This window comes from Streptomyces sp. SP18CS02 (assembly GCF_036322365.1).
Taxonomy (GTDB): domain Bacteria; phylum Actinomycetota; class Actinomycetes; order Streptomycetales; family Streptomycetaceae; genus Streptomyces.
This window is the reverse complement of record NZ_JAQYXC010000285.1, coordinates 1-114,574: the sequence shown is the minus strand read 5'-3', so window position 1 is coordinate 114,574 and position 114,574 is coordinate 1. Positions and strand designations below refer to the sequence as shown.

Here is a 114,574-nt window from a genome sequence, read left to right as displayed (position 1 = left end):
GGCCGGTCGCGGGGGCGGCTTCCGCCGTCTTGGCCGCGCGCTTGGCCTCCTGCTTGTACGCGCGCACCCTGGCGAGCGAATCGGGTCCGGTGATGTCGGCCGCCGAACGGTAGGAGCCCGCCTCGCCGTACGCGCCCGCCGCCTCGCGCCAGCCCTTGGGCCGTACGCCGTACTGCTTGCCCAGCAGCGCCAGGAAGATCTGGGCCTTCTGCTTGCCGAACCCGGGCAGCGCCTGGAGACGGGCGAGCAGCTCCTTGCCGGTGGTGACGCCCGACCAGATGGCGCTCGCGTCACCGTCGTAGTGCTCCACCAGGTACTGGCAGACCTGCTGCACCCGTTTGGCCATCGCGGCGGGGTAGCGGTGCACGGCCGGCTTCTCGGAGAGGAGCGCGGCGAACGCCTCGGGGGCGTACGCGGCGATCGCGGGGGCGTCGAGGTCGTCCGAGCCGAGGCGCCGGGCGATCGTGTACGGGCCGGAGAAGGCCCACTCCATGGGGACTTGCTGGTCCAGCAGCATGCCGATGAGGGCGGCGAGCGGACTGCGGCCGAGCAGCTCGTCGGCTTCCGGTTGCTGGGCGAGGTGGATGGTGGTCGTCATGCTGCGATGATCGCGCCGGTGGGCGCGGGCCGCACCCGGCGTTCGCCCGGTCGGCCACGTCCGGCACTCCACGTCACCCCCTTTGTGACCCTCCGCGCGGGTTCCCCCACGGCGGGTCCTCGTCCTCCGGGACTCGGCTCCGGGGCGCCCCGTGGTACGGCTCCGGCGGCACCTCGTCACGGACCGGGCCGGCGCCGCGTCGAGGTGCCCCCGTCGACGGCGTACCCGGGCGACACGGGCGTCGGCCCCCCCCGCGGCGCGGGCAGCCGCCGCGCCGACCCGCTCCCCCCCCTCGGCCACGGGCAGGCGCGGGGAGAAGGCGCGTGACCGGCCGCGGGCCCGCCGTGCAGGGCGGGGGTTGACTTCGAGTGCGCTCCAGAAAGCAGACTCCCCCGTACTGCCCGCACGCCGACGGGCCGGACGAGGGGGAACCCGTATGCGCTACCGCACCATAGGCACCGATCCCGCCACCCGCCGCGAGGTGAGCGTGCTGAGTCTCGGCGCCATGCTGTTCGGCACGGCCACCGACGAGACGACGGCGTTCGCGATCCTCGACCGGTACGTGGAGGCCGGCGGGACCTTCATCGACACGTCGAACAACTACGCCTTCTGGTTCACCGGCAGCCGGGGCGGCGAGAGCGAGACGGTGCTGGGCCGCTGGCGCCGCAGCCGGGGCATCGGCGACGAGGTCACCATCGCCACCAAGCTGGGTGCGAGCCCGCTCGCCCCGGGCACCGGCTTCGTCGACAACGCGGAGGGGCTGTCGGCCAAGAGCATCCGCGAGGCCGCCGAACAGAGCCGGGAACGACTCGGCATGGACAGACTGGACCTCCTGTACGCCCACATCATGGACCCGGACGTCGCCCTCCAGGAGACCGTCGAGGGCTTCGCCGGACTGGTCGCGGAAGGAACCGTCGGCCTGCTGGGCGTCAGCAACCACTGGGCATGGCAGGTCGAACGGGCCCGGAACCTGGCGGCTGCGGCCGGTCTGCCCGGTTACGAGGTCCTCCAGTACCACCACAGCTACCTGCGCCGGCGCACCGATCTTCCCGGCCGCAGGACCGACGAGGGCGAGCCGGGGCTGGTGGGCGGAGACCTGCTCAGCTATGTGCGGGCCGAGCCCTCACTGGCGCTGGTCGCCTACTCGCCGCTGCTGGCGGGGGGATATGTCCGGGCGGACAAGCCGCTGGACCCGGCTGTGGGCGACCACCCGGGAACGCCCGCCCGCCTGGCGGCCCTGCGCGGGGTGGCCGAGGAGACCGGGGCGACCGTCAACCAGGTCGTGCTGGCCTGGCTGATCGGGGCCGAGGTCCCCTCGATCCCCCTGGTCGGCGCCTCCTCCGTGGCCCAGCTGGAGGAGAGCCTCGCGGCGGTGGACCTGGAACTGACGGAGGAGCAGAGGGCCCGTCTGGACGCGGCACGCTGAAACGGGCGGGCAGGGGGCGGCCGAGGCCCCGGGGGAGGACGCCCGGTGCGGGGGCAGGGGCGGACGCCCGGCACAGGCCGGGCGGGGGAGGACGCCCGGCGCCGTCTGCAGCCGGGCCGCCCGGCCCCGCAGGTAGCGCGCCTCCGGGACGCTGAGGGTGCGGTCCGCCGCCGCCCGGTAGGCCGCCCGGGCACCCTCGGTGTCACCCGCCCGTCCCCGTCCCCGTCCCCATCTCGGTCCCGGTCCCGGTCCCGGTCGCGGTCGCGGTCGCGGTTTCAGGGTCGTCCGTCCGTCTACGGCTCGTCACATGGGCCGCCGCCCTCCATGATCGGCCGGATCACCACCGGGTACTCGGGGGAGCCCTCGGGCGCGGGGCACTGGGCGACGCGGGCGGCGATCTCGGTGACCCGTTCCAGGCTCGCGCAGTCGAGCACCCAGTAGCCGGCGAGCAGCTCCTTGGTCTCCCCGTACGGACCATCGGTGATCACCGGCCGGCCGTCCTGCCCGGCGCTGACGAACCGGGTCCGCGCGGGCTCGGCGAGCCCGTTGGCGTCGACGAGCTCGCCGGACTCGACGAGGTCGTCGTTGATCGCCTGCATGAACCCGAACATGGCGCGCAGGTCCTCCTCGCTCCAGGCGGGGCTCTGGGCGGAGGGCTTGCCGCTCATCGCGTCGTAGTCGGCCTGTGAGCCCTGGACCATCACCAGGTACTTCATGACATCGCTCCTCATGTGCGCTGTCGACGCCCCTCGCGGGCGGCTCCCGCCGGGAACGTCGGACCCGGCGCCCCTTTTCTCGACACTCCCCGAGCCGTTTTCACGCTTTCACGATCAGATCCCGGCCGCATGATATGAGTCACAGAAGCCGCGGAAGCCATAAAAGCCAACAAGCTCGAAAAACCGCAGATAACCGCAGAAGACTGTAGAAAACATCGGAAGACCGTAGAAACGCACAGCCAGGCGCAGTCAGACAGGAAAGACGGCGGACCCTGGGCGGCGACCGCCTCGGTCGATCTTCTTCGTCCGCCATCCGCCTCGACGGGCGAACCCCGCAAGCCCGGGACCCCGCTTCTCGTGACCCGTTCCCGCCCTACGATCACCGCTGCCGCCGGCCGTCCGGGCGTGCGCGGTTCCGCCGCGGCTGCCCCTCCCCTTGTTCTTCGGACCCAGAAAAGGGCTCTTGTGAAGATCCGACGCATGCTCGCAACGGCCGTCGCCGCTGCTGTGACCACGCCGGTGGTGCTGCTGTCCGCTGCGCCCGCGTTCGCCGACACCGGACCGGCGGTTCCCCCCGGCCGGGCGGAGGGCACCCAGGTGCGGAACGACCGGACCGCAACCGACCCGACGCCGGCCGACCGGACCCGGACCGAGCAGCGCGAGCCCTCCGTCCCCGGGTTGGAGAAGGCCGCCGCCGAGGCGCACACGGCGTACGACGACGCCCTCGCCGCCGAGAGGGTCGCCGCCAGGGCGGTGGAGGAGGCGTTCTCCGGCACCGCGCCCCACGCTGTCGCGGCCGCCGCGGCGAAGAAGGAGGCGGCCGCGGCCGCGGCCGCCAAGGCCGATGCCGACAAGGCGCTCGCCGACGCCGAGGCCGCGCTCGCCGCCCTGCCCGCGACGGCGACCGAGGAGCAGAGGGCCGCCGCGCGGAAGGCCGTCACGGACGCCGGGGCCGAGGCCGGAGCGGCCGCGAGCGGCAAGGCCACCGCCGACGCCGGGGCGGAGGCGGCCGACAAGGCGGCGGAAGAGGCGCGGACCGCGGCCTCCCGACGCCTGACCGAGGCCCGGGCCACCACGGCCAGGGCCCTCGACGCCAAGAAGACCGCCGACAAGGCGCTCGCCGACGCGAAGGCGGCGAACGGCGAGGGCGGCGAGGACGGGAAAGACGGTGGCGATGGCGAGGACGGCGAGGACGGCGAGGACGGGGAAGGAGGCCAGGACGGCGACGACGGGCAGGACGACGAGTGCCTCGCCGAGTCCGGACTCAGCACCGTGGTGTCCGGCCTGCCCTCGAAGATCGTCGCCGGTACGACGGCGGGCTTCACCCTGCGCGTCACCAACGGCACGGCCAAGGCCATGGACGCGGTCTATCCGTTCGTCGGCTTCTACGCGACCGACAGGAGCGGCTACCGGCACCTCGAAGATCTGCTGAGGCTCCAGTGGTCCTCCGTCTCGTCCCCGGGGTGGAAGGACGTCGTGGACGGGTACGCCGGTGAGGTCACCCCGCTGGGAGCGGGCGCGGGCGCCGAGGTCGCGCTGCGCCTCACGGTCGACGCCTCCGCTCCGGCCGGTGACGGCGTGGTCTTCCACGCCAGTGACTACATCAACGACGACGGTTCCTGCGGCGGTGCCCCGGACCTGGCGATGTACGAGTTCCAGATCCTGGCCGAGGGCACCGTGCCGGGCCAGGTCGGCGAGGCCGGACCCAGCGGCAGCAAGCCGCGCACCCCGGGCGCGAGGCCCCGGGGCGGCACCTCCACCACCCCGGTGGCCCGGGCGTCCGGCAGTCTCGCCAGCACCGGCTCGCCCTCGGTCATGCCACGGCTCGCCCTGGCGGGAGGCGCGGCCGTGGTCCTTGGGGCGGGCGCGATGTTCCTCGTCCGCCGCCGCGACGCCGGCTCCGCCGACTGACGCGGCCGGCCCTGCCGTTCCTCTACTCCTCGCCGAGCCAGAGATCCGGCCCGAACACCTCGTAGTGGATCCGCTGCGCGGGGACGCCCCCGCGCAGCAGGTCGCCGCGTACGGCGCGCATGAAGGGGAGCGGGCCGCACAGGTAGGCGGTGACGCCTTCGGGCAGGGGCAGTGAGCCGACGCTGGTCCGGTCGGTCGCCGCCTCCGCCGCCTCCGCCGCCACGGGGGCCTCGCCGTCCCGGGTCCGGTCGTGCGAGGCGTACCGGAGGTGCAGGGTCGCGTCGGGCAGCGCGTCCACGAGTCGGCGCTGCTCGTCGCGGTGGGCGTGGGAGGCGGGGTCGCGGTCGGCGTGGACCACCGTCACGGGGCGGGCCGATCCGGTGCCGGGGAGGTGGTCGAGGACGGCCAGCATCGGCGTACAACCGATCCCGGCCGAGACCAGGAGCAGGGGGCCGTCCCCGTCGGGCACGACGAGGTCGCCGAACGGGGCGGACACGGTGAGCCGGTCGCCCGGCCGGGCGTGATCGTGGAGCCAGGAGGAGACCTCGCCCCGCGGACCCGCCCCGCCCGCCACGCGCTTGACGCCGATGCGCCAGTGGGAGGAGCCGGGGGCCGCGGAGAGGCTGTACTGGCGTATCTGCCGGGCGCCGTCGGGCAGTCGGGTGCGCACACCGACGTACTGGCCGGGCCGGGCGGCGGCGAGCGCCCGGCCGTCGGCCGGGCGCAGGACGAGCGAGATCACGTCCGGGGTCTCCGTACGGCGCTCGGCTATCTCCACCTGCCGCCACACCTCTCCCTCGGCGCCCTCGGCGCCACCCGCACCACCTGCGTCGCGGCGGAGCCCGGACTCGATGGCGATGAGGGCGTTCGCCATCAGCCAGTACACCTCGTCCCAGGCGTCGGCGACCTCGGTGGTCACGGCGTCGCCGAGCACCTCGGCGATCGCGCCGAAGAGATGGTGGTGGACCAGCTTGTACTGGTCGGAGGTGACACCGAGGGAGGCGTGCTTGTTGGCGATCCGGGCGAGCATGGTGTCCGGCCGGGTCCCCGGGCGTAGGTGTGCGGGGGTCCGCCCCGAGGGGGCGTCGCGTCAGTCCCGGGCGCGGCCGACCAGGCCGATCAGTACCGGACCGGCGGGGGAGGCCACCAGGTCGTCGACGGTCAGGGGGTCCAGGGTCGCGTAGAAGGCGTTCTGGGCGTCCCGCAATGCCCGGCGGAGGCGGCACGCGCCGCGCAGCGGGCAGGGCGCGTCGCCGGATTCGCAGGCGACGACCTCGCCGTCCCCCTCCAGCTCGCGCACCAGGTGGCCGACCGAGGTCCGCCGGCCGGCCTCGGTGAGCGCGAGGCCGCCGCCCCGCCCCCGTCGCGCCTCGACCACGCCCAGGTGCTGGAGACGGGCTATCGCCTTCGCCATATGGGTGTACGGCACAGTCATGGCCTCGGCCACCTCGCGGGTGGTCAGGGGCTCGTTCGTCCCGGTAACCGCCAGGCGCATCACGGCACGGAGCGCCAGGTCGGTGAACTTCGTCAGCCGCACGCCCTGACGCTAACAAATGCGCATGTACGATTCGCATTTGAGGCGCCACGCACTGGTGTGGGGTACGTCACGGGCACACATCGGACGGTGAACATGACCGCTGAATCGGGCATCGGGTCCTCCGGCCCGGCCGACGACTCCCTCGTACCGCGGATCCTGTGCGACATCCGCGCGCTCATCGGCCCGGATCCCGCCCCCGAGCCGGCCCCGACGTCCTCCGCCCCCGAGCCGGACCCGGCCTCCCCCTCCGCCCCCGAGCCGGCCCCGACGTCCTCCGGCCCCGAGCCGGCCGTACATCCCGCGCGGTCAGGAGCCCTCTGGCGCCTGGCCGAGCCCGGCCGGCAGCTGGACTCGAACCTGGTCCGCATCCCCCCGTCCGGCCGCATCGGCACCCACACGGAGCCGGAGGTGGACGTCCTGCTGGTCGTCGTCTCCGGAGAGGGCACCCTCAGCGGACCGGCCGTCCCCGATCAGCCCCTCACGGAGGGCGTCCTGGCGTGGCTCCCCCGCGGCTCCACCCGGTCGGTGGCGGCGGGCGACCGGGGGCTGTCCTATCTGACGGTCCACCGCCGCAGGCCCGGCATGCAGATCCGCCCCGCCCCCCGATGAAGGCCGTGCCGTCGACCGCCTGCCCTTCGAGGTCACCGTCGGTGGCGCAGCCGGCAACGCTTCACGCAGCGGCCGGGCCTCCGCCAAGACGGTGCAACGCGGTCCGCTCCGCCTCCCCCCCCCGGGTGTCCGCGCCAACGCCTCCAGCGCCCCACGATCGCCCGCTCGCACACCTTCCGCAGCTCAGCGGTCAGGTCGAACCCCATCTCCTGCGCGATCCAGTCGGAGATGACCAGAGCGTCCGCCACGGCCGCGGGATCGGCGGCGATCTCTGGCCCGAGCAGTGCCCCCGTCATTCGCCCCGAGAGCCAGCGAGAGCGACACCAGCGCCCACCGCGCCGTGCGGTCTGCCGGATCGTGGTCCAGTCGTCTTCGCGTAGTCGTTGAGCTTGCCGACCGTTGCCCCCGGTCATCCCCCCAGCCGTGCCAGAAGCCGTCGTTACGTGGCAGCGCGTCCGGGGCTGACAGCCCGTCACAAAGAGCGCGCACCATACGCTCGCCGACGTCGGAAGGGCCGGTGTCGCGTCCGGACTGCCGAAGCTGATCAATCTGTACCTGGCTCATCGCCCCGTCATGGATGGCGGGCAGCGGTGACCACCTGCCGGATCCGGGCGCGTTCCCCTCCGCGCCGCACCTGCCAGAGACACGGGCCGGACACGGCCAGAGACACGGACCCGGCGACCTCGTGCACCCTTCGCGAGGAGCGGCAACCGAGACCGCGACCGGGACCGGGGACGGGAAACTGAGACCGGGCCAGCCACGGATCTGCACGCCACCGCCCTAGGTGCGCATCGAGAGCCGTCCTTCGGACAACACGGCGCGGTCCCAGCCTTCCTGACCGAAGAGCCTCGCGCTGTCCTCCCCGAGCCACTTGTCATCTGGGACGGCTGTCTGTGAAGTTACTTCTGGGTAACGATCCGCCAGGTATTCCTGTTGGACCTCCTCGCCGGCCCTTCGGTCGAGAACCGTTTTGATGCCGCCCGACTTCATCTTCTTCAAGGTGCCGATGGACTCGCCGGAGACAAGGGCGTTGAAAGCTTTGACCGCCTGTGCTGACTGCTGCACGCTGTCCCTGCTGACCATCCCGCGGTTCACGCTGGGCATGGTGTTTGTGTACATGGCCCGGGGGTCTCGACCGACGAATTCGCGGCTAGCCTCGCCGATGCCGTCAGAAAATAGGTCTGCGACCTGCTCCGGCCATGCCGCGGTGATGATTTTGTAGGCCACGATCAAGCCTGTTGCGCTGGCATGGCACTGCTTTCCCTTGCTCGCCAGGCGGGGGTGCCTACCCTGCTTGGAGCGCCTTCTGGATCTGCCAGGCTCGGCTCGTAGGGTCGCCATGAACGTGGCGAGGCGCCACGGTCTGAACAGGAGCGCCCGGCGTCCGAGCGCAGTCCCGAGGGCCTCTATGCCTGGCCGTAGAGGGTCGCCAGGTCGATCAGCCGGATGTCCGGGTGGGCCGCTGCTGCGCCGTGCGCCTTGTCGTTGAAGCCTGCTCCGCTGAAGCACATGAGCTGCGTGTTGGTGGTGTCGTAGCGGCCTGCCAGGGTGACGAGGTCGCGGATGTGGCGGAGGCGTTCGAGGTGGGCAACTCCCATGGTGTCGTTCCACTTGGCCTCTCCGATGGCCAACAGTGGTGGCTTGGTGCCATCTGTGATTCCGATGACCGCCACGTCGACTTCATGGCCGGTACGGGCCTTGGGGTCGTGAACGACACCATGCCCGACGCGTGCTGGTAGACCACCGAGCAGTTCGGGATCGGCGTGATGCAGGGCCCAGTCCCGGCACACCTGCTCGAAGTGTGGCCCGAGGACGTTGCTGACGAACCGGCGACGGCTGGCTTGCCAGACCCGTGGTGCGCTGCCGGGGCGTTCGAGCTGGTCCCAGACCGGTCGCATGATCGCGTGGTAGAAGCCGATCAGCGGTTCGGCGATGCGGTAGGTGGGACGGTTCTCGCGGAAAACGTCCGCGTCCCGGTGCAGCAGGCCCGCGTCTTCGAGGACATTGATGGGATGGGCGATGTCGGTGGCCTTGCGTTCCAGGTAGCCGGCCATACCCCCTCGTGTCGCGTTGCCGTCGGCGACAGCGGCCAGGACGGAGAGGTACAGGGCGGTGTCGCGAAGGTCGGGTTCTTCGGCCAGCAGGTAGCGGGCCTCGCGGAAGAGGGGGGTTTCGGGGTTGAGGACGGTGCGGACTACCCAGTCGTCGAAGTCATCCGGATCCTTTGGCGTGTCGCCGCGCGCGAATTCGCGCCTGTAGGCCGGGGTGCCGCCCACGATCGCGTTCACCCTCATGGCCAAGTGAGGGTCGGTAATGCCCCAGAACTCGGCGGCGAGGCGATGGTCCAGGGGGCGGACGACCAGCTCCAGCCCCGCCCGTCCGCGTAGTGGGGCGTTACCTGAGAGCAGCCTGCCCATGAAGGACAGCGCCGAGCCGCACAGCAGCAGCCGGGTACGGGAGCCGGTGCGCTGATCACGCAGAGGCCGCAACGCCTCTTGAATGATCGAGGGCAGCTCGGGGTTGGCCTTGACGAGGTACGGAAACTCGTCGATCACCACCGGGACGGGCCGCTCGGCACCGAGTGCCAGCAGTGCGTCGACGGCCTCTGCCCAATCGGCGAAGTGGAACGGGCTGGCGGGACGGACGTGGGCGGTCAGCGTCGCGCTGATCCGTCGTAGCGACTCGGCATCGGTGGCCTCAGTCGCACCGAAATAGAACCCTCCGGCGGCACGGCACGCGGCATCCAGCAGGAACGTCTTGCCCTGGCGGCGACGCCCGGAGACCACGCCCAGAGTCGCGCCGGGCTGCGGATCGGTGATGAACCGGTTCAGCGCCGACCACTCGTAGTCCCGGTCGAACATCTCGGCAGGCTTGTCCATGAGTGGCTCCGATATAGAAGTACGCCTACATAAAACATACTCCTAGTTCTGGCGTCCTCGCGGCGTGCGCCGTGTCGGCCCCGACGCCCGCCGCTCCCCAGGGTGCACAGGTGCAAAGCAACAAATATCGTGAATGTCGGAAGTGAGTGAGACCGAAACCGAGACCCAGAGCATGCCGAAGACCCCGGCCGCAGAAGCGGTCCGGGGGGGCAGGACGCGGCCATGTACCGCAACGTGTGCCGGGCCGTCCTCGACGGGCGATAGCGGGGAACTGCAACCACGCACGTCGAAGGGCCCCACCGCGAACGGTGGGGCCCTTCGACATCGTGCCCGGTGAGGCACTGGCGGAGGATACGAGATTCGAACTCGTGAGGGGTTGCCCCCAACACGCTTTCCAAATATTCGTACGGGGGTCCGGCGGGGGCCGTACCCGTCCTGACCTGCGGCGGAGCGTTCGAGACGGCCTCGTCCGGACGGGGTCGGACGAGGGTGAATGCAACCAGAACTGCAACCACGCGGCCACCGTTGGATCACAGCGAACCGTTCTCCAGCAGGTCGCGGATCGCGTCTTCCTTCCGACGGACCACGATGCGCCCATCTCCGTCGCTGTACACGACGACGGCTGCTCCAGGCGACAGTCCGGCCTCCGCGAGTACCCCCAAGGGGATCTCGACGATGCCGGCTTCGGAGACGGTGGTCTCGGCAGGTTCCCTGATCATCCCGTCAGTGTGGCACCGGAACTTTCGCGATCTACGCCCGCCGCTTCGGCTGCTGACTGCGGTGCTGGTCTGTGTCAGCTGGGTCAGTCATCCATCGACGGTGGCTCGGCTTCGACAACCCCCGCCGGGTCCGCCTCAGGCACGGCGCTGATGCGCTCGCCGTGGCGGTAGTACCGCCACGCGCTCCTGTACGTATTGGGACTGTCGTCGTACATGATCACGTAACCCATGAGGGCGGCGACCTGCCACTTGTCCGGTATCTCCGCCGAGATCAGCTGGAAGACCTCGTCGGCGGTCATCGCGGCCGATGGCACGTGAACGCTTCGAGCCTTGAACTCCGCCGACTTTCCATACCTGAAGATGTACGGGAGACCGGCCTTGATCGCTTCTAGGAGTTCATGCAGCGTCGTCTCGCCAGCCTGCAGACCCTCGATCGGCCGGTCCAGGTCAACGGGGAACAGGACATCGAAGTGATTCCGCTTAAGGACCGTGCTGTCTCGCTGACGGCCCGGATCCTTGTTGCCGAAGCCGTTGTTGTTCCAGGGGATGTCGCCCTGTCCCTTGTGGTGTGTGATGAGCAGCTGCTCGGGGGCGAGGGCGGAGAAGTCCTCCGCCACGTACAGACACGAGAAGGCCATCTCATCCAGGGAGATGTTGCGACGCCCAGAGATCTTGCGCAGATGGTTGCCGAGGCGGGCCGGCAGCGACTTGTCGGCCTTGCCGACGTAGACGAACTTCCCGTTCAGGTAGAGCTGGTAGACCCCGGGCTTCTCTTTGAGTCGCGCGATGCTCTCTTCGGAGAGAGGCGCCCGGCCAAGCTTCTTCAGCGCGTACGCCAACTGGTCGCCGAGCGCCTTGGTGATGCTCAGGGTGAAGTCCTTGTGGTACTGCGTTCCGTCCTCGGAGCCCACCACCGGCACCATTCGTCCACTCCCTTGGTCGACATGATCCCGGAAACCCTATCGGTGGCCTGCACACGTGGCCGAACCTTCACCTCGAAATGGCTTGGAGATCCACAACTCCGCGGTATGCTTTTGGAATGGCTGAACTGCAAGAAGGATCAAAGAAGGACCGCACGGGCGTCGAGCTCTTCGCTGGCGCTGGCGGTCTGGCCATGGCTGTCCACCGCGCCGGATTCCGCCCCCTGCTCTTCAACGAGTTCGCCAAGCGGGCATGCGAGACCCTGGAGGCCAACGGGGCCCAGCGGCTGCCCGACGGCCAGAAGCCGACCCGAGCCCCCGGGCCTGGCGAGAAGGTGCCCCTCGTCGCGGGCGATGTCCAAGAGCTCGACATGGACTATCTGGCGGGCCAGGTGGACGTGCTCGCCGGAGGTCCTCCCTGCCAGCCGTTCAGCCTCGGCGGCGTCGCCAAGGGCGACGAGGACAAGCGGAACATGTTTCCCCAGATGTTCAAGGCCGTCCAACAGATCCAGCCGAAGGCCGTGATCTGCGAGAACGTGCGCGGCCTGCTCAGGCCCTCGTTCCGCCGCTACTTCGACTACATCCAGCGCGAGCTGGAGCTGCCCTTCGAGGAGCGAGGCGACCGTACCTGGGAGCAGCACTACGAGTACCTGCTGGAGCGGCGGGAGAAGGAGCCGGACGACCCCAAGAAGCGGTACGACATCGTCATGATGCCGGTGAACGCTGCCGACTACGGGGTGCCCCAGATCCGCAACCGCGTGATCATCGTTGCTTTCCGTCGCGACCTGAACGTCGACCTTGAGCTGTTCAAGGAGCTCGTGAAGCCGACGCACTCCGAGTCTGCTCTCCTTCGGTCCATGGAGGACGGGAACTACTGGGAGCGGCACTCGAATGTGCCCACCCACGTGCGCGAGTGGGTCATGGCCCGGCTCCCGAAGACCATGCCGATGGACGACGGCCTGCTCCCCTGGTACACCCTGCGTGACGCGATCGCCGGCATCGGCGACAATAAGCCCCTGCCGGATGTGCCGGACGAGTGGCTGGACCGCACCGAGCACTTCCTCGGCGGGTTCACGGAACACATCGGCTGGCCCGGTGCCCGGATCTACGACGGGCACACCCCCAACGAACTCGACCGCCCGGCGAAGACGGTCAAGGCTGGCGTTCACGGTGTGCCCGGCGGCGAATCGGTCATGCTCCTGGACGAGCTGGTGGCCGACAAGGCCGCTCAGGGCGGCGTCCGGTACAAGTACAGGTACATGACGGTCCGCGAAACCGCGCGCGTCATGACGTTCCCCGACACGTGGGAGCTCAAGGGCCCCCGGGGGGAGAAGATGCGCCAGCTCGGCAATGCCGTGCCCGTTGCCCTTGGCGAGGTCTTCGCGAAGGCGGTCGCCACCGTCCTGGATGAGGCGGAGGAGCGACAGAAGTGACCGGGCCCACCAGCAGGGAGCAGAGCGGCTGGAAGCACGACTCGCCGCCGGACCGGGCGTGGAAAGGGCGGCCCGGTAGGACCCGGGCTGCCATTGCGGCCGAACAGGACCGAGCTGCGGGTGGTCGCCACAAGCGATCTGTGGATCTCGGCGAGGGGCGGTTCGCCCGGGCGTCGGTGGAGCTGAAGGTACTTCCCGACACGCGGCGCATTCGCGCGTACCTGCGCTGGTCCGACGGCGGCAAGTCTCCGGCCCGCTACCTCGGACAGGTCGAGCACGAGACCCGGGCCGCGAACCTCGCCGAGGGCTGGAAGATGGCCTGGGAGAAGGGCCTTCTCACCGAGGAGCCGCCGGCGGAAGGCTCCTGGGCTTCCTCGCCGTCGGTACGCGCGGTGATGCGGGCCAATCGGAGCAAGGACACCCGACCCGAGCTGAGGCTCCGATCCCTGCTGCACAAGCAGGGGCTCCGCTATCGGGTGGCCACACGTCCGCTGCCCACCTTGCGCCGCACCGCCGATCTGATCTTCTCTAGGCCCAAGGTCGCGGTGTTCGTTGACGGCTGCTTTTGGCACGGCTGCCTGGACCACCTTCGGGAGTCACACAAGAACGCCGAGTTCTGGCGAAGCAAGATCGAGGGCAACCGAATCAGAGACGCGGAGACGGATCGCCTCCTGCGAGAAGCGGGCTGGACAGTCGTCCGTATCTGGGAGCACGAGGACGCTGACGCGGCAGCCGCGAGGGTGATAAGTGCCGTGCGGGGCTCGCCGATAAGTCATCCAGAATCGGGATGATATGCATCTATTGTGCACAGCTCGCCCGGATCGGCGGCGCTCGGCGTAGGGCCCGAATCTGACAGGTTGTTGATCCCTGGAGGCCGGGGAGTCTCCGCCCGTGGGTAGGATCCCGTCCATGGCTCCCAGCCCTGCATCCCCACAGTTCAATCCGTTGGGCCTTGACTTGCTCGGCCGTAATCTCCGGGAGGAGATGGACGGTCGTCCACGGGTGCCGCTGGACCAGGTAGAGCCGTTCCCAGGTGCCGGGCTCTACGCGCTTTACTACAAGGGCGACCTTGCGATTTACAAGGGCCTGAAGGGCACCGATATCCCCATTTACGTGGGGAAGGCTTCGGCTGGTGATAGTAGCTACGGAGATCCGCCGAGCCTGACTCAACGTAAACTGTTCGACCGGATAAGCGATCATCGTAGAAGCATTAAAGAGCCTTTCAATCTCCAGGATTCGGACTTCGACGTCAGGTACCTGACCCTCGATGATATCTGGATCGTCTTGGGTGAACGGGCCCTTCTGCGCGCCTACAGTCCGGTCCTCTGGAATACCGTGATGACCGGATTCGGGGGAAACCCGCCAGGTCAGGGTCGGAGGAATGCTCGCTCGGTCTGGGACTCGATCCATCCGGGGCGGAAGCGGGCGGCCGGGCTTCTCTGCAACCGCAGTTACAGCGGTGTCGAAATGGAGGAGCTCATCCTGGACGGCATCGAAATCTCGCTGATGGATGCGGGTGATCAACGCGATGCGAAGCTGAAAGAATTCCGGAATCGTCCTGCGGAGATCATCTGGAAGGAAGCTAAAGGTCCGGGGAAGGGGCCGAAGCCTGTTCTGGTGTTCCGTGAGGATGTGTTCCTGGAAGAAAATAGTCGATTCGGGGTCGACCTCAGTTATGTCGAATGGAAGTCAACTGGCATTCCCGAGCAGAAAACTGTAGAGGAAGCTGTTCTTGACGCTCCCGAGGGATGAATTTTGAGGGTCCAATTTTGGCGAGGCTTTCCGCTCCTTGGCGCTGGGTAGCGGTCGGTCGGGCCTGCTCTCCGATGAATCCCCATGGCTATGCCCCGCCGGACCGAGCTGCTAGCTTGCCAGACTTCCTGCTCGGGCAGCTCGGCGGCGGACTGGCTTCCTCGCGACCCGCGCATGGGTGGCAGGGGAGGAAGGAGCGCAGTTCCATCAGCCCTTTTTCGGTGATGTCCGCATCGTGCGGGCAGCGGACCTGGCTCAATGGACACATGGAGTTGGGTCAGCACTGGGGCTTCCGAGCGAGGCCCAAGGAACTGGGCAGCATGGTTCGCAGGGTCGAGATCGTGCGCGTGGGTGGGCGTGGCAGGTCTGGTTGGCTTCACGTCCGGTTCCTCGAAGGCGATGACGCGGGGCTGCAGGAGTGGGTCAACCCAAGCTGTCTTGTAGCGCGCTGGGGGGACGTTGAGGCGTTTCGTGCGGACGATTCAAGTGAGCTCGCGCTGGCCGTGGCGTCGCGGGAGGTGCGTGGGAGCGCAGACTTTGAGGCCGCGCGGATGGTCCTCGGATTCGTCCGTCCGAGGAGCAAGCTGCGACTGCGCCGAGGTGTCTCGGACGCCGGGATCCTGGAACTGATCCGCCTCGAAGAGGGGGCCCGGCTGGTCGGTATGGATGCTGCGGAGCTGCGAAGCGACCCGATGGTCTACGAGAACCGCGACGGCCTCTGTCTGGCCGGGTGGCCGGTCACCGAGCGCATCGCACGCCTTGTGGCCGGCCGTCTCGCCGAGGACATCCTTCCGGAGGTGGACCGCAGGCAGCAGGCCATCGATCAGGAGCGCACGCAGTCCTCCTGGTACTCCTACAGCCGCCGGGACGACCGCAAGCTGGACGCGGAAGCGGCCGTCCTGCGGACCGTCCGGGATTGGTGTGGCCAGGACAAGGCCGAGCGGTACGACGAGCTGGTCGCCCTGCGCGAGGAGGTCGTCCGGCTCGGGAAGCTCGTGGAGAAATCGGTGAAGGCCCTACGTGACCGCGGGCACGGTGTCATCGCCTCCACCATTGAGCGCGACCTTGGGGTCCATATCTCCAGCCTTGGTCCAGACGTTCGTCGCTGAAGCCGCGCCACCGCTCCGGCTCCGGCTTGGGCGGTTCGGCCTCCGCCTTAGGTTCTTCCTTCTTCGGTGGCTTTTCCTTCTCCGGCCGCTGCGGGTGCCAGCCGTCGAGGAAGAGCCTTAGCTGGTCGCCCGTGGGTTCCGCGTGGAGGCTGTGGCCGGTCAGGCTCCTGCCGGCCACGGTCGGGTCAATCCGGTCGGCTTCCGCCTTCCCCCACGTAGACCACTCGCGAAGCCGCTCGGCTTCGTGGCCGTCGTCCGAGGCGGAGGCGGCCTCATCGAGTGCGGCGCAGAAAGCCCGCATCTCCGCTGCCGCCCGCCATTGCGCCAGAGCGGTGCCGAACCGGTCGACCCGTACGGCGTCCACCGCCTTGATCGTCGCGACGCTGACCGCAGCTTCCCATTCCCGCCGCGTACGCTCCTTCTTCTCAGCCTCCCGCCGACGGTGCTCCTCTTCTTCCTTGGTCTCTCGGAGGCGGCGTTCCTCCTCCTGCCGTTCTCGCTCCTCCCGCTGACGCCGCTGTCCCGCCTCCCACGCCAGCCGGGCCTGCTCCACTTGTTCCGCGTGGGCCTTCAGGGCTCGGAGGACGGCGTCGATCTGGTCCTCCAACGGCTTCTTTGCGCTGTCGGCCCATTCCTTCTTCCAGCCGTACGCCGAGCCTTGGCTCACATGCAGTTCCAGCTCGCCGGATGGCTCGAACCGGTGCGCGGGGGTGACCCGCTGCCAGTCGTACGTTCTCCGGCCCGGCTGCGTGGGCACGTATCGGACCTGCTTCTGCCGTTCCTTGAAGCTGATCTCGTATGTCCCGCCGTGGAGCTTGAGCAGCGGCCTCGGCTGCCTGCGCTTCTTCGACACCGCCATGTCGCCGTGCAGTGCCCGTGCCTGCTCGGTGAGGAGCCGAACCAGGGAGAGCACTCGTGGGAGTACTTCGTCGGAGATCTCGAAGGCGCTGTGGTCTGCGGTGACCGCCGTGATCACGTCCTCGATGTCAGTGATCACTCGGCTGCGGGCCAGGCGGATCCGGTTCCACTCGGTGTCATCCTCGCCTGTCACCCGCAGCAGGCCGAGGAAGAAGTCTCCCTTCGCCCGCCCGCTGTACTTCAAATGGAAGCCATCCGGAGCACACTGCCTCGCGGCGTCGAACGCCCGGCGATAGCGGGCCCGCTCCTCGTCGCTTGGGTCCGGGATCCGAAGGAACCGGCCGGCCTTCTGCACCTCCGCGATCAGGGCCGCGCCGATTTCCGCCGGCGACTGACGTGGCGGCTTCGCAGGGCGCGCTGGCGCCGGCTTCGCCTCAGGCGGGGGTGTCGTCCGTTGACGGGGCGGTGCCGCAGCTCCCGACTTCGGCTCGGCGGCTACCTGACGCTGCTTGCGCGGGGTCGGTTCAGGCCGGTCCGGATGGTGGCCGTGTTCCAGGTAGAAGCGACCGTCATCGGTGATCTCCGCCTGCCACTTCCCACCCTGCTTGGGCATGGTGATGAGGCCCCGGCTCTTGAGGGCGCGAGCGGAGATGGCGAGTTCCGGGCTGGCAGAGGTGACGGGATCCGTTCCCTCTCCGATGCGAGTGAGCAAGGCCAGCTGTCGATCGTTGAGCGGCGACCATCGGTACATGATGCCCGTCGTACCGGTCCCGCCGAGCGCCTACAACCAGAATGGTGATATTCGCGCATTCTGTTGCCCGAGCGTCTCCAGGATCGGACGGGCTGGGCCACGCTCCCGTGCTGGCGGTCACGCGGCCATGCGCATGCCGTGCCCGTGCCTCCCGCGTCAGCCCAGTCGGCAGAGCACCTCGAAGTGTGCTGAGAAGCTCGATCGCAGGCTTTCCAGGACGGCCTTCCCCTTCTCAGCGGTGGCGAGCGAGGGGAAGCCGATCACCCCGGACTGCGTGTACTCGGCCATTCCCTGGACCAGGAGGAATGGCCGCTGCCGGCTGTCGTGGTCCGACTCGTCGTAGCCCTCGCGGACGAGTTCGGGAGCGGCGTGGAGCAGGATCGACGTCTCGATCTCGCCGGCGTGCATGTCCGCGTGCCTGTCGGATTCCAGGCCGCCGTACTCGCGGGCACGGTCCCAGTCGGGGCCGAGGGGGAAGAGGGAGACCGCGGGGCCGTCGACGTTGGCTTCCTGGACCACGTTCGACAGGACGTAGTTCCCGCCGTGGCCGTTGACGATCACCAGCTTGTGGATGCCCGAGCGGGCGAGTGAGGCACGGATGTCGTCGATCACGGCGTACAGGGTCCTGGCGCTGAGGCTGACGGTACCGGGGAACGCCGCGTGCTCGTGGCTGCACGAGACGGTGATGGGCGGGAGGAGGTGGACGGGATAGGCGGCGGCGATCTCCTGGGCGATGACGCACGCGATCGCCGTGTCGGTGATCAATGGGAAATACATGCCGTGCTGCTCGAAGGAGCCGACTGGGAGCACGGCGACGCGGGGCTGGAGCTCCTGGACATCCGTGCTCGTGGCGGTCGGCAGCAGGCCCATGGTGCTCCCCCTTGGCGGCCCGGTACGCGTACGACCTGATTGTGTCCTGTCCCTGCCGGTCGGGAGCCCAGATAACGAGACCAGCCATTGGCCGAACTGCGCCCTTCTCGGACGCCTCACCCTTCCCGAGACTGCTGCACTGGACAAGGGGAGGGGCTCCATGGCAGCGGCACGGAAGCAGCGAGGAACAGCGGCCCGGAAGCGTCGACAGAGGCGACTCCGGGGCGGCGCCATCGTTGGGGTCGTGGGCGTCGTCGTGCTGGTGGCCTTCTGGAGCGTGATCTGGCCCTATCTCGTCGGTGCGGTCGTTCTGGGAGGTGTTGTCGGCGGTGGGTGGTGGTTGTGGCGCACCGATCGGTTCATCAGGGGCGGGCCCGCAAGGAGATGCGCCGGATCCAGGGGCAGCTGCAGGAGTACACCGACGCCAACCCCAACCAGGAAGACCTGGTCAAGGGATTCCTGACACACGAGCTCGCAGTCGCCTCCAACGGCGAGTTCCACCGCCACTTCCCGCCCTCGAAGCTGATCAGCTACCTCGGCGAACACGTCAACGACATCACCCCGAAGGACTGACCGGCCCGCCGTCCCCCGCTGCTACGAACAGCAGGGGCCGACCCTCGCCGCGTACGCCCCATCGCACAACGCCCATCCCTGAACGATCGCGGCCAGCAACGGGATTCGCCGTCCCACGCTCGGCCAGAGAAGGAATTCCCCTTGCCCGAAAATGGTCTTCCGCTTGCCCAGATAGCCCGCCTCCTGGACGTCCCCGAGGGCGCCCTGCGCACCCTCGTGGCCAACCGCCGGCCTGCTGGTGACGCCACGCTCGTCGCGCTCACGGTCGAGGAGGCCGCCCGCCGCCTGGGCATCGGCCGCACCAAGCTGTACGAGTACGTCTCCACCGGAGAGATCGCCTCGGTCAAGATCGGCAGTCTCCGGCGCATCCCAGCCGAGGCGGTGAACGACTTCCTGACCCGCCAGCTCGGCGCGTCGGACTTCGGGACTGCCGCGTGACCGACTCCCGTACCGCCAAGTCCCGCCAGCCCAACGGCGCCTCCTCGATCTTCCAGGGCAAGGACGGCCGCTGGCACGGCTACGTCACCGTCGGCGTAAAAGACGACGGCACGCCGGACCGGCGCCACGTCAGCCGCAAGACTCGCCCCGAGGTCACCAAGGTCGTCCGCGACCTGGAGCGCCAGCGCGACAAGGGGGCCGTCCGCAAGGCCGGCCAGTCGTGGACCGTGAAGACATGGCTCACCCACTGGGTCGAGAACATCGCCGCCGCACACGTCTCGGAGAACACGATCGACGGTTACCGCGTCGCCGTCTACCACCACCTCATCCCCGGCCTCGGCGCCCACCGCCTGGAGAAGCTCGATCCCGAGCACCTGGAGCGCTTCTACAAGAAGATGCAGGACAACGGCAGCGCCGCCGGCACCGCCCACCAGGCTCACCGCACGGTCCGCGCGGCCCTGAACGAGGCCGTGCGCCGCCAGCACCTTGCCGCGAACCCGGCGTCCATCGCCAAGGCCCCCAAGGTCGAAGAGGAGGAGGTCGAGCCGTACACGGTCGAGGAGGTCCAGCGCCTCCTCGCCGAAGCGGGCAAGCACCGGAACACCGCCCGCTGGGTCATCGCGCTGGCCCTCGGCCTGCGTCAAGGCGAGGTCCTCGGCATGCAGTGGGACGACGTCGACTTCGACCTCGGCGTTATCCGCGTACGGCGTGGCCGGCTGCGGCCCCGCTACACGCACGGCTGCGGCGACCGCTGCGGACGCAAGCCCGGCTTCTGCCCGCAGAAGATCAACACCCGCCGCGAGACGAAGAACGCCAAGTCTCGCGCCGGCCAGCGCCCCATCGGCGTCCCCGACGAGCTCCTCCAGCTCCTGCGCCAGCACAAGGAGGACCAGGCCCGCGAGCGAGCCCGGGCCCGCGACCTGTGGACGGAGAAGGGGTACGTGTTCACCTCGCCCACCGGCGAGCCCTTGAACCCGAACACGGACTACCACAAGTGGAAGGAGCTCCTGAAGGCCGCCGGCGTCCGTGACGCCCGCCTCCACGACGCTCGCCATACTGCGGCGACCGTCCTGCTCATCCTCGGCGTCTCGGACGCGGTCGTCGACGCCATCATGGGCTGGGAGCCTGGCAAGTCCGCCCGGATGCGCCGCCGCTACCAGCACCTGACCAGCCGCGTCCTCAAGGACACCGCCGCCAAGGTCGGCGGCCTCCTGTGGGGCACGGACGAGACTGCGGGAAGTGCTGCGCCGAAGGCAGGCCAGAGTCCCGTCCCGGCCGAGCTGGTGATCCACGTCGCACACCTCGGCGAGCGGCGAGTCCCCTTCCTCCACCGCGAGCACGCCGACGGGGTCGTCGCACGGTGGAGCGAGGACTGGCCCGACCGACCACGCAGCCGAGGTCGAGGAATGGGACCGCTGGCGCTGGGAACAGCAGGGCCCTGGTGGCGCGAGCGCGATCCGCGACCGCGTGCCGGAGCGGACCCTGGTCTTCCACGCCCGAGCCCTGTTCCTTCCTGGCGGCGAACGCGCAGCGACCGGGGGCCCGGAGCAGTGGTCGGTGCCGGCCTGGGAGTTCGAGACCGACCGCTACACCGACCGTGCCTCGGCCTGGCGCACGGCCCGCCGCTCCGGCACGGGCCAGGAGGTCGAGGCCCAGGTGCGAGGCACGGATCAGGACGCCGTGGAGGCGGCCTTCGCCGAGGCGTGTGCACAGGCTGTGGACCGAGCCCAGAACCCAGGAAAGTACGGCGACACCGACGAGTGGTGACTCGGGCAGCTCCGAGCGCGACGACCCATTCCCGTAGCGGGCCCGGGATGATTCAGCCGGGGCCCGCTGCTTGTTTGTGTTTCCTCAGCGCGTTGCCGAATGACGCCGAAGCGCCCCCTGGGTTTGCCGGACTGCGCCGAACTGCGCCGAATGCTGCCGGATGTGGTTTACTTCCAGTGGAGCGACAGAAGGAGGTGCGACTCCGTGGCGGAATCTGAGCTGCCCGACTGGACCGACAAGAAGATGGGAAGCATGGTCCGCGCTGCCCTGTGGCTTGCTACCCAGGTGGGCGAGGGGAACGTCTACACCAAGGACCAGTTGAGGGCGGCGTTTCCTGATGTCGCGCAAATTGATCGCCGTGTGCGGGACTTGCGCGAGCTCGGTTGGGTGATTGCGACCAACCGGGAAGACCCGCAACTGGCGCCCAACGAAGCCCAGCTCGTGCGGGCTGGGGCAGCTGTTTGGGAACCGGGCGTAATCCGTGCGGCCCGCCAGCAGAAGCAGTCGAAGTCGCTTGCTCATCTGCTAGAGCCTGAGACCCTCCGAGCCCGGGCGTTCGATGACATTCGGCTCAGGCAAGCGCCGGCTCCGGAAGCGGTCTGGGGGCGATTGAAGGATCTTTCCCAGGCTGAGAGGTCGCTCATTCTGGCCTGGATCGCCATGGGATATCGCCCCAGCTCCCCAGTCGAACTAGCTTGGCGCGCGTTCCGTGGCCTGAGCGAGGAGCAACGCCAAGAAATGGCCGTGAAGCTCGGCGAGCTGGTTAGTTCCGAGCTGTACGAAGAGTTGCCTACGTCAGGGGGCCTCGAGGGTGCCCCCTGACCCCCACATGTTTCCGCCGGATCCCGTGTCACCTTCCACAGATCTCCGGGGTCCGGCGGATGGTCCAACCCATCTGAACGAGGAGAAGAACCATGTCCAGTATGCGTGTCCCCGTGGCCGGAAGCGAGCGGCCGCCCAGGTTCGAGATGTTCGTCGCGGCCGTCGCCGTCGGATATGCGGCGGGCTACACCACCGGCATCGGCAACGAGGCCCAGCAGGTGCTCGGGCTCGTGACGGTCACGGCGATGGGGTGGCTTTGGGAGAGGTGGCGGCGCTGACCGCCTTCGGTGACTGGTGATCCAGTCCGTTTCCGAGAGCCGGCCTCGAAGAACTTCGGGGCCGGCTCTCGGAGTTCGAGCCCTCACGCGCCCTGTTGAGCGTCAGCGGTCGTTCCTATGGTGGAGGAATGGCTAATGGGGTGTGGCACACCGGATATGGCATAGAGATCAATCTGTCCCTGCCCGACCTCGGTCACCCGGACCGTCCCGATCTGCTCCTGGAGATCACCGCCAGCGTCTCCGAGCGTGACCCGCACATGCTCGAATGCCTGGCGCACCACGAGAAGCGCGAGTGCCTGTCGGAGTCGGGCGGGAAGTCGCCCTGGATGTTCATCCGCCGGGGGCGCGTGAGTGGCCGGCGACCGCTCGTCGCCTCGCACCTGCCGATCACGCACAAGGCGACGCCGGCGGAGAGCGCCCAGCACAAGGCCACCAAGGAGCGGATCGTCGAGACTGCCGGGCGGTACGGCCTGGACGCCGAGGCCGAGGTTCCCATCGGCAACCGGCGCAGTATCTCGGACGCTGTTGTCGTCGGACCCGGCCGCATACGGATCGGCTGGGAGATCCAGTACCACCACCTCAGTCCCAGCAGCGTCCATCGGCGCTCGGTCAACGCCGTGGAGCACGGCATCACTCCTCTCTGGGTGGCGAAGGACCGGACGGCATCCCTGATCGACCGAGCCCCGTGGGCACGGGTCGACGACATGCCGTGGAAGGACATCGCCGACGGCAAGGAGATGGTGATCCGCGGCGGCTACCGGCACCTCGAAGTCTGGAAATGCGTACCGAGCAGCGACCGCCACTGCCTTGTCAGCGAGGGCGCCGGCCACTGTGACGCGATTCACGCGGACTGGTTCGTGCCGGCACTGTGCCTCCCGGAGAAGAAGCCGGTCTTCATCGAGGACCTGGTCCTGCAGAGCGCGACGGGCGAGAGCGTCCCGGTCTACGTGCCCAACCGGGGAAGCGGCCGCGCAGGCCGGCACATGTGGGTGTCGGCCGAGGATCGCGCGCTGTGGCGGGAGCTCATCAGTGAGAAGACGCCTCTCCCTACGGCCCCGGTCGAAGAGGAGGACGACCTGATCACCTTCGCCGAGCAGGAGATTGACCGTAACTGCCGAGCGGGCGAGGAGGGCTGGTTCGTCAGCGACGGTCGGCCTGTTCGCGATCTCGACCAGCCGACCGGTGGCTTCACGCTTCCACGCATGCCGGTCCAGCGCTCCCGCGACCCGATGCGGATCACCATCGTGGAGCGCGCCGCCGCCTCCGCCGCGCTGGGCTGCCCGCCGTGGGAGCTCGGGCTGTGCGCCGGCTGCGGCCAGCTGATGCGGCGCTACGGACGGAACGCCGCCATGTACCGCAACGTGTGCCGGGCCGTCCTCGACGGGCGATAGCGGGGAACTGCAACCACGCACGTCGAAGGGCCCCACCGCAAGCGGTGGGGCCCTTCGACATCGTGCCCGGTGAGGCACTGGCGGAGGATACGAGATTCGAACTCGTGAGGGGTTGCCCCCAACACACTTTCCAAGTCTGTTGATGCAGGTCAGAGGGATGTTCGCTGCCGTTCAAGGGGGTTCAGGGGTGTTCGCGTCCCTGCGGAATCCCGCAGTTCGTACGACTGTGAACGCGGGCGGACGACGATGAATGAGACGGAAACTGAGACGGGTGTCCCGCGCCAGCCCACACTTTGGGTCGCGGCCTCGGGAGGGTGGTGGGAGCTTGTGTGGCAACGCGGCCGAGGAACACCTTGCTCGCTGATCGTGCCCCAGCCGATGGGTCTCTGTGATTCGATCCTCTGAGGCTGGAAATCTGTGGAGGGCGCGATGGCTACATGGCGGGACCTTGGACTGCCTCGGGAGGCCGAGGTTTGGCGTGAACTGCGTGGGCTCAGGTCAGGGGTTGCTGGCCCGGCGGGTTCAGACCCTCAGCGTCGTTCGGTCTTCAACGCCTCCCTTGAGCAAGCACAACAGTTCACGGAGGCAGCCGCGAACGCCGGGCCTGCCACGCGCCCCGTCCAGATCTTCTACGCCCTCTCCCAGTTCGGGCGGGCGATCTCTGCCGCGTCGAGATTGACTGTCGGTATCGAATGGCGCCTGAAAGGGCACGGGATTGGCACGAAGAACCTAGATGCGAGCAAGGGGTTGGCGGCTGTGGGTGTCACACCTACAGCGAAAGGATCGCTGCCTGGTGTGGCAAGAGCCCTGGGCGTACCTTCCTTTGAGGCCGGTGTTGAGGTTGGCCTCGGGCAACTATGGCCGCTCATCCCGGAAACTCATGGCGTTCCTCTGCCTGGGGCAGACGGTGTCAAGACCATGTACATGAGCCAGTCTGGGGTCAGGTACGAGGAGGGCCAAGGCTGGGTCCAGGTGCACGTAATGCCCGTCAGCAACGAGGTTCGCAAGGCAGCCGAGAGAGACCCGGCGACGCTAGAGACGTTCCTTGCGCGATACCCGACACTGGATGGTTGGTCGCGCAAGGAAATTGCGGGTGCCCAAGCTGTGAGCTGGGAGGAGCAGAGCAATGGCTTTCAACAAAAGCTCATGATCTATGTTCCAGACGAAAAGGGTGGTCCAGAGGCTAGGGACGGCGGGCGCGCTACGGTAAGGGCGAAGGCAACGGCGTATCGAGGGCCAGATGACTTGTTCCTGTTTCCCTCTATAGGCGCCATGCAGGAGCCGGTTCATCCCCTTCTTGTGTGGTGGGCCCTCCTTTTCGGTCTTTCAATGCTGGCCCGTTACGAGCCCGAGCACTGGGCGTCCATCGTCGACATCGACCATTCTTCAGACGCGAATGCAGTGGAGCACCTGCTGGATGAGGCAGTCGCCGTTGTTCCGCACCTAGCGTTGCTTGCGATTCAGGAGGTCGCTGGCCTCTAGCTACATGCTCAACGCGTCTGTGACGCTCATCATGTTGAGGACGACTTCATCGGCCCCAGCGTTCGCAAGCGAATTCTCCTTCGCTGGCTTGTTAGCGAATCCGATGCTTCGAGTGGCCGCCGCCCGAGCTGCCTCGATATCGGTCACCGAGTCCCCGATCAGAACCGTTCGCTCCGGAGCTGTGCCTAGGTGCGAGGCTGCTTCGAGCAGCGGATACGGCGACGGCTTCATGAGGTCCGGCCTGAGTGTCGGCCGTCCCAGGATCTGCTCCACCACGCCAGAGAGCCCGTGGTCCGCCAGGTAGGCCCGTACGCAATCAGCGGAGTTGTTGCTCACGACCGCGACGCGGTGCCCGGATCCCTTTGCAGCCTTCAGGGCCTCTGCGGCGCCGTGCACAGGAGGTCCGGCGACCTTGACCGCGCGGACCTCCGCCTCGGTGAGTGCTGCTTCGACCGCCGCTAGGACGGCCTCTCCGCCCTGTGCAGAGAGACGGTGTACCTCCATCGGATCTTCTGTGGAGCGGGCAGCGTCCCCGAGGTGTGGAGCGAGGGCAACGAGGAGGTCGGCCAGCTCACGGGCCACACCGGGGGCGGGGAGCCCCCGGAAGACGTCGCAGATAGGGCCGTCGAAGTCGAACAGGATGGCGTCGCAGTCAGAGAGCAGGCCGGCCAGGCCGTCAGAGCGCATCCGGGGTGGAGTCCCTTCCGATCGTTTCCCACACGCTGTCGAACCACATCCGTGCCTGCTCCACCTGCTGTGCCCCGCTGGACGAGTCGCCGTCGTTGAGGGAGTGGTGGAAGAGGATCGTGTCCTTGCCCACGAGGTCGTAGATCTCGATGGCCTCGCCCTGTGCGACCACCTTGTTGGGCCGGATCGGGTAGTAGCCGAAGAACGCGTCTTCCTTGTTGACGATGTAGAGCTTGAAGAACTGCGTACCGCTGTGGACCCGCACGCTGACGTTGCTCTCCTGGACGAGTCCCAGGTGCTCCAGTTCGCTTATCGAGTCCGAGATGCTGCGGGTGTAGCCGACCATGATGTCGTGCATCCGTGCCCGAAGGCGCGGGTCATCGGCGCCGTCCTCGCGGCGCACAGGCGCCGCCTGGGGGACAGACATGTCCGGGACGAGAATCCGGATCCGGATGCTCGTGGGCGCGAGGCGTCCGGTGCGGATCTTGTCGAGTGGCTCTTGCAGGGCTCCATGGAGGGTCTCGCTGGAGAATCCGGCGAAGTCGATCGTCACGCTCCGACTCGCGAATGCCTGCTCGACGTACGGGCGCAGACCGGCCGGCCGCTCGGTCCGGTGCCGGACGAAGACTCCACTGCCCTTGCGTGAGACGACGAGTCCCTCGTCCTCCAGGTCTCGAATCGCGCGCTGAATCGTGGCGCGCGCGAATCCGTAGTGCTCCGTCAGCTTGGCGTGTGACGGCAGCTTCTCTCCGGGCCCGAGCTTCCTGGTGCGGATTGCCGCGCCCAGGCTGCGGGCTACCTGCTCGTACGGCGGCCGGTCATCGTCCGGGTCCAGCGGCTCCAGCTCAAAGGTCATGCCCCCGATGCTACGGCGAACCTGACTATTTGGGCAGCCTGGCTAGCCATCTATTGACGTGACTAGCCAGGCTGGCTACGTTGTTCTCGTGCCCACCGGGCTAGCCAAGTAAGTCAGGCTGAACGGGAGAGCTGTGTCCTCGTCGACGCAGGTCAGGGCGCGTGTCGCCCGGAGGGCTCCGTGTAGGCGGGTCGGCTCTATGGAAGCGCCAGAGGTACTTGAGAACTGAACAGCGTGATGAGGGTTCGCCGCCTGTCCTTAGGAACAACAAGGCGGCCGGCGCGGCAGAGGTCCGCGCACCCAATCTCTCCGCGGCTCGCCACTGCGGTCGGTTGCCTCCTCCGCCCGTCCGGCTTTGGCCGTACGGGCGGGGTTGAGGGGAGCCGGATGGTTCCAACGGCGAGAACCCCCGGAGGGCCAACTCCGGGGGTTCGTTTCGGGCCGTTCCTGTCTGAGAGGAACACACCCAATGAAGTCCATCGCTGCACTTCAGGCCGTTGTTACGGCCGTCCCGTTCGACGGTGAGCCGTCGGATGCGGAGTTGGACGCGATCGAGCAGGAGATGCCGCTGATCCTGGCGGAGGTCGACCTGCTCGACGTGGAGATCTGGATGCTCGACCGTCCGGCCACGGTGCTGGACGAGCGGCGGATCCGCCGGGCCCGCAATCGGGTCATGGCGGCCCGCCGCGACCTCACGAACCGCCTCGGTTCGGGGGAAGCGGCATGAATCGCGCCGGTAAGGCGCTGCTCGTCCTCGCTCTGGTCGCTGTGGTCGGCATGGCGTTCCGTGTCTCATGGAATGCGCTGCGGGACGTGGCCACGGCGGTCGGTGCGGACGAGACCGGAGCGACGCTGTATCCGTTCGTGGTCGACGGCCTGATGGCCCTGGCCTTGGTCGCCACTCTGGTCCTGACCGATCGGGCGGACAAGCGGTTCGCGCTGCGGGTCCTGGCCGCCTACACCGCCGCCTCTCTCGTTCTGAACTTCGTGCACGGTCTGGTACCGGAGCTGCACGGCGAGTCGGTCGACTGGACGCGACTGGCCGACTGGGACGCGGTCAACTGGCTGCTCGTCCTGCTCGCCACGTCGCTGCCGGTCGGGTCGATCTACTTCGGTTCCGATCTGGTCGCCAAGGTCCTGCACCATCGACCGATCGACCCCACGAATGCGGAGAAATCGACTCAGATCTATACGGAACGGTCTACCTCTGACGTGGCCGAACCCGCCTCTGAGCCGGTACCCGCGCTGGTCGGGTCGGTCGCCGTCGAGCGGCCCGAGGAGGTCGATTCTCCGCTCGACGCCGAGTCGACTGATCGGGTCGCGGTTCGTGTGGTCGCGGCCGAGCAGTCGGTTGCGCGTCGGGCGACCGGTCGGGTCCCGGACGCGGCCCGATCGACCCGCCCGCGCCGCACGGCCGATGAACTTCTGTCCGAGGCTCGGCAGTTGACGGAGTCGTGGCCGGTCGAGCAGTTGACCGCCGAGGGGATCCGCAAGGCGCTGCGCACGTCCCCGGACAAGGCCCGGTTGCTGCGCGAGACCTTGCGGGTCGAGCGCACGGCCGAGCAGGCGTCTGAGCCGGTCGCGGTCAGCTGATGGGCACCATCCCCGTCTACCCGTGGCATCTGGCCCCGGACGGGTTGGCCACGTTCCGGCAGCTCCGTGCCAGGGGCTTACGTCCAGGGGGTCAGCCGGTCGTGGCACAGCTCCAACGCCCCCGGCGCCGGCGCGAACCGCTGGTCGCCTACCTATACCGGATCGACCAGGCCAAGCCCGTCCGCCCCATGACCGCCGCCAAGAGGGCCGCGCTGGAGAGGGCGAACGCGGCCCGCCGGGTCTGCCCGAACTGCCGCCGTGACGCCGGGTACCGCATCCCGGCATCGCTCGGCATGTGCACCCCCTGCGCCTACCCCGAGCAGCAGTCAGAGAGGACACAGCCGTGAGCAACCTGCCCGAGCCCGCGCCCGTGGTGCGGCTCCCGGACGGCACCTACACCTACTCCGACCAACTCCCCGCCATCCACACGCCGACCACCGGCCCGCAGGTGGTCCACCAGCACATTCACCAGGCGCCGCCGGACCGGACGGTTCAGCGGGTCGCGCTCGGTTCCGGTGTCGGGGCCGGCGCGGTCGCCGCCGGGGTGTACTTCGGCCCTCTACTGATCGGCGCACTCACCGCCATCGCGGCCAACCTCGCGATCCTCGCGTTCCTCGCCGTCGCCCTCACCTGGGGCGTGGTCACCGTCGTGAAGTCCGTCGGTGGCTCGGACGGCAAGGCCGCAGCCAAGACGGTGCGCAAGGACCGCCGGAAAGGGCGGTGACCGTGTTCTCCACCGGAGACAAGGTGCTGATCGTCGCGTGTGAGGACGACCCCCGCGCCGTGGGGCGGACGAGCCGGATCGTGGACGAGGTCCCGCCCGGCCCGCTCACTGCCGGCCGCTGGACGGTCGCCGGAATCAGCCTGCTCATCACCCCGGTCCTGTGCCACAGCCACGAACTGCGGCCCGCCTGACGGCTGCCTGTCCGCTCCGCATGTTCCGGGGCGGGTGGGGAGCCGGACAGTCCGGCCCCGGAAGGGACGCACCGCTGTGGACAGCAACGACTACCGCGCCCGCGCCGAACACCTCCTGACCAGTCAGCACCCGCTCGACCTGAACCCGGACATCGTCGCGCAGGCGGCCGTGTGGGCACAGCTCGCCACCGCCGCCGCGATCGTCGAGGCCGCCGAGCGGAAGGCGGAGGCCAAGTGATGGCGAGTTACGACCCGAACTACCCCAAGCTCACGGCCGGCGAGAACGCCCGGATTGCCTTGCTCGTCGCCCGGATGGCCAAGCGCTGCATCGCGAGCGAGAGCGTCGATCGCAGCGACCTGGAACGGAAGGTCGACCGGATTCTCGACGGCGCCCGCAAGCGTGCGGAGCGCGAGGAGAAGAAGCGCAAGTAGCTGTGCCCCGGGGCGGTCGACAGCCGCCAAGCATCCCGACCGCCCCGGGCCCTGCACCGCCACCCCATTCGAGCAGCAGCAGGAGACCAGCATGACCGAGAACGTCGTCCACCTGTTCAAAGACCAGCAGACCGAAGACTCCAGCGAGCCGCCCGCCCCGGTCGCGGCCGTGGCGGAGCCGGTCAAGCCGGTGCGGGTCTGGAAGCGCACCGGGCGCGCGATTGCCCACGCCGCGACGCACGAGCGCACCCGGACGGCCGGTCGGGTCGTGGTCCGGCACGGCTCATACGTCGTCGGCGGAACGAGGATCGTCACCCGCCGGGCCTGGGACGGCCGCACCGGAGCCCGCTACGAACGCCTGCTCCGCGCGGCCGAAGCAGCAGGCAACTACGAAGCCGCGGGCGACTGGGAGGAGCGACTGCACCGGTTCCGCGAGCAGCGACACAAGCGGCGCATGGACCTGCTCATGGCCCCCGAGAAGATCGTGAAGGGCGCCGCCTACGGCGCCGGCGGTTCCCTCGGCGCGCTGATCCTGATCGGGATCGCCCTGGCCATAGCCAACAAGGACGCCTCCGACGTATTCACCCCGCTCATGGCGCTGGTGGAACTGATCCGGCTGCTGGTCACCCTGGTCACGATCCTGTGGGGGCCGATGGTCGCCGTCGGCCCGTGGCTCGCGCTCATGGGGGTGTGGGCGGTCGGCCGGCACCGGGGCGCCGCCCCGCAGTGGGCCCTCCCCGAGAAGGCCCGGACGGACGATGCGGGGGCGCCGATCACTCCGTCCATCGTGGTCACCGCCCTGCGGGATCTGGGTATCGCGCCGCTGCGGAAGGCCATCAAGGAGATGGGCGACGCTGGCGCCGCGATGCTCGGCCCGATCCGGATCGCCGGATGCGGCGTAGAGGTCGACGTCACCCTCCCGTCCGGGGTGTCCACTGCGGAGGTGCAGGGACGGCGCAAGAAGCTGGCGGAGAACCTGGCCCGGCACGAGCACGAGGTGTTCATCACGATCCCCGAGGCGGCCCGCACGGTGCGGCTGTGGATCGCCGATTCCGGGGCGCTGGACGAGCCGATCGGCCCGTCCCCGCTGGTCACCGACGAGACGATGACCGCCGACTACACCAAGGGGCGGGCTCCGTGGGGTCAGGATCTGCGCGGGGACGCGGCCGAGCTGAGCCTGTATCAGCGGATGCTCCTGATCACCGGCAAGTCGAACCAGGGCAAGACCGCCGCCCTGCGCTCGCTGGCCCTGTGGCTTGCCCTGGACAAGACCGTTCAGTTCCGGATCGCGGACCTGAAGGGTGTGGGCGACTGGGGCATGTTCGACGGTCTCGCCACCGTCCTGATCCAGGGCCCGACCGACGAGCACGTCATCGACGCCACCGAGATGGTCGAGGCCGTGGTCGCGGAGATGGAACGGCGCCTGCAGGCCCCGCCCGGCACGAAGTTCGACCCGCTGATCTGCATCGTCGACGAGGCACAGGTGGCGTTCATGTGCCCCGCCGTCAGCAAGGGCAAGGACAAGCGGCCCTACGGCGGCACGAAGGCCACCTCCCGGTACTACAACGCCGTCCGCAAGATTCACAATCAGGGCCGGGCCGTGGACGTCCTGCTGTGGGAGGGCACGCAGGACCCGACGAACGAGAACCTGCCCAAGCTGGTCCGCGAGGGTGCCCACACCCGTATCTCCCTCGTGCTCGGCACCGAGACGCAGGCCCGCATGGCACTGGGCGACAGCGCCGTCGACGGCGGCGCCGCACCCCACCAGCTCCGCCAGGGTCTCGACAAGGGCACGGTCGTGGTCGCCTCGGACGGCATCAAGATTCCCGCCGGACAGCCGTCCATCACCGTCCGCACCCACTACATCGACACCGACACCGCCGCGCTCGTCGCGGAGCGGGCCAAGGCCCTGCGCGACGGGGTCACGACCCTGCATGTCGTCGACCAGGGCGAGGAGCGCGACGCGCTCGCCGACATCTACAGCGTCCTCGGCGACACCGCCCGCACGCTGACGGCGGACGTCCTCAAGCGGCTGTCCGCGCTCAGCGAGAACGCCTACGGCGCGTGGACGCCCGGCGACCTCAAGCGGGTGCTGGAGGACGCCGGCGCCGAGCCGTACAAGTCCGACGGCCGCATGGTCGTCGGCCGCGAACGGGTCGCCCGAGCCCTCGCCAACCGCCCCGCCGAGGGTTCCACTTCCGCCCAGATGTGACAGGGAACCGACCCCCGAACCGTCAGGGGGGCAGGGAGAACTCCCTGCCCCCCTCCCTGACCCGCTTCCCTGGCTCTGACCTGCACAAATGATCTACCAGGGAGGCAGGGAGGCGCCCCGCCACCACCTGCGGAAACCCCCTCCACGAGCCATCCCGCAGGGGGTACCCGCGCCTCCCTGACCGACGGCAACCCGTGATTCCGGTTGCCGTCCCCACGAACGCCGAGAGCGGCCCCTATATGTCCGCCAAGACCGGGCCGCTCTCGTCAACCAGCAACAGAACTGGAGACACCAGCATGACGCACCCGACCCCCATCCGGCGAGACGGCGAGCGGCCGTTACTCCTGGACCTGTACTCGTGCGCCGGCGGCGCCGCCATGGGCTACCGCCGCGCCGGGTTCGACGTCCACGGCGTCGACATCGCCCCTCGCCCCAACTACCCCTTCGCCTTCATCCAGGCCGACGCCCTGGAGTACCTGGCCGCGCTCATCGCGACCGGGGAGATCAAGCGGTACACGTTCATCCACACCTCCCCGCCCTGCCAGGCCGGCTGTGCGCTGACCGTCGGCACCAACCGGTCCCGAGGGTGGGGCGGAACCCACGTCGACCTCGTACCGCCCACCCGCGAACTCCTCGACGCCTCGGGCCTGCCCTACGTGATCGAGCAGCCCAACGGGAAGGCAGAGATCCGCAAGGACCTCACCCTGTGCGGCGAGATGTTCAGCCTCGGTGTCCTGCGGCATCGGAACTTCGAACTCGGCCGCTGGACCGTCGAGAAGCCCGCGCACGTGCCGCACCGGGGGCGGGTGCGGGGTTGGCGGCACGGCGAGTTCTTCGACGGCCCGTACGTCGCCGCGTATGGCAACGGCGGCGGTAAGCCCACCGTCGCGGAGCTTCAGGCCGCCATGGGCATCACGTGGACTGACGTCCGCGAGGAACTCACCGAGGCCATCCCGCCCGCCTACAGCCAGTGGATCGGCGGCGCGTTCCTCACCCAAGCCTCCGTGGGGGTGGCCGCGTGAGTGACCTCCTCACCTCCGCTCTGGACGCGGCCTCGCGCGGCTGGCCCGTGTTCCCGCTCCGGCCCCGGGACAAGCGGCCCGCCGGCCACCCCGAGGCGTCCTGCCCCGGCACGGGGCGGTGCGCCGGCGGGCACCTGGTGCCCGAGCAGCGCGCCACCCTCGACCCGGACCTGATCCGGGGCGCCTGGACGATGCGGCCGTACAACGTCGGCATCGCGACCGGCCCGGCCGGGCTGCTCGTGGTCGACCTCGACACGCTCAAGCCGACAGACGAAGAAGGAACGCCTGACGGCGCCACTTCCTTCAAGGCGCTCTGCGAGCGCGTCGGACAGGCCGTCCCGTCGACCTACCGGGTGCGGACCACGAGCGGGGGAGAGCACCTGTACTTCACCGCCCCGGACGGTGTCCGGCTGAGGTCGACGGCGGGCACGCTCGCCCGGAAGGTCGACACCCGGGCATGGGGCGGCTACGTCGTCGCCCCCGGCAGCATCGTCCCCAGCGGCTCGTACGACGTCCTCGACGACGTCCGGGTTGCTGAACTCCCCGCGTGGCTCCAAGAAGCTCTGACGCCCCCTCAGAAGCCCGCGCGGCCGGTACTGCCGCCCATGCCGAGCCGGGCGAGCCGGTACGCCGACGTGGTGCTGGAGCGCGAGACCTTCGCCGTCGCCACGGCCGTGGAGGGTGGCAGGGAGGCGGAGTTGTTCCGGGCCGCCCGCGCCGTGGGGCGCTTCGTCGCGTGGGGCGACCTCGACCGGCACACGGTTGAGGACGCTTTTCAGAGGGCGGGAGAGTCGGCCGGCCTGAAGCCGTACGAGTGCCGCTCGACCCTGCGCAGCGCTCTGAACTGGTCCATCCGTAACGCCCGACCCCGGGAGACGGCATGAGCGACCACCAGAACCCCCCTCTGAAAAGCATCAGCCCGACCACCGACCGCCCGGGTGCCGCCGTGCAGCCTCGGCACCTGCGGGCCGTGGGCGCCTCGAAGGTCGTCGCCGAAGGCGTCCCTTCTGCCCTTCTCCCGAACCCCAGCGACCCGACACCGGATCAGCCCGGAATCCGCATCCACGCGGCTCCGGTCTACCGGTCGCACTACGACGGCGCCCGCTGGTCCAAGCGCACCGACGGCGCCCCGAACGCCGCCTACGCCTGCCACTGCGGGCAGACCGGCACCGCCACCGGGCAGAGCGCCGTGGCGGCCATGGTCGCCGAGTACGACGCCCATAAGACCGCCTGCACCGGGGCCCTGGTCCCGCTCACGGAAGGGAGGGATGCCGCATGAGCGTGCAGCCCATCGACGGCGCCGCCCTGCTCGCCGAAGTCGAGCAGTTCCACCGCCGGTTCAACGTCTTCCCCCGCGAAGCCGGATACGTCGCCGTCGCCCTGTGGGACGCCCACGCCCACCTGATCGACGCATTCGACTCCACGCCCCGAATCGCGTTCCTCTCCCCGGAACCGGGGTCGGGCAAGTCCCGCGCGCTGGAGGTCATCGAGACCCTGGTGCCCAACAGCATGGCCGCCGTGGACGCCTCCCCATCCGCTCTCTTCCGGGCCGTTTCCGGGGTGGACGGAGAGCGGCCCACGATCATCTTCGACGAGATCGACACCGTGTTCGGGCCGAAGGCCGGGGACAACGAGCAGCTCCGGGGTTTCCTGAACGCCGGACACCGCCGGGGACGGCTCATGTACCGGTGCGTGGGGGACGGCTCCAACCAGACCGTGGTCGGCTTCCCCTCGTACTGCGCGGTCGCCGTCGCCGGTCTCGGCTCGCTCCCGGACACGATCCTGACCCGCTCCGTCATCATCCGGATGCGCCGACGGGCCAGGAACGAGAAGGTCGAGCCCTACCGGATCGGCGACCACGAGAAGCAGGGCCACGCCATCCGCGACCGGCTCGCCAAGTGGGCCGACCAGGTCCGCGACCGCGTGGGCGGCGCCCGCCCCGTCATGCCGGACGGGGTCACCGACCGGCCAGCCGACGTGTGGGAACCCCTGCTCGCCGTCGCCGACGCCGCCGGGGGCGACTGGCCCGAGCGCGCCCGCGCCGCATGTGCGGAACTGGTCAAGGCGTCGCAGACCGACGACAAGGGCTCGCTCGGTATCCGGCTGCTCACCGACCTGCGGGACAACGTCCTGATCGGCGTGGACAAGCTGCCCACCGTCGCCATCCTCGACCGGCTCAACGCCCTGGAAGACGCCCCGTGGGCGGACCTCCACGGCAAGCCGCTGGACAACCGGCGCCTGTCCAAGATGCTCGGCGAGTACATGACCGGCGACAACACCCGCATCGTCTCCCGCAACATCCGCACCGCCGGCGGCATCCTCAAGGGCTTCTTCGCCGACGACCTCCACGACGCCTGGACGCGATACTGCCCGCCCCCGCGCCCGCCCCAGGACGGCGCTACATCCGCTACGCCGCTACAGCCCAGCTCCGACCCCCTCTTCGCGTAGCGGCAACTCCCGGTGTAGCGGCTACGCCGCCACTCCCGCGACGCCCCACCCAGGGCACCGCGAGCGGGCCGTAGCCGCTACACCCAACCTTCCCGCTACACAAAACGCGCCGCTGACCTGCGATGTAGCGGCGTAGCGGATGTAGCGGACTCTCCAGAAGGGGGCCAAGAGTCCCCGCTCACTACGCCAGAGGAGCACCGCATGGACGCGGCCCTTTTCGAAGTGACCGTTGACCCCACGCTCGTCCTGCTCACCGTCGAAGAGGCGGCCCGCCGACTCCGCGTCGGCCGCACCACCTGCTTCGCTCTCATCCGGACCGGAGCGCTGGAGTCCCTGATGGTCGGCGGACTCCGACGCGTCCCCGTCGATGCCCCCGCCGCCTACGTCGCCCGTCTTCGCACGGAGCAGTGCGCGGCCTGATCACCGCCTCACACCGGAGCGCCGTCCCGCCAGGGAGGGCGCTCCGGGCGTTTCCACCCACCCCAACCTGAAGGAGTCCGCCCGTGGCGGAGGACAAGAAGCGCACCCGGCAGCCCAACGGCGCCTCCTCTATCTACCTGGGCAAAGACGGGAAGTGGCACGGCCGCGTGACGGTCGGCGTCCGCCCCGACGGGAAGCCGGACCGTCGGCACGTCGAGCGGAAGACCCGCGCCGAGGTGACGGAGGCGGTCCGTGACCTGGAGCAGAAGCGCAAGGCCGGGATGGTCCGCAAGGTCGGGCAGCAGTGGACGGTCAAGACGTGGCTGGAGCACTGGGTCGAGAACATCGCCAAGAAGTACGTCAGCGAGAACAGCTACGACGGCTACGAGGTCGATGTCCGCGTCCATCTGGTGCCCGGTCTCGGCGCGCACAAGCTGGAGCGCCTGGAGCCGGAACACCTCGAAGAGTTCTACGAGCGGATGCAGAAGAACGGCAGCGCCGCCGGGACCGCTCACCATGCCCACCGGACCATCCGCGTCGCGCTGAGTGAGGCGGTACGGCGGGGCCACATCGCCAAGAACGTCGCCGAGATTGCCAAGGCACCGAGGCTCGACGAGGAGGAGATCGAGCCCTACACGATCGAGGAAATTCAGAGTCTCCTCCTGGAGGCGTCGAAGCTCCGCAACAGCGCGCGATGGGTGATCGCGCTGGCGCTCGGCCTGCGGCAGGGCGAAGCGCTCGGGCTCATGTGGGAGGACGTCTACCTCGACGCCGGGTACATCCGGATCCGGAAGAACCGCCTGCGGCCGAAGTACGAGCACGGTTGTGGCGGCACCTGCGACCGGAAGCCCGGCTACTGCCCCAAGCGCCAGCAGATCCGGCGCGAGCACAAGAGCACCAAGTCGCGCGCCGGCCGTCGGACGATCGGGCTCCCGGTCCCGCTGATCACGCTCCTCCGCAAGCACCAGGAGGAGCAGGGGCGCGAGCGACGGGAGGCGGGGGAGGAGTGGGAGGACAAGGGGTACGTCTTCGCGCAGCCGACCGGTGGGCCACTCATCCCGAACACCGACTACCACCACTGGAAGAGGCTGCTGGGTGACGCGGGTGTACGAGACGGGCGGCTCCATGACGCACGCCACACCGCCGGTACTGTGCTCCTCCTGCTGGGGGTACCGGATGTCGTGGTCGACGCGATCATGGGTTGGGAGCCGGGCGGCTCGGCCCGGATGCGGGCCCGGTACATGCACGTCACCGGACCGCTCTTGAAGCAGGTCGCCCAACAGGTCGGTGACGCGCTCTGGGGCCCGGCTGGAGACCAGGTCGGAACGGCCCCGGAGCAGCCGGACGGAAGCGCCCCCGACCCCAACTGAGACGGAAACTGAGACGGACAACGAAGAAGGGCCCCACCGCGAACGGTGGGGCCCTTCGACATCGTGCCCGGTGAGGCACTGGCGGAGGATACGAGATTCGAACTCGTGAGGGGTTGCCCCCAACACGCTTTCCAACTGTCCGCGTGGCCGTACGGGGTCGTTCAGGAGAGGCCGCCGGGCAGGTCAGGAGGGGGGCGCGTACGGCGGTGAACGGTGGCGACCGTCGGCGCACTGGACAAGGAACAGGACAACGGGCGGCATGGACCGACCAGGTCAGTGCGTGGCTGGGTGACTGCGACCAGTCCCGGTTGTCGGGGGTTGCCGCTAGTCTGACGAAGACTCACTTCAGGGGGGGGCTGGGTGTCTACTGTTCGTGCCAGTCGCAAGATCGAGAGGGCGGGCGTCAACGCCCTGCGGTCACTCCTTGAGGAACACGATCACCTCGTTCAGGAGATCGACGGAGGGAACGATCACGGCGAGGACATGATCGTTAACTTCACGCGCGGCAGCAAGAGGACGCCTTGCTGGATTGCCATTCAGGTGAAGAGTGGCAAGAAGTATAAAAGGGTCAACGGGTACGCGATTCCAATAGATGATCATTTCGATGACTGGCGCCAGAGTCGCATACCTATCATCGGCGTCGTCTACGACATGAAAAAGAAAGAACTGTTCTGGGTAAACCTTACTGAACAGTTAAGGTCCGTAAATGAGAGCCCCGGTTGGGTTCAAGTAGCCAACAATTCGCGGCTCAATTCTGACACGATTGACGCCTTCTATGCGGAAGTCGCGGCGTATGCTGGTGATGCCGGGATGCGGATCCGCGCGGCGAACCACGAGGAGGCACTAAGCGAAGCCGTTCGAGCCAGGCATGGGCTAGATCCCGAGACGGCTCCCAACCCGCTATTTGAGGGCATTGCCGACTTTGCGCTTCGGCATGAGGAGCGTCTCCGTGTTATCCGCAAGGATCTAATTCGATCCCTCCCCATCCAAGTTCTAATTCTCGTCATGTTGTGGGACTGGCCTCGCCTAATTCGATTCGCCGAAGGGTCCTCAGACTGGGTGAACCCAGTCGTCTGGGTGCTCAGCCTTTACCACTTCATGCTGTTCATGGCCCTTACCATATTCTTCGAGTACAGGGCCGGGCGAGTCCCTAAGGAGACGGGCCGTTGGCTCGCTATCATTGCGGGCAACTTTCTTTGGCTTCCAATAGTGGACCCGAACGGAGACGATGGATGGTTTGGTGCATTTTGGATTTATGCAGGAGCCCTCGTGCCATCGTTCGGACTCAAATTCCTCATTCTTAGCTTTGTAGGGTTCGCTCGCGACCGCAAGAAAAAGCAGCTAGAGCCCGATATGTAAGCCAGTTGTGGTCTAGCGTGTGCGCACGCCGTTATTGCGAGCGGTCACGACCGTTCCCTACAGCGCCGAACGGTCCCTAGTAAAGCGAAGGAGCAGGACTATGTACGACTGCGCGGGATGCGGGCGTCGCAGCCGGGAGGGGCTGTTCTTCGGCTCCGGGAAAGAAGCGAAGTGGTGGTGCCCGCGGTGCCAGAGCGCCAGCCAGAAGAAGCTGATCAGCTCTCTGGATGACCGCTCCCGGGACGTGCTCACCCGTGATACCGAAGGTGCGTACTGGCCCTACGGCCCGAACGTCTACGTCCATTTGCGCGTGGATCTGCTGAACTGGGCGGGACCGATACGACCTCAGGAGCGGCAGCACAGGGTGTTCGTCTGGACTGCACTGGCTTGACAAGGGCCGTTGCGCTAAGAGGGAGTGCCACGACAGGCCGGGGTTCTACGACCACACGACCACGTGGCTTTCTAGGACCACCGGCAAGCCTGCTCTGGTCTTTAACCAGCCGTACAGGCAGGTCGACCTGGCTGAGATTGGGAAGCTCATCAGCGAGTACCCGTCTCTCACGGCCGAGGTGGGGCCCGAGAGTTGGTACGGCTCAGGAACCTTCGCTGTCTACATCTGGAATGACAGCAACCGCGCCGATGCTGGTCGTCCGCACCGTTAACCGCGCATCGAGGGGTTGACCGGATACGAGACCGTCGGTCAGTCGCAGCGTACGTGGCAACCTTGTTTCCGTTAGGTGCCCACCGGGCCACCGCCGAGGTCGAGGAAGGGAGCCCACGTGCCGCAGGGCAGTCCGCGAGGTACGTACCTGGAGGTCTCGGAATCCCTCCGCGAGAAGATCAGGGACGGCGAGATCACTGAAGCGCTGCCGTCCCAGTCGGCACTCGTGAGCGAGTACGGCGTGAGCCGCAGCACCATCGAGCGGGCGCTTGCCGCGCTCAAGGCCGATGGTGTGATCGAGTCGGTACAGGGCGCCGGATGGTTCGTAGTGGGGACCGGCGACCGCCGGCCGTTGGTCGAGCGGGTGACCGACCTGTTGCGCGGCGGGGAGGTGAAGGTGGGCGACCGCTTCCCCACCGAGAAGGAGCTGTGCGAGCGGTTCGGCGCGTCCCGGACCGCCGTGCGCTCTGCCATCGCGCAGATGGAAGGTCAAGGGCTGATCGGCAAAGGCGCAGGGCGAGGGCGGGAAGTCCTCACGCTGCCGACCGGACGGGAGACACAGACCGCATGACGACGACGGAGCGCACAGAGTTCGACGCGGACGCGGCAGAGGCCATCCTGCGCCGGGCATGCGCGGTCGCCGACCTGGAGCCGGACGGCATCGAGATCCTTCGGCTAGGCGACCATGCAGTGTTCCGTGTCGACGGCGGCCGGATCATCTCGCGGGTGGGGCGGGGCGCCGACCGGCTTGCCTCGGTGCGGCAAGAGGTAGCGGTGGCCCGGTGGCTTGCAGAACAGGGATATCCGGCCGCTCGTCTCGTCACGGACGCCGAACAGCCGATCGTGATCGAGGACCACCCGGTCACCTTTTGGGGAGGGCTCGCAGACGGCGACACGTACGCGAGCACGGCGGAAATGGGCGCGCTATTGCGGCGGCTCCATGAACTGGAGTCGCCGCCTTTTTTGCTGCCGCGACTCCAGCCGTTCGAAAAGGTCGCGAGCCGCTTGGAGCGTGCCTCCATTCCGGCGAGTACCCGATCATTCCTGCGTTCGATGGCGAGGGATTTGGAGGTCGAGTATGGGCGCCTCGAATTCTCGCTTCCCTCGGGGCATCTGCACGGTGACTTCAACGTGGGTAACGTTCTGCACGATGCGTCTGGCCATCCGCGCGTAATTGACCTGGACGGGTTCGCTACAGGCCCCCGCGAGTGGGACCTGATGCAAACAGCCATGTATTACGACAGCTTCGGATGGCATACGGAAGCGGAGTATGCGGATTTCGTGGCGGGCTACGGTTTCGACGTGCGCGAATGGGCCGGATACGGCGTGCTCCGGAGCGTGCGAGAACTGCTGATGGTCACGTGGCTCTCGCAGAACGCGGGCGCGAACTCCCGGGCCGCTGACGAGGTCGAGAAGCGGGTGGCAACTCTCCGGTCGGGAGGATCACGCCGAGATTGGGCGCCCTTTTAAGACGTCAAGCCGCATTGCTGCCAAAGGCGGTAGGTCCGCGCTTCTTCCATGAAGGTGCGGAATTCCACAGCGCCTCGCATCGTAGGGGAAACGCGTTCGCGGAATTCTCGAACGTACTGGACGCAGCGCGCCGACTTCAACCCCTCGCCGAGTTGTAGGGCGGTCTTGGCAATTTCGCAGCCGCGCCCAATTTCGCCTTGGTTGATATACGCTTCGGCCTGCACTATCGTCGCGAAGAAGTCGCTTCGATTGTTCAGGCCGTCGCCGAAGATCGATCCCGCGCCCCGTTCTGCTGCTTCTGCGGACCGGCCCAAATCTCGGAAGCAATGGCCGATCTCGGCTGCAAGCTCCACGTCATCGAAATAGGCGATGTACGGCGGATCGCTGTCCGGGGTCCGCTGACTGAGCTTGCGCTCTGCCTCTACCAAGGCGAGGTCGCATCCCCGTTCGTCGCCGAGGCGGGCCAGGGCCCGCGCCTCCATCGCGCGGAACTGCGCGGACATCGTGGGGCCCAGCACGCCGGCCGGGCCCGTGTAGGCCGCCCGAGCCAGGGTCGCCGCGTCGTGGTAGCGCCCGAGGAACGTGGCCTGGTGGCTCATCGCGGAAAGGATGCTGCCCCCAAGAAGCCGGTCCCCTGCCGCTTGCGTCATGCGCAACGCCTGGATGAAGTACCGCTGAGCGATGCCGTGAAGGCCACTGTCGTACGACATCCACCCGGCGAGCAGGAGCGCTTCCGCCACGGCCGAGTAGAGCTGTTTGCCTACGTCGTCCGAGTACTTGCCGTCCAGCATCGGCCGGACGTCCGTGTGCAGGTACTGGATCAGCGCACGTCGGGCATGGCCGCCGCCGAACTTGCCATCGAGCATGCTGAAGGCGTCGGCAGTGGAGCGGATCATTTCCACGTCCACCATGCCGATCGCGCGGCCGCTCGCGCGCGTCAGCTCCCCGTCCGGCGGGGCGACGATCCAGCGCAGGGACGCAGTGTTCCAGGCGGCCGAGTCTGGCTGTGCCCTGACCAGTACCTCAGCCTCAGCCAGGTCGGCACGCCAGAGGTCTGCGACGGTCTTGGTCGCCGCCTCGGCCCTGTCTGCGAACTCAAGTCCGAGGTCAGGCTGTACGGAAGACACGGCCGCGTCACCCATGCCGATGTCGTCCAGGGCGAGCCGGCGCCCGACCTTCTGCCCGATGGCGTCCGCGATGAACTGCGGCATGTTGCCACGCGGGATTGCCCCCTTGAGCCACCGCGAGACGTACGTGTGATCGCAGGTGATGTCTTCACCTGACCGAGCGGCAGCGGCTACCACCGCGCGAGCAAGGGACTTGTGCGAGAAGTCGCCTTCCTGCATGAGCGCGGCCAGTCTGGCGTTCCGGTCTGCCATGGAACCCCCAGAGTGCGGCCGTAGTAGCAGCTTGACTCATCGTCACTCTACGCAGGTCAGGCCGAGTGTGCAGAGGGTTCGCACCTAGGAGTGCACGAGTACACCCCCAAGTACTCGCTCCCGAACCGCCCGCCGGATGGGGACAGTTGAATCACCACCGCACGGGACAGGCTGGCGGGACCGAGTCGAAAGCCACGGGTTGACGGCGCGGAATCCTTCTGCCAACGTGAGTGGTAGGTAATACACACCACGCATTGCGGAGTGTGTGGCACCGAAGCACGACCAATGGGGGCCACGTCCGCCGGACGCGGCCTCAAGGGGCCCGGGGCGGATCGGGCCGAGGGCGCACCCGACCCTGGGCATTCGGGAGGGCTTAGACCGAAAGGTCACGTCTCCATACGCCTAAAACGGGAGCCCGTGTTCCCGAAGGAGACAGCGACACGCTCAACCTCTCCGCAGCGGTTGCCGCTGCGGCCGGTTGCCTCCGCTGCTCGTCTCGTACGAGCAGCGCTGAGGGGAGCCGGTTCTTCCGACTTCAACGGCGTGCGGCCCCGGTGCTGGAACACCGGGGCCGCTGTTCGGGCCGTTCCACCCTGTGAGAGGAACACGACCCAATGGATCACATCGTCACTGTTCAGGACGCTGTTACCGCGTTCGCCGACTTCATGGAGCCGACGGCCGCGGAGCTGGACGCGATCGAGCGGGAGATGCCCGTCATCCTGGCGGACGTCGACCTGCTGGACGCCCACATCGTCACTCTGGACCGCACGCCGACCGAGCTGGACGCCCGCCGCATCCGCCGGGCCCGCCGCCGCGCGCTCGCCGCCCGCGTCGCGCTGCTCAACCAGGCGGCCGGTGCGAGCCTTTCCGGGGGTGCCGCGTGAGCGCCACCGACCGGAACCTGACCGCCGCGCACGCCGAGGTGAAGGCGGAGATCGCGCGGACGGACACCAAGACGGCACTGCTGCTGGCGTTCGTCGGTGCGGTGCTCGCCGGCACGTGGTCGGTCGCCCGCGACCTGTCCCTGAACCTGCCCGCCTACGTGGCGGGCGGCACCGGGCTGGCCCTGCTGGTCGGTGCGGCCGGTCTGCTGCTGCGGTCGGTGCGCCCGAACCTGGGCGGCCGGCACGGCTTCCCGCTGTGGGCCACCCTCACCGCCGAGCAGATCGGCGACGCCGTCACCTCGGGCCTGGCCGCCGACGTCGCCGGCCTGTCCCGGCTCGCGGTCGCCAAGTTCACCACCTTGCGCCGCGCGGTCGACCTCACCATGGCCGGCGGCGCGCTCCTCATCGTCGCCGCCCTGATCACCGCCGGGGGTGCCCGATGACCGGCGCGAAGCTGACCCGTGTGCAGGTCGGGGTGCTGGCGGCCGCTTTCGTGCCGATGCTGGCCACCGGGGTGTTCGGCGGTATCGGCACCTACAGCAACATCGGCCACGCCTACGGCAAGGGCACCGCGCTCGGGGCGCTCGCCGCCGGTGAGGGCGCAACTGCCGTGCTCGCCCTGGTCCTGCTCGGCTTGACCATGCTGGGCCAGTCCTCCCCGCGCATCGTCCGGCTCGGGCTGTGGGCGCTGCCGGCCGCCGCCGCTGTCATGGGCGCGATGGCCGCGCCCGATCCGGGCCGCACGGTGATCTACGCGCTGACCCCGATGGGCATGTCCGTCTCGGCGGAGGGTATGGCGTTCCTCGCCCGGCGGATCGTGGTGCACACCGACGGCCGCGACGCGGAGAACGAGCGCCGCACCGCCGATCTGATGCAGGCCCTGGCCTACCACCGGGCCCGTGCCACCCAGCACCCCAGTGACCGCGTCAAGAAGTGGTCCGAGCGGAAGTCGTGGCGCCTGGCCCGCAAGGTCGGGGTCGGCGACGTGGCGCTTGGATCGAGGCTGCTGGACGTGCAGCGCGACCGCATCACCGGCGGCGCGGACGCCGCCCTTGCCTCGTTGTTCGGCGGCACCGTGCTCGGTCCCTCCCCGGTCACGAATGCGGAGGAATCAACCAAGACCGATATGAAACAGTCTATGACTGACCTGCCGAAATCGACGCCGGACCCGGTGGTGACGCTGACCCGGCTGACCGTGCCCGATCCGGTCGCGGTCGACCTGGGCAAGTCGACTCCGCCCCTCAAGCCGCTCCCGCCGGTCGACCCCGCTCCGGTCGCGTCGATCGAGCCCCGCACCGTGCCGGCGGAATCGACCCGACCGCGCCGCGCCACCGGCCGTGTCCCGGACGCCGCGAAGCCGACTCGACCCAAGCGCACGCCGGAACAGTTGCTCGCCGAAGCACGCCAGGCGACGGCGGACTGGCCGGACGCGAAGGTGACCGGCGAGGGCATCCGCCGCGCGGTGCGCACGTCGCCGGCGAACGCCCGGATGTTGCGGGACACGCTGCTTGCTGAGCGTGCCGGAGCGGGGGTGGCCGGGTGAGTACGCCGCTGTTAGTCGCGTTCGCGGTCGGTGTGGCGCTGGTCTGGGGTGTCCACGGCTGGTGGATGTCCCGGCGTCTGCGGACCGCTCGCCGTGACCCGCTGACCGGGCTGTGGACGCGGGAGGCGTTCACCCGCCGGGCCCGCCGCCTGCTGCGCAACCCGCACGCGGTCGTGGTGCTCGCGGACGTGGACCGCTTCAAGCAGGTCAACGACACCCACGGGCATGCGGCCGGTGACGCCCTGCTCGCCTCCACGGCCGGCCGGCTCGCGCACGCCGTGGGCCGTGCCGGTGTGGTCGGCAGGCTCGGGGGCGACGAGTTCGCCGCCGTACTCATCGACCGCGAGGGCGCCGCCGCCGACCGGTTCGCCGTTCTCGCCCGTGTTCTGGCCCGCCCGGTCGACGGTTCGCCCGAAGTGCACACCACGGTGTCGCTGGGCTGGGTGCGGCGCGGTGACCATCCGGCAGAGGACCTGTCGGGGCTGCTGCGGCGGGCGGATGAGGCCATGTACGCGGCTAAGCGCGGGCCCGGTCGCGTCCGCCGGGCCGGTCTCGGACGTCTGCTCGCGAGCGTCGCCGGGCGGCGCCCCGGACGCCGGGGCGCCGCATGACCACCCTGCCCACTTACCGGTGGCGCCTGGCCCCGGACGGCTACGCCACCCGTCGCCAACTCCGTGCACGCGGCCTGCGGCCCGGCGGTCAGGACGTAGCCGCGCAACTCGAACGGCCGCGTCGCCGCCGAGAGCCGCTGGTCGCCTACCTCTACCGCGTCGACCTGGCCAAGCCCGTCCGGCCGATGACCCCCGGCCGGTGGGCGGCGCTCGCGGCGGCGAACCGGGCCCGCCGCGTCTGCCCGCAGTGCCGCCGGGATGCGGGCTACGTCATCCCCGCCTCGCTAGGGGCCTGCGTGCCCTGTGCCTACCCCGATCCCTGCGACTCTCGGAGGAGCGTCTGACCATGCGCAACGCCGAGATCCGTCGTCTGGATCGTGCGATTCAGGCGACGACGAAGAAGCTGGAAGCGGTCCGCCGGGGTGAGTGGTGGCCGTTGAACGGCAGCGAGCGCCGGGCGCTGGCCCGCTCGCTGGCCGTCGGCGGCTACAAGGTGGCCCGGGGCCGCAGCGCGGGCCGTGAGGAACAGCGTATGGACGCCACCGGCAACAGCGCGGAGATCCGGCTGAACGCGGAGCTAACCGCCCTGCACGGAGAGCGTCAGCGCCTGATCACCGAGGCCGCCCGCAACAAGGCCAAGAAGAAGTCGTCCGGCTGGTTCTGACCAGCCGCTTTCCAGCGCCGGGGTGATCGGGACTTTCCACGGACACGGCCACCCCGGCTCTCTCCCTTCCTCCCGCCCCTGCTGGGCCAGTCAGGAGAACTTCCAGCATGTCTGAGAACGTCGTCCACCTCTACAAGCCCACCGACCCCCCGCCCCCGGACACGGCCCCCACCGTGCTCACTGTCGTGCCCGACGCGCCGCCCGCGCGTCCGGTGCCGCTGTGGGTCCGCTCGGGCCACGCGGTGAAGACAGCCGTGACGCACGAGCGGACGAAGACGGTCGTGCGGGCGACGGCCCGGCACGGCCTCTACACCTTCAACGGCGGGCGGATCGTGGCCCGCCGGGCGTGGGACGGCCGTACCGGCTCGCGGTACGAGCGGATGATCCGGGCGGCGGAAGCCGCGGGGAACCTGGAAGCGGCGGAGGAGTGGGAGGAGCGGTTGCAGCGCTTCCGCGCCGCCCGCCACCACCGCCGCATGGACCTGCTCCACTCCCCGGTGGAGGCCGCCAAGGGTGTGGCCGTCGGCGCCGGCATGAGTATCGGCGTGCTGGTCGCGCTCGGGGTCGTGATGGCCATCAACACCGGCCAGGTCGGGGACGTCATCACCCCCCTGTCGGCGACGATCGACTTCATCGCCCTGCTGATCCGGATCGTGCAGATCGTGTGGGGCCCGGCCCTCACCATCGGCCCGTTCCTGGCCCTGCTCGCGCTGTGGTCGGTCGGCCGCAAGCAGCACGCCGCCCCCGCCTGGGCCCTGCCCGCCAACGTCCGCTCGGGCGAGGGTGAGCCGATCACCCCGTCCATCGTGGTCAAGGCCCTGCGCGACCTCGGCGTGCCCGCGCTGCGCAACGCCATCAAGGAGATGGGCGACGCCGGTGCCTCGATGCTCGGGCCGATCACGATCGCCGGATGCGGTGTCGAGGTCGACGTGACGCTTCCCTCCGGAGTGTCGACCGATGAGGTGCAGAAGCGGCGCAAGAAGCTCGCGGAGAACCTGACCCGGCACGAGCACGAGGTGTTCATCACGATCCCGCAGGCCGCGCGGACGGTGCGGCTGTGGATCGCCGACTCGGGCGCGTTGGATGAGCCGATCGGCCCGTCCCCGCTGACCACGGACGAGTCGCTGACCGCCGACTACGCCAAGGGCAAGGCGCCGTGGGGTCAGGACCTGCGCGGGGACGCCGCCGCCCTGTCCCTCTACCAGCGCCACCTGCTCATCACCGGGTTGTCGAACCAGGGCAAGACGGCCGCGCTGCGGGCGCTCGCCCTGTGGGCCTGCCTGGACCGCCGGGTGGAGTTTCGAATCGCCGACCTCAAGGGCGCCGGCGACTGGGCCATGTTCGACGGCCTGGCCACGGTCCTGATCCAGGGACCGGCCGATGAGCAGGTGATCGAGGCCACCGAGATGGTGGAGAGTCTGGTCGAGGAGATGAACCGCCGCATCGAGATCCGCCGCCGCGACCCCGGTGCGGTCTTCGACCCGCTGATCGGCATCGTGGACGAAGCACAGGTGGCGTTCATGTGCCCGGTCAAGGACGAAGACGGCCGCCCCTACGGCGGCTCCAAGGCCATCTCCCGGTACTTCATGGCCGTCCGCAAGGTCCACAACCAAGGCCGCGTGGTCGACGTGCTGCTGTGGGAGGGCACGCAGGACCCCACCGACCAGAACCTTCCCAAGCTGGTCCGCGAGGGCGCCCACACCCGCGCCTCCCTCGCCCTCGGCACCGAGTCACAGGCCCGCATGGCGCTGGGGGACAAGGCCGTGGATGGCGGCGCCGCCCCGCACCTGCTGCGCCAGGGCCTGGACAAGGGAACCCTCGTCGTCGCGTCCGACGGGATCGAGATCCCCGCCGGGCAGGCGTCCATCACGGTGCGCACGCACTACATCAACGACGAACAGGCCACCGCCATCACCGACCGGGCCAAGGCCCTGCGCGACGGCGTCACCACCCTGCACGCCATCGACCGGGGCGAGGAGCGGGACCCGCTCGCCGACATCGCCACCGTCCTCGGTGACGCGCCCCGGGTGCGCACGCAGGAGGTCATCACCCGGCTCGCCGCGCTCAACGCGGACGCCTACGCCGGGTGGTCGTTCATCGACCTCAAGCGCGTCTTGGACGCCGCCGGCGCGGAGCCCTACAAGTCCGACGGCCGCATGGTCGTCGGCCGCGACCGCGTCGCCCGTGCCCTCGCCGACCGCGACGCCGAGGGTTCCGCTTCCGCCGAATGACGGCAGGGAGCCGACCCCCGACGGGTCAGGGAGGCAGGGAGAACTCCCTGAACCCCTCCCTGACCCGCCTCCCTGGTCCTGACCTGCACAAATGATCGTTCAGGGAGTCAGGGAGGCATGCAGGTCAGACCCCCGAAACACCCCTCCGTGACGCCCCCGGCAGGGGGTGTCTCTGCCTCCCTGGCCATCCGCCGGAAGGGATTCCGCATGTACCCCGCGAACACCCCGCACGTGCCCGCGCAGCGGGCCGTGGAAGTCCACCACCCGACCCCGTACCCGCCCGCCACCGTGACGCCGGCGCCCCTCGTGCCGGTCCAACCGAACACCGTTCCGGCGGTGGCGAGCATCGTCCTGCCCGACGGCCGCGTCGTCACCGGCTACGCCATCAACCCCACCCAGCCTGAGCCGATCGCGGCCAAGCCGGCCGTCTCGCGGACGGCCGTGAACGTCGCCCTCGGGGGCGTCGGCTTCCTCGCGGTGTGCGGCGGGCTGATCCTGCTCACCTCGTTCATCGCCGCCCTCACCGCGTTCATCACCCAACTGATCACCCTGGCCGCCGTGATCTTCGGCGGATGGATCGCCGCGCAGATCTTCAGCGCGAGCGGCCACCGGGGCGGCACGACCGTGAACATCCGCAAGGCCGTGATCAAGCGCAACCACTTCCACAGCTAGCTACGCCAAGGGCGGCCCCCGCATCTCGCCAAAGAACCGGGGCCGCCCTTGTCAGCCAGCACTCATCAAGGAACTGGAGATACCCCAGCATGACGCAACCCGCCACCATCCGGCGAGTGCGCGACCCTCGGCCGCGCCTGCTGGACCTGTTCTGCTGCGCTGGCGGCGCCGCCGTGGGCTACGCCCGCGCCGGATTCGAAGTCGACGGCTGCGACATCGCCGACCGACCCAACTACCCCTTCCCCCGCCACCATGGCGACGCGCTAACCTACCTCGCCCACCTCATCGCGTCGGGTGAGATCCGCCGGTACGCGTTCGTGCACGCCTCTCCGCCCTGCCAGCACGGATGCGCGCTCACCGTGGGCACGAACGCCTCCCAGGGCTGGGGGCGCCCGCATGTCAACCTCGTGGCCCCCACCCGTGAGCTGCTGGACGCGTCGGGCCTGCCGTACGTAATCGAGCAGCCCAACGGCCGCGCGAAGATCCGCAAAGACCTCATCTTGTGTGGGGAGATGTTCGGTCTCGGAGTGATCCGGCACCGCAACTTCGAGTTGGGCGGCTGGACGATCGAGCAGCCGGCGCACCGCCCGCACCGGGGCCGCGTGCGCGGCTACCGGCACGGCCAGTACTTCGACGGCCCGTATGTGGCCGCGTACGGCAACGGTGGTGGCAAGCCGTCCGGCTGGAGCGCCCGCAGGTGCGGCGCACCGAAGCGGAACTGTGGGCCGACTTCACCGCCGCCCTTCCCGTCATCCTCGGCTCGCTCCTTGACCTCACGGTCAAGGTCCGCGCCGCGACCGCCCCCACGCCCACCGACCTGCGCATGGCCGACTTCGCTCACCTGTGCGCGCAGTTCGACACGGCGACCGGCCTTGCCTCGCTGCCCGCCTACCGGGCCAGCCTTGATGAACTCAACGACGACGTGATCGAGGGCGACCTGTTGGCACAGACCGTGCTGCACCACGCCGCCGGGCTCGAACCGGGTGCAGAGCAGCGCATGACCTCTTCCGAGTGGCTGGACTGCCTCAGCCGCCTCCACAGTGGCGAGGACTGCCGTCCCCTGCCCAAGGGCTGGCCCACCACCGGCAAAGTCCTCTCCGACCGGCTCAAGCGCCTTCAGCCCACCTTCGCCGCCCGGGGCGTCGTCATCGACTGGGGACGCACCCGCACCGCCCGCTACATCTCCATGACCCGCCCCGTACCCGAGCCCCTGCACCAACAGGGCTCCCTGCACTGACCGCGCGTGTTCAGCCGCACGACAAGCAAGAGGAGCACCCGCCGCCCTGGTGCTCCTCTTGCTGTTCGGCGACAGCCGCCCCAAGAGCGCGACGCGAAGCGGCTCCTTCTTCAACACCGCAGCCGCACCACAAACAGAAACCACCTCCTCTCTTTTGTCCTAAGAGAGAGCCCCTGCGTCACCACGTCATCCGTCACCGCCATGACGGCCCCTGACCTGCATGAACGAGCGTGACACAGACACCCGAAACCCGCGTCACACCACGTCACCCGCGTCACAGCCCCGTGACACACGCCCCCGGCGGTGACAGACACCCGAGACCGCCGAGTCACACAAACCCACAGGTCACAGGCCCGCATGACGTGTTTGACGCAGTGACGCAGAAATCCGCACCTCGGACACACGCGAACTCTCAATCCAGACACCGCCGCGCCACGACGGACAGGTCCAGAGGAGACCGTTCCATGAGCATCACCACCGTGGACATCGCACCACTCGCCCAGGCCAGCGACCTTCCCCCCGTTCTGTTGACCGTCGAAGAAGCCGCCCGCTGCCTCCGCATCGGCCGCACCACCTGCTACGCCCTCATCCGCACCGGAGAACTGGAGTCCCTGACCATCGGCGGACTCCGGCGCGTCCCCGCCGATGCACCCGCCGCCTACCTCGCCCAGCGACGCGCCGAACAGCGCGCCGCCTGATCTCGCCCTCCCGGAGCGCCGCCCGACATGCGGGCGGCGCTCCGGTCTGTCTGCCTCGTACCGACCGGAGGAACTGCCAATGGCAGAGGAGAAAAAGCGCACTCGCCGAGCCAACGGCGAATCGGCCATCTACCTGGGCAAAGACGAACGCTGGCACGCCCGTGTGCCCATGGGTTACAAGGACGACGGAACGCCGTACCGTCGGCACCTGACGCGCCCCACGCGCAAGGAGCTGGTGGACGAGGTCCGGCGCCTGGAGAAGCAGCGCGACGAGGGGTCCGCGCGGCAGCCCGGCAAGCCGTGGACGGTCGCGAGGTGGCTTGAGCACTGGGTCGAGAACATCGCCAAGCCCGTCGTGAGCGAGAACACGTACGCCGGATACGAGGTGGCTGTCCGGGTGCACCTCGTGCCCGGCATCGGTCGGCACCGCATCGACCGCCTGGAGCCCGAACACCTGGAGAGCCTGTACCGCCGGATGCAGAGCGCCGGCAGCAAGGCGGGCACCGCGCACCAGGCCCACCGGACCGCGCGTACGGCCCTGGGTGAAGCCGTGCGACGCGGCCACGCGGCGAAGAACGCTGCCGCGCTCGCGAAGGCTCCCCGGATGGAAGAAGACGAGAACGAGGTGGAGCCCTACTCGGTCGACGAGGTGCAGAGTCTCCTACTCGAAGTGAACAAGCGGCGGAACAGTGCCCGCTGGATGCTGGCCCTGGCGCTCGGGTTGCGGCAGGGGGAGACGCTCGGACTGCGGTGGTCCGACGTGGACCTGGACAACGAGTACCTGAAGCTTCGCCGGAACCGGTTGCGGCCGAAGTACGAGCACGGGTGTGGCGATGCAGCGCCGTGCGGCCGGAAGGCGGGCTACTGCCCGGCCCGGGTGCAGGTGCGGCGCGAGACGAAGAACACGAAGTCACGCGCCGGCCGTCGCGCTGTGCCCCTCCCGGGACCGCTGGTCGTGATGCTCCGCTCCCACCGTGAGGCGCAGGCCCGGGAGCGTGCGGTGGCCGCGAACCTGTGGACCGAGTCGGAGTACGTGTTCACCAAGCCGTTGGGCGGGCCGCTCAGCCCGAACACGGACTATCACGACTGGAAGCGGCTGCTGGAAGACGCCGGCGTCCGGGACGGGCGTCTGCACGACGCACGGCACACCGCAGGCACCGTGCTGATGCTGCTCGGGGTCCCGGACCGCGTCATCGACCAGATCATGGGGTGGGAGCCGGGCGGCGCCGCACGGATGCGGGCGCGGTACCTGCACGTGACCGATCCCATGCTCAAGGAAGCGGCTCGGAAGATCGAGCGCGCCATCTGGGGAGCGCCCGAAAACCTCGCTGTGGACAAAGACCAGGACAACGAGTCGTAGGGACAACGACGAAGGGCCCCCTGTTTCCAGGGGGCCCTTCGACATCGTGCCCGGTGAGGCACTGGCGGAGGATACGAGATTCGAACTCGTGAGGGGTTGCCCCCAACACGCTTTCCAAGCGTGCGCCCTAGGCCACTAGGCGAATCCTCCGGGGCAAACAATACAAGACGTTGAGGAGTGCTCGCGAACCCGTTCCCCGGACCGCTCCCCGGACCGTCGCCCGGAGGTGATCCGGAGACGGTCCGGGTGCCCGGGGCGGTCCCTGCGGGGGCGGGGATCGGGTAGGCTGTGCGCAGCCCCTCACGTGGCGCTATCTGACTGAACTCCCCCAGGGCCGGAAGGCAGCAAGGGTAGGTCGGCTCTGGCGGGTGCGTGGGGGGCGCTTGCGTTCCCGGGGGCGGGCGGTCCGGCCCGGGACGTTTGTCGGCGGGGCCCGATATCGTCGTAAGCGTGTCGTCCCTTGCGCTGTACCGCCGTTATCGCCCCGAGTCGTTCGCCGAGGTCATCGGGCAGGAGCATGTCACTGACCCGCTGCAGCAGGCCCTGCGCAACAACCGGGTCAACCACGCGTACCTCTTCAGCGGGCCGCGTGGGTGCGGGAAGACGACCAGCGCGCGCATCCTCGCGCGCTGTCTGAACTGCGAGCAGGGGCCCACGCCGACGCCCTGCGGCCAGTGCCAGTCCTGCCAGGACCTCGCGCGGAACGGGCCGGGATCGATCGATGTCATCGAGATCGACGCCGCTTCGCACGGTGGCGTGGACGACGCCCGTGACCTGCGGGAGAAGGCGTTCTTCGGGCCGGCGAGCAGCCGCTACAAGATCTACATCATCGACGAGGCCCACATGGTCACCTCGGCGGGCTTCAACGCCCTGCTGAAGGTGGTCGAGGAGCCGCCGGAGCACCTCAAGTTCATCTTCGCGACGACCGAGCCCGAGAAGGTCATCGGGACCATCCGTTCGCGTACGCATCACTACCCGTTCCGTCTGGTGCCGCCCGGCACGCTGCGGGACTACCTGGGCGAGGTGTGCGGCAAGGAGGGGATCCCGGTCGAGGACGGGGTGCTGCCCCTGGTCGTGCGGGCCGGCGCCGGGTCGGTGCGTGACTCGATGTCCGTCATGGACCAGCTGCTCGCGAGCGCCGCCGAGGACGGTGTGACATATGCCATGGCGACGTCGCTCCTCGGCTACACGGACGGGTCGCTGCTCGACTCCGTCGTGGACGCCTTCGCCGCCGGGGACGGGGCCGCCGCCTTCGAGATCGTCGACCGGGTCATCGAGGGCGGCAGTGATCCCCGGCGTTTCGTCGCGGACCTTCTGGAGCGGCTGCGGGACCTGGTGATCCTGGCCGCCGTGCCGGACGCCGCCGAGAAGGGGCTCATCGACGGGCCCGTCGACGTGATCGAGCGGATGCAGGCGCAGGCGTCGGTGTTCGGGGCCGCCGAGCTCAGCCGGGCCGCCGACCTGGTGAACACCGGACTGACCGAGATGCGCGGGGCCACCTCGCCCCGGCTCCAGCTGGAGCTGATCTGCGCGCGGGTGCTGCTGCCCGCCGCCTTCGACGACGAGCGCTCGCTCCAGGCCCGGCTGGACCGGCTGGAGCGGGGCGCCGCGCTCCAGGCCCCCGTCTCCTTCCAGAGCGGCGGCCCGGGGCCCGCCATGGGGTACGTCCCCGAGGCCGCGGCCCACGCCCCGGTCCCGCCCGGCAGCGGCCCCGCCGCCGCGCGCGCCGCGGTACGGGGGCCCGGGGCCCCGGCGGTCGCCCCCGCCCCCTCGCCCCAACCGGCTCCCGGATCCGTGCCCGCTCCCGAACCGGCTCCCGGATCCGTGCCCGCTCCCGAACCGGCTCCCGGATCCGTGCCCGCTCCCGTCCCGGCTCCCGGATCCGTGCCCGCTCCCGTCCCGGCTCCCGAACCGGCTCCGCAGGTCCGGCAGGCGGCGCCGCCGGAGCCCGCTGCCCCCGCGCCCGCCCCGGTGGCCGAGAGCCGGCCGGGTGCCTGGCCCGGTGCCGCCGCTCCCGGCTCGCAGGACAGCGGCAGCCGCCCCGGCGCCTGGCCCTCGGCCTCCACGCCCGGTCAGGGTGCGGCCCGGCAGCCCGGCGGCTGGCCCACGGCCGGCGGCTCCGGCTCCGCGTCCGCTCCGGCGCCCGCCCGGGACCCCGCGCCCGCCCCGGCCCAGCCGGCCGCGGCGGCTCCGAGCCAGGGCATGGTGCAGGGCGCCGTCCAGGTGCGGAACATGTGGCCGGAGATCCTCGAAGCGGTCAAGAACCGCCGCCGCTTCACCTGGATCCTGCTCAGCCAGAACGCCCAGGTGGCCGGCTTCGACGGCGCCACCCTCCAGCTCGGCTTCCTGAACGCCGGAGCCAGGGACAACTTCGCGAGCAGCGGCAGCGAGGACGTCCTCAAGCAGGCGCTGAGCGAGCAGTTCAACGTCCAGTGGAAGATCGAAGCGATCATCGACCCCTCGGGCGGTGCCGGCGCGCCGCCCCCGCCGCCCCAGGCCGGCGGGTACGGCGGCCGCCCCGCCCAGGCCCCCGCGCCCGCCCCGCAGGCCGCCCAGCGTCCCGTACAGCAGGCGCCCCGGACACCGGCTCCCGCTTCGGGGCAGGCCGGGCAGACCGGGCAGAGCGGGCCGTCCGGGCACTCGCAGGGCCCGGCCGCGCCGCAGCCGCCCCAGGCCGCCGCACCGCGTCAGGTCGCGCCCGAGGACGACGTCCCGGAGGAGGACGATCCGGACCTCGTCGACTCCGCGCTCTCCGGGCACGACCTGATCGTGCGCGAGCTCGGGGCGACCGTGGTGGAGGAATATACGAACGAGTAGCGGAGGCCGCCTCGGCAGCCCGCACAAAGGGCATCCCGTTCCGCGGGCTACCCTGGCTCACGTGAAGGTCCTCGTCATCGGCGGCGGCGCCCGCGAACACGCCCTGTGCCGCTCTCTCTCCCTCGATCCCGACGTCACCGCTCTGCACTGCGCGCCCGGCAACGCCGGAATCGCGGAGGTCGCCGAGCTGCACCCGGTGGACGCCCTCGACGGCGCCGCCGTGGCCGGCCTCGCCGGTGACCTGCAGGCCGACCTGGTGGTCGTCGGCCCGGAGGCACCGCTCGTCGCCGGTGTCGCCGACGCCGTACGGGCGGCGGGAATCCCCTGCTTCGGCCCCTCCGGGGAGGCCGCCCGGCTGGAGGGCTCCAAGGCGTTCGCCAAGGACGTGATGGCGGGCGCGAACGTTCCCACCGCCCGCAGCTACGTCTGCACCACCCCGGCCGAGATCGACGAGGCGCTCGACGCCTTCGGCGCCCCGTACGTCGTCAAGGACGACGGTCTCGCGGCCGGCAAGGGCGTCGTGGTGACCGACGACATCGACCAGGCCCGCGCCCACGCGCTCTCCTGCGAGCGCGTGGTCATCGAGGAGTACCTGGATGGCCCCGAGGTCTCCCTCTTCGCGATCACCGACGGCACGACCGTGCTGCCGCTGACGCCCGCCCAGGACTTCAAGCGCGCGCTCGACGACGACCAGGGCCCCAACACCGGCGGCATGGGCGCGTACTCCCCGCTGCCGTGGGCCGATCCGAAGCTGGTCGACGAGGTCATGGCGACCGTCCTCCAGCCCACGGTCGACGAGCTGCGCCGCCGCGGCACGCCGTTCTCCGGTCTGCTGTACGCGGGTCTCGCCATCACCTCGCGCGGCGTGCGGGTGATCGAGTTCAACGCCCGGTTCGGCGACCCGGAGACCCAGGTGGTCCTGGCCCGTCTCAGGACCCCGCTCGCGGGCGTCCTGCTGAACGCCGCCAACGGCACCCTCGACAGCGAGCCGCCGCTGAACTGGCGCGACGACGCCGCCGTCACGGTGGTCGTCGCCTCGCACAACTACCCCGGCACCCCGCGCACCGGTGACCCCATCGAGGGCCTGGACACGGTCGCGGCGCAGGATGCCCCCCACGCGTACGTCCTGCACGCCGGGACCGCGCGGAAGGGCGACGCGATCGTCAGCGCCGGCGGCCGCGTCCTGTCGGTCACCGCGACCGGCAAGGACCTGACCCAGGCCAGGGAGCGGGCGTACGCGGCGGTCGAGCGCATCCGCCTCGACGGCTCGCAGCACCGTACGGACATCGCGCGCAAGGCCGCGGGGGAGTGAACCCCGAGCGCCGCTGAACCGTCTTCACCTTTGCCCAAAGCCATTCCATCGAGTGACGACTGGGCCATCCGGATGACGCCTGCCGACAGCCCAACTAGGGTGCCGCGCAGGCGTTCCGGCACTTGGCCCACCGGCATTGCGATGTCAGTGGCGGGTGCCACAGTGGGGGAGTGACCTACACCGCCGCCAGGCAGTCCGCCGCAGGGCAATGAGGGGGTGACGAGGCCGTGTCCGATTCCGATTCCGGTACCGAAACGGGCAGGGAGCGGGGTGCGCTGGCCGCACGTGCCCGCGCCGTCGGCGTGCTGCGCGTCCGTGGCAGGGCGCTGGCCGTCGCGCTGGTCCCCGCAGCCCTCGCCGTCGTACTGCTGGCGGGCGGCGCCACCGGGCACCTCGTCGGTGCGGGCTGGGACGCCGCGCGCTGGCTGGTGTCGATCGTCGCCGTCGTGGTGCTGCTGGCAGCCGCGGCCGTCGCGCTCCTGATCGCCCGGGCCAGACCGGCCCTCACCCCGACCGTGGAGCTGACCGAGCGCGACGCCCCGGACCTGTACCGGATGGTCCGCGACCTGGCGGCCCGGCTGGATGTGCCCCCTCCCTCGGCCATAGCGCTGACGCCCGACTGCGACAGCTGGCTGGAGGACCGTTCGCACCCGGCGCACGGCCTGGCGCGAGGGCGCGCGGCACCGGCCGGGCGGCGCTCCGAGACGCCTCCCGTCCTGGTGATCGGCTCGCCCTTCCTCTGGTGGATGCGCGTCGGCGAGCTGCGGGCCGTGCTGGCGCCCGTCGTGGCGGGTACGGGGCCCTCGGCGCATCCGGACATAGCGGCGGCGCGACGGTTCGTGCGCGGTCTCGACGCGGCGATCGCGGTGTCGGACCGGACGGGGCTCGACCCGGTACGGCGAGCGGGCGCGCGAGCCGCCGGCGCCGTCGTCCGGCTGCTGCTGCGCAGCTGTCGTGACGAGGCCGCCGAGATGGAGCGCGGTGTCGCCGCCGCCGCCTCGGAGCGTGCGCAGACGGTGGACTACGGGCTGCGGATCGTCGCCCAGGAGCAGGTCGGTCTGGCCTACGCGGGCTGGGACCGGCTGCTGACCCGGGTCGCGCTGCCGGCCTGGCGCATGGGCCGCTGGCCGTCCCGGCTCGACGCGGGCGTGGTGTCGGCCCTCACCGAGCTGTCCCGGCGGGACCGGCTCGCCGAGGGCTTCACCTCCCGGCTGGGGGAGCGGCCCGCCTGCGACCTCCTCGAAGAACCCGGACTCGTCGACGAGGCCGCCTCGCTGCTCGCCGCCCGCCTCTTCCACGGCGGGCCGGCGGAGGCGGGCCCCGACTGGGCCCCGGTGGACTGGCAGCGGTATCCGGAAGAGGTCGTCGACCGCAAATGGCGTACGGAGGCGGCCCGACTGCACCGTGTGCTGGACCGGCTGGGCGGGGAAACGGCCCCCGAGGCCCCGGCCGGGACGCCCGGCACCGACGCCGGCCTCGAAGCCGGCCCCCGCAAGGGTGCCTCGCTCCCCGGTGACGTACCGGACGTGGACCGGGACGTGCCCCTGGGTGCCGGGCCGGACGTGTCCGACGGCCCGACCCTCGCACGGGTGATGGACCATCTGGCGCGGCGCAGCGGCGAGGCCCTCGCCGCGGCGATCAGCGCGGAGGTCGCCCGCGAGGAGGCCGGGGACATCCCCCCGCCCCCGCCCACGGCCACCGCGTCCGCGCCCTTCCCGGCCACCGGCCCGGGCCGGACCCCGGCCCCCGCTCCGGACGCCCCCGCCCCGGACGCCTTGGCGGTGGACGCCTCCGCGGCGGCCCGGACGCCGGACCCCGCCTCCCCGTCGTCCGCGACCGGGGCCGCGCCGTCCGCCGAGCCCGCTGTCGAGCCCGTCGGTGAGCCCGGGCTCCCGATCGGGACGGAGACCGGCCCCCCGTCCGGCGGCCCGTCCGGCGGCGCCCTGGCGACCGGCCCGGCCGTATCACCCGGCTCCGTGGACCTCTCGCATGTCTGGGGCGCCGACGAGTTGCCGCTCTTCCCGTTGCAGCCGCCCCGTACCGGCCGGGAGCTGCTCACGGACCACGTCACGGCCATGGTCTGCTGCGCCGCCGTCGACACCGCCGGCGCCGTGCCCGGCCTCGACTGGCTGGACGGCCCCACCCTCCTCGTCGACGGCAAGCGCCGGGTGGACCTGGCCTCCCGCGTCCTGACCCTCATCGAGGACGCGGATCCCGAACCCCTGCGGGACTGGCTGGCCACCGTCGGCGTACGCGCCGAGAAGCCCGTACGCCTCGTCTGACCGACTCGCGACCCGCGACCCGCGACCCACGACCCGCGACGCGGGGCTCGCGACCCACGACGCGGGACGGGGACACCGGACACCGGCCGCTGCCCCCGGGCCGATGCCCTGAATCCCGCCTGTCCTCCCCCGCCCTCCCCCGCCCTCCCAGCCCTCGCTTCCCCTCGCTTTCGCTCCCCTTCCCCCGAGCCGGGTGGTACCTACGGGTGGACGGCGGTCCGCACCGGCGCATTCGGAACGGAATACAGCATTCCGATTCTGTCCATTAGCGACGAACGGTGACGGCTCGCGTGCGTTATGTGATGTGCTGTGAGGCGGCGTCAAGAGTCGCCGCGGACAACGGCATTGCTTCCGGGGGAGCCGAGGGAGGGGCGCAGCGTGGGGGCGGAACAGATTCGGCGGTGGGAATCGGGGGCCCTCGCCCATGCCGTCGACGATCCGTTCGGCCAGGGCCCGCTGCCCTGGCTGCGCGGCAGCGAGCAGTACTTCGGGGACACCGGCCAGGTCGTCGCCTGGTACGCCGACGCCGCCCCCGCCCGGGGCGGCCGCGGGCCCCGCGCCTCCGACGACGTGCACCGGCAGATCAAGGGCTTCGCCTCCACCGGTGCCGTGGCCCCCGGTGAGGCGATCGACTTCCACATCACCGTGGACCCGCCCCAGCAGTTCTCGGCCGACATCTACCGGATCGGCCACTACGCGGGCGACGGCGCCTCCAAGATCACCACCAGCCCCCGTCTCTCCGGCATCGTCCAGCCACCCCCGCTCACCGCCGACCGGACGGTCTCCTGCCACCACTGGTGGCTCTCCTGGCGGCTGCAGATCCCCTCGTACTGGTCGATCGGCGCGTACGTCGCCGTCCTCACCACCGCCGACGGCTACCGCTCCCACATCCCCTTCACCGTCCGCGACGGCCACCCGGCCGATCTGCTCCTGGTCCTGCCCGACGTCACCTGGCAGGCGTACAACCTCTATCCGGAGGACGGCCGTACGGGCGCCAGCCTCTACCACGCGTGGGACGAGGACGGGCGTCTGCTCGGCGAGAAGGACGCGGCCCTCACGGTCTCCTTCGACCGCCCTTACGCGGGTGCGGGCCTGCCCCTGCACGTGGGCCACTCCTACGACTTCATCCGCTGGGCCGAGCGGTACGGCTACGACCTCGCGTACGCCGACGCCCGCGACCTGCACGCCGGCCGGATCGATCCGACGCGGTACCGGGGACTGGTCTTCCCCGGCCATGACGAGTACTGGTCGACGCCGATGCGCCGGGCCGTCGAGCACGCCCGCGACCAGGGCACCTCGCTGGTCTTCCTCTCGGCCAACACCATGTACTGGCAGGTCGAGCTCTCCCCGGCCCCCTCCGGCGCCCCCGACCGGCTGCTCACCTGCCGCAAACGCCGCGGCCCCGGCAAGTCGGCCCTCTGGCGCGAGGCCGACCGCCCCGAGCAGCAGCTGCTCGGCATCCAGTACGCGGGCCGGGTGGCCCAGCCGCACCCCCTGGTGGTGCGCAACGCGAAGCACTGGCTGTGGGAGGCCACCGGCGCGGGCGAGGGCGACGAACTGCCCGGTCTGGTCGCCGGGGAGGCCGACCGCTACTTCCCGCGCACCGCCCTCCCCGAGCACGAGGGACGCATCCTGCTCGCCCACTCGCCCTATCGGGACGCCGAGGGCACGACCCGCCACCAGGAGACCTCGCTCTACCGAGCCCCCTCGGGCGCCCTCGTCTTCGCCTCCGGCACCTTCTCCTGGACGCCCGCGCTGGACCGGCCGGGCCATGTGGACCAGCGCGTCCAGCGCGCCACGGCCAACCTCCTGGACCGGATCTGCAAACGGGACTAGGCACTCCCGGGGCCCGCCCCGCACAGCGGCGCCCGGGACGCGACGCCCCGCCCGCACGGCGGCGTCCGGGACGCGGCGTCCGGGCCCGGCGGTCTCCCGGGACACGCCCTGGGTGCCCTGGACGACCCCTGTCCGAAGCTGGGGCTCCGCATGCGGGAGAATCGGATCCGATTGGACAGAACCACGGGGAGGAACCGTGTCCGGATTCGTCGAAAAGCCCGAGCCGCTGCAGGTGCCGGGCCTGGTGCATCTCCACACCGGCAAGGTGAGGGACCTGTACCGGAACGAGGCGGGCGACCTCGTGATGGTCGCCAGTGACCGTATTTCCGCCTATGACTGGGTGCTGCGCTCCGAGATCCCGGACAAGGGCCGGGTCCTCACCCAGCTCTCGCTCTGGTGGTTCGAGCGGCTCTCCGACCTGATCCCGAACCACGTCATCTCGACCGAGCTGCCCGCCGGGGCCCCGGCCGACTGGGCCGGCCGCACGCTCGTCTGCAAGCCGCTGCGCATGGTTTCCGTCGAGTGCGTGGCCCGCGGCTACCTCACCGGGTCGGGGCTGACCGAGTACAACGACTCGCGCACGGTCTGCGGCCTCGCCCTGCCCGAGGGCCTCTCGGACGGCTCCGAGCTCCCCGCGCCCATCTTCACCCCGGCCACCAAGGCGGCCGTCGGCGACCACGACGAGAACGTGTCGTACGAGGAGGTGGCCCGGGAGGTCGGCGCGGAGACCGCCGCCCATCTGCGCCAGACGACGCTCGCCGTCTACAGCCGGGCCCGGGACATCGCCCGTGAGCGGGGGATCATCCTCGCGGACACCAAGCTGGAGTTCGGCTACGAAGGAGACGACCTGGTCCTCGCGGACGAGGTGCTGACCCCGGACTCCTCCCGGTTCTGGCCCGCCGCCACCTGGGAGCCGGGCCGCGCCCAGCCGTCGTACGACAAGCAGTACGTCCGCGACTGGCTGACCTCGCCGGCCTCGGGCTGGGAGCGCGCGAGCGAGCTGCCGCCGCCCCCGCTGCCGCAGGAGGTCGTGGACGCGACGCGTGCCAAGTACGTGGAGGCGTACGAGCTGCTGACCGGCAAGAGCTGGCAGTAGGAAGCCCCGGGTCCCGCGGCGGACGACGAAGAAGCCCCCGGCCGGAAGGCCGGGGGCTTCTTTTCCGAGCGGACGACGAGATTCGAACTCGCGACCCTCACCTTGGCAAGGTGATGCTCTACCAACTGAGCCACGTCCGCATGCGCCGTAGCGCGGGAACCACTATACCCAACCTCGCTCGCGGGCGAGACGCACGGCCGCGTGACGGTTCTCCGCGCCCAGCTTCGTGGCGGCCGACGAGAGGTAGTTGCGCACGGTTCCCGGGGACAGGGCCGCCCGCTGGGCGATCTCCGTGACGGGCGCGCCGTCGGCCGCCAGCTCCAGCACCTCGGCCTCTCGCGCGGTCAGCGGCGAGTCACCCGCGGAGATCGCGTCGGCGGCCAACTCCGGGTCCACGTAACGGTTTCCCGCGTGGACGGTGCGGATGATCTCGGCGAGCCGCTGGGCGCTGACGGTCTTCGGCACGAAGCCGCGCACCCCTGCCGCGAGCGCCCGCTTCAGGTGTCCGGGCCGCCCGTGACTGGTCACGATCATGGTGCGGCAACCGGGCAGGTCCGTCCGGAGCGATGTGGCGACCTTCACACCGTCGGCGCCCGGCATCTCCAGATCCAGCACCGCGACATCGGGCCGGTGGGCGCGGGCCATCGCGAGCGCCTCGGGACCGGACGCCGCCTCGGCCACGACGACGAGGTCGTCCTCCAGCCCGAGCAGCGCGGCGAGCGCTCCCCGGATCAGATGCTCGTCGTCGGCGAGCAGTACGCGTACGGTCATGCCGCATCCACCTCATGAGCACGGTGCGTCCCGGGACGCGCTGACATTTCCTCCGGTGTCCCGGCTCTTCCGGATGCCGCGGTTCCGCCGGATTCCCCGGATTTCCCCGGGCCGTCGGTCTCCCCGGATTTCCGGGGGCCGTCGGTCTCCCCGGATTTCCCGGGGCTGTCGGCTCCCCCGGATTCCCCCACTCGCCCGGATTCCCCCGCACCCCCGGATTTTCCGGGCTTCCCGCATCCCTCGTAACCCTCGGACCCGTCACATCCCTCGGACCCCTCGGGTCCTTTGGAGCCCTCGGATCCCGCCGGGCTCGTTTCCTCCGCCCCGATCCAGGGCGTCATATCCGCCTCGGTTCCCTCGTCGATGGCCACCGGTATCCGTGCCGTCAGCCGGAAGCGGTCGCCGTTCAGGCGCCCGGCCTCCAAGGTGCCGTCCAGCGCGGCAAGCCGCTCCCGCAGCCCCGCGAGACCGGTTCCGGAACCGGTTCCGGAACCGGACGGCGGGGAGGAATCCGCCCCTTGACCGGCTCCCCGACCCGCTTCCAGGTCTCCGTCCGCGCCCTCCCCGGCTCCCGGACCGACGCCCGCCCCGTCGTTCTCGACGACCAGGACCGCCCGCCCGTCCGCAGCCGTCAACGCGACCGTGCAGCGCCTCGCGTCACCGTGCCGCAGGACGTTCGTGGCGGCCTCCCGGACCACCCAGCCGAGCGCCGACCGGACCGGGGCGGGCAGCGTCACATCGACCGACGGGATCGTGCAGACGATCCCGGCCGCGGCCAGTACCCCCCGTGCGCCCTCCAGTTCCGTGCGCAGGTCGGCCTCCCGGTAGCCGCGCACCACGTCGCGCACCTCCCGCTGGGACTCCCGGGCGATCCGCTGGACCTCGGTCATCTGGTCCACGGCCTGCTCGGCCCGGCCCCGGTGCGCCAGCTGCACCGCCAGTTCGCTCTTCAGCGCGATCACCGAAAGATTGCGTCCCATCACGTCGTGCAGGTCGCGCCCGAAGCGCAGCCGCTCCTCCGCGACCGCGAGCCTGGCCTGGAGTTCGCGTGCCGCGTCCAGTTCCCAGACCGCCTTGAGCAGCCAGCCCGAGAAGCCGAAGGTGAAGGCGGTCGCGAATCCTCCGAGGAGGACGCCGAACGCGAAGCCGAACACCCGGGCGGGCGGAAGCCCGGCCGCGGCGCCCATCACCGCGACGCCCGCCGCGGCGGCGAGCACCAGACCGAGCATGTGCCGCGCCTTGGCCAGGCACAGCACCAGGCCGCCCAGGGCGAAGCTGATCAGACCGGTGACCAGGGCGACGGCGGTCGAAGGCTGCTTCAGCCCGTCGAGGCCGTCCATCACCAGTGCCCCGGCCGCGCCGCCCGCCGAGACCGCCGCGACCGCGGCCATCAGCCGGTAGGGGCGCTCGCGCCGGCCGAGGATCCAGTCCAGCGCGCGCTTCGCCAGGACTCCGCACAGCAGGGCGTGCGCGCCCACCAGCAGGATGAACCAGCCGCCCAGCGGGCCACGCTCACCGCCCAGCGCGGCCAGCCCGACCCCCGCGACCTCGATGAGGAAGATCACGTGGAAGGACCAGCGCGTATAGAGCTCGACCTTCACCGGATTGCTCTTGCCGCTCCACCAGCCCGTGAGCCTCGCCATGCCCTGCCCCTCCCCCTCGCAGCCCCCGTCCGCGCCCGGTTCAGCGCCGGGGCTCCCAGCGGAACCATCGCCGAACAGCAAACACCGAGATCACGGTCCAGGCCAGCACGGTCAGCGCCGCCCCCACGAGCTCCCCGGTGTCGCCGCCGCCGAGCCAGCCGGCCCGTACCAGCGTCATCACCCCGGACACCGGAAGGAGTTCGAGGACCGTGGCGATCCTCTCCGGGAGGACGTCCAGCGGCACGAAGAGTCCGGAACCGATCGCCGACACCATGAACAGCGGCATCGTGGTGACCTGTGCGCTCTCCACACTGCGTGTGAGAGCGGCCGTCGCGGCGGCGAGCAGGGTCAGCAGTACGGTCCCCAGCAGCACCCCGGCCACGAGGAGTCCGGGCCGCTCCGGTCCGCCCATGTCCAGGAACGCCGTGCCCGCCACCACCAGCACCGCGCACTGCGCCAGCGCGATCACCGCCGAGGGCAGCGCCGCCCCCGAGAGGATCTCCGGGTCCGACGCCTCGCCCGTGCGCAGTCGCTTGAGCACCAGCTCCTCGCGTCGTGCCACGTAGACGGCGACGAGGTTGAGGTAGACGACGAGGATCAGGACCATCACGATCCCGCCGCTCATCGCCGCCTCGACGACGTTCATCCCGCTCCCGCCGAGGTCGACCTGGTCGAGCGAGGCCTTCATGGCGCCCACCATCATCACGGGCATCAGCAGCGCCACGAACATCGTGGTCCGGTTCCGTACGAGGAGGGTCAGCTCGGCCCGCCCCAGCGCACCCAGGCGCTCTGTCGCCGTCGTCATGTCAGACACCCGCCGTTTCCGTTTGCGCGATCTCCAGGAACGCCTCTTCGAGGGAGGCCGAGCGGGCGTCGAGCCCGGTCAGCCGTACGTCCGCCTCCCGCGCCCACCGGAGCAGTTCGCCCAGGGCTTCCTGGAGGTCGTGGGTCCGGATCTCCACGCCCCGCCCCGACTCGGCGGCCCGCAGCGACAGGGGAAGCCGCCCGGCCGGCATGCCGTCGGGCAGAGCGAAGCGGATGCGGGCGGGCCGGGAGGCCGTCACCTCCGCCGGGGTCCCGGCCGTCACGATCCGCCCGCGGTGCATGATCGCCAGCCGGTCGGCCAGCGATTCGGCCTCCTCCAGGTAGTGGGTGGTCAGCACCACGGTCGTACCGGCGTCCCGCAGTTCCCGCACCAATCGCCAGGTGTCCCGGCGGCCCTCCGCGTCCAGTCCGGTGGACGGCTCGTCGAGGAAGAGCACCTCCGGCCGGCCGAGCACGGCCAGCGCCAGATCGAGCCGACGGCGTTCCCCGCCGGAGAGCTGCTTGACGCGTACGCGGGCCCGGGCGCCCAGCCCGACCAGGTCCAGCGCCTCGCCGACGGGCCGGGCACCGCTGGTGCACCCCGCCCACATCCGCACGGTCTCGGTGACCGTGAGCTCGGAGGGGAAGCCGCCCTCCTGGAGCATCGTCCCCACCCGGGGCCGTACCGCGGCCCGCTCGCGATGGGGGTCGTGCCCGAGTACGCGTATCGCGCCGCCGGTGGGCCGCTCCAGCCCCTCCAGCAGCTCCATGGTGGAGGTCTTTCCGGCGCCGTTCGTACCGAGCAGGGCGAAGACCTCGCCACGCGTCACGGAGAAGGAGATTCCGGCCACGGCCTCGAAGCCGCCGGCGTAACTGCGCCGGACCTCGTCGGCCTCGATCACGAGGCCGGGGTCGGGGCCGGGATCGGGGCCGCGGCCGGGGTCGTACTGGTCGGTGGTCATGTCTCAAGGCTTCCGCCGGCCGGCGGGGGAGGGCAGTGCGCGCTGTCACCGTCCCCGATGACAAATGTCATCGCCGGTGCCGTGTTCCGCATCACACGCGGTGCCGGACGCCGGCCGCACGTCCCCCCAGCCCGGCAGCACGCCCCCACGCACGCCGCCGACAGCGCGCCCGTCGGCAGTACGCCCCCACGGCACGGCCCCGGGGGCAGCCCCGACCGCCGGGAATCCGTTCCCCGCGCCAGGATGTCCGCCGGGCGCCGGATCATCCCGGCCCGGGGAACGACAAAGGCCCCGATCGTGTTGATCGGGGCCTTCGCACTCTGAGCGGACGACGAGATTCGAACTCGCGACCCTCACCTTGGCAAGGTGATGCTCTACCAACTGAGCCACGTCCGCATTGCTGCCGCTCGGCTCTCACCGGGCGGTGCGAACACCACTGTACCTGATCCACCGGAGTGGTTGGTAAGCGATGTAGAGCGGGTGACAGGAATTGCACACTGCGCCTTCCCCCTGGAAGGGGGATGTTCTACTACTGAACTACACCCGCACGCTGCGTCGGGCCCGGCTTTTCGGCCTTGCCCCTCGGCGTGCTCCAGACTCTAGCGGATCACCGGGGGTGCAGTGCAACTCGGTGCTCAGCCCGCCTCGTGGAACGCCTCGTAGACCTTCTTGGGGATGCGGCCGCGGGCCGGCACGTCCATCTTGTGGGACTGGGCCCAGGCGCGCACGGCCGCGGGGTCGGGGGCGACCGGCGTGTGGTGGTACGCCTTGCGGGACTTGTCCATGCTCGTCTGCTTCCGGCCGGCCGCCATGTAGGGGGCCAGGACCTTGCGCAGTTTCTTTGCATTGGCGGGATTGAGGTCGATCTCGTACGACTTGCCGTCGAGTCCGAACGTCACCGTTTCCGCCGCCTCGCCCCCGTCGATGTCGTCGGAGAGCGTGACCACTACGCGCTGCGCCACGGATATCGGTCCTTTCCCGTGGTGTGCCGCGCCTCCGCGTGTCTCTGTCACACGGATGACATGCGGCGACACCGGCTATACGGCTGTCGAGGGGCAATGCTGCATTCCTCTGTATTCCTTTGTACAGCGGAAGGCGCCGCATTGTGAAGCCCAGCCAATTGCTTGAGCGTGTCCCGCGCAATGTCCACTCCGATTCTTTTCCGGAATTTTCCAGAGCCGTTTTGTAGGGTTCTACAGTTATCTACCCGCGTAGATTTTGGAGACAGGTACGCTGAGGGAACCGCCCACGCAACACACCACCGGGAGTGCCAGTGGCACGCGTCGTAGTCGACGTCATGCTCAAGCCGGAGATCCTCGACCCGCAGGGCCAGGCGGTGCAGCGCGCACTGCCCCGCCTCGGTTTCGAGGGGATCGCCGACGTCCGCCAGGGAAAGCGCTTCGAGCTGGATGTGGAGGGACCGGTCGACGAGGCCGCCCTCGCCCGCATCCACGAGATGGCCGAAACCTTCCTCGCCAACACCGTCATCGAAGACTTCGTCGTGAAGGTGGAGTCGTGACCACTCGTATCGGAGTCGTCACCTTCCCCGGCACGCTCGACGACCGGGACGCGCTGCGCGCCGCCCGGCTCGCGGGCGCCGAGCCCGTCCCGCTGTGGCACCGCGACAAGGACCTCAAGCAGGTCGACGCGGTGGTCCTCGCGGGTGGCTTCTCCTACGGCGACTATCTGCGGGCCGGAGCCATCTCCCGCTTCTCGCCGATGATGGAGACGGTCATCGAGCAGGCCAGGGCCGGTATGCCGGTCCTCGGCATCTGCAACGGGTTCCAGATCCTCACCGAGGCGCATCTGCTGCCCGGCGCGATGCTGCAGAACAACCACCTGCACTTCATCTGCCGTGACCAGAAGCTGCGGGTCGAGAACGCCGGAACCGCCTGGACCTCCGATTACGAAGCGGGCCAGGAGATCTCCGTACCGCTGAAGAACATGGACGGCCGGTACGTCGCGGACGAGCGCACGCTCGACGAGCTGGAGGCCGAGGGGCGGGTCGCGTTCCGTTACCTCGACTTCAACCCGAACGGTTCGCTGAGGGACATCGCCGGCATCACCAACGCCGCCGGCAACGTCGTCGGCCTGATGCCGCACCCGGAGCACGCCGTGGAGCCGCTGGTCGGCACCGGTCGCACCGACGGGCTCGGATTCTTCACCTCGATCCTCAAGAAGTTGGTCGCCTCGTGAACGGCGCGCGCGCGGCCGCCGGGCCGCAGACGAAGAACAACGCCGCGCCTCTGCGCCGCGCGGGCGGAGAAGTACACGAAGGGGGCGCGGCATGACTCTCGACACCGTCAAGCACGCGGGCGAGACGTCGGACGTCGAGCAGCCGTGGGCCGAGCTGGGCCTCAAGCAGGACGAGTACGAGCGCATCCGCGAGATCCTCGGCCGGCGTCCGACCGGTGCCGAGCTCGCCATGTACTCGGTCATGTGGTCCGAGCACTGCTCGTACAAGAGCAGCAAGGTCCACCTGAAGCAGTTCGGCGAGAAGACGCCCGAGAACGACGCCATGCTGGTCGGCATCGGTGAGAACGCCGGTGTGGTGGACGTCGGCCAGGGTTACGCCGTGACCTTCAAGGTCGAGTCGCACAACCACCCCAGCTACATCGAGCCCTACCAGGGCGCGGCCACCGGCGTCGGCGGCATCGTCCGCGACATCCTCGCGATGGGCGCCCGCCCGGTCGCGGTCGTCGACCCGCTGAGGTTCGGCGCGGCCGACCACCCCGACACCAAGCGCGTCCTGCCGGGCGTCGTCGCCGGCATCGGCGGCTACGGCAACTGCCTGGGCCTGCCGAACATCGGCGGCGAGGTCGTCTTCGACTCCTGCTACCAGGGCAACCCGCTCGTCAACGCCGGCTGCATCGGCGTGATGAAGCACGAGGACATCCACCTCGCCAAGGCGTCCGGCCCCGGCAACAAGGTCGTCCTGTACGGCGCCCGCACCGGCGGCGACGGCATCGGCGGAGTCTCGGTCCTCGCGTCCGAGACCTTCGACGACAGCAAGCCGACCAAGCGGCCCGCGGTCCAGGTCGGTGACCCGTTCCAGGAGAAGCTCCTCATCGAGTGCACCCTGGAGATCTTCCGCGAGGACCTCGTCGCGGGCATCCAGGACCTCGGTGGCGCGGGTCTGTCCTGCGCGACCAGCGAGCTGGCGTCCGCCGGTACCGGCGGCATGCGCGTCGAGCTGGACAACGTGCCGCTGCGCGACTCCTCCCTCTCGCCCGAGGAGATCCTCATGAGCGAGTCGCAGGAGCGCATGTGCGCGATCGTCGAGCCGGACAAGGTCGACCGGTTCATGGAGATCTGCGAGAAGTGGGACGTCATCGCCACCGTCATCGGTGAGGTGACCGACGGCGAGCGCCTGGAGATCTTCTGGCACGGCGAGCAGATCGTCGATGTCCCGCCGCGGACCGTCGCGCACGAGGGCCCGGTCTACCACCGGCCGTACGCGCGCCCGGAGTGGCAGGACGCGCTCCAGGCCGACGACGCGAACAAGCTCCCGCGCCCGGCCACCTCGGCCGAGCTGCGCGAGCAGGTGCTGAAGCTGGTCGCGCACCCGAACCAGGCGTCCAAGGCGTGGATCACGGACCAGTACGACCGTTTCGTGCAGGGCAACACCGTGCTCGCCCAGCCCGAGGACGCCGGCATGGTCCGGATCGACGAGGAGACCAACCTCGGCGTGGCCATGGCGACGGACGGCAACGGCCGGTACGCGAAGCTCGACCCGTACACGGGCGCGCAGCTCGCGCTGGCCGAGGCGTACCGCAATGTCGCCGCCTCCGGTGCCAAGCCGCTCGCCATCTCCGACTGCCTGAACTTCGGCTCGCCCGAGGACCCGGCCGTCATGTGGCAGTTCGCGGAGGCCACACGCGGTCTGGCGGACGGCTGTCTGCAGCTCGGTACGCCGGTGACCGGCGGCAATGTGTCGCTGTACAACCAGACCGGCGACGTGGCGATCCACCCGACGCCGGTCGTGGCCGTCCTCGGTGTGATCGACGACGTCAACCGCCGTACGCCGATCGCCTTCGCGGAAGAGGGCCAGCTCCTCTACCTGCTGGGCGACACGCGTGAGGAGTTCGGCGGCTCGGCCTGGTCCGAGGTCGTGCACGACCACCTGGGCGGCATGCCCCCGGCCGTGGACCTGGACCGGGAGAAGCTGCTGGGCGAGATCCTGATCTCGGCCTCCCGCGACGGCATGATCGACGCGGCGCACGACCTGTCGGACGGCGGTCTGATCCAGGCGGTCGTCGAGTCGTGCCTGCGGGGCGGGAAGGGTGCGCGGCTGATCGTCCCCGACGGGCTGGACGCGTTCACGTTCCTCCTCAGCGAGTCGGCCGGCCGCGCGGTCGTGTCGGTGCCGCGCAGCGAGGAGCTCCGCTTCAACGACATGTGCGGGGCGCGCGGGCTGCCGGTGACCCGGATCGGCGTCGTGGACGGTGACGAGATCGACGTGCAGGGCGAGTTCGCCATCACGCTGAGCGAACTCCGTACGGCTCACGAGGCGACCATTCCGGCGCTGCTGGCCTGACGCCTTCCCGTGGGCGGAGTCCCCGGCCGGTCGGTCCGGCCGGGGACTCCGCCCACGCGCGCGTACGTTCGCCGTCCGTGTCCCGGCGTCCCCTGTGGCCCGGTCCGCGTGTCCGGCGTCCATGGCCCGGCGTCCGTGGCCCGGCGTCCCACGTGCCCCGGCGGACACGGGCACGCCTGCGCGGGGCCGCCCCGCGCGGCGTACGGCCTTTCCTCCGGCCGGGGCAGTCGGCCGGGTCAGCCGGCCGTGCCCCAGAAGGCGTCCGCCTCGTCGATGTCCGCGACGCACTCGTCGATGTCGGTGATCTTCTCGCCGATGAGCGTGAAGAAGAGCCCGCCCCGCATCTCGATGCCGCGGTCCCCGCGCTCGGCGTAGATCTTGTGCACGGATATGGCGTGCCCGCGCCCGTCGGGGAAGACGTCCTCCAGCTCGACGCGCAGGGAGCCGCCGGTCAGTTCGGACAGGGAGCGGTAGTGGGCGAGGACGTTGTCGAGGCCCTTGAAGTGTCCGGACACCTGACTCGAGCCCGGTGCGTGGTGGGCGCAGTCCGTCGTCATGAGGGACGCGAGGGCGTCCATGTCACCGCTGTTGAACGCCGTGTAGCCCTGGCGGATCAGGGCGATGTCCGGGTGCTTGCTCATGGTTCCTCACACCTTCCGAACCGGTGGGCCCCCTCCCTTCCATCGTCTGTCCGGATTCCGCCCGCTGCCAGGCGTGAGGGATTAACCTCGCCCCATGTCTACGGCCAGGAAGCGCACCCGCAGTTACGACCCCGAGAAGATCCGCGCCGCCGTGATGGCGCAGTTCGACCATGTCCGCGTCGGGGCGCTCGCCCTCACGGACGAGCAGCTCTCGCAGCCCACCCGGCTGGGCGACTGGACGGTCCGGGAGCTGGCCGCGCACATCGCGATGGTGCTCGGCCTGGTCGCCCGGTACCTGGACGAGCCCGAGCCGCCGAAGCAGGAAATGGCCCTGCTGGACTGGCCCTTCGCCACGGTGACCGCCGCGGCGCGGGTCGACGACGACACCCGGGCGTTCGCGGCGAGCGCGCCCGTCGAAGAGCTCTTCGCCCGCACGGAGGCGGGTCTCGCCGTGTCGCTGGCCGGCGCCCCGGACGACCGCCTGGTGCCCATGCGGTTCGGCGCCATGCCGCTGGGGGACTTCCTGGTCACCCGTACCGTCGAACTGATCGTCCACACCGACGACCTGAACGACGCGACCGGGCTGGGGATCCCGTACGACCGGCAGGCGCTGGGCGCCTGCACCAGGCTGCTCGCCGACGCGCTGGCCGTGAAGGCGCCGGGCGGGTCCGTCGAGGTGCGGGTGCCGCCCTACGCGGTCGTGCAGTGCGTCGAGGGGCCCCGCCACACCCGTGGCACGCCGCCCAACGTCGTGGAGACGGACCCGCTCACCTGGATCCGTCTCGCCACGGGCCGTATGACGTGGGCGCACGCCGTGGAGGCCACGCTGGTGAGCGCCAGCGGTGAACGGGCCGACCTGGCGAACCTGGTGCCGATCATGGGCTGAGCGGCCCGGCGGCCCGGACGGGGCGGACCGTGAGCGAGCGGCCCGGTCCTCGGGAGGGGCGGGCCGTGCGCGTCGGCCCGCGGCGCGACGGGCGCGAGGACCCGCCCGCGCGGCGCCCGCGAGAAGGCGGGAACCGGAGGCCCTTCGGCCCCGTCCCATCCGCATGCGGACCATGCAGAAGCAGCACCTCACGACGGTCGCCGCCGTGGCAGCGCTCCTCGCCCTGACGGCGTGCGGCACCGAATCCGGATCCGGAGCGGGCGACGGTGGCAGCTCGGTCGCCACCGATCTGCCGGTCACGGGCGTCCATTGGAGCGTGAAGAGCGTGACGGTCGACGGGAAGAGGACCGCGGCGCCGGCGGGCGCCCATGTCCGGATCGACGACAAGGGCGGGGCCAAGGGCAACTACGGCTGCAACCAGTTCACCGCCAAGGCGTCCGTGGAGGGCGAGACGGTGACCGTCAGCGGTGGTGCCATGACGGAGATGGCCTGTCCGGAGCCGGTTCAGGGCTTCGAGAACGTCCTCAGGTCGGCGTTCCAGGGCGAACTCAAGGGCACGTTGTCGGACGGCACGCTGACCCTCACGACCGCCGGCGGGGACAAGGTCACGCTCACCGAGCAGCCGCCCGCGCCGCTGGCCGGTACGGAGTGGAAGGTCGACTCGCTGACCTCCGGGGAGACCGCGACCTCGCTGCCGTCCGGCACGGAGGGCAAGGCGCACTTCGTCTTCGCCAAGGACGGCACCGTACGCGGCAGCCTCGGCTGCAACAGCTTCACCTCCACCACCACGACCGACGGTTCGACGATCACATTCGGCCGGGTCGCCACCACGCGCAGGCTGTGTCCGGGACCGGAGATGGACCTGGAGCGCGCCCTGCTCAAGGCGATGGCCGGAAAGGTGCGCTACACGATCGAGCACCGGACGCTGACCCTCACCGCCCCGAACGGCTCGGGGTTCGCGGCCGAGGCGGCCGACGTGAGCGCCAAGTAGGGCCGGCACGAGCACCGGGCCGGCGGCGTGAGCACCGGGCCGGGCGGCGGCCCGTCCGCCCGCCCGCCTGTCCGCCCGCCCGTCCGTCCACCCGCCCGCCCGTATGTCCGTCCGGCCGGGAAGGGCCAGGCGGACCGGTGGTCGCGGCCGGTGAGTGGTACCGGCGGGTAGCCGATGGGCCCACTGCGAGCTCCGTCACATCCCCCGCGCCGCATTACCGCTGAAAGGTCCCAGGTCAGCGCGGTGCGCAGCGGAGGGACGGCGTCCGCGGGGGCCCGGCGCCGCTTCCCCAATTCGGACCAGTGGTCGATCTCGCCTACACTCGGTGGCGTGCCACGTGGTGACGGTCGACTCAATCACGATCTGCTTCCCGGCGAAAAAGGCCCCCAGGACGCTTGTGGCGTCTTCGGTGTCTGGGCGCCGGGTGAAGAGGTCGCAAAGCTCACGTACTTCGGGCTCTACGCCCTCCAACATCGGGGCCAGGAATCCGCGGGAATCGCGGTCAGCAACGGCTCCCAGATCCTCGTCTTCAAGGACATGGGACTTGTCTCCCAGGTCTTCGACGAAACCTCTCTCGGTTCCCTCCAGGGTCATATCGCGGTCGGTCACGCCCGCTACTCGACCACTGGCGCCTCCGTGTGGGAGAACGCGCAGCCGACCTTCCGGGCCACCGCCCACGGCTCCATCGCTCTCGGACACAACGGCAACCTGGTGAACACGGCCCAGCTCGCCGAGATGGTCGCCGGCCTCCCCAAGGAGAACGGCCGTGCCACGCAGGTGGCGGCCACCAACGACACCGACCTGGTCACCGCGCTGCTCGCGGGCCAGGTGGACGACGACGGCAAGCCCCTCACCATCGAAGAGGCGGCCGCGAAGATCCTCCCGGACGTCAAGGGCGCCTTCTCCCTCGTCTTCATGGACGAGCACACGCTCTACGCCGCCCGTGATCCGCAGGGCATCCGCCCGCTGGTCCTCGGCCGCCTGGAGCGCGGCTGGGTGGTCGCCTCGGAGAGCGCCGCTCTCGACATCTGCGGCGCCAGCTACGTCCGGGAGATCGAGCCGGGCGAGCTGATCGCGATCGACGAGAACGGTCTTCGGACCTCCCGATTCGCGGAAGCGAAGCCCAAGGGCTGTGTCTTCGAGTACGTCTACCTGGCGCGTCCCGACACCGACATCGCCGGCCGGAACGTCTACCTCTCCCGGGTGGAGATGGGCCGGAAACTGGCGAAGGAGGCCCCCGCCGACGCGGACCTGGTCATAGCGACGCCCGAATCCGGCACTCCTGCCGCGATCGGCTACGCCGAGGCCAGCGGCATCCCCTTCGGCGCGGGACTCGTCAAGAACGCCTATGTCGGCCGGACCTTCATCCAGCCGTCGCAGACGATCCGCCAGCTGGGCATCCGTCTGAAGCTCAACCCGCTCAAGGAAGTGATCAAGGGCAAGCGCCTGGTGGTCGTCGACGACTCGATCGTCCGCGGCAACACCCAGCGCGCGCTGGTCCGGATGCTCCGCGAGGCGGGCGCGGCCGAGGTCCACATCCGGATCTCGTCCCCGCCGGTGAAGTGGCCGTGCTTCTTCGGCATCGACTTCGCCACCCGTGCCGAGCTGATCGCCAACGGCATGACGGTCGAGGAGATCGGCAAGTCCCTGGGCGCCGACTCCCTCTCGTACATCTCCATCGACGGCATGATCGAGGCCACGACCATCGACAAGCCGAACCTGTGCCGCGCCTGCTTCGACGGCGAGTACCCGATGGATCTGCCCGACCCCGAGCTGCTGGGCAAGCAGCTTCTGGAGACCGAGCTGGCCGCCGGCCCGGCCGCCACGGCAGCGGCCGACGCGCTCCGTCGCCCGTAAGACTCCCGCAGTACGACACGAAAGTTCTCACCGTCATGTCTGAGACCACTGGTGCCAGCTACGCAGCCGCGGGCGTCGACATCGAAGCGGGCGACCGCGCCGTCGAGCTGATGAAGGAGTGGGTGAAAAAGACGCAGCGCCCGGAGGTCGCGGGCCTCGGCGGCCTGGGCGGCTTCGCCGGCCTCTTCGACGCGTCCGCCCTCAAGCGCTTCGAGCGCCCCCTCCTCGCCTCCGCCACCGACGGCGTCGGTACGAAGGTCGACATCGCCCGCCAGCTGGGTGTGTACGACACCATCGGCCACGACCTGGTCGCCATGGTCATGGACGACATCGTCGTCTGCGGTGCCGAGCCGCTGTTCATGACCGACTACATCTGTGTCGGCAAGGTCCACCCCGAGCGGGTCGCGGCGATCGTCAAGGGCATCGCCGAGGGCTGTGTGCTGGCCGGCTGCGCGCTGGTCGGCGGCGAGACCGCCGAGCACCCCGGCCTGCTGGGTCCCGACGACTTCGACGTCGCGGGTGCCGGCACCGGCGCGGTCGAGGCGGACCGGCTGCTGGGTGCCGATCGCATCCGTTCGGGGGACGTGGTCGTCGCCATGGCGTCCTCCGGTCTTCACTCCAACGGGTACTCGCTGGTCCGGCACGTGCTCTTCGACCGTGCGGGCATGCGCCTGGACGAGCAGGTCGAGGAGTTCGGCCGCACGCTCGGCGAGGAGCTGCTGGAGCCCACCAAGATCTACTCCCTGGACTGTCTGGCGCTCACCCGGACGGCCGAGGTGCACGCGTTCTCGCACATCACCGGCGGCGGCCTGGCGGCCAACCTGGCCCGGGTCGTGCCCGACCACCTGCACGCCGCGGTCGACCGTGCGACATGGACGCCGGGCGCGGTCTTCGACCTGGTCGGCAAGGCGGGCCAGGTGGAACGGCTGGAGCTGGAGAAGACCCTGAACATGGGCGTCGGCATGATGGCCGTCGTCCCCGCCGAGTCGGTCGACGTGGCTCTGACCACGCTCGCCGACCGGGGCGTGGACGCCTGGGTCGCGGGCGAGATCACCGAGCGTGGCGACCACGCGACGGGTGCGACCCTCAGCGGCTCCTACGCGAAGTAGGGACGGAGCGGGACCGAAGCAGTGCCGGGGCGCCGCCGCACGGGCGGCGCCAGGGCCGAAGCGCTCCGGTCGGCACCGCGGCACCCCGAAAACGGGCAGCACAGAACCCGGTCCGGGGAAGCCCGGACCGGGTCGGTGTGAAGCGGTGAAGCGATATGAAGCTGTGTGAAGCCGTTGTTCCGGTCAGCGCAGGGTCAAGCGCCGCGACGGTGTGACGAAGGACCGGACTCCTCGTCCTCGTCATCATCGTCGTTGTAGAGATCCGCGTACTGTGCGTACGGGTCGTCTTCCTCGTCGTCATCCTCGAACGGCTCGCCGTTCGGAGGTTGACTCGAAGTCGATGCGCCCAGCTCGCTGGCCAGACGCGACAGGTCAGTCCCGCCGCTGCTGTACTTCAGCTGGCGGGCGACCTTCGTCTGCTTGGCCTTTGCCCGGCCGCGCCCCATGGCTCGACCCCCTCGGTGACGGGGCTCGACGGCCCCAGAGTCTTGACACGCGTTCATGAGTCGGAACGGGCTCTCCGCGGAGAGACCGGCCCGTAGGGCTTCAACGGTACCTGCTTCCGTGGCCATACGGTACGCCGCCCGCATGACGCGCCTCGGAGCAGGACCCGCGAGGCGCCCCGTCCTCGCTGGTCAGCTGCGATTTTAACCTCTTCTTGCGGGTCGACCCGCCGACCGGCGTGAGTCATGTCTCGCTTTCGGCGAAAGCGCGACCGGCGCCCGGCGGGCCACCCTGTCAACCACGCCTACCCGCGACGCGCTTCGGCCATCCTCTGCTCGGCGATCCGGTCGGCCGCCGCGGCCGGCGGAATTCCGTCCTTCTTCGCACGTGCGAATATTGCCAGCGTGGTGTCGAAGATCTTCGTGGCCTTGGCCTTGCACCGGTCGAAGTCGAAGCCGTGGAGCTCGTCGGCGACCTGGATCACGCCGCCCGCGTTGACGACGTAGTCGGGCGCGTAGAGGATCCCGCGGTCGGCGAGGTCCTTCTCCACTCCCGGGTGCGCGAGCTGGTTGTTGGCCGCGCCGCACACCACCTTCGCCGTCAGGACGGGGACGGTGCTGTCGTCCAGCGCGCCGCCGAGCGCGCACGGGGCGTAGATGTCCAGCCCCGGGACGCGGATCAGGGCTTCGGTGTCCGCGACCACGGTGACCTGCGGGAACTTGTCGGTGATACGGCGCACCGACTCCTCGCGCACGTCCGTGATGAGGACCTCGGCGCCCTCCTGGAGCAGGTGCTCGACCAGGTAGTGCCCGACCTTGCCGACGCCGGCCACGCCGACCTTGCGGCCCTTCAGCGCCGGGTCTCCCCAGGCGTGCTGGGCCGAGGCGCGCATGCCCTGGAAGACCCCGAAGGCGGTGAGCACGGAGGAGTCGCCGGCGCCGCCGTTCTCGGGGGAGCGGCCGGTCGTCCAGCGGTTCTCGCGGGCGACGACGTCCATGTCCGCCACGTACGTGCCGACGTCGCAGGCGGTGACGTACCGCCCGCCGAGCGAGGCGACGAACCGGCCGTAGGCCAGCAGGAGTTCCTCGCTCTTGATCTGCTCCGGGTCCCCGATGATCACGGCCTTGCCGCCGCCGTGCTCCAGCCCGGCCATGGCGTTCTTGTACGACATGCCCCGCGAGAGGTTCAGCGCGTCGGCGACGGCCTCCTCGTCGGAGGCGTACGGGTAGAAGCGGGTGCCGCCGAGGGCGGGGCCCAGGGCGGTGGAGTGGATGGCGATGACGGCCTTGAGGCCGGAGGCGCGGTCCTGGCACAGCACCACTTGTTCGTGGCCACCCTGGTCGGAGTGGAACAGGGTGTGCAACACGTCAGCAGAAACGTCAGGAACGCCGGTCACATCGGTCACGGTGGTGACTCCCAAGTACGAGGCGGCGATTGAGGTCCCCCCTGTGGGTGGGGAGGGACCTGTTCGGCAAGAGAGTAAGTCCTACCTGGGCGTAGGGCCGACGCAGTGTGGAGGATCACCCTCTCCTGGAGTACCGGGCGTACCGGCGTGGAAGGATTCGCGGCATGCCTGCCGCGTCCTCGGTCCCCGTTCCGTACGCCTCCTACCTGCGGGTGTACGAGCCCCTGGCGGCCTTTCCCGAGGCCGAGCGCGATCACTGGGCGCGCTATGCCCGGCTCGGGACCGCCGTCACGGCCCAGGACGAGCTGCGCCGTTCGCTCGCCGATCTCCTGCCGACCCCGCCGGTGCCGGTGCACGAGAGCGGGGACGCCTTCGTGACGGAGGTGGAGGGCGTCGTGTGCGTCTGTCCGTGGCGCACCCGGCTGCGGGGCTGGCTCGCCCTGGAGGAGCTGCCGGGTCTGCTTCCCGCCGCGCTGCTGGACGCGGTGCTCCCGCCGGTCGTGCGTGAGCAGGCGGCGGCCGACCACGAGCGCTGGCGGGGCGTCAACCCGGACGCCCGGCCGTGGATCCGGACGGCGGTCTGGCAGGTGCCCGTCCGCTGGTTCGTGCTCTTCTCCGACGAGGAACGGGAATACGTTGCGGCGGGTGAGGCGGGTGAGGCGGGTGAGTCGGGAGCGGCGGGTGCGGCGGGTGCGGCGGGAGAGCCAGCAGGGGCAGGAGAGGTGGAAAAGGCCGGAGGGGCCTCCGGGGCTCAGGAGGCTGCAGGGGGCAGAAGGCACACCGGGGTCGGAGGGGTGCCCGTGCTGCGATACCGGACCCCCATGGTCGAGGCGCGGCGGCGGGTGGCCCGGGCGCTGAAGGCCCTCCGTGAGGCGAGCGACGAGGGTCCGCTGATCGAGGGCCTGGTCGACGTGGGGCGATGGCTGGAGGAGTTCCATCCGCGCTCGCTGGTCGAACTGGACTACGGCGGCCTGGTGCACGCCCTGTCCGGGGAGCAGCTGGCGGAGGACAGGTCGGCGGCGGACGTGGCGGAGGGCCTCGCGGCGCTGCGCGCCGGCGACGGTGAGGCCGCGGGCGAGGCGTACGGGCGCCTGATGGAACGGTGGCGGGCGGTGCGGTACCTGCAGTTCGCCAACTGAGTCCGCCGGAGCCGGCGGCGGCATCGTGTTCACTTGCCTCACGACGTGCCTCACGGCTTTGTCCCTCACTTGGTTCACCGGGCACACCATGCTCATTGTGCTCGGCGAGCTCACAGGCTTCACTTGGCTCACCGCACTGATTGCTCTCATTGCACCCATGGTGATTCTTGTGACCATTGCGGCTTTCGGGGTATTTGAGACGGTTCATTTCCCCGTGGGTGATTGAGCCTCTCCGAGGCCCCGGACGTGGACCGGGTCCTAGGTCCCGATCCGGGCCTTTGACTCAAGCGTGACGGATAGCACTAACGGGGCTCTTGCGCCCATCGCCCGACCTCGTGCCAAAATAGGACAAGGAGTCCGGGGAGGGTTCCTTCCGTCCTGCCATGGGCGGAATGCTCAGCAATGCACTCTATGGGGGGTCTGATGGCTCCTGATCGCTCTGTGACTGATCGTCACTGTGACGTGACTGTCCGCTATGGCATGGTCCATCGGCTTCCGCCGCTGATGAACACCTGAGAGGGCAATTCCATCGGTTTGGCCGAACGTGGCTGGACAGATGGTGTAGTTGTAGTGCCGAGGACAAGCCGTTCGTCCTATAACCGACTCGGCTCGCGTCCGCCATTTCGGGCAACGCGGGTCAAGGTGCAGAATTTAGAGGAAAGAACCGAGAAGGTTCGGTTCTCCCGAGGAGGCCGCTCATGACCGCTCGCACCCCTGATGCCGAGCCGCTGCTGACCCCCGCTGAGGTTGCCACGATGTTCCGCGTGGACCCGAAGACGGTGACCCGCTGGGCGAAGGCGGGCAAGCTCACGTCCATCCGCACGCTTGGTGGACACCGCCGTTACCGCGAGGCAGAGGTTCGTGCGCTGCTCGCGGGCATTCCGCAGCAGCGCAGCGAGGCGTAACACCCCGTACCACCGGGCATTCCGGGTCCCCCAACCCGGTACGCCCAGCCCATGGCTCGACCGACGGGTGCCTGCCCCAACGGGCTTTCGTCATCGATCGCGCTGGACTCCGCCGGGTCCAGCGCGATTTTTTCATGCCCGCCCACGGCCTCGCCGGGAAGCTCCGGGCGCGGTTCGAGAGGTGGTGCAATTGCACATATTAAATTGGTCGTTTGTAGGCGGGGTGTAAGTTAAGCGGTTTCCAAAACTGATTCGGTGACTCGCGTCACACCCCGATGGCCCCATCCGGGAGGGTCTGACGCCACTGGGAGCGCGCCCATCCCGCTCTCGGCGGGGTGCCTGGACACCGCGGATTCCGCGGCGTGGACTCCGCGGTGACCCGTGGAGGCCCCGGCGGTGGCCGGGCGACGCGTCGCCGGCTCCGGCCGGCTGTCGTGCCGTCACGACCGGGGAGCGCGGGCCGGATTGCCGCTGCCGCTCTCCGGGCCGTCCCGAGGGCCGTCCTCCGGGGCGGTGGCGCCCGCCACCCCGATCCGGCCGGCCGTCAGGCCGTCCGGGCCTCCTGGGCCCTCCGGCTCCCGCGGGCCGTCGCCCGAAGCTCCTGGACCCTCCGGGCAGCCGTCCGCGCCCTCGTACGCGTCGCTCTCGTACGAGTCGAAGGCGTCGTCCGGGAGTTCCATCGCGAGTCTCAGGAGGCGCCGGCAGACGGCGCAGCGCTCGGTGGCGTGGCGATAGCCGGACGCCGCCGCCAGATGTGCGCGCAGCAGCGCGCGAGTCTCGTGCCTGACTGTGGATGCCGCCGCCATGCGCGTCACCTCCGACGAGGGGCCCCGCTTCCCTGATGCCTGGGTACCGGTGGCGGTTGACGCAGTCAAGACGGCAGAAGGCCCGGATCCGAAGAGGATCCGGGCCTTCCTTACTGCTTCTTCTGCGGTCCTGACGGGATTTGAACCCGCGGCCTCCACCTTGACAGGGTGGCGAGCACTCCAAACTGCTCCACAGGACCAGGTTTCGCAGCCGGTTGTTCTTGGCTGCGAGAGAAACTGTACAGCAGGTCAGAGGGTCGGGTCGACCTCACCCGGGGCGACGGGCCCCCCACCGCGGCCCACTACGGCGCCGCCGCGTCGATCGCCTTCACGATGCGCTTGTCGGAGACCGGCTGGGCCGTGCCCAGGGCGTGGGCGAAGTAGCTCACCCGCAGCTCCTCGATCATCCAGCGGATGTCCAGGACGTGTTGCGGCACCGGCCGGCCCTGCGGCATCTGCTCCAGCAGCCACGCGTACTCGTCCTGCATCTCGTGGACCTTCTCCATGCGCGTGGTGTCGCGCTGCACCGAGGTCGGCATCTGCTGGAGCCTTCTGTCGGCCGCCACCAGATAACGCATCAGGTCCGGCAGGCGCCGCAGGCCGGTCGCCGTGACGAAGCCCGCCGGCATGAGGGCCGCCAGCTGCTCCCGTACGTCCTGGACGTTGTCGAGGAGGGTGAGGCTGTTCGTGGCCTTCAGGCGGCGCTCGCAGGCCTGCCAGGCGGCCAGGATCTGCTGCACCTGGTCCACCGTGCGTACCGTCGTGTCCACGAGGTCGGCGCGGACCTTGTCGTACAGCTTCCGGAACGACTCCTCGTCCCAGGCGGGGCCGCCGTGATCGGCGATGAGCTTGTCCGCCGCGGCGGTCGCGCAGTCGTCGAAGAGGGCCTGGACGGAGCCGTGCGGATTGCGGGAGAGGGCCAGCTTCTGCTGGTTCGTCAGCTTGTCCGACGCGAACTTGGCCGGATTCACCGGGATGTTCAGCATGATCAGCCTGCGGGTGCCCCGCCACATCGCCCGGGCCTGTTCTGCCTCGGTGTCGAAGAGGCGCACGGAGACGGTCTCGCCCGCGTCCACCAGGGCCGGATACGCCTTGACGGGCTGGCCCGCCCGGCGGGTCTCGAAGACCCGGCTCAGCGTGCCGATCGTCCAGTCGGTCAGCCCCGTGCGCTCGACGGACCCGCCCGACGGCCCGGAGGACTCCGCGGCGGCCTTGGAGAGGGCCTGACGGGCCTTGGGGCGCAGTGCGAGCTTCAGCGCCTCCAGGTCCTTGTTCTCGGCGAGCTTCCTGCGCCGCTCGTCAACGATCCGGAAGGTGATCTTCAGATGGTCCGGGATCCGCGTCAGGTCGAAGTCGTCGGCGGCGACGGGGACACCGACCATGCGCTGGAGCTCGCGGGCCAGGGTCGCCGGCAGCGGCTCCTGGAGGGGCACGGCCCGCTCCAGGAACGCCTTCGCGTAGTTCGGCGCCGGGACGTAGTGGCGACGGACGGGCTTGGGCAGCGAGCGGATCAGCTCGACCACCACCTCCTCGCGCAGGCCAGGGATCTGCCAGTCGAAGCCCTCGTCCGTGACCTGGTTCAGCACCTGGAGGGGGATGTGGACGGTGACGCCGTCCGCGTCGGCGCCCGGCTCGAACTGGTACGTGACGCGGAACTTGAGGCGGCCCTGGCGCCAGGAGTCCGGGTAGTCGTCCTTGGTGACCGCCCCGGCCTTCTCGTTGATGAGCATCTCGCGCTCGAAGTCGAGCAGCTCAGGCTCTTCCCGCTGTTTGTGCTTCCACCAGGAGTCGAAGTGCGCCCCCGACACCACGTGCTCGGGCACCCGCTGGTCGTAGAAGTCGAACAGGGTCTCGTCGTCCACCAGGATGTCGCGGCGGCGGGCCCGGTGCTCCAGCTCCTCGACCTCGGTGAGCAGCCTGCGGTTGGCCGTGAAGAACTTGTGGTGCGTACGCCAGTCGCCCTCGACGAGCGCGTTGCGGATGAACAGCTCCCGGCTCGTCTCCGGGTCGATCCGCCCGTAGTTCACCTTCCGCTGGGCGACGATCGGCACGCCGTACAGGGTGACCTTCTCGTACGCCATCACCGCCGCCTGGTCCTTCTCCCAGTGCGGCTCCGAGTACGTGCGCTTGAGCAGGTGCCCGGCCAGCGGCTCGATCCACTCGGGCTCGATCCGCGCGTTGACCCGCGCCCACAGGCGGGACGTCTCGACGAGCTCGGCCGACATGATGAAGCGCGGCGGCTTCTTGAAGAGCGCCGAACCGGGGAAGACCGCGAACTTGGCGCTGCGGGCACCCAGGTACTCGTTCTTCGACGTGGTCTTCGCGCCGCCCTCCCGGCCGGCCTCCTTCACGTCCTTCATCCCGATGTGGGACAGCAGGCCGGCGAGCAGCGAGACGTGGACGGACTGCTCGGGCGCGTCGTCCTCGTTGAGGGCGATGCCCATCTGCTTGGCGACCGTGCGCAGCTGCGAATAGATGTCCTGCCATTCGCGAATGCGCAGGAAGTTCAGGTACTCCTGCTTGCACATCCGGCGGAAGCTGGAGGAGCCCCGCTCCTTCTGCTGCTCCCGGACGTAGCGCCACAGATTGAGGAAGGCGAGGAAGTCGGAGGTCTCGTCCTTGAAGCGGGCGTGCATCTGGTCGGCCTGCGCCTGCTTGTCGGAGGGGCGCTCGCGCGGGTCCTGGATGGACAGCGCGGCCGCGATGACCATGACCTCGCGCACGCACCCGTTCCGGTCGGCCTCCAGGACCATGCGCGCCAGCCGCGGGTCGACCGGCAGCTGCGCGAGCTTGCGGCCCTGCTGGGTCAGCCGCTTCTTCGGGTCCTTCTGCGTGGGGTCGATCGCCCCCAGCTCCTGGAGGAGCTGCACGCCGTCGCGGATGTTGCGGTGGTCCGGCGGGTCGATGAAGGGGAACTTCTCGATGTCCCCGAGGCCGGCCGCGGTCATCTGGAGGATGACGGACGCCAGGTTGGTGCGCAGGATCTCGGCGTCCGTGAACTCGGGACGGGCGAGGAAGTCGTCCTCGTCGTACAGCCGGATGCAGATGCCGTCCGACGTACGGCCGCAGCGGCCCTTGCGCTGGTTGGCGCTGGCCTGGCTGATCCGCTCGATCGGCAGGCGCTGGACCTTGGTGCGGTGGCTGTAGCGGGAGATGCGGGCGGTGCCCGGGTCGATCACGTACTTGATGCCCGGGACGGTCAGCGAGGTCTCGGCGACGTTCGTGGCGAGGACGATCCGGCGCACCGTGCCCGCGTCGGGCCGCTGGAAGACCCGGTGCTGCTCGGCGTGCGAGAGCCGGGCGTAGAGCGGCAGCACCTCGGTGAACCTGTACTGCTTCTTGGCGAGCGCGTCCGCGGTGTCGCGGATCTCGCGCTCACCGGAGAGGAAGACGAGGATGTCTCCCTTGCCCTCGCCCTGGAGCTCCTCGACCGCGTCGCAGATCGCCGTGATCTGGTCGCGGTCGCTCTCGTCGCCGTCCTCCTCCAGGAGCGGGCGGTAGCGGACCTCGACCGGGTAGGTCCGGCCGGAGACCTCGACGATCGGGGCGTCGCCGAAGTGGCGGGAGAAGCGCTCCGGGTCGATGGTCGCGGAGGTGATCACGACCTTGAGGTCGGGGCGCCTGGGGAGCAGCTGGGCCAGATAGCCGAGCAGGAAGTCGATGTTGAGGGACCGCTCGTGGGCCTCGTCGATGATGATCGTGTCGTAGGCCCGCAGCTCGCGGTCGGTCTGGATCTCGGCGAGCAGGATGCCGTCCGTCATCAGCTTGACGAAGGTGTCGCCGCCCACCTGATCGGTGAAGCGGACCTTCCATCCGACCGCCTCGCCCAGCGGCGTCCGCAGTTCGTCGGCGACCCGTTCGGCGACCGTCCGGGCCGCGATCCGCCGCGGCTGGGTGTGCCCGATCATCCCCCGGACGCCGCGTCCCAGCTCCAGACAGATCTTGGGGATCTGCGTCGTCTTGCCGGAGCCGGTCTCACCGGCGACGATCACGACCTGGTGGTCACGTATCGCCTCCAGGATCTCGTCGCGCTTCTGGCTGACCGGCAGCTGCTCGGGGTACGTGATCTCGGGCACCCGGGACGCCCGCTCGGCCGTCCGGGCGGCGGCCTTCCCGGCCTCGGCGGCGATCTCGTCCAGCACGGCCCGCTGGGCCTCGGGCTTGCGGATGCGGCGGGCGCCTTCGAGACGGCGGCCCAGCCGCTGCGCGTCACGCAGCGAGACCTGGGCCAGCAGGGTCTGGAGGTCGGCGAAGGAAGTAGACATACCTGATCCAGGATCTCACCCTGGGCTCCGGAGTGGCGAACCGATTTCCCCGTACCATTTCCGGCACATGGACGATCACGGAAACGAGCCCGGAAGGCGGTGCCCATGCTGATGCCCGGCAACGGGTGGCGCCGTGCCGCCACGGCCGCGTTCGTGCTGGTGGGCCTGGTGATCGCCCTGTTCCTGCGGCCCGGCCAGGGCACTTTGACCGTCCACACCCCGGGCGCGCCGCCCGTCGTCACCGCCGTCGGCCAGGGCCAGCCGCCCGGGTGCGGAGAGGACTCCTCGTCCGAAGCGGGCGGGCTCCGTCCGGCGGCCCCGCCGCGCTCCGCGACCAGCTGCGAGCTGCTGCCCGCGCTGTACGACGCGCGTGTCGCGAGCGGCGCGTGGGCTCCGGACGGGACGATCGTGGACGTCCGGCCGGAGCGGGCTCCACCGCCGCTCGCAGCGCCCTCTCCGGTGGATCTCTCGATCCTGCGCGTATAGCTCCCGGCGCCGTACCTCCCCCGTACCGCCGGTCACCTTTCCACGCGCTCAGGAGTTCCCCCATGCCCAGGACCAGGTCCTATCTCGTCGGCGCCGGTGTCGTCGCCGCCGCCGCGCTGCTCGGCGTCGTCTCGTACACCGCCACCAAGCCCGCCGGCCCCGGCTCGTCCTCCTCGTCCTCCTCGGTGGCCGAGACCTCCGCCGATCCCCAGGACGGGGTCTATCCGGAGCTGGAGAAGTACGCCCGGCGCGACGCCGGGGACCCGCTCGCGGTGGGGCGCGCCGACGCGCCCGTCGTCCTGATCGAGTACGCCGACTTCAAGTGCGGCTACTGCGCGAAGTTCGCGCGCGACACCGAGCCCGCGCTCATCGAGAAGTACGTCGACGAGGGCACCCTGCGCATCGAATGGCGCAACTTCCCGATCTTCGGTGAGGAGTCCGAGGCCGCCGCGCGCGCCTCCTGGGCGGCGGGCCGGCAGGGCCGGTTCTGGCAGTTCCACAAGGCCGCGTACGCCCAGGGAGCCAAGGAGAAGGGCTTCGGCAAGGAGCGGCTGACCGAGCTCGCCCGTGAGGCGGGCGTCGCCGACCTCGGGCGTTTCACCCGTGACTCCGACAGCGACGCCGCGCGGCAGGCCGTGCGCGAGGACCAGGAACAGGGCTACTCCCTGGGCGCCACCTCCACCCCCTCGTTCCTGATCAACGGCAGGCCCATCGCGGGTGCGCAGCCCATGGAGACGTTCACGTCCGCGATCGACGCGGCGGCCGGGGCGAAGGCCGCGGCGAAGAACGGCACCCGGGACGGCAAGCAGGACGGGCAGCGGGACGGGACGGACGCCACCCGGGGCGAGCAGCAGGACGGGACCGGCCGGTGACGGACATCGGCTATCTGGCCGCCTTCCTCGGGGGCCTGCTCGCACTGCTCAGCCCGTGCAGCGCCCTGCTGCTCCCGGCGTTCTTCGCTTACTCGATCGACAGCCCGGCCCGGCTGCTGGCCCGTACCGGGATCTTCTACGCCGGGCTCGCCACCACCCTCGTCCCGCTGGGCGCCGCGGGGTCCTTCGCCGGGCGGCTCTTCTACGGCCACCGCGACGCGCTGGTCGCGGCGGGCGGCTGGCTGATCATCGGGCTCGGTGTCGCACAGATCCTCGGCATGGGCTTCGCCCCGCGCCGGATCGCCGAGGCGAGCGGCCGCATCCGCCCGACGAGTGCCCTCTCGGTCTACGCCCTGGGCCTTGTCTACGGGCTGGCGGGGTTCTGCGCGGGCCCGATCCTCGGCAGCGTGCTGACCGTCGCGGCGCTGAGCGGCAGCCCGGCCTACGGCGGCCTCCTGCTCGCGGTGTACGCGCTGGGCATGGCCGTGCCGCTGTTCCTGCTCGCGCTGCTCTGGGAGCGCTACGACCTGGGGCGGCGCCGCTGGCTGCGGGGGCGCGCGCTGCGGGCCGGCCGGTTCGAGCTGCATACGACCTCGTTGCTCTCGGGTCTGTTCTTCATCGTTCTCGGGGCGCTCTTCCTGGCCTTCGACGGCACGACGGCCCTGCCCGGCCTCCTCACGGTCGACGATTCGTTCGCCGTGGAGCAGTGGGCTGCCGGGCTGGGGCGGGCGGTCCCGGACTGGGCGCTGCTGAGCGGTGCGGTCGCCGTGGTCGCGGTGGTGCTGGGCGTCCGCGGGCAGCGGCGCCGACGGCGTCAGGAGCACCCGGGGGAGGGGTGAGCGGGCGGCCCGCCGAGCGGGGCGGCCGGTCCGATCCGGTCCCGTCGCCCCGCCCACCGGGCCGGACGCCGCCTGCCGCCGCCTCGGCGGCGGGTGGATTCGCCCACCAGAGCCGTGCGACGGATGCGGCCGATGGAGTCGTACGAAGAGAGGCGGTCGGCGGAGACCCGGAGGAGTACGCCGGTGGAACGCAAAAATCCCCCCGCCGACGGATCGGTGGGGGGATTCCTTGTGGCTGGGGCCGGGGTCGAACCGGCGACCTATCGCTTTTCAGGCGATCGCTCGTACCAACTGAGCTACCCAGCCACGCGACTCTTTCGAGCCACAGCGGTCCTGACGGGATTTGAACCCGCGGCCTCCACCTTGACAGGGTGGCGAGCACTCCAAACTGCTCCACAGGACCAAACGTTGTGCGAGACAAGTCTCGCACACGGTAAAGCGTGCCCCCAACGGGATTCGAACCCGTGCTACCGCCTTGAAAGGGCGGCGTCCTGGGCCACTAGACGATGAGGGCTAAGGGCCCGCCGTGGGCGCTTCGCAGCGCGTCGGGGACGTGAGAAGCATATGGGATGTCGGGACCGATCGCCAAAACGCTTTCCGGGGGAGCCGGGAGGCACCCCCGGAAAGGCGTCACCGGGGCGGGGGCGACGGGCCCCGGGGCGGCGTCGCGGAGGGCCCGCCGGAGCCCGTCGGCGGCGTCCCGCCCGGTGGGCGGGGGCCGGTGGCGCCGAGGGACGGGGAAGGGGTGGCGCCCAGGGAGGGTGTCGGCGTGGGGGCGCCCGGCAGGTTGTCCTCCGGGAGGTGGCGGCTGACCTCGGCGGTCGTCAGGCCCAGGCCGCCCAGCGTGATCTCGTCCCAGGCCTGGAGGTGGCGGGTGCCCCGGTCCAGGTAGAGGACCGACGCCCGGACCTTCTCGGGCTCCTCGTTCTGGACGGCGCGCAGACCGCCGCCGCCCGTGGAGCCCTCGATCTTGAGGCGGGTGCCCTTCGGCATGACCTCCGTGTCGCGGCGGTGGACGTGGCCGGCCAGGACGAGGGGGACCTCGCCGTCCGTCTCGCGGGCGGCCGCCGGGTTGTGGGCCACCGCGATGTCCACGGGGGTGCCCGCCCGCTGCTGGCCGCGCAGGGCGGCGGCGAGCCGGACGCCCGCCGCGCGTTCGGCGTCGTCACCCTGGGCCTGCTCCGAGCGGTCGGGGGTGAACTGCGGGTCGCCCATGCCGGCCACCCGCAGCCCCCGGACGGTCACGGCGCTGCCCTCGTCGAGGACGTGGACGTTGTCGAGGCCGGACAGGTACTCCTGGGTGACCCGCGAGTCGTGGTTGCCCCGCACCCAGACGTAGGGCGCGCCGAGGTCGGGGATCGGGTCCAGAAAGGCGTTCTCCGCCGCGCTGCCGTGGTCCATGGTGTCGCCCGAGTCGATGATCACGTCGATCCGGTACTGCTTCACCAGAGAGCTGATGATGTGCCAGGCGGCCGGGTTCAGGTGCACGTCCGAGACGTGCAGCACCCGCATCGTGCCCGGGTCCGGCTGGTAGGTCGGAAGGGTGGAGGTCGCGTCGTACAGCCTGGTCACGTTGGTGACGAGCCGCGCCAACTCCTTCTGGTAGACGTCGAACTCGCTCACGATCGAGCGGGCGTTGCCGACCACGGAGGGGGCGCTGCTGAGCAGGCCGGAGAACTTCGGCTCCAGGACGGACTTCGGGTTCCAGGTGAGGTACGCGGAGGCGCCGGAGGTGGCCAGCAGGGCCAGCGCGAGACCGCCCGCGGCGAGCGCGCGGCGGGGGCGCCGGAAGACGGCGAGGCCCAGCGCGGTGGCGCCGGAGACGACGGCGACGCAGGAGCGCAGGGCCAGCTCCCGCGTGCCGTCGGCGACGTCCCCGGTGATCTCCTCCTGGAGGCCGGAGATGCGCTCGGGGTGCTGGACCAGCGCCTGCGAGCGGACGGGATCGAGCCGGTCGACGTCGACGTCGAGCCGGATGGGGGCGGCGTGCGAGTCGAGCTCCAGCGCACCCAGCGGCGAGACGTTGATCTTGGTCCCGCCGCTGAGGGAGGGGCGCAGGGTCATGGTGGTGTCCATGGGCCCAACGGGCGTACGGACGTTCCCCACGATCAGCAGGCCCAGCCAGGCGCCGAGCAGGACGACGGCGACCAGGCCCAGCGCTCGGGCGTAGGGGTGCGGGGCGTTGACCAGGGTGGATGTCGGATCGGTGTGCTGGGAGCGGTAGTGGCGCAGTACGCGGGCGTACGTGGCACGGACGGCGGGTCGGGCCATTGGTCCCGTATGCCCGTACGGACGGGCGGCTAAGCCCGTCCATCCGGGACAATGGCCGGGTGCTGGAGATGACACGCGAGGAGTTCGAGGAACTGGTCGCCGAGGCGTTGGACCGGATCCCGCCGGAGCTGACGCGGCTGATGGACAACGTCGCGGTGTTCGTGGAGGACGAGCCCTCGCCGGACGATCCGGAGCTGCTCGGTCTGTACGAGGGGACTCCGCTGACGGACCGGGGCGAGTGGTACGCGGGGGTGCTGCCGGACCGGATCACCATCTACCGGGGGCCGACGCTGCGGATGTGCGAGTCGCGCGAGGACGTGGTCGCCGAGACGGAGATCACCGTCGTGCACGAGATCGCCCATCACTTCGGGATCGACGACACCCGGCTGCACGAGCTGGGGTACGGCTGACGGGGCTTCGGCGGACATTCCGTGACGGACCAGGTCTACCGGTCCTTCCCGGCCTCCACGGTCCTTCCCGGTCCCACTGCGGACGTTCCGGGACCTTTCCAAGTCCTTTTCGGGGCCCCTTCCGACGGCTTCTCCGGGCGGGTCCGATGGGCGGGCGTGAGGGCGTGTCCCCCGTGGGGCCGTGGGAGTTGGGCACGGAGACCCCTGTCCCCGCGTCCGTGGAGGTGCGCCCCGTGCGCCAGTTGTCCGCCCCTGTCCGATGGGCCGTCGCCGCGCTGGCGGTCGCGGCCTCCGCCGGCTCCCTCAGCGGCTGCATGAGCGTCACCGACGACGGTGCCCGGCCCGTGCCGCTCAGGTCCGGGGGCCCGTCGGGCGCGGCCGCCGCCGAGCCGGACGGCGGTGTCCGCGTGCCGGGCGGCCTGCGCGAGGTCGGCGGCGGGCACGACGCGGACGGCGCGTCCGGCGCGGACCACGCCGCCGGGGTGTCCCCGGCGCCCAGCGCGTCCTCGGCGCCCGTCCCGGCGCCCTCCTCGTCGGGCCGGCCCGGGGAGCGGCCGGAGCCGTCGCCGCGGCCCTCGGCCCCCCATGGCGGCGGGGCGTCGCCGAGCGAGGACCCGCCGTCCGAACCCCCCGCGCCGCCCGAGCCGACCCCGACCCCCACGCCGCCGCCCGAGCCGACCCCGCCGCCGTCGGACCCGCCGTCCGCCTCGCCGCCGGCCGACGCCCGGACGGAGGCGCTGATGGCTCCGGGGGGCCCGCAGGAGTGGTCGGAGCCGATGGCATCACCGCAGGTCGCGCCCGCATGACGAGGCCCGGTTTGCGTTGGGTGGGGGTGGGTGCGTATGGTGGTAGATCGTTTGATCCCATTTCCCATTTGCCCGGCGCCGTAACCGAGAGCGCCGCGTGTGGCGCGTACTCTCCCTTGCCGTGGCTGACCGCATTGAGGCGGTCGAATTGCGAAACACGGAGTTGACGGGCGCGTGCCGAGACTCCGGAAGGTTTCGCATTTCGCATGTCCATTTTCAGTTCTGACCACGCCGTCATGCCCGAGAACGACGAGAACGTCGTCGTCGAGACGCCGGAGGCCGTAGAGGTCACCGGCACGGTCGCCGACGAGACCGTCGCGGCCCTCGCCGACGAGGCCGTCGAGATCATCGCGGCCGACGAGGCCGACGAGGCCGACGCCGAGCCCACCGTCACCTTCGCGGACCTCGGTCTGCCCGAGGGTGTCGTCCGCAAGCTCGCGCAGAACGGCGTGACCACCCCCTTCCCGATCCAGGCGGCGACCATCCCGGACGCCCTGGCCGGCAAGGACATCCTCGGCCGCGGCCGCACCGGCTCCGGCAAGACCCTCTCGTTCGGTCTGCCGACCCTGGCCACGCTGGCCGGCGGCCACACCGAGAAGAAGAAGCCCCGCGCGGTCATCCTCACCCCGACCCGTGAGCTCGCGATGCAGGTCGCGGACGCCCTCCAGCCGTACGGCGACGTCCTCGGCCTGAAGATGAAGGTCGTCTGCGGCGGTACGTCCATGGGCAACCAGATCTACGCCCTGGAGCGCGGCGTCGACGTCCTCGTCGCCACCCCGGGCCGTCTGCGCGACGTCATCAACCGGGGAGCCTGCTCCCTGGAGAACGTCCAGGTCGCCGTCCTCGACGAGGCCGACCAGATGTCCGACCTGGGCTTCCTGCCCGAGGTCACCGAGCTGCTCGACCAGGTCCCGGCCGGCGGCCAGCGCATGCTCTTCTCCGCGACCATGGAGAACGAGATCGGCACCCTGGTCAAGCGCTACCTGACCGACCCGGTCAGCCACGAGGTGGACAGCGCCCAGGGCAACGTCACGACCATGACGCACCACGTGCTCGTCGTGAAGCCGAAGGACAAGGCGCCGGTCACCGCCGCCATCGCCGCCCGCAAGGGCCGCACGATCATCTTCGTCCGCACCCAGCTGGGCGCCGACCGCATCGCGGAGCAGCTGCGCGAGTCGGGCGTCAAGGCGGACGCCCTGCACGGCGGCATGACGCAGGGCGCGCGTACGCGCACCCTGGCCGACTTCAAGGACGGCTACGTCAACGCCCTCGTCGCCACCGACGTCGCCGCGCGCGGTATCCACGTGGACGGCATCGACCTGGTGCTGAACGTGGACCCGGCCGGCGACCACAAGGACTACCTGCACCGTTCGGGCCGTACCGCCCGTGCGGGCCAGTCCGGCACGGTCGTCTCCCTGGCCCTGCCGCACCAGCGCCGTCAGATCTTCCGCCTCATGGAGGACGCGGGCGTCGACGCCTCGCGTCACATCGTGGGCGGCGCCGGGGCGTTCGACCCGGAGGTCGCCGAGATCACCGGCGCCCGCTCGCTGACCGAGGTCCAGGCCGACTCCGCGAACAACGCCGCCAAGCAGGCCGAGCGCGAGGTCGCCGACCTGACCAAGGAGCTGGAGCGGCTCCAGCGCCGCGCCGGCGAGCTGCGCGAGGAGGCCGACCGCCTGGTGGCGCGTGCCGCCCGTGAGCGCGGTGACGACCCGGAGGCCGCGGTCGCCGAGGTGACGGAGGCCGCCGAGGCCGAGGTCGAGGCCGCGGTGTCGATTCCGGCCCAGCCCGTGGAGCGCCGCGAGGAGCAGCGTCGCGACGAGCGCGGCAACTACGAGCGCCGTGGCGGCGACCGTCGTGACGACCGCCCGTCGGGTGGCTTCCGCCGGGACGACCGCCGGGACAACGACCGTCCCTCGGGCGGGTTCCGTCGTGACGACCGCCGTGACAACGACCGCGGTGGCCGTTCCTTCGAGCGTCGTGACAACGACCGCCCGTCCGGTGGTTTCCGCCGGGACAACGACCGTCCGTCGAGCGGCTTCCGCCGGGACGACCGTCCCTCCGGTGGCTTCCGTCGTGACGACCGCCGTGACAACGACCGCGGCGGCTTCAACCGCGACGACCGCCGTGACAACGACCGTGGCGGGCGTTCCTTCGAGCGTCGTGACAACGACCGCCCGTCCGGTGGTTTCCGCCGGGACAACGACCGCCCGTCCGGTGGTTTCCGCCGCGACAACGACCGTCCGTCGAGCGGCTTCCGCCGGGACGACCGTCCCTCCGGTGGCTTCCGTCGTGACGACCGCCGGGACAACGACCGCGGCGGCTTCAACCGCGACGACCGTTCCTCCGGTGGCTTCCGCCGCGACAACGACCGCCCCGCCGGTGGTCACCGCGGTGCCGGCGACCGTCCGTTCAACCGTGACCGCCGTGACGACCGTCCGGCCGGCGGCGGCTTCCGTTCCGGTGGCCACGACCGTCCGTTCGGCCGCCGCGACGACCACCGCGGCTCGTCGAACACCGGCTCCTTCGGGCGCCGCGAGGACAAGCCCCGCTGGAAGCGCAACGGCTGACCCGAACGTCTGAGCCCAACGGGCCCGTACAGCACCGCGAGGTGCCGTACGGGCCCGTTCCCGTTCCCCGGGCAGAGCGCTGTGGCGGTCGCGCGCACAGGGGTGGGAAATCGCGCACAGGGGTGGGAAATCGCGCACAGGGCGGTCGGCAACGCCCCGGCCGGACCACCACGCCGCTGACGGACACGGGGTGACGCCCATTCATGGCCACTGGGCCGACCGGCGCACAGGTGGTCCGCAGTGTTTCCGGGAGGGCACCCGTTCGGGCCGGTTTCAGGCCGTCGCCGGGTGGGGATCCACGCCCTCGGCGGATCTTGCCGCACCCGGGAGTCGATACCCGATCGGCTCCCGGGCGTTGGCGGGCTATGCTCGGGGATGACTCGCCGAGGGCCCTTAGCTCAATTGGCAGAGCAGCGGACTTTTAATCCGTTGGTTGTGGGTTCGAGTCCCACAGGGCCTACGAGTCACGGGGCACCCGGCCGTCCGCACAGGTCATGACCGGTCGAGGCGGTCGGGAGCCCCCGATTCATAGCGTAGGATGGTGTTTACCGACGCGGGGTGGAGCAGCTCGGTAGCTCGCTGGGCTCATAACCCAGAGGTCGCAGGTTCAAATCCTGTCCCCGCTACTGAAAACGAAGACCCGGTGCCTGATTCAGGCGCCGGGTCTTCGTCATGTCCGGGTCTTCGTCATGTCCGGGTCTTCGTGATGCCTGGGTCTTCGTCATGTCCAAGCCTTCGTGGTGTCCGGTCTTCGCGTGTGCCGGGGTGGGGCGCTCCGGGGCGGCCCGGGCCGGGGGCGGTGTATCGCCCGGTCGGCGGACGGCGAGTCGCCACGCGGCGCGGCTCCGGCCGGCCCGGGTGGGGGGCGGTACCGTCCGCAGCGGTGGGCGGAGCGGGCAGGAGACCAGTGGTGGGGCAGCGAGCGCGGGACGGCGGCGGCCGGGGCGGGTTGGTGCGCTCCCCGCGCGGGAGCCGGGCGCCCGGACCCGGCCGGGACCGTGAGGGGGTCCATCTGTTCATCCGCTCGCTGCCCGCCCTGATGATCATCGGCGGGGTGATCTACGACGTGTCGACCCCGTCACGCTTCACGGCGGTGCCGCTCTTCGCCGCCGCCCCGCTGATCGCGGCGCCCTTCTTCAGTTTCGGCGCCACGCTGCTGGCGGGCCTCGTCGCCCTGGTCGCCGTGGTGGTGCTGCGCCTCCACGGCGGGACCATGGACGAGGCCCCGGCCCTGACCGAGGTCGTCACCATCGGGACCGTCTCCGCGCTCGCGCTGTTCATCAACCGGGTCGTGCGGCGGGGCGGCGAGCGTCTCGCCTCGGCGCGGGTGATCGCCGAGACCGCCCAGCGGGCCGTGCTGCCCAGCCCCGCCAAACGGATCGGCGGTCTGGACATCGCGGCGCGGTACGAGGCCGCGCAGGCGGACACGTACATCGGCGGCGACCTCTTCGCCGTGCAGGACACGCCCTACGGCGTCCGGCTCGTGGTCGGCGACGTACGAGGCAAGGGTCTGGGGGCGGTCGAGGCGGTCGCGGTCGTCATCGGCGCCTTCCGGGAGGCGGCCGAGCAGGAGAGCTCCCTGGAGGGCGTGGCGCAGCGGCTGGAGCGCGCGCTCGCGCGCGAGGGCACCCGGCGCGACGGACTGGACGCCTTCGAGGGGTTCACCACCGCCGTACTGGCCGAGATCCCGCGCGGGGACACCGTGGTGCGGATCGTCGACCGGGGCCATCCCGAGCCGTTGCGGATGAACCCCGACGCGACCGTGGAACTGCTGGAGCCGAACGAGACCGCGCTGCCGCTGGGCATGGCCGACCTGGCGGCGTGGCCGGACCGGGCGTACGAGGTGTCCTACCCGCCGGGGGCGACGCTGCTCTTCTACACGGACGGGCTGTCCGAGGCGCGCGACGCGCGGGGGGAGTTCTACGACCCGGTGGCGCGGCTGGCCGGGCGGGTCTTCCCGGGGCCCGAGGCACTGCTGGACGCGCTGGTGGAGGACGTGCGGCGGCACACAGGCGGCGGGGCGACCGACGACCTGGCGCTGCTGGCGGTCAGCCGGCCCGAGGAGGGGCAGCCCGACCGGCGGACGACGATCCCATTGGTGCCGTGACTGCCGTGACTGCTGTTGCCGCCGTGTCCCCCGTGTCTGCCGTGTCTGCCGCTTTGCCGTGGCCGCGGCGACCGCGGTGACGCCAGGGCGACCGCGTGGCAGGGGTACGCCGGGAGGGACTCGACCACGGTACGTAGTCGACGAGCACCACTCCGCATAACAGTTGACGAACGGTCAGAAAAATAAGAGGCGGCCGGTGTTTCTGAGGGGCGGTCAACTCGCCCGGCTGTGCCCGTGTGTGACCCGGTACGTCCTGGCCAGCACGGTAATGATCAGTAGGAACAGCTTGGAATACGGCCCTCGCGTCTATTAACGTTCGATAACGCAGCGCGGTCGTCCCAGTCGTCGCAAGAGACGGCACCGTGCGCGCGCGCCGAATTCCGCAAGGGAACCGGGGAACCACCACCTTGGGGTGAATCGGGTCGAACCAGACCCGTAGGAGACCTTCCTGCTCCGAACCCGTCAGCTAACCCGGTAGGCGAGAAGGAAGGAAAGGAGTGCGCCTCCGTGGCGTCCAACAGTCCTGCTCCCGAGGTCTTTCCCGGCTCTCCCGGCCCTTCGGGTGCCCCTGACGCCACGCCCGCAAACACGCAGTGGGCGGAGTGGAATCCCACCGAGGACACCGTTCGCCCGGTTCGCGGCCGTCATCGTGTCGCCAAGCAGCGCGGCGGTCTCGCCCGCAGCTCCACCGTCCTCGGTGTCGGAGTCATCGCGGCGGTCGGTGCGGGCGGCATAGCCACCGCGCAGGACAAGCCCGCGGTCTCCATCTCCCTGCCCGACCTGCCGGACATCGGCTCCCTCCTCGACGACGAGGACGAGGGCGAGGGCGTCACGGGGACCGCCGACAACGCGCCGCTCACCGCCCTGTCCCTCTCCGGCGACGACCGCGGGGCAGGCCGGGACGACCAGGCCGGCCAGGAGGCCGAGGACGCCGGCGAGGCGCTGCGCGTCCGTATCCTCCAGCAGGCCGAACAGCAGCAGGCGTCCGCCGACGCCGAGGCGAAGGCGGCCGCCGAGAAGACCGCCGCCGAGCAGGCCGCCGCCGAGGCGAAGTCCCAGCAGACCGCCGCCCAGAAGAAGGCCGAGGAGGCCGAGAAGAAGGCGGCGGCGGAAGCCGAGGCGAAGGCGGAGGCCGCGCGGCTGGCCAAGCTCGCGTCGAGCTACTCCCTGCCCACCTCCTCGTACACCCTCACCGCCACGTACGGGCAGTCCGGCTCCATGTGGTCCTCCGGGCACCACACCGGCCTGGACTTCGCGGCCCGGGCGGGTACCCCGACCAAGGCCGTCCACAGCGGGACCATCAAGTCGGCCGGCTACTCCGGCTCGTACGGCTACCGCATCGTCCTGGAGCTGGAGGACGGTACGGAGATCTGGTACTGCCACCTCTCGTCCATGACGGTCGGCGTCGGACAGCAGGTCGGCACCGGCGAGACCATCGGACGGGTCGGCGCCACCGGCAATGTGACCGGCGAGCACCTGCACCTGGAGGTGCGCACGTCGGGCGGCGACGGCATCGACCCCGCGGCCTGGCTGCGCAGCAAGGGCCTGACCGTCTGACGCCCTGTCCTCCCGCCCCTTCGCGCCGGGCTCCGCGGCGCACCGGGACGATCCGGTGCCGGAACCCGTGAACGGCCCCCGGCGGCCCTGGCCTCCCACCCCCCGACGCCAGGGCTGCCGGCCTTCTCCCCGCCGGGTTCCCCGCCGCCCTTTTGCCTGCTTCCCTTCGGTTTCCTGCCGCCCGGCCCGGTAGCCGCCCGGCCCGGTTGCCGTCCCGCCCGGTTGCCGTCCCGCCCGCTCGCGGTCCTGCCCGGTCCCGTGGTTCCGGCTCCCCGGAATGCTCCCGGGGGCTGCGTCGTTGATCCCCCCATGACTTCTCTCCGCCCTCTGGGCACCTCAGGGCTCGACGTCTTCCCGCTCGCGCTCGGCGGCAACGTGTTCGGCTGGACCGCCGACGAGACGCAGTCCTTCGCCGTGCTCGACGCGTACGCCGCCGCGGGCGGCAACTTCATCGACACCGCCGACGGCTATTCGGCCTGGGCACCGGGCAACGAGGGCGGTGAGTCGGAGACGATCATCGGCAACTGGCTGGCCTCCCGCGGCAACCGCTCCGACGTCGTCATCGCCACCAAGGTCGGCGCCCACCCCCGGTACAAGGGCCTCGCCCCCGCGAACATCAAGGCCGCGGTCGAGGAGTCGCTGCGCCGTCTGCGCACCGAGTACATAGACCTGTACTACACGCACTTCGACGACCCGGGCGTGCCGGTCGAGGACTTCGTCACCGCTCTCGACCAGCTGGTGAAGGAGGGCAAGGTGCGGGCCGTCGCCGCTTCCAACATCACCCCCGAGCGGCTCCAGGAGGCCCTGGACTTCTCCGCGCGCGAGGGCCTCACCGCGTACTCCGCGATCCAGCCGCACTACAACCTGGTCTCGCGCGACACCTACGAGGGACAGCTCCTGGAGACCGCGGAGCGCGCCGGGCTCGGCGCCGTGCCGTACTTCGCGCTGGCCTCCGGCTTCCTCACCGGCAAGTACCGGCCGGGCGCGAGCGTCGAGAGCGCCCGGGCCGAGGGCGCGGGCAAGCACCTGGAGACCGAGCGCGGCCGCAAGGTCCTCGGCGCGCTCGACACCGTCGCCCAGGAGCGCGGCGCCGAGATCGCCACGGTCGCCCTCGCCTGGCTGGCGGCCCGGCCGACCGTCGCGGCGCCGCTCGCCTCGGCCCGTACGGCCGAGCAGCTGCCCGCCCTGCTGGCGGTCGCCGGTCTGGAACTGACGGCGGACGAGCTGGCGGCCCTGACCGCCGCCTCGGAGTAGACCCGGGCAGGGCTCAGTACCGTCAGTACCGGTACGGGTTGTAGCCGCCGTAGTTCATGTACGGGGGCGGCGTCCACACCCGGCCGGTCGCCTGGGCCGCGTAGGTGAGCGCCGGGCCGGCTATCTCCTTGCGCTGCCACAGGTGGTGCAGGAGCTCCTGTTCGCGCGCCATGAAGTCCGGGCCCGCCGCACCCCGGCGGGCCCGGTGCCGCAGGAACGCCAGGGAGGTCGCGAACGCCTCGTACTCGCCGACCGCCCGTGCCGCCGCCGCACCGTACGTACGGCCCGCGTAGTCCCGGGCCACGCCGCGCGCACGCATCGAGGACAGGGCGAGCGGTTCGGCGGCGGAGAGCCAGCCGGCCGCGGCGTAGGCGGGCAGCTCGCCGGATATGGTGCGCAGCTCGCGCTGCCTCGTCCAGACCGCCAGCCAGGTCAGCAGCCCGAACGCGGGCACCATGAAGGCCAGGTACACGGCGTAGAACCCCCACGGTCCGAACGCCGTCGAGCCGTTCCACAGCGCGTGCATGCCCATGGCCAGGGCCAGTCCGAGCACCGGGAGCGCGATGCGGCGGATCCGCCTGTGCCGGGCCGTGAGCGCGGCGAGGCCGAAGCCGATGCCCGTGAGCACGGTGAAGAGCGGGTGGGCGAACGGCGACATCACGATGCGGACGAAGAAGGTCGCGGCCGTGGCGGACGCGAAGCCCGACGTACCGAACGCCTGGTCCTCCCCGAAGGCGTTGCCGAGGTAGAGGATGTTCTCCGTGAAGGCGAAGCCGGTCGCGGTGAAACCGGCGATGACCACGCCGTCGACGAGACCGGTGAAGTCCCGTCTGCGGAACAGGAAGACGAGCAGGACCGCGGCGGCCTTGGCGCTCTCCTCCACCACGGGCGCTATGACGGTCGCCCCGAGGGTGTCCGCCGACGAGGGGTCGGCCGTGGCGGTGGCGATCCAGCGGGTCGCGAAGGTGTTCGCGATGATCGCGACGAGGGCGGCGGCGCAGGCACCCCAGGCGAACGCGAACAGCAGGTTCTTCCAGGGGCCCGGCTCCACCCGGTCCAGCCAGCGGAACGCCGCCATGAGCAGCGGCACCGGCAGCAGGGCGAGGCCGAGGCCGACCAGGAAGCCCTCGGTGCCGGTCTGCTCCCGCACCATGGCGAGGATCACCAGGCCGCACAGGGCGAGCACGGTGAAGACGGCGACGGCCCGCACCGCCTTGCCGCGCCAGAACGCCCGAGGCGCCTTGTAGCGCCAGCGGGCGCGCTCCGGCACGGCGTCGAACGACGGCTCCGGGTCGTACGCGGGCACGGCCGGACCGTACGGCGCCTGCGTGGCGACGGCCCGGTCGTGCGCCGGACCGGTCAGGTGTCCCGGTGCGCCGGCCCGGTCGTGCACCGGGGGCCCCGGGGGGCCCGTGTGCTCGTGCGGCCGGGTGGTGTGCTCGTACGCCGGGCCGCCCCGGTGCTGCGGTGGGGCGGCCTGGTGCTGCGGCGGATGCTGCGGGGACGGCTCGGACACCCGACGACCCTAACGAGGATCACTGACAGTCGGCGACGGCATTGCTACACGCGCTCGAACATCAGGTCGTGGACCACGTGCCCCTTGTCCAGTCCCTGACCCTCGAACCGGGTGAGCGGTCGGAACGCCGGCCGGGGCGCGTACCCGCCGTCGGCCGCGGTGTTGGCGAAGCGCGGGTGCGCGGTCAGGACGTCCAGCATCTGCTCGGCGTACGGCTCCCAGTCCGTGGCGCAGTGCAGCACGGCCCCCGGCTTCATCCGGGTCGCGACCAGGTCCAGGAACTCGGGCTGGATGAGCCGGCGCTTGTGGTGCCGCTTCTTGGGCCACGGGTCGGGGAAGTACACGCGTACGCCGTCGAGGGCGTCGGGCGTGAGCATCTCGCGCAGCAGGATGATCGCGTCCCCGTTGGCCACCCGGACGTTGGTCAGCCCGGCCCGGTCCGCCAGGCCGAGCAGGTTGCCCTGGCCCGGCGTGTGGACGTCCACGGCGAGGATGCCGGTCGAGGGGTCGGCGGCGGCCATCAGCGCGGTCGCCTCGCCCATCCCGAACCCGATCTCCAGGACCGTGGGCAGACCGCCGAACATCTCACCGAGGTCGAGCGTCCGCTGTCCGTCGATGTCCAGGCCCCAGGCGGGCCAGAGCCGCCGCAGGGCGTCCTCCTGGCCGGGCGTCACCCGGCTGCGGCGGGGCTGGAAGCTGCGGATGCGCCGCTCGAAGTGGGACCCGGCGGGATCGGGGGAGGGGCCGGTGCCGTCGGGGAACATCCGGCTCTCCCTGCGCACGAAGGAGGCCGGTGCGCGGGACTCGTCGGGCGGGGCGGCGGGGCTGGGGGTCAGCTCGGTTTTCTCGGACACAGTGCTCTCGATGATACGGACCCCGCGCACCACTCGGGCGGGCCCGCGCGGCGGACGGGCCCGGGGCGGCTCAGGCCAGGTGGCGCAGTGCCAGACGCGCGACCTCGCGGCCGATGGGCAGCGAGGCCGTCGCCGCCGGGGACGGGGCGTTCAGCACATGGACCGTGCGCGGGGCCTCGCGGATGAGGAAGTCGTCGACCAGGGTGCCGTCGCGCAGCACCGCCTGGGCCCGCACCCCCGCCGGGGCCGGACGCAGGTCCGCCTCCTCGACGGCCGGAAGCAGCCGGCGTACCGCCTCGGTGAAGGCGCGCTTCGACAGCGACCGGTGGAGCTCCCCCGCGCCGTACCGCCAGTGGCGCCGCGCGATGTGCCAGGACCCGGGCCAGGTCAGGGTGCCGGCCAGCTCGCCGGGGTGCACGTCGCGCCGGCCGTACCCCTCGCGGGCCAGCGCTGGCACCGCGTTCGGCCCCACATGGACGCCCCCGTCGATGCCCCGGGTCAGATGCACGCCCAGGAACGGGAACGCCGGGTCGGGCACCGGATAGACCAGGCCCCGCACCAGGCCGGGCCGGTCCAGCTCGTAGTACTCGCCCCGGAACGGGACGATCCGCATGCCCGGGTCGTCGCCCGCCAGCCGGGCCACCCGGTCGCAGTGCAGCCCCGCGCAGTTCACCAGCACCTTGGCGCGGACGATCGCCCCGGTGGCGGTACGGACCGCGACCCCCCAGGGCCGCCGGTCGACGGCGGTGACCTCGGCGCCGTAGTGGATGTCCGCCCCCGAGGACTCGGCGAGCTGCTCCGCCACCGCCCCGTAGTCGCACACCCCGGTCGTCCCGACGTGGATCGCCGCGAGACCGCGCACCCGCGGTTCGTACTCGCTGATCTGGGCGGGGCCCAGCTCACGGACCGGAATGCCGTTCTTGCGGCCGCGCTGGACCAGCGCGTGCAGCCGGGGCAGCTCGGCCCGGTCCGTCGCGACGATCAACTTGCCCGTGACCTCGTACGGCAGGCCGTACTCCGCGCAGAACTTGACCATCTCGGCCGCGCCCCGCACCGCGTAGCGCGCCTTGAGCGAGCCGGGACGGTAGTAGATGCCGCTGTGGATCACGCCGCTGTTGCGGCCGGTCTGGTGGAGGGCCGGCCCCCGCTCCTTCTCCAGGACCACCACCCGGGTCCCCGGGGCGGCGCGGGTGAGGGCGTACGCCGTCGACAGCCCGATGATCCCGCCGCCGATCACCAGCACGTCGCAGTCGTACGCACCGTCGTCTCTGTCGTCGCCGTACGCGGACACCTGTGCCACCTCCCACCCCAGATAGTGCACTGGCCCACTGACAAAGCCGTTAAACCAGGTGCGACGCGGTGGGACGTGGCTCACGCCGGAGCCATCAGCAGCGGACGCGCCCGCTCGCGCAGCTCCACCACCCGCGGCTCGTCGCCGTACGGCTCCAGCCGGTGCAGCAGGTCCCGTACGTACTCGGTGGTGCGCGCCGAGGAGATCCGCCCGGCCACCTCCACCGCGCGGGTTCCCGCCGCGCACGCCGCGTCCAGGTTGCCCGACTCCAGCTCGGCCACGGCACTGACCACCAGGCGCAGCCCGTGCGAGCGGACGAACTCCTCCGTCGGCCGGGACAGCGCCTGCTCCGTGAACCTGCGGACCTGGCGCGGCGCCTTCAGGTCCCGGTAGCACTCGGCGGCGTCGGCGGCGAACCGGTCGTAGGAGTAGAAGCCCAGCCAGGACGGGTCGGCGTCCCCCTCCCGGGAACGCTCCAGCCAGCCCTCGGCCGCCTTCAGGGCGGCCCCGGCGGCCACCGCGTCGCCCGCCTTGGCGTGCGCCCTGGCCTCCACCAGCCGGAAGAACGACATGGTCCGCGCGGTCGCCAGTCCCCGGTTGCGCTCCAGCGCGGCCTGGGCGAGGTCCACGCCCTCGTCGGCGAAGCCCCGGTAGGTGGCCTGTAACGACATCGACGCCAGGACGTAGCCGCCGAGCGGGACGTCGGCGGCCGCCCGGGCGAGCCGCAGCGCCTGGATGTAGTACCGCTGGGCGGCCTCCTGCTGTCCGGTGTCGAACGCCATCCATCCCGCCAGCCGGGTCAGCTCCGACGTCGCCCCGAACAGCGCCCGGCCCACCTCGTCCGAGTACGACCCCAGCAGCAGCGGCGCGGCGTCCACCCGCAGGCACTCCGGGACCATCGACGAGCGCCAGTCCCCGCCGCCGTACTTCGAGTCCCAGCGGCGCGCGTCCTCCGCGGCCTCCCGGAGCTTGGCCACGTCGCTGTGACCCACGCGCGCGTGGGACCCGTCGTCCTGGCCGCCCTCCAGCGCCGCCACGGACCGCTCCACCGAGGAGTCGGCCGGCGTTATCAGCCAGCGGGAGGCGGGCGTCGCGTACGCGCTCACCGCGAACGATCCGGCCAGTGACTGCCAGATCCCGCCGCCGCCCGCCCGGCGCCCGGCCAGATCCAGTCGGTACAGCTCGGTCGCGGACTTCACCGCCTCGCCCACGTCGCGGGGGAACGCGAGACCCACCTCGGGCGCCGGATCGGCGTCCGCGAGGCCGATCTCGTGCAGCGGCACCGGGCGGCCGAGCTTCGCCCCGATCGCGGCCGCGATGAGGTGGGGCGCGGCGCCCTGGGGCACCATGCCCTTCGACACCCACCGGGCCACCGACGTCTTGTCGTACCGGAGGGTCAGCCCGCGCTGTGCTCCGAGGTCGTTGACCCGCCGGGCGAGGCCGGCGTTGCTGATTCCCGCGAGGGCGAGAACGGTGCCGAGCTTCTCGTTCGGCCCGCGTAGCTCCCTGGACATGCGCCACCCCTCGACCCACAGACGGCCGCCGTGACGCCAGGCATAGGCGCGCGGCATTCGTAAACCCAGCGTAGTTCGCCGCATCCCGACCGTTAAGAGGCGCTCTTCCCTATGGCGGGATTGTTGTGCGTACGCGTGGATGGCGTGCGCCCGCCACGCGGTGATCGTGCTCCCGGTGTGTGGCCGTGCGCCCGGGTGTGCGCTCTCGCCCGGCCGGTGAGGGAGCGCTTCCATGGGTACTGCGTGGGTCGGCCCGCTGCGTACTGGAACCAGTGGGCTGGGGGACACCGCCGTCTCATTCCCCGCAGACGGCGGACCGGTCCGGGGGGCGGACAGCGCCTCCCGGACTGTTGTATGGACACATGCGACACATGTACGGACAAATACACGGTTCGGGTGGGCGTGGAGATTGGCTGAATGATGCCCATGGTTCGACAGGTCGAACCATCCGTGAATCGTCGTCAGATGGCTCATGCCAGGGGCGCGTTCCCTTTTCGTGCGCGCGCTCCGTAGCCCCTCCTGTGCGCCATTGTCGTGGCAGCATGTCCTCAGCGAGAGGTCACTCCTCTCGCGTGCTGAGGGTTGTCCACAGGCTGTGGAGGCGGCGATGCGGTGGCTGGTGGGATGGAGCAGTATCGCCGCGAGCTTCGGTACGGCCGGGGCCGTCGGGGCCGACGACGACGGCCGGACCATGCATCCGGTGGGCGGCCAACTCCTCTGGGGCGACCCCGATCCGCTGTGGGCGGTCGGCGACTGGCGCCCCGACGAGGTCCGCGTGGTCACCGTCGATCCCTTCACCCGCCTCGCCGTGCTGGGCTGCTGCGCCGCCAGCGACGAACAGCTGAAGGTCGGCCTGTTCGCGGCGCGCGGCGGCGCCATGCGGCATCTGACCGCCTGGGCGGGCAGCTACACCGCCGTCGTCCAGACCGGCCGGCGCATCATCATCGCCGGCGACCTGGCCGGGGCGAGACCCGTCTTCCACACCCCGTGGGCCAACGGCACGGCGTTCGCCACCGCCGCCCTCCCGCTCGCCGACCTCATCGAGGCCCAGCTCGACATCGGGCACCTGGCGGCGCTGCTCGCCTGCCCCGAGACCCCCGAGGCGCTGCGCGACTCGACCCCGTACGCGGGCGTCAGACGGGTCCCGCCCGGTCACGCGCTCGTCCTGCGCGAGGGCTCCCGTGAGATCACCGGGTACGAACCGGTGGCCTCGCTCGCCGTCGCCGCGCCCCAGGTCGACCCCGACCGCGCGGTGGACGGCGTGCGGGACGCGCTGGTGGAGGCGGTACGGGCCCGGCTCACCGCTCCCCGGCACGCCCCCGGGACGCTGCCCCCGGACCCGGGGCCCGTGCCCGGCATGGGCCCGGCCGAACGGCGCGCGGCACGCGGGGCGCCCGCCCCGGGCATCGGCGCGGACCTGTCGGGAGGCAGCGCTTCCGGCACCCTCGCCCTGCTCGCCGCCGGACTGCCCGGCGTACCCGGCACGATCATCGGACACGGCACGGGGGCGGGGGAACGGCTGCTCGCCGTCACCTTCAACGACCTCGCCACCGGCGGCCGGGAGGCCGAACTGGAGCGGGCCCGCGCCATGGCCGAGAACCCGCGCCTGCACCATGTGGTGGTCGCCGCGGCCGAGGAGGCCCTGCCGTACGCCGGACTGGAAGGCCCGCTCACCGACGAGCCGGGGCCCTCGCTGGTGACCGCCGAACGCCACCGGCGACGGCTCGCCGCGGGCAGCGCCGACCACCTCACCGGGCACGGTGCCCGGCAGGTCCTGGACGCGCACCCGGCGCGCCTCGCCGATCTGCTGATGGACCGCAGACGCCGCCACCTGCTGCGGCCGGTCACCGCGCTGGCCAAGGCGACCGGACCCTCCGCCGGCTCCCTGCTGGTGCCGCTCACCGTCTACCGGGCGGCGCGCAGACTGGCCCGGACGCCGTACCGCACCGGTCTGGAGACCGCGGCGGACAGCCTGCTGGAGGCCAACCGCAGCTCCCTGAACGGAATGCTGAACGACCCCCTCGGCGCGTCCCTGGCCGCCCTCGCCTGGTCGAGGCCCGGTCCCGCCGCGCGCTGGCTCACCGGTGAGGCCCTCGCTGAAGTATCGGTTCGCCTCAACGAGGCGGCCACCAGGCCCACTTCCGTCCAACGGCCCGGAGAGGCCAGGGCAAGGGCAGCCCTCGCCCGGCACGCGGCCGACCACCGGATCCTGGAACAGGCCGCCGAAGTGCGCAGCCAGCGACTGCACGCCCCCTTTCTCGACAACCAGGTGGTACGGGCCTGCCGCGACCTCCCCGAATCGCTGCGGGTCCAGCCCGGGGCACGCGCCGAGATCCTGCGCGCCGTTCTGGCGGGGGCGGGCATCCACGAGCTGCCCGCCGGCTGGGGGGCCACCTCCCACGCGCCCTCGGCGGCCGCGACCCGGGCGGGACTGCGGCTCTCGCTCCCCCATCTGATGGTCCTCTTCGACGCACCGCTCCTCGCGGACGCGGGGCTGATCGAGGCGCGGGTGGTCCGCAAGGCCCTGCGGGCGGCGGCCGAGGGGGAACCGGTGCCGCTGGACGGCATCGCCGACCTGGTCTCCACGGAGCTGTGGCTCCGCCGGCTCCTCTCCCGCCGGGGCACGTGCTGGACGGGCACGGCGGCCCCTCGTCAGCGCGCGGTCGCGGCAGGAGTCCCCCGCCCGACTCTCCGGTCCTGAGCGGACCCGACGGCTCCGGTCGCGTCCGCTTCTCCGTCCGCTTCAGACGGACCCGTCCGGCGGCACCCGTCCGGCGGCACCCGTCCGGCGGCGGTCGCCGGGCAGTGCTCGCCCGAAGGCGGTCAACGGCAGCTGATCCGCGCCTGTGCCCAGTCCGCCAGTGCCACCGAGCCGAGCGGTACGTCATGCGGCTCGACGACCAGACGGATCGACGTCCGGCCGGTGATCCCGGCGTGCACCGGCACCGCCGCGTCCCCGCTCCGCACCACCGGGGAGCGCCACAGCCTCTCCCCGTCCCCGTACACGGAGAACCGCACCGCCCCCAGACCCCTCGTCAGGTCGTCGACGCCCACGAGCGCGTCGTACGCGGAGCACCGCCGGTTGAGGTCGATGGTGACGGACGAGGAGGCGTGCACGGTCACCCCGTGCCCGTACCGCTTGCCGCCGATCGACATGTCCCGGCGCTGCCACACCCAGCCGGACCCGCCGATCCGCACCTCCGGCTTCGTGTGGTCGCCGGTGAGGCCGAAACGCAGGGCGCTGACCCGGTAGACGGCGGGGGCGGGCGGGGGAGCCGGTCTCGGGGCGGGCCTGGGAAGGTGTTTCGGAGCCGGCGGGGAAGCGGTCCTCGACGCGGTCGGCGTGGGCGCGGCGGGGGCGGGCGGAGGAGGCGGGGGCGCGGGCTCCGCCGGGACGGGACGAGGGGCCGGCGCGGGTGGCGGGCTCGGCTCCGGGCTCGGCGGGGCGGGTGCGCGAGGCGCGGGCCCCGGCGGCCGCGGGGCGGTCTCCGGCGGTACGGCGGGCTGTACGGCGGGCGGCCTGGCCGCCGGCTCCGGCGCGGGCTGCGGGTCGCCGGACAGCGCCCACACCAGCCCGGCGGTCGCGGCGACGGCCGCCGTGGCCGCGATGCCGGCCTTCGCGGGGACGCCCAGGGCCTCGCCGGCCGCCCCGCCCGCGGACGCCGCGCCCCCGGTTCCCGCCCCGGCGGCGGCCGCGCCCGCCCCGGCGGCGCCCGCGACACCACCGGCCACCACGCCGGCGGCCTTGACCGAGAACCCGGCGGCGAACCACCCGATGACGGCCGTCGGCAGCAGCGCCGGGATCCCGGCGTTCACCTGCTCCAGCTCGCCCGCCGCCAGCCGGCATCCGGCGCACTCCTCCAGGTGTTTGCGCAGGCCCCGCTCGGCCCGCATCCGCAGCCCGCCGCGGGCGTACGCGCCCAGCCGGTCGGCGTACCGCGCGCAGTCGCCGCCCGAGACGAGCGCCTGGTTCACATGGGCCTGGAGATACGCCTGCTTGAGGCCCTCCCGGGCCCGGCCGGCCAGCACCGCCGTGGCGTTGGCGGTCAGCCCGAACAGCGGCGCGACCTCGCTCGGCGACTCCTCCTCCACCGTCGTGTGCCACAGCACGGCCTGCCAGCGCTCGGGCAGCGACCGGAACGCCCGCATCGCCAGGGACTGCTCGGCCCGGTGCATCGCCCGGACGTCCGCGCCCAGGTCGAGCGTCCGGGGGTCGGGGACCCCGGCCGAACGGGCCGCCTGGGAGGCGAACACCGCGAAGTCCTCGATCAGCTGCTCGCGGCGGGCGGTCCTCGACCAGGCCGCGGCCACGCGCCGGACCGTCGTGAACAGGTACGCGCGCACGGCGTGCCGGGGCCCGGCGCCACCGCGTACCGCCTGCAGCGTGCGGGCGAACACCTCGGCGGTCAGGTCGTCCGCGGTGTGCGCGTCACGGCAGCACGTACGGGCGTAGCGCCGCACGGCGTCCGCATGGCGGAGGAACAGCTCCTCGTACGCGCTGTCGTCGCCCGCCCGCAGCCACCGGATCAGTTCGGCGTCCGAGGGGGGAAGCCCGATGGGCGGCGGCAGCACGGAGTCGTGAGCGCCGCCCTCGCGCTGCGCGGGGACGCCCGCTTCACGGGCCGGTGGCCCGGTGGGATCCGGGGCGGCGGGTCCGTCGTTCCCGGCGGCACCCGAGGAGCCCCCCGGGCCGCCCTGGCCCGGCACCTGGCCCGGCGCCCGGCCGGCGGCGCGCCGTCGGCCCGTCCCCGTCGCCCCGCCGCCGTCCGGCAGGGGTCCGTCCCGATCGTCACCGCTCATCGCGGAGGTTCCCGTACCACTGCTCAGACCCGAACATCGGGCCAGAGTGACATGGCGCGACCCCGCGCCCGGGTGCGTGAGCCCACCAACCACTCATCCGGGGACGGTTCCCGAATGCCAGTTCCCACCCCCGCCTGTTCGGGCCCGGCGGAGCCGGACCGAACAGGCGGGCGGACCAGGGCCGGCCGGAGGCGAGACCGCACCCGGACCTCACCCCCGGACTCCGGGCCCGGTGTCGCCGGGCCCGAGGTCAGCGCGTCACGCCGCAGGCCGGGACCGCAGGCCTTCCAGCAGGATGTCGAGCAGCCGCGTCGAAGCCGCGCTCTGCTGTGCCGCGTCCGGAAGCGAGGGAGCCGCCGTCGCGATGACCAGCAGCACGTCCGCCACCGTCACATCGCCCCGCAGCTCGCCGGACGCCCTGGCCCGGTCGACCAGCTGCCCCACGACCTCCAGCAGCTCGGCCGCGCCCGTCCCCTCCAGCTCGTCCGCCGGCGCCGTCACCGCGCGGGGTACGACGAGCCGGGGATCGGTCTGGGAGGCGGCCCGCTGCTGCGGCACCCGTGCCTCGTCCAGCGGCTCGCCCGGACCCTCCGGCGATTCGGCCGGCGTGTCGTCCACGCGCACCCGGAGCACCTGCGGCGGCAGCAGCCGGCCCGCGCCCGACGCCACCGACGTCCGGAGGAACCGGGAGAGCGCCGACCAGGGCTCCTCCTCCTGGCCCAGGGCCGTACGCGCCTGCTCGGTCAGCCGGGAGGTCTCCTCCTCGGCTATTCGGCGGACCAGCACGTCCTTGCTGGGAAAGCGCCGGTAGACCGTACCGACCCCGACCCGGGCTCGGCGCGCCACGTCCTCCATCGGCGCTCCGTACCCCAGCTCGCCGAACACCTCGCGAGCGGCCCGCAGGACGTGCTCCAGATTGCGCTGGGCGTCCACGCGCAACGGCGCGGTGCGGCTGGAAGCACTGGTCACCGCGCGTCCCAGCCCGTGTCCCGCGCCGTTGCCGCCGCCGATCCCGTCGGTCGACGGCGCGACGACGGTCTGCCAATGAGAATCCTGAATGTGCATAACCGTTCCCCCGGTAATGATGTCTCCCCCCGGAGACTCCCCGCCCTGACATCCGGGGCCCCGGACCCGACACGCTCAGGTCATGCGCGCAACGACCCGACACCCCGACGACATACGAACATAGTTGAGTCGGGGTCAATTCAGAAGGGGCAGTTCCGTCCGGTGCGCCCCCCGATCGGAGCAAGGGCCTGAACACTCCCGATTCTGCCCCCTCCCACACCCCTTCTCCCACCCCTTGACCTGCGCCGTCGTCCGCACAATGGGGCTTCGGCCCCCTCTCGCCCGGCATGACTTCCGGTCACACAATCTGTCGTGGCTGTGGACAAACCCCGGAGCCCGTTGCGTCATGGGTAGGTGACCGAACCTGTGCGCATTCTCGTTGTCGGCGGTGGTTACGTCGGGATGTACACCGCCCTGCACCTACAGCGGCTGCTCAGGACCGAGCTGAGAAGCGGCTCGGCCGAGATCGTCGTGGTCACCCCCGACCCCTATATGACGTACCAGCCGTTCCTCCCCGAGGCGGCGGCCGGCAACATCTCGCCCCGCCACGTCGTGGTGCCGCTCCGCCGGGTCCTTCCCGCGTGCAGGATCGTCATCGGTGAGGCGAAGGCCGTCGACCACGCCAAGCGGACGGCCACCATCGACACCCTCGCCTCCGAGGAGGAGGGCGCCGGCGCGCTGCAGATCTCCTACGACGAACTGGTCCTCGCGCCCGGCTCCATCTCCCGCGCCCTCCCCGTACCAGGGCTCGCCGACTACGCCATCGGGTTCAAGACCGTCGAAGAGGCCATCGGGCTGCGCAACCACGTGATCGAGCAGATGGACATCGCCTCCTCCACCCGCGACCCCGCCATCCGCGACGCCGCCCTCACCTTCGTGTTCGTGGGAGGCGGCTACGCCGGGGTCGAAGCGCTCGGGGAACTGGAGGACATGGCCCGCTACACCGCGCGGTACTACCACAACATCAAGCCCGAGGACCTGAAGTGGGTCCTGGTCGAGGCCACCGACCGGATCCTCCCCGAGGTCGGCGTGGACATGGGCAGGTACACCGTCCGCGAGCTGCGCGCCCGCAACATCGACGTACGCCTCGAAACCCGCCTGGAGTCGTGCGTGGACCGCGTCGCCGTACTGAGCGACGGCAGCCGCTTCCCGACCCGTACGGTCGTGTGGACGGCGGGCGTCAAACCCGCGCCCGTCCTCGGCGCCACCGATCTGCCCCTCGACGAACGCGGGCGCCTCGTCTGCACGGCCCGTCTGACGGTCCAGGGCGTCGAACACGCCTGGTCGGCCGGGGACGCCGCCGCCGTCCCGGACGTGACGGCCCACCTGCCCGGCAGGGAGTGCGCGCCCAACGCCCAGCACGCGGTGCGCCAGGCGAAGGTCCTCGCCGAGAACCTCGCCGCCTCCCTCCAGGGGCGCCCGCTCAAGGAGTACGCCCACAAGTACGTGGGGTCCGTCGCCTCGCTCGGCCTCCACAAGGGTGTCGCCCATGTCTACGGCCGCAAGCTCAAGGGATATCCGGCCTGGTTCATGCACCGGACCTACCATCTGAGCCGGGTCCCGACGTTCAACCGCAAGGCCCGCGTGCTCGCCGAGTGGACCCTCGCCGGACTCTTCAAGCGTGAGATCGTCTCGCTCGGGTCGCTGGAACACCCGCGGGCCGAGTTCGAACTCGCCGCGGCTCCTCCGCCTCCCGGGAAGACCGCCCGGAGCGGCCCGGGCGGGGGGGCGGAGGGCGCCGTGCCGGACACCGGACCGGCCGCCGGCCCCAGGAGCGCCGCGGACGAGGCCGCGGAGGGCGGAACCGCCGACGGCGGTCCGAAGTCCGACTGACCGCATTGTCAGTGCGGTCGGTCACACTGGACGTGTGACCATAGGTGGGCTCACACCTGCACAGAGTGACTCAGCACGGCAACGACACCACGAGGCATACAGATCCGTGAACTTCACGCGTTGGAGCGCCCGATTCCCCGGTTCGCAGCGCCGCATCGCCGCGCGCGGTACCGACCATGGGAGCTCGCGGGCGCAGCGAGGGGAAGGCTCCGTGCCCGCGGCGCGAGGCGGGTCCGATCAGCAGCCGGAGCCCCCGCCCGACGGCGCCCCGGCCCTGGAGGACTTCTCGGTACGGGAGATCCTCGGGAGCCTGCCCGGTCTGGTGGCCCTGGCGTACGGCCCTGAGCACCGCATCGCGTACGTGAACGACGCCTACGCGGCCGCGTTCGGCCCCCGGGCGGCCGGCGGCCGCGCCGCCGACGCCTGTCCCGAGCTGGCCGAGCTGGGACTGCTCCCGCTGATGGACCAGGTCCTGCGCAGCGGGAAGCCCCGCACGGTCAAGTCCCGCCGGACGCGGGGCGGCGGTTCCTACACGGTCGCCTGCCTGCCCGTCGACACGCGCGGCCAGGAGGGCGGCGGGGTCCTGGTCCACGCCGCCGACGTCACCGATCACGCGGAGGCCGCCGAGCGCCTCAGGGCGAGCGAGCGCCGGCACCGCGAGACGGCCGTCACCCTGCAGAGATCCCTGCTCCCGCAGGAGCTGGAGCAGCCCGACGACCTCCGGGTGGCCGCCACGTACCAGCCGGGCGGTACGGACGCCGCGGTCGGCGGCGACTGGTACGACGTGATCACGCTGGGCGCGGGCCGCACCGCACTGGTCATCGGCGACGTCATGGGCCGCGGGGTGCGGGCGGCCGCCGTGATGGGGCAGCTGCGCACGGCCGTGCGTGCGTACGCGCGCCTGGACCTGCCGCCCCACGAGGTGATCCAGCTCCTCGACGGCCTCGCCTCCGAGATCGACGCCACCCAGATCGCCACCTGCGTCTACGCCGTCCACGACCCCAACGAGGGCCGTCTCGTCTATGCGTCCGCGGGCCACCTCCCGATCCTCGTCAGGGACGAGGACGGCACGGTCCGGCGCGCCGAGGACCCGACGGGTCCGCCGCTCGGCACCGGCGGCTGGCTGCACACCTCCGGGACGATCGCCCTGCCGCCCGGCTCGACGGCCGTCCTCTATACCGACGGCCTGGTCGAGCGGCGCCGTGAGGACATCGACGAGGGCGTCGCGGCCCTGGAGCGCGCCCTCTCCGGCGCCACCGGCAGCCCCCAGGTGGTCTGCGGCCGGCTGCTGCGGGCCCTTGGTGTCACCGCGGAGCACGACGACGACGTGGCCGTGCTGGTCCTCCAGCACCCTTCGCGTACGGGAGCCGACGCCGAGCTGTTCCACAATGCCGCGCTGGACCTGCTCGGTGGCGTCGAGGCGGCTCCCCGCGCGCGTGCCTTCGCCTCCGGGGTGCTCGCCAGCTGGCGCTTCCCGGTCGAACTGCGCGATCTGGGCGTCCTCGCCACCAGCGAGCTCGTGGCCAACTCCCTCCAGCACGGGACACCGCCGATGCGTCTGCGGCTCCGTCGCACGGACCGCCGGCTGATCATCGAGGTGACGGACGGCGACGACCACCTGCCGCGCCGCCGCCGTGCCGAAACGGAGGACGAGGCGGGTCGCGGCATCTCGATCATCGCCACGATCGCCTCGTCCTGGGGGAGCCGCCGCACGCCCGGAGGCGGCAAGGCGGTCTGGTGCGAGTTCGCGCTGCCCGACTAGGGCCTCTTGTCCGGATCTTGCCGGGCCCGACCCGGACGAAAGACCCCGGGCCCCGAAGCCGGGGCCCGGGGCCGCCGGCCGGATCACCCCTGGGCGGTGGCTTCCACCGGCTGCCCGGGCTTGTGCCGGGCCACGACGCGCGACGTCGCGACGAGGTAAGGATGGTCCTGCGCCGGGGTGAGCTTGCGGCCCAGCCGCAGGGCCAGCACGGTGATGCCCAGCGAGAAGAGGACGAACGTCACGACGTACGGTCCGTGCAGTGCGGCTCCCATGGGGCCGCCCACCGCGGGACCGACCGCCAGGGCGAGCTGCTTGACCAGGGCGAAGGCCGAGTTGTACTGCCCGACCATCGACTCCGGGGCGAGGTCCGCCACCAGCGGCGCCACGGTCGGCGACAGCATGGCCTCACCGAGCCCGAACAGCCCGTACGTGGTGATGAAGGCAGCCGTCGCCATGGTCTGGCTGCCGTGTCCGAGCCCCGCGTACCCCGCGAACAGCCACGCCACGGTCCAGATCAGCCCGACGCCCGCGATGACGCGGGTCCGGCTGCGGCGCTCGACGAACCGCAGCACCAGGAACTGCGCGACCACGATGACGGCCGTGTTGGCGGCCAGGGCGATGCCGAGGGTGGACGGCTGGATGCCGGCGGCCTCGGTCCCGTAGGCGGCCAGACCCGACTCGAACTGTCCGTAACAGGCGAAGAAGAGCACGAAGCCCAGACCGCACAGCTGGACCATCGCCTTGTGTCCGAGCAGCGCCCGCATGCCGCCCCTGGCCTTCGCCTCGGTGTTCTCGGGGCGCGCGTCCGCGATCGACGGCGTACGCGGCATCCGCACGGTGGCGGCGATCCCCGCGAGGACCAGGAACATCGCGGCCTCGATGGAGAACAGCAGGAGGAAGCTGCCCGGGCGGCTCGCGTCGACGATCTGGCCGCCGATGAGGCCGCCGACGCCGAGACCCAGGTTCTGCAGGAAGAACTGCGTGGCGAAGGCCCGCGTCCGGGTGGACGTGGACGAGCACCACACGATCATCGTCGCCAGCGCGGGCTGCATGACCGCCGTACCGGCACCGAGCAGCGCCGCGGACAGCACGACCGCCGGCACGTTGCCGGACAGGCCCATGCCGATGGACCCCATCGCGGCAAGGAGAGCGGCGCCCACCAGCACGGGCAGCGGCCCGCGCCGGTCGATGGCCCGTCCGGTGAAGGGCAGGACCACAAGAGCGGCCATGGCGAAGACCGCCAGTACGGCACCCGCCGTACCGGCGCCCAGGTCCCGCACCTGAGCCACGTACACATAGAGATACGGAACGGTGAACCCGAGCCCGAACGCGCTCAGCGCGTTGCCTGCCTGGATCCGGCGCATCGCAGCGCCCATCGCCTTGGTCACACTCACCTGCTTCGAAGCTTGAAGGTACGGAGGACTGAAGTCTGAAGACTTCAATACTAAAGTTCGATCCTTAACTGTACACATCGAAGGACTTCAACGCCAACCAAGGCCGTGGAATACTCCTGCGCATGTCCGACACCCAGGAGCCGAGCCTCGATGAGCAGATCGCGGCCTATCAGCGCGAGTACCGCGACCTCGACCCCCAGGTCGAGAAGGTGGTCTCCGCCCTCGGGCGGCTGAACCGCCGGATGAACGTCGCGTACGGGCGGCAGGTCGCCGAGCTCGGCATCAGCAACGCCGAGTGGGAGGTCCTCAAGACCCTCGTCCTGTCCGGCGCGCCCTACCGCCTGGGCCCCGGCGAGCTCGCGAAGCGCCTCGGTCTCACTCCGGCGGCCATGACGCACCGCATCGACCGCATGGCCGGCGACGGCCTGGTGACCCGCGACCGGGACGAGAACAACCGGGTCCGCGTCATCGTGGAGCTGACGGACGAGGGCCGCACCAAGTGGCTCGAAGCGATGCGCATGGCGACGGGCTTCGAGGAGGACCTCCTCCAGGACCTGTCGAGCGAGGAGCGCGGGGTGCTGGGGGAGATGCTGATCCGCCTCCTGCGCCGCGTGGAGCACGCCCAGCCGGACGCCGGCGGCCGGCTCACCGACCTGGACTAGGGGGTGACCGGGAGGTTCCGTCGGCCGCGACACCCTGTACGTCCTCCCGGCAGCCCCTCCGGGCGCGGGGGGTGTGCCCCCACCGCCGCCGGCGAGTGCACGACCCGCAGGCCGCAGCCCCCGCCCTCCCAGGGGAGGGAGGCGCCGGCACTCTCCGGACACTCCTCGGACCTTCTTCCCGTCCCGACCGTGCCGGGCTCACCCGCCCGGAGCAGGGCGTGACCCGTCCGGCGGAGGGGAGTTGACACGGCCTCCGCCGATCCGTAAGGTTCTTCGAGTTGTCACGGAGCCGGAACGGTTCTGCGACAGCCATCCCGCCGCGAATGCGGCAACCAAACTCAGCACTGCCTCCCGATCGGGACGTATTCCGGCATGCCGGAATTCATTTCGAAGACTCGATTATGAGTCGCCCGGGAAATCCGCTAGAGTTTGAAACGTCGGAACGGCCCAACAGCCGCAAAGACAACTCCCGCTGACTGGGAATCAGGCCCGAAAGGATCTGATAGAGTCGGAACCGCCGGAAAGGGAAACGCGAAAGCGGAGAACGGCCCGGCAGCCCGCTCCAGCGGGTGGCGGAAACGGAAATCGGATCTGCTAAGCTGGAAACACGAAAGACCGAAGGGAAGCGCCCGGAGGAAAG

The 114,574-nt window shown here is 70.7% G+C and carries 99 protein-coding genes, 10 tRNA genes, 1 other RNA gene, 4 pseudogenes and 1 riboswitch (1 of these 115 cut by a window edge); of the genes and pseudogenes, 75 read left to right on the top strand and 39 right to left on the bottom strand.

Annotated elements, in window-relative coordinates:
- Positions 1-598 carry the 5' portion of an HhH-GPD-type base excision DNA repair protein gene (locus PUR26_RS17545; RefSeq protein ID WP_329873331.1) on the bottom strand. It extends 92 nt beyond the left edge of the window, so 598 of the gene's 690 nt are visible here — the first part of the coding sequence; it begins with the start codon at positions 596-598; its stop codon lies off the left edge, out of view.
- A 436-nt stretch (positions 599-1,034) separates the two neighbouring features.
- Here PUR26_RS17545 and PUR26_RS17540 point away from each other — a divergent pair, with 436 nt between their 5' ends.
- Entirely contained in the window at positions 1,035-2,024 is a 990-nt protein-coding gene (locus PUR26_RS17540) for an aldo/keto reductase (RefSeq protein WP_329873330.1), read from the top strand.
- Between the two features lie 293 nt (positions 2,025-2,317).
- Here PUR26_RS17540 and PUR26_RS17535 read toward each other — a convergent pair whose 3' ends face one another.
- Complete coding sequence (locus tag PUR26_RS17535) at positions 2,318-2,740, bottom strand: YciI family protein (protein WP_329873329.1); 423 nt, start codon at positions 2,738-2,740, stop codon at positions 2,318-2,320.
- 480 nt (positions 2,741-3,220) lie between these two features.
- Between PUR26_RS17535 and PUR26_RS17530 the strand changes: the two genes are divergently transcribed.
- Complete coding sequence (locus PUR26_RS17530) at positions 3,221-4,651, top strand: peptidase (protein WP_329873328.1); 1,431 nt, start codon at positions 3,221-3,223, stop codon at positions 4,649-4,651.
- A gap of 22 nt (positions 4,652-4,673) precedes the next feature.
- Here PUR26_RS17530 and PUR26_RS17525 read toward each other — a convergent pair.
- A pseudogene (locus PUR26_RS17525) lies at positions 4,674-5,705 on the bottom strand (globin domain-containing protein); the annotation flags it as partial.
- Positions 5,706-5,741: 36 nt separating this feature from the next.
- The gene (locus tag PUR26_RS17520) at positions 5,742-6,188 is read right to left on the bottom strand and encodes an RrF2 family transcriptional regulator (protein ID WP_329873327.1); all 447 of its coding nucleotides are present in this window, start codon (positions 6,186-6,188) and stop codon (positions 5,742-5,744) included.
- A 93-nt stretch (positions 6,189-6,281) separates the two neighbouring features.
- Between PUR26_RS17520 and PUR26_RS17515 the strand changes: the two genes are divergently transcribed.
- Positions 6,282-6,797, top strand: coding sequence for a cupin domain-containing protein (locus tag PUR26_RS17515; RefSeq protein ID WP_329873326.1), 516 nt, complete (start codon positions 6,282-6,284; stop codon positions 6,795-6,797).
- A gap of 780 nt (positions 6,798-7,577) precedes the next feature.
- Here the strand turns inward: PUR26_RS17515 and PUR26_RS17510 are convergent.
- The 4 genes from PUR26_RS17510 to PUR26_RS17495 form a co-directional block, all read right to left on the bottom strand.
- A complete protein-coding gene (locus PUR26_RS17510) occupies positions 7,578-8,024 on the bottom strand; it encodes a hypothetical protein (protein ID WP_329873325.1) in 447 nt (148 codons plus the stop codon).
- A 179-nt stretch (positions 8,025-8,203) separates the two neighbouring features.
- Positions 8,204-9,676: an AAA family ATPase gene (locus PUR26_RS17505; protein WP_329873324.1), complete on the bottom strand. Its 1,473-nt coding sequence runs from the start codon at positions 9,674-9,676 to the stop codon at positions 8,204-8,206.
- Between the two features lie 530 nt (positions 9,677-10,206).
- The gene (locus tag PUR26_RS17500; RefSeq protein WP_329873323.1) at positions 10,207-10,395 is read right to left on the bottom strand and encodes an AbrB/MazE/SpoVT family DNA-binding domain-containing protein; all 189 of its coding nucleotides are present in this window, start codon (positions 10,393-10,395) and stop codon (positions 10,207-10,209) included.
- Between the two features lie 83 nt (positions 10,396-10,478).
- On the bottom strand, positions 10,479-11,318 hold the full coding sequence (locus PUR26_RS17495) for a GIY-YIG nuclease family protein (protein WP_329873322.1): 840 nt from the start codon (positions 11,316-11,318) through the stop codon (positions 10,479-10,481).
- Between the two features lie 116 nt (positions 11,319-11,434).
- Here PUR26_RS17495 and PUR26_RS17490 point away from each other — a divergent pair, with 116 nt between their 5' ends.
- From PUR26_RS17490 to PUR26_RS17475, 4 genes are all read left to right on the top strand, one after another.
- Positions 11,435-12,748: a DNA cytosine methyltransferase gene (locus tag PUR26_RS17490; protein WP_329873321.1), complete on the top strand. Its 1,314-nt coding sequence runs from the start codon at positions 11,435-11,437 to the stop codon at positions 12,746-12,748.
- Positions 12,749-12,888: 140 nt separating this feature from the next.
- Positions 12,889-13,539 carry a very short patch repair endonuclease gene (locus tag PUR26_RS17485; protein WP_329873320.1) on the top strand — a complete coding sequence of 217 codons (651 nt, stop codon included), beginning with the start codon at positions 12,889-12,891 and terminating at the stop codon, positions 13,537-13,539.
- Between the two features lie 118 nt (positions 13,540-13,657).
- A complete protein-coding gene (locus PUR26_RS17480; RefSeq protein ID WP_329873319.1) occupies positions 13,658-14,500 on the top strand; it encodes an Eco29kI family restriction endonuclease in 843 nt (280 codons plus the stop codon).
- Positions 14,501-14,766: 266 nt separating this feature from the next.
- Entirely contained in the window at positions 14,767-15,609 is an 843-nt protein-coding gene (locus PUR26_RS17475) for a PE-PGRS family protein (RefSeq protein ID WP_329873318.1), read from the top strand.
- Here PUR26_RS17475 and PUR26_RS17470 read toward each other — a convergent pair.
- Together PUR26_RS17470 and PUR26_RS17465 are read right to left on the bottom strand one after the other, a co-directional pair.
- Positions 15,539-17,218, bottom strand: a complete 1,680-nt coding sequence (locus PUR26_RS17470; RefSeq protein ID WP_329873317.1) for a PE-PGRS family protein — start codon at positions 17,216-17,218, stop codon at positions 15,539-15,541. The two genes, PUR26_RS17475 and PUR26_RS17470, sit on opposite strands and share 71 nt — an antisense overlap.
- A 156-nt stretch (positions 17,219-17,374) precedes the next feature.
- The gene (locus PUR26_RS17465) at positions 17,375-18,088 is read right to left on the bottom strand and encodes a creatininase family protein (protein ID WP_329873316.1); all 714 of its coding nucleotides are present in this window, start codon (positions 18,086-18,088) and stop codon (positions 17,375-17,377) included.
- Positions 18,089-18,472: 384 nt separating this feature from the next.
- On the opposite strand from PUR26_RS17465, the gene PUR26_RS17460 reads away from it, so the two are divergent.
- The 7 genes and pseudogenes from PUR26_RS17460 to PUR26_RS17430 all read left to right on the top strand — a co-directional run bounded on the left by PUR26_RS17460 (position 18,473) and on the right by PUR26_RS17430 (position 24,839).
- On the top strand, positions 18,473-18,661 hold the full coding sequence (locus PUR26_RS17460; RefSeq protein WP_329873315.1) for a hypothetical protein: 189 nt from the start codon (positions 18,473-18,475) through the stop codon (positions 18,659-18,661).
- Positions 18,662-18,802: 141 nt separating this feature from the next.
- Positions 18,803-19,099: a helix-turn-helix domain-containing protein gene (locus PUR26_RS17455; protein WP_329873314.1), complete on the top strand. Its 297-nt coding sequence runs from the start codon at positions 18,803-18,805 to the stop codon at positions 19,097-19,099.
- A pseudogene (locus tag PUR26_RS17450) lies at positions 19,096-20,866 on the top strand (tyrosine-type recombinase/integrase). Before PUR26_RS17455 ends, PUR26_RS17450 begins: the two are co-directional and overlap by 4 nt.
- Before the next feature lie 204 nt (positions 20,867-21,070).
- A complete protein-coding gene (locus PUR26_RS17445) occupies positions 21,071-21,688 on the top strand; it encodes a hypothetical protein (RefSeq protein ID WP_329873313.1) in 618 nt (205 codons plus the stop codon).
- Positions 21,689-21,780: 92 nt separating this feature from the next.
- A complete protein-coding gene (locus PUR26_RS17440; protein WP_329873312.1) occupies positions 21,781-21,966 on the top strand; it encodes a hypothetical protein in 186 nt (61 codons plus the stop codon).
- A 128-nt stretch (positions 21,967-22,094) separates the two neighbouring features.
- Complete coding sequence (locus tag PUR26_RS17435) at positions 22,095-23,357, top strand: hypothetical protein (protein WP_329873311.1); 1,263 nt, start codon at positions 22,095-22,097, stop codon at positions 23,355-23,357.
- 429 nt (positions 23,358-23,786) lie between these two features.
- Positions 23,787-24,839 carry a YaaC family protein gene (locus PUR26_RS17430; RefSeq protein ID WP_443077095.1) on the top strand — a complete coding sequence of 351 codons (1,053 nt, stop codon included), beginning with the start codon at positions 23,787-23,789 and terminating at the stop codon, positions 24,837-24,839.
- Here PUR26_RS17430 and PUR26_RS17425 read toward each other — a convergent pair whose 3' ends face one another.
- Positions 24,840-25,526 (bottom strand): HAD family hydrolase, encoded by a 687-nt coding sequence (locus tag PUR26_RS17425; RefSeq protein ID WP_329873309.1) that lies wholly within the window; start codon positions 25,524-25,526, stop codon positions 24,840-24,842.
- Positions 25,516-26,382, bottom strand: a complete 867-nt coding sequence (locus PUR26_RS17420; protein ID WP_329873308.1) for a GntR family transcriptional regulator — start codon at positions 26,380-26,382, stop codon at positions 25,516-25,518. The genes PUR26_RS17425 and PUR26_RS17420 overlap by 11 nt, the downstream gene beginning before the upstream one ends.
- Before the next feature lie 469 nt (positions 26,383-26,851).
- Here PUR26_RS17420 and PUR26_RS17415 point away from each other — a divergent pair, with 469 nt between their 5' ends.
- The 18 genes from PUR26_RS17415 to PUR26_RS17330 all read left to right on the top strand — a co-directional run bounded on the left by PUR26_RS17415 (position 26,852) and on the right by PUR26_RS17330 (position 40,284).
- Entirely contained in the window at positions 26,852-27,109 is a 258-nt protein-coding gene (locus tag PUR26_RS17415) for a DUF6284 family protein (RefSeq protein ID WP_329873307.1), read from the top strand.
- Positions 27,106-27,975 carry a DUF2637 domain-containing protein gene (locus PUR26_RS17410; RefSeq protein ID WP_329873306.1) on the top strand — a complete coding sequence of 290 codons (870 nt, stop codon included), beginning with the start codon at positions 27,106-27,108 and terminating at the stop codon, positions 27,973-27,975. Before PUR26_RS17415 ends, PUR26_RS17410 begins: the two co-directional genes overlap by 4 nt.
- Positions 27,975-28,322 (top strand): RRQRL motif-containing zinc-binding protein, encoded by a 348-nt coding sequence (locus tag PUR26_RS17405; protein ID WP_329873305.1) that lies wholly within the window; start codon positions 27,975-27,977, stop codon positions 28,320-28,322. The genes PUR26_RS17410 and PUR26_RS17405 overlap by 1 nt, the downstream gene beginning before the upstream one ends.
- Positions 28,319-28,699: a DUF6251 family protein gene (locus PUR26_RS17400; RefSeq protein ID WP_329873304.1), complete on the top strand. Its 381-nt coding sequence runs from the start codon at positions 28,319-28,321 to the stop codon at positions 28,697-28,699. The genes PUR26_RS17405 and PUR26_RS17400 overlap by 4 nt, the downstream gene beginning before the upstream one ends.
- Before the next feature lie 2 nt (positions 28,700-28,701).
- Positions 28,702-28,890, top strand: coding sequence for a hypothetical protein (locus tag PUR26_RS17395; RefSeq protein ID WP_329873303.1), 189 nt, complete (start codon positions 28,702-28,704; stop codon positions 28,888-28,890).
- A 76-nt stretch (positions 28,891-28,966) separates the two neighbouring features.
- Entirely contained in the window at positions 28,967-29,128 is a 162-nt protein-coding gene (locus tag PUR26_RS17390) for a hypothetical protein (protein ID WP_329873302.1), read from the top strand.
- Positions 29,128-29,322 (top strand): DUF6257 family protein, encoded by a 195-nt coding sequence (locus PUR26_RS17385; protein ID WP_329873514.1) that lies wholly within the window; start codon positions 29,128-29,130, stop codon positions 29,320-29,322. Before PUR26_RS17390 ends, PUR26_RS17385 begins: the two co-directional genes overlap by 1 nt.
- Positions 29,323-29,413: 91 nt before the next feature.
- Complete coding sequence (locus PUR26_RS17380) at positions 29,414-31,534, top strand: FtsK/SpoIIIE domain-containing protein (RefSeq protein WP_329873301.1); 2,121 nt, start codon at positions 29,414-29,416, stop codon at positions 31,532-31,534.
- Positions 31,535-31,830: 296 nt separating this feature from the next.
- Positions 31,831-32,556, top strand: a complete 726-nt coding sequence (locus tag PUR26_RS17375) for a DNA methylase (RefSeq protein ID WP_329873300.1) — start codon at positions 31,831-31,833, stop codon at positions 32,554-32,556.
- Positions 32,553-33,440 (top strand): bifunctional DNA primase/polymerase, encoded by an 888-nt coding sequence (locus PUR26_RS17370; protein ID WP_329873299.1) that lies wholly within the window; start codon positions 32,553-32,555, stop codon positions 33,438-33,440. Before PUR26_RS17375 ends, PUR26_RS17370 begins: the two co-directional genes overlap by 4 nt.
- Positions 33,437-33,835, top strand: a complete 399-nt coding sequence (locus PUR26_RS17365) for a hypothetical protein (protein ID WP_329873298.1) — start codon at positions 33,437-33,439, stop codon at positions 33,833-33,835. The genes PUR26_RS17370 and PUR26_RS17365 overlap by 4 nt, the downstream gene beginning before the upstream one ends.
- Positions 33,832-35,004 (top strand): DUF3631 domain-containing protein, encoded by a 1,173-nt coding sequence (locus tag PUR26_RS17360; RefSeq protein WP_329873297.1) that lies wholly within the window; start codon positions 33,832-33,834, stop codon positions 35,002-35,004. Before PUR26_RS17365 ends, PUR26_RS17360 begins: the two co-directional genes overlap by 4 nt.
- A gap of 201 nt (positions 35,005-35,205) precedes the next feature.
- Complete coding sequence (locus PUR26_RS17355; protein ID WP_329873296.1) at positions 35,206-35,424, top strand: excisionase family DNA-binding protein; 219 nt, start codon at positions 35,206-35,208, stop codon at positions 35,422-35,424.
- Positions 35,425-35,507: 83 nt separating this feature from the next.
- Positions 35,508-36,794 carry a tyrosine-type recombinase/integrase gene (locus tag PUR26_RS17350; protein ID WP_329873295.1) on the top strand — a complete coding sequence of 429 codons (1,287 nt, stop codon included), beginning with the start codon at positions 35,508-35,510 and terminating at the stop codon, positions 36,792-36,794.
- Positions 36,795-37,154: 360 nt separating this feature from the next.
- A complete protein-coding gene (locus PUR26_RS17345) occupies positions 37,155-38,153 on the top strand; it encodes a DUF4365 domain-containing protein (RefSeq protein WP_329873294.1) in 999 nt (332 codons plus the stop codon).
- A gap of 100 nt (positions 38,154-38,253) precedes the next feature.
- The gene (locus PUR26_RS17340; protein ID WP_329873293.1) at positions 38,254-38,544 is read left to right on the top strand and encodes a hypothetical protein; all 291 of its coding nucleotides are present in this window, start codon (positions 38,254-38,256) and stop codon (positions 38,542-38,544) included.
- Positions 38,545-38,932: 388 nt separating this feature from the next.
- Positions 38,933-39,385 (top strand): GntR family transcriptional regulator, encoded by a 453-nt coding sequence (locus PUR26_RS17335; protein WP_329873292.1) that lies wholly within the window; start codon positions 38,933-38,935, stop codon positions 39,383-39,385.
- The gene (locus PUR26_RS17330) at positions 39,382-40,284 is read left to right on the top strand and encodes a phosphotransferase enzyme family protein (RefSeq protein WP_329873291.1); all 903 of its coding nucleotides are present in this window, start codon (positions 39,382-39,384) and stop codon (positions 40,282-40,284) included. Before PUR26_RS17335 ends, PUR26_RS17330 begins: the two co-directional genes overlap by 4 nt.
- Here PUR26_RS17330 and PUR26_RS17325 read toward each other — a convergent pair.
- Positions 40,281-41,663 (bottom strand): hypothetical protein, encoded by a 1,383-nt coding sequence (locus tag PUR26_RS17325; RefSeq protein WP_329873290.1) that lies wholly within the window; start codon positions 41,661-41,663, stop codon positions 40,281-40,283. The genes PUR26_RS17330 and PUR26_RS17325 overlap by 4 nt on opposite strands.
- A 614-nt stretch (positions 41,664-42,277) precedes the next feature.
- Here PUR26_RS17325 and PUR26_RS17320 point away from each other — a divergent pair.
- The 12 genes and pseudogenes from PUR26_RS17320 (at position 42,278) to PUR26_RS17265 (ending at position 51,563) form a co-directional block, all read left to right on the top strand.
- The gene (locus PUR26_RS17320; protein WP_329873289.1) at positions 42,278-42,547 is read left to right on the top strand and encodes a DUF6284 family protein; all 270 of its coding nucleotides are present in this window, start codon (positions 42,278-42,280) and stop codon (positions 42,545-42,547) included.
- A complete protein-coding gene (locus PUR26_RS17315; protein WP_329873288.1) occupies positions 42,544-42,990 on the top strand; it encodes a Pycsar system effector family protein in 447 nt (148 codons plus the stop codon). Before PUR26_RS17320 ends, PUR26_RS17315 begins: the two co-directional genes overlap by 4 nt.
- Positions 42,987-44,090: a conjugal transfer protein gene (locus PUR26_RS17310; protein WP_329873287.1), complete on the top strand. Its 1,104-nt coding sequence runs from the start codon at positions 42,987-42,989 to the stop codon at positions 44,088-44,090. The genes PUR26_RS17315 and PUR26_RS17310 overlap by 4 nt, the downstream gene beginning before the upstream one ends.
- Entirely contained in the window at positions 44,087-44,701 is a 615-nt protein-coding gene (locus PUR26_RS17305) for a GGDEF domain-containing protein (RefSeq protein ID WP_386813048.1), read from the top strand. The genes PUR26_RS17310 and PUR26_RS17305 overlap by 4 nt, the downstream gene beginning before the upstream one ends.
- Positions 44,698-45,045, top strand: coding sequence for an RRQRL motif-containing zinc-binding protein (locus PUR26_RS17300; RefSeq protein WP_329873285.1), 348 nt, complete (start codon positions 44,698-44,700; stop codon positions 45,043-45,045). Before PUR26_RS17305 ends, PUR26_RS17300 begins: the two co-directional genes overlap by 4 nt.
- A gap of 2 nt (positions 45,046-45,047) precedes the next feature.
- Positions 45,048-45,365, top strand: a complete 318-nt coding sequence (locus PUR26_RS17295; protein WP_329873284.1) for a hypothetical protein — start codon at positions 45,048-45,050, stop codon at positions 45,363-45,365.
- A 107-nt stretch (positions 45,366-45,472) separates the two neighbouring features.
- The gene (locus PUR26_RS17290) at positions 45,473-47,596 is read left to right on the top strand and encodes an FtsK/SpoIIIE domain-containing protein (RefSeq protein WP_329873283.1); all 2,124 of its coding nucleotides are present in this window, start codon (positions 45,473-45,475) and stop codon (positions 47,594-47,596) included.
- Between the two features lie 207 nt (positions 47,597-47,803).
- Positions 47,804-48,268: a hypothetical protein gene (locus tag PUR26_RS17285; protein ID WP_329873282.1), complete on the top strand. Its 465-nt coding sequence runs from the start codon at positions 47,804-47,806 to the stop codon at positions 48,266-48,268.
- Positions 48,269-48,357: 89 nt separating this feature from the next.
- A pseudogene (locus tag PUR26_RS17280) lies at positions 48,358-48,948 on the top strand (DNA methylase); the annotation flags it as partial.
- A pseudogene (locus tag PUR26_RS17275) lies at positions 48,945-49,505 on the top strand (ATP-binding protein); the annotation flags it as partial. The pseudogenes PUR26_RS17280 and PUR26_RS17275, both read left to right, overlap by 4 nt.
- A gap of 464 nt (positions 49,506-49,969) precedes the next feature.
- The gene (locus PUR26_RS17270; RefSeq protein ID WP_062193627.1) at positions 49,970-50,203 is read left to right on the top strand and encodes a helix-turn-helix domain-containing protein; all 234 of its coding nucleotides are present in this window, start codon (positions 49,970-49,972) and stop codon (positions 50,201-50,203) included.
- A gap of 79 nt (positions 50,204-50,282) precedes the next feature.
- Positions 50,283-51,563 (top strand): tyrosine-type recombinase/integrase, encoded by a 1,281-nt coding sequence (locus PUR26_RS17265; RefSeq protein WP_329873281.1) that lies wholly within the window; start codon positions 50,283-50,285, stop codon positions 51,561-51,563.
- Between the two features lie 62 nt (positions 51,564-51,625).
- Here the strand turns inward: PUR26_RS17265 and PUR26_RS17260 are convergent.
- Positions 51,626-51,713 (bottom strand) — tRNA-Ser (locus tag PUR26_RS17260).
- A gap of 141 nt (positions 51,714-51,854) precedes the next feature.
- Between PUR26_RS17260 and ffs the strand changes: the two genes are divergently transcribed.
- The 6 genes from ffs to PUR26_RS17230 all read left to right on the top strand — a co-directional run bounded on the left by ffs (position 51,855) and on the right by PUR26_RS17230 (position 60,906).
- Positions 51,855-51,953: signal recognition particle sRNA small type (ffs, locus tag PUR26_RS17255), an RNA gene on the top strand.
- A gap of 60 nt (positions 51,954-52,013) precedes the next feature.
- The gene (locus tag PUR26_RS17250; protein WP_329873280.1) at positions 52,014-54,380 is read left to right on the top strand and encodes a DNA polymerase III subunit gamma and tau; all 2,367 of its coding nucleotides are present in this window, start codon (positions 52,014-52,016) and stop codon (positions 54,378-54,380) included.
- A 61-nt stretch (positions 54,381-54,441) separates the two neighbouring features.
- Positions 54,442-55,692, top strand: coding sequence for a phosphoribosylamine--glycine ligase (gene purD / locus PUR26_RS17245; RefSeq protein WP_329873279.1), 1,251 nt, complete (start codon positions 54,442-54,444; stop codon positions 55,690-55,692).
- A gap of 227 nt (positions 55,693-55,919) precedes the next feature.
- Entirely contained in the window at positions 55,920-57,974 is a 2,055-nt protein-coding gene (locus tag PUR26_RS17240) for a hypothetical protein (RefSeq protein ID WP_329873278.1), read from the top strand.
- A gap of 378 nt (positions 57,975-58,352) precedes the next feature.
- The gene (locus PUR26_RS17235; protein ID WP_329873277.1) at positions 58,353-59,810 is read left to right on the top strand and encodes a N,N-dimethylformamidase beta subunit family domain-containing protein; all 1,458 of its coding nucleotides are present in this window, start codon (positions 58,353-58,355) and stop codon (positions 59,808-59,810) included.
- A 196-nt stretch (positions 59,811-60,006) separates the two neighbouring features.
- Positions 60,007-60,906: a phosphoribosylaminoimidazolesuccinocarboxamide synthase gene (locus tag PUR26_RS17230; protein ID WP_329873276.1), complete on the top strand. Its 900-nt coding sequence runs from the start codon at positions 60,007-60,009 to the stop codon at positions 60,904-60,906.
- 67 nt (positions 60,907-60,973) lie between these two features.
- On the opposite strand, the gene PUR26_RS17225 is transcribed toward PUR26_RS17230, so the two are convergent.
- The 8 genes from PUR26_RS17225 to PUR26_RS17190 all read right to left on the bottom strand — a co-directional run bounded on the left by PUR26_RS17225 (position 60,974) and on the right by PUR26_RS17190 (position 66,048).
- Positions 60,974-61,046 (bottom strand) — tRNA-Gly (locus PUR26_RS17225).
- A 22-nt stretch (positions 61,047-61,068) separates the two neighbouring features.
- Entirely contained in the window at positions 61,069-61,677 is a 609-nt protein-coding gene (locus tag PUR26_RS17220) for a response regulator transcription factor (protein WP_329873275.1), read from the bottom strand.
- Positions 61,674-63,320, bottom strand: coding sequence for a sensor histidine kinase (locus PUR26_RS17215; RefSeq protein WP_329873274.1), 1,647 nt, complete (start codon positions 63,318-63,320; stop codon positions 61,674-61,676). The genes PUR26_RS17220 and PUR26_RS17215 overlap by 4 nt, the downstream gene beginning before the upstream one ends.
- 40 nt (positions 63,321-63,360) lie before the next feature.
- The gene (locus PUR26_RS17210) at positions 63,361-64,125 is read right to left on the bottom strand and encodes an ABC transporter permease (RefSeq protein WP_329873273.1); all 765 of its coding nucleotides are present in this window, start codon (positions 64,123-64,125) and stop codon (positions 63,361-63,363) included.
- 1 nt (position 64,126) lies between these two features.
- Complete coding sequence (locus PUR26_RS17205) at positions 64,127-65,086, bottom strand: ABC transporter ATP-binding protein (RefSeq protein ID WP_329873272.1); 960 nt, start codon at positions 65,084-65,086, stop codon at positions 64,127-64,129.
- A 323-nt stretch (positions 65,087-65,409) separates the two neighbouring features.
- Positions 65,410-65,482 (bottom strand) — tRNA-Gly (locus PUR26_RS17200).
- A 79-nt stretch (positions 65,483-65,561) separates the two neighbouring features.
- Positions 65,562-65,633: transfer RNA gene (locus tag PUR26_RS17195), tRNA-Gly, on the bottom strand.
- Positions 65,634-65,721: 88 nt separating this feature from the next.
- Positions 65,722-66,048, bottom strand: a complete 327-nt coding sequence (locus PUR26_RS17190; RefSeq protein WP_329873271.1) for a histone-like nucleoid-structuring protein Lsr2 — start codon at positions 66,046-66,048, stop codon at positions 65,722-65,724.
- Between the two features lie 311 nt (positions 66,049-66,359).
- Between PUR26_RS17190 and purS the strand changes: the two genes are divergently transcribed.
- The 3 genes from purS to purL all read left to right on the top strand — a co-directional run bounded on the left by purS (position 66,360) and on the right by purL (position 69,623).
- Complete coding sequence (gene purS, locus PUR26_RS17185; protein WP_329873270.1) at positions 66,360-66,605, top strand: phosphoribosylformylglycinamidine synthase subunit PurS; 246 nt, start codon at positions 66,360-66,362, stop codon at positions 66,603-66,605.
- Entirely contained in the window at positions 66,602-67,282 is a 681-nt protein-coding gene (gene purQ / locus PUR26_RS17180) for a phosphoribosylformylglycinamidine synthase subunit PurQ (protein ID WP_329873269.1), read from the top strand. Before purS ends, purQ begins: the two co-directional genes overlap by 4 nt.
- A gap of 91 nt (positions 67,283-67,373) precedes the next feature.
- The gene (gene purL / locus PUR26_RS17175) at positions 67,374-69,623 is read left to right on the top strand and encodes a phosphoribosylformylglycinamidine synthase subunit PurL (RefSeq protein WP_329873268.1); all 2,250 of its coding nucleotides are present in this window, start codon (positions 67,374-67,376) and stop codon (positions 69,621-69,623) included.
- Between the two features lie 236 nt (positions 69,624-69,859).
- Here the strand turns inward: purL and PUR26_RS17170 are convergent, their stop codons facing one another.
- A complete protein-coding gene (locus PUR26_RS17170; protein WP_329873267.1) occupies positions 69,860-70,264 on the bottom strand; it encodes a nuclear transport factor 2 family protein in 405 nt (134 codons plus the stop codon).
- 94 nt (positions 70,265-70,358) lie between these two features.
- Here PUR26_RS17170 and PUR26_RS17165 point away from each other — a divergent pair, with 94 nt between their 5' ends.
- The 4 genes from PUR26_RS17165 to purM all read left to right on the top strand — a co-directional run bounded on the left by PUR26_RS17165 (position 70,359) and on the right by purM (position 75,107).
- A complete protein-coding gene (locus tag PUR26_RS17165; RefSeq protein ID WP_329873266.1) occupies positions 70,359-71,150 on the top strand; it encodes a maleylpyruvate isomerase family mycothiol-dependent enzyme in 792 nt (263 codons plus the stop codon).
- Positions 71,151-71,322: 172 nt separating this feature from the next.
- On the top strand, positions 71,323-72,141 hold the full coding sequence (locus PUR26_RS17160) for an META domain-containing protein (protein ID WP_329873265.1): 819 nt from the start codon (positions 71,323-71,325) through the stop codon (positions 72,139-72,141).
- A 330-nt stretch (positions 72,142-72,471) separates the two neighbouring features.
- Positions 72,472-73,998, top strand: a complete 1,527-nt coding sequence (purF, locus tag PUR26_RS17155; protein ID WP_329873264.1) for an amidophosphoribosyltransferase — start codon at positions 72,472-72,474, stop codon at positions 73,996-73,998.
- Between the two features lie 35 nt (positions 73,999-74,033).
- A complete protein-coding gene (gene purM / locus PUR26_RS17150) occupies positions 74,034-75,107 on the top strand; it encodes a phosphoribosylformylglycinamidine cyclo-ligase (RefSeq protein ID WP_329873263.1) in 1,074 nt (357 codons plus the stop codon).
- Positions 75,108-75,301: 194 nt separating this feature from the next.
- On the opposite strand, the gene PUR26_RS17145 is transcribed toward purM, so the two are convergent.
- Together PUR26_RS17145 and PUR26_RS17140 are read right to left on the bottom strand one after the other, a co-directional pair.
- Entirely contained in the window at positions 75,302-75,553 is a 252-nt protein-coding gene (locus PUR26_RS17145; RefSeq protein WP_329873262.1) for a DUF3073 domain-containing protein, read from the bottom strand.
- Positions 75,554-75,855: 302 nt separating this feature from the next.
- Positions 75,856-76,956, bottom strand: coding sequence for a Leu/Phe/Val dehydrogenase (locus PUR26_RS17140; RefSeq protein ID WP_329873261.1), 1,101 nt, complete (start codon positions 76,954-76,956; stop codon positions 75,856-75,858).
- A 164-nt stretch (positions 76,957-77,120) separates the two neighbouring features.
- Here PUR26_RS17140 and PUR26_RS17135 point away from each other — a divergent pair, with 164 nt between their 5' ends.
- The 3 genes from PUR26_RS17135 (at position 77,121) to bldC (ending at position 79,000) form a co-directional block, all read left to right on the top strand.
- On the top strand, positions 77,121-78,095 hold the full coding sequence (locus PUR26_RS17135; RefSeq protein WP_329873260.1) for a hypothetical protein: 975 nt from the start codon (positions 77,121-77,123) through the stop codon (positions 78,093-78,095).
- A 97-nt stretch (positions 78,096-78,192) separates the two neighbouring features.
- Positions 78,193-78,321, top strand: a complete 129-nt coding sequence (locus tag PUR26_RS17130; RefSeq protein ID WP_329873259.1) for a hypothetical protein — start codon at positions 78,193-78,195, stop codon at positions 78,319-78,321.
- 472 nt (positions 78,322-78,793) lie between these two features.
- The gene (gene bldC / locus PUR26_RS17125; RefSeq protein ID WP_003949541.1) at positions 78,794-79,000 is read left to right on the top strand and encodes a developmental transcriptional regulator BldC; all 207 of its coding nucleotides are present in this window, start codon (positions 78,794-78,796) and stop codon (positions 78,998-79,000) included.
- 440 nt (positions 79,001-79,440) lie between these two features.
- Here bldC and PUR26_RS17120 read toward each other — a convergent pair whose 3' ends face one another.
- The 3 genes from PUR26_RS17120 to hrpA form a co-directional block, all read right to left on the bottom strand.
- The gene (locus PUR26_RS17120) at positions 79,441-79,806 is read right to left on the bottom strand and encodes a DUF6274 family protein (protein WP_329873258.1); all 366 of its coding nucleotides are present in this window, start codon (positions 79,804-79,806) and stop codon (positions 79,441-79,443) included.
- 125 nt (positions 79,807-79,931) lie between these two features.
- Positions 79,932-80,006, bottom strand: a tRNA-Asp gene (locus PUR26_RS17115).
- 102 nt (positions 80,007-80,108) lie between these two features.
- Positions 80,109-84,071, bottom strand: coding sequence for an ATP-dependent RNA helicase HrpA (gene hrpA, locus PUR26_RS17110; protein WP_329873257.1), 3,963 nt, complete (start codon positions 84,069-84,071; stop codon positions 80,109-80,111).
- 105 nt (positions 84,072-84,176) lie between these two features.
- On the opposite strand from hrpA, the gene PUR26_RS17105 reads away from it, so the two are divergent.
- The 3 genes from PUR26_RS17105 to PUR26_RS17095 all read left to right on the top strand — a co-directional run bounded on the left by PUR26_RS17105 (position 84,177) and on the right by PUR26_RS17095 (position 86,268).
- A complete protein-coding gene (locus tag PUR26_RS17105; RefSeq protein WP_329873256.1) occupies positions 84,177-84,557 on the top strand; it encodes a hypothetical protein in 381 nt (126 codons plus the stop codon).
- Between the two features lie 62 nt (positions 84,558-84,619).
- The gene (locus tag PUR26_RS17100) at positions 84,620-85,429 is read left to right on the top strand and encodes a DsbA family protein (RefSeq protein ID WP_329873255.1); all 810 of its coding nucleotides are present in this window, start codon (positions 84,620-84,622) and stop codon (positions 85,427-85,429) included.
- Positions 85,426-86,268 (top strand): cytochrome c biogenesis CcdA family protein, encoded by an 843-nt coding sequence (locus PUR26_RS17095; protein ID WP_329873254.1) that lies wholly within the window; start codon positions 85,426-85,428, stop codon positions 86,266-86,268. The genes PUR26_RS17100 and PUR26_RS17095 overlap by 4 nt, the downstream gene beginning before the upstream one ends.
- A 232-nt stretch (positions 86,269-86,500) precedes the next feature.
- Here PUR26_RS17095 and PUR26_RS17090 read toward each other — a convergent pair.
- The 4 genes from PUR26_RS17090 to PUR26_RS17075 all read right to left on the bottom strand — a co-directional run bounded on the left by PUR26_RS17090 (position 86,501) and on the right by PUR26_RS17075 (position 88,539).
- Positions 86,501-86,574, bottom strand: a tRNA-Phe gene (locus tag PUR26_RS17090).
- Positions 86,575-86,596: 22 nt separating this feature from the next.
- Positions 86,597-86,671, bottom strand: a tRNA-Asp gene (locus tag PUR26_RS17085).
- Between the two features lie 38 nt (positions 86,672-86,709).
- A tRNA-Glu gene (locus PUR26_RS17080) sits at positions 86,710-86,782 on the bottom strand.
- 116 nt (positions 86,783-86,898) lie between these two features.
- Positions 86,899-88,539 (bottom strand): metallophosphoesterase family protein, encoded by a 1,641-nt coding sequence (locus tag PUR26_RS17075; protein ID WP_329873253.1) that lies wholly within the window; start codon positions 88,537-88,539, stop codon positions 86,899-86,901.
- A 59-nt stretch (positions 88,540-88,598) separates the two neighbouring features.
- Here PUR26_RS17075 and PUR26_RS17070 point away from each other — a divergent pair, with 59 nt between their 5' ends.
- From PUR26_RS17070 to PUR26_RS17035, 8 genes are all read left to right on the top strand, one after another.
- Positions 88,599-88,949 (top strand): metallopeptidase family protein, encoded by a 351-nt coding sequence (locus PUR26_RS17070; protein ID WP_329873252.1) that lies wholly within the window; start codon positions 88,599-88,601, stop codon positions 88,947-88,949.
- Between the two features lie 233 nt (positions 88,950-89,182).
- Entirely contained in the window at positions 89,183-89,755 is a 573-nt protein-coding gene (locus PUR26_RS17065) for a hypothetical protein (RefSeq protein WP_329873251.1), read from the top strand.
- Between the two features lie 206 nt (positions 89,756-89,961).
- Positions 89,962-92,325: a DEAD/DEAH box helicase gene (locus PUR26_RS17060; RefSeq protein WP_329873250.1), complete on the top strand. Its 2,364-nt coding sequence runs from the start codon at positions 89,962-89,964 to the stop codon at positions 92,323-92,325.
- A gap of 387 nt (positions 92,326-92,712) precedes the next feature.
- Positions 92,713-92,785 (top strand) — tRNA-Lys (locus PUR26_RS17055).
- Positions 92,786-92,877: 92 nt separating this feature from the next.
- Positions 92,878-92,951, top strand: a tRNA-Met gene (locus PUR26_RS17050).
- A gap of 284 nt (positions 92,952-93,235) precedes the next feature.
- Positions 93,236-94,432, top strand: a complete 1,197-nt coding sequence (locus PUR26_RS17045) for a PP2C family protein-serine/threonine phosphatase (RefSeq protein WP_329873249.1) — start codon at positions 93,236-93,238, stop codon at positions 94,430-94,432.
- 361 nt (positions 94,433-94,793) lie between these two features.
- Positions 94,794-94,928: riboswitch (cyclic di-AMP (ydaO/yuaA leader) on the top strand.
- Positions 94,929-94,939: 11 nt separating this feature from the next.
- Positions 94,940-95,989, top strand: a complete 1,050-nt coding sequence (locus tag PUR26_RS17040) for a M23 family metallopeptidase (protein ID WP_329873248.1) — start codon at positions 94,940-94,942, stop codon at positions 95,987-95,989.
- Positions 95,990-96,298: 309 nt separating this feature from the next.
- Positions 96,299-97,243, top strand: coding sequence for an aldo/keto reductase (locus PUR26_RS17035; RefSeq protein ID WP_329873247.1), 945 nt, complete (start codon positions 96,299-96,301; stop codon positions 97,241-97,243).
- A gap of 22 nt (positions 97,244-97,265) precedes the next feature.
- Here the strand turns inward: PUR26_RS17035 and PUR26_RS17030 are convergent, their stop codons facing one another.
- The 4 genes from PUR26_RS17030 to PUR26_RS17015 form a co-directional block, all read right to left on the bottom strand.
- Positions 97,266-98,606: a PrsW family intramembrane metalloprotease gene (locus PUR26_RS17030; protein WP_443077104.1), complete on the bottom strand. Its 1,341-nt coding sequence runs from the start codon at positions 98,604-98,606 to the stop codon at positions 97,266-97,268.
- Between the two features lie 197 nt (positions 98,607-98,803).
- Positions 98,804-99,613: a tRNA (guanosine(46)-N7)-methyltransferase TrmB gene (gene trmB / locus PUR26_RS17025; protein ID WP_443077094.1), complete on the bottom strand. Its 810-nt coding sequence runs from the start codon at positions 99,611-99,613 to the stop codon at positions 98,804-98,806.
- A 70-nt stretch (positions 99,614-99,683) separates the two neighbouring features.
- Complete coding sequence (gene lhgO / locus PUR26_RS17020; RefSeq protein WP_329873246.1) at positions 99,684-100,904, bottom strand: L-2-hydroxyglutarate oxidase; 1,221 nt, start codon at positions 100,902-100,904, stop codon at positions 99,684-99,686.
- 80 nt (positions 100,905-100,984) lie between these two features.
- The gene (locus PUR26_RS17015; RefSeq protein WP_329873245.1) at positions 100,985-102,418 is read right to left on the bottom strand and encodes an MFS transporter; all 1,434 of its coding nucleotides are present in this window, start codon (positions 102,416-102,418) and stop codon (positions 100,985-100,987) included.
- Between the two features lie 607 nt (positions 102,419-103,025).
- On the opposite strand from PUR26_RS17015, the gene PUR26_RS17010 reads away from it, so the two are divergent.
- Positions 103,026-105,119 carry an asparagine synthase-related protein gene (locus PUR26_RS17010; protein ID WP_329873244.1) on the top strand — a complete coding sequence of 698 codons (2,094 nt, stop codon included), beginning with the start codon at positions 103,026-103,028 and terminating at the stop codon, positions 105,117-105,119.
- 122 nt (positions 105,120-105,241) lie between these two features.
- Here PUR26_RS17010 and PUR26_RS17005 read toward each other — a convergent pair whose 3' ends face one another.
- Both PUR26_RS17005 and PUR26_RS17000 read right to left on the bottom strand, forming a co-directional pair.
- Positions 105,242-107,218, bottom strand: a complete 1,977-nt coding sequence (locus PUR26_RS17005; RefSeq protein WP_329873243.1) for a sigma-70 family RNA polymerase sigma factor — start codon at positions 107,216-107,218, stop codon at positions 105,242-105,244.
- 258 nt (positions 107,219-107,476) lie between these two features.
- A complete protein-coding gene (locus PUR26_RS17000; RefSeq protein WP_329873242.1) occupies positions 107,477-108,283 on the bottom strand; it encodes a TetR/AcrR family transcriptional regulator in 807 nt (268 codons plus the stop codon).
- Between the two features lie 402 nt (positions 108,284-108,685).
- On the opposite strand from PUR26_RS17000, the gene PUR26_RS16995 reads away from it, so the two are divergent.
- Together PUR26_RS16995 and PUR26_RS16990 are read left to right on the top strand one after the other, a co-directional pair.
- Positions 108,686-110,116: an NAD(P)/FAD-dependent oxidoreductase gene (locus tag PUR26_RS16995; protein ID WP_443077103.1), complete on the top strand. Its 1,431-nt coding sequence runs from the start codon at positions 108,686-108,688 to the stop codon at positions 110,114-110,116.
- Between the two features lie 106 nt (positions 110,117-110,222).
- The gene (locus PUR26_RS16990) at positions 110,223-111,878 is read left to right on the top strand and encodes an ATP-binding SpoIIE family protein phosphatase (RefSeq protein ID WP_329873240.1); all 1,656 of its coding nucleotides are present in this window, start codon (positions 110,223-110,225) and stop codon (positions 111,876-111,878) included.
- Between the two features lie 83 nt (positions 111,879-111,961).
- On the opposite strand, the gene PUR26_RS16985 is transcribed toward PUR26_RS16990, so the two are convergent.
- Positions 111,962-113,254 (bottom strand): MFS transporter, encoded by a 1,293-nt coding sequence (locus tag PUR26_RS16985; protein WP_329873510.1) that lies wholly within the window; start codon positions 113,252-113,254, stop codon positions 111,962-111,964.
- Between the two features lie 140 nt (positions 113,255-113,394).
- On the opposite strand from PUR26_RS16985, the gene PUR26_RS16980 reads away from it, so the two are divergent.
- The gene (locus PUR26_RS16980; RefSeq protein ID WP_329873239.1) at positions 113,395-113,934 is read left to right on the top strand and encodes a MarR family winged helix-turn-helix transcriptional regulator; all 540 of its coding nucleotides are present in this window, start codon (positions 113,395-113,397) and stop codon (positions 113,932-113,934) included.
- Positions 113,935-114,574: the final 640 nt, after the last annotated feature.

Bases quoted from the DNA above. Each gene is read 5' to 3' on its own strand.
- PUR26_RS17365 (WP_329873298.1), top strand. From the start codon at position 33,437: ATGAGCGACCACCAGAACCCCCCTCTGAAAAGCATCAGCCCGACCACC.
- PUR26_RS17440 (WP_329873312.1), top strand. From the start codon at position 21,781: ATGTCCAGTATGCGTGTCCCCGTGGCCGGAAGCGAGCGGCCGCCCAGG.
- PUR26_RS17380 (WP_329873301.1), top strand. From the start codon at position 29,414: ATGACCGAGAACGTCGTCCACCTGTTCAAAGACCAGCAGACCGAAGAC.
- purM (WP_329873263.1), top strand. From the start codon at position 74,034: ATGTCTGAGACCACTGGTGCCAGCTACGCAGCCGCGGGCGTCGACATC.
- PUR26_RS17060 (WP_329873250.1), top strand. From the start codon at position 89,962: ATGTCCATTTTCAGTTCTGACCACGCCGTCATGCCCGAGAACGACGAG.
- PUR26_RS17300 (WP_329873285.1), top strand. From the start codon at position 44,698: ATGACCACCCTGCCCACTTACCGGTGGCGCCTGGCCCCGGACGGCTAC.
- PUR26_RS17355 (WP_329873296.1), top strand. From the start codon at position 35,206: ATGGACGCGGCCCTTTTCGAAGTGACCGTTGACCCCACGCTCGTCCTG.
- PUR26_RS17010 (WP_329873244.1), top strand. From the start codon at position 103,026: ATGCGGTGGCTGGTGGGATGGAGCAGTATCGCCGCGAGCTTCGGTACG.
- PUR26_RS17405 (WP_329873305.1), top strand. From the start codon at position 27,975: ATGGGCACCATCCCCGTCTACCCGTGGCATCTGGCCCCGGACGGGTTG.
- PUR26_RS17005 (WP_329873243.1), bottom strand. From the start codon at position 107,218: ATGAGCGGTGACGATCGGGACGGACCCCTGCCGGACGGCGGCGGGGCG.
- PUR26_RS17330 (WP_329873291.1), top strand. From the start codon at position 39,382: ATGACGACGACGGAGCGCACAGAGTTCGACGCGGACGCGGCAGAGGCC.
- purL (WP_329873268.1), top strand. From the start codon at position 67,374: ATGACTCTCGACACCGTCAAGCACGCGGGCGAGACGTCGGACGTCGAG.
- PUR26_RS17120 (WP_329873258.1), bottom strand. From the start codon at position 79,806: ATGGCGGCGGCATCCACAGTCAGGCACGAGACTCGCGCGCTGCTGCGC.
- PUR26_RS17505 (WP_329873324.1), bottom strand. From the start codon at position 9,676: ATGGACAAGCCTGCCGAGATGTTCGACCGGGACTACGAGTGGTCGGCG.
- PUR26_RS17215 (WP_329873274.1), bottom strand. From the start codon at position 63,320: ATGGCGAGGCTCACGGGCTGGTGGAGCGGCAAGAGCAATCCGGTGAAG.
- PUR26_RS17105 (WP_329873256.1), top strand. From the start codon at position 84,177: ATGCTGATGCCCGGCAACGGGTGGCGCCGTGCCGCCACGGCCGCGTTC.
- PUR26_RS17530 (WP_329873328.1), top strand. From the start codon at position 3,221: ATGCTCGCAACGGCCGTCGCCGCTGCTGTGACCACGCCGGTGGTGCTG.
- PUR26_RS17165 (WP_329873266.1), top strand. From the start codon at position 70,359: ATGTCTACGGCCAGGAAGCGCACCCGCAGTTACGACCCCGAGAAGATC.
- PUR26_RS17135 (WP_329873260.1), top strand. From the start codon at position 77,121: ATGCCTGCCGCGTCCTCGGTCCCCGTTCCGTACGCCTCCTACCTGCGG.
- PUR26_RS17325 (WP_329873290.1), bottom strand. From the start codon at position 41,663: ATGGCAGACCGGAACGCCAGACTGGCCGCGCTCATGCAGGAAGGCGAC.
- PUR26_RS16985 (WP_329873510.1), bottom strand. From the start codon at position 113,254: ATGGGCGCTGCGATGCGCCGGATCCAGGCAGGCAACGCGCTGAGCGCG.
- PUR26_RS17035 (WP_329873247.1), top strand. From the start codon at position 96,299: ATGACTTCTCTCCGCCCTCTGGGCACCTCAGGGCTCGACGTCTTCCCG.
- PUR26_RS17425 (WP_329873309.1), bottom strand. From the start codon at position 25,526: ATGCGCTCTGACGGCCTGGCCGGCCTGCTCTCTGACTGCGACGCCATC.
- PUR26_RS17160 (WP_329873265.1), top strand. From the start codon at position 71,323: ATGCAGAAGCAGCACCTCACGACGGTCGCCGCCGTGGCAGCGCTCCTC.
- PUR26_RS17410 (WP_329873306.1), top strand. From the start codon at position 27,106: ATGAATCGCGCCGGTAAGGCGCTGCTCGTCCTCGCTCTGGTCGCTGTG.
- PUR26_RS17430 (WP_443077095.1), top strand. From the start codon at position 23,787: ATGGCTACATGGCGGGACCTTGGACTGCCTCGGGAGGCCGAGGTTTGG.
- PUR26_RS17420 (WP_329873308.1), bottom strand. From the start codon at position 26,382: ATGACCTTTGAGCTGGAGCCGCTGGACCCGGACGATGACCGGCCGCCG.
- PUR26_RS17540 (WP_329873330.1), top strand. From the start codon at position 1,035: ATGCGCTACCGCACCATAGGCACCGATCCCGCCACCCGCCGCGAGGTG.
- PUR26_RS16995 (WP_443077103.1), top strand. From the start codon at position 108,686: ATGTACACCGCCCTGCACCTACAGCGGCTGCTCAGGACCGAGCTGAGA.
- PUR26_RS17535 (WP_329873329.1), bottom strand. From the start codon at position 2,740: ATGAAGTACCTGGTGATGGTCCAGGGCTCACAGGCCGACTACGACGCG.
- PUR26_RS17295 (WP_329873284.1), top strand. From the start codon at position 45,048: ATGCGCAACGCCGAGATCCGTCGTCTGGATCGTGCGATTCAGGCGACG.
- PUR26_RS17000 (WP_329873242.1), bottom strand. From the start codon at position 108,283: ATGCACATTCAGGATTCTCATTGGCAGACCGTCGTCGCGCCGTCGACC.
- PUR26_RS17100 (WP_329873255.1), top strand. From the start codon at position 84,620: ATGCCCAGGACCAGGTCCTATCTCGTCGGCGCCGGTGTCGTCGCCGCC.
- PUR26_RS17500 (WP_329873323.1), bottom strand. From the start codon at position 10,395: ATGATCAGGGAACCTGCCGAGACCACCGTCTCCGAAGCCGGCATCGTC.
- PUR26_RS17290 (WP_329873283.1), top strand. From the start codon at position 45,473: ATGTCTGAGAACGTCGTCCACCTCTACAAGCCCACCGACCCCCCGCCC.
- PUR26_RS17495 (WP_329873322.1), bottom strand. From the start codon at position 11,318: ATGGTGCCGGTGGTGGGCTCCGAGGACGGAACGCAGTACCACAAGGAC.
- PUR26_RS17205 (WP_329873272.1), bottom strand. From the start codon at position 65,086: ATGACCACCGACCAGTACGACCCCGGCCGCGGCCCCGATCCCGGCCCC.
- PUR26_RS17320 (WP_329873289.1), top strand. From the start codon at position 42,278: ATGGATCACATCGTCACTGTTCAGGACGCTGTTACCGCGTTCGCCGAC.
- PUR26_RS17480 (WP_329873319.1), top strand. From the start codon at position 13,658: ATGGCTCCCAGCCCTGCATCCCCACAGTTCAATCCGTTGGGCCTTGAC.
- PUR26_RS17375 (WP_329873300.1), top strand. From the start codon at position 31,831: ATGACGCACCCGACCCCCATCCGGCGAGACGGCGAGCGGCCGTTACTC.
- bldC (WP_003949541.1), top strand. From the start codon at position 78,794: ATGACCGCTCGCACCCCTGATGCCGAGCCGCTGCTGACCCCCGCTGAG.
- PUR26_RS17270 (WP_062193627.1), top strand. From the start codon at position 49,970: ATGAGCATCACCACCGTGGACATCGCACCACTCGCCCAGGCCAGCGAC.
- PUR26_RS17385 (WP_329873514.1), top strand. From the start codon at position 29,128: ATGGCGAGTTACGACCCGAACTACCCCAAGCTCACGGCCGGCGAGAAC.
- PUR26_RS17360 (WP_329873297.1), top strand. From the start codon at position 33,832: ATGAGCGTGCAGCCCATCGACGGCGCCGCCCTGCTCGCCGAAGTCGAG.
- PUR26_RS17435 (WP_329873311.1), top strand. From the start codon at position 22,095: ATGGCTAATGGGGTGTGGCACACCGGATATGGCATAGAGATCAATCTG.
- PUR26_RS17170 (WP_329873267.1), bottom strand. From the start codon at position 70,264: ATGAGCAAGCACCCGGACATCGCCCTGATCCGCCAGGGCTACACGGCG.
- PUR26_RS17460 (WP_329873315.1), top strand. From the start codon at position 18,473: ATGCGCCGGATCCAGGGGCAGCTGCAGGAGTACACCGACGCCAACCCC.
- PUR26_RS17015 (WP_329873245.1), bottom strand. From the start codon at position 102,418: ATGTCCAGGGAGCTACGCGGGCCGAACGAGAAGCTCGGCACCGTTCTC.
- PUR26_RS17285 (WP_329873282.1), top strand. From the start codon at position 47,804: ATGTACCCCGCGAACACCCCGCACGTGCCCGCGCAGCGGGCCGTGGAA.
- PUR26_RS17220 (WP_329873275.1), bottom strand. From the start codon at position 61,677: ATGACCGTACGCGTACTGCTCGCCGACGACGAGCATCTGATCCGGGGA.
- PUR26_RS17475 (WP_329873318.1), top strand. From the start codon at position 14,767: ATGGAGTTGGGTCAGCACTGGGGCTTCCGAGCGAGGCCCAAGGAACTG.
- PUR26_RS17075 (WP_329873253.1), bottom strand. From the start codon at position 88,539: ATGGCCCGACCCGCCGTCCGTGCCACGTACGCCCGCGTACTGCGCCAC.
- PUR26_RS17265 (WP_329873281.1), top strand. From the start codon at position 50,283: ATGGCAGAGGAGAAAAAGCGCACTCGCCGAGCCAACGGCGAATCGGCC.
- PUR26_RS17145 (WP_329873262.1), bottom strand. From the start codon at position 75,553: ATGGGGCGCGGCCGGGCAAAGGCCAAGCAGACGAAGGTCGCCCGCCAG.
- PUR26_RS17490 (WP_329873321.1), top strand. From the start codon at position 11,435: ATGGCTGAACTGCAAGAAGGATCAAAGAAGGACCGCACGGGCGTCGAG.
- PUR26_RS17210 (WP_329873273.1), bottom strand. From the start codon at position 64,125: ATGACGACGGCGACAGAGCGCCTGGGTGCGCTGGGGCGGGCCGAGCTG.
- PUR26_RS17465 (WP_329873316.1), bottom strand. From the start codon at position 18,088: ATGGGCCTGCTGCCGACCGCCACGAGCACGGATGTCCAGGAGCTCCAG.
- PUR26_RS17310 (WP_329873287.1), top strand. From the start codon at position 42,987: ATGACCGGCGCGAAGCTGACCCGTGTGCAGGTCGGGGTGCTGGCGGCC.
- PUR26_RS17515 (WP_329873326.1), top strand. From the start codon at position 6,282: ATGACCGCTGAATCGGGCATCGGGTCCTCCGGCCCGGCCGACGACTCC.
- hrpA (WP_329873257.1), bottom strand. From the start codon at position 84,071: ATGTCTACTTCCTTCGCCGACCTCCAGACCCTGCTGGCCCAGGTCTCG.
- PUR26_RS17415 (WP_329873307.1), top strand. From the start codon at position 26,852: ATGAAGTCCATCGCTGCACTTCAGGCCGTTGTTACGGCCGTCCCGTTC.
- PUR26_RS17340 (WP_329873293.1), top strand. From the start codon at position 38,254: ATGTACGACTGCGCGGGATGCGGGCGTCGCAGCCGGGAGGGGCTGTTC.
- PUR26_RS16980 (WP_329873239.1), top strand. From the start codon at position 113,395: ATGTCCGACACCCAGGAGCCGAGCCTCGATGAGCAGATCGCGGCCTAT.
- PUR26_RS17470 (WP_329873317.1), bottom strand. From the start codon at position 17,218: ATGTACCGATGGTCGCCGCTCAACGATCGACAGCTGGCCTTGCTCACT.